The organism is Mucilaginibacter aurantiaciroseus, assembly GCF_024055595.1.
Lineage (GTDB): Bacteria > Bacteroidota > Bacteroidia > Sphingobacteriales > Sphingobacteriaceae > Mucilaginibacter > Mucilaginibacter aurantiaciroseus.
Window position 1 is genome coordinate 230,687 of record NZ_JAMXOF010000004.1, and the last position, 86,401, is coordinate 317,087.

The window sequence follows — 86,401 nt, forward strand, 5'->3', positions numbered from 1 at the left end:
TATGAACTATTAACCATGAACAAGCATGAAAATTGGTTTACTATTCGGTTCCTTTAATCCAATACATATTGGGCATTTGATTATTGCCAACTACATGGCAAACCATACCGCACTCGATAAGGTGTGGCTGGTGGTATCACCCCAAAACCCACTAAAAAAATATGGCGACCTGATCAATACCTACGACCGTCTGGAAATGGCCAAACTGGCTACCGATAACGCTACCAACATAGCTGTAAGTGATGTAGAACTAAAGCTCCCACAGCCATCATATACCATTGATACCCTTACCCATCTAAAAGAAAAATATCCCGAGCACGAGTTTGCCCTTATCATGGGATCAGACAACCTGGTTACCCTGCATAAGTGGAAAAACTATAAGTTGATATTGCGCGATTATAAGATTTTTGTTTATCCACGCCCTGGTTATGAAAACGCAGAGCTGGCGTCGCATCCGGCAGTAACCATCACTATGACACCGCAGATGGAGCTATCTGCAACGTTCATTCGAAAATCTATCGCTGAAAAAAAGAACATACAATATTTTGTGCCCGATGCGGTTTTAAAGTTTATACAGGATAAAAGTTTGTACAGGGTTTAATTTTTTCTCCGCGCGTCATTACCAGGTACGAAACAATGACGGGCTATGGTTAAATTCCTTTCGCCTTTCCGCTCCAACAACCTATCTTTGCCTTTGTGAGCGAGAAAACCATCCTTAAACTTCAGTTACCTACCGACCCATTATGGGTGAAAAACGTGGTAGAAAGCAATATTGAAGAACTATTAACCGACCATGCCTATTGCGAGCAAAAGGCGGCCACCAATGCCATTACCCTCATTATCCAAAACCCAAACCTAAGCGATGTGGTGCAGGAAATGATTGCCCTTGCCCAGGAAGAAATGGAGCATTTTAAACTGGTGCACGAGATAATGCTGAAGCGCGGTTTTATATTGGGTAAAGAGCGCCGCGATAACTACGTGAACGAACTGCGCAAATTTATGATAGTGGGTGGTGGCCGCGAACAACAACTGATAGACAGGTTGCTACTATCGGCAATGATTGAGGCCCGCAGTTGCGAACGCTTTAAGGTACTGTCAGAAAACATTAATGACAAAGAGCTTTCCGTATTTTACCACGAGCTGATGATCAGCGAAGCTACCCACTACGCCATGTTTTTAAGGCTTGCCCGCAAACACGCGGTAACAGTTGACGTTGATGCCCGCTGGAGGGAGTTTTTAGCCTTCGAGGCGCAGGTGATCCAAAATTACGGCAAGGGCGAAACCATACACGGGTAATTCATCCACACAAAATACCCGCTTACCGATACATTGCGTAAATACAACTTAAATAGTACTTGCTTTGAAGATGTTACGTTTAAAAACCTTTTCGGTAATTATACATATTGCCTGCTGGCTGCTTTTTATGGCCTTCCCTTTGTTGTTTATCAACGGGCGCGATGGCAACACTTCCATGCTTACCATAATTGCATCGCCGCATTATTGGGCGTTTTGCACTACGTATATTGTCCTTTTTTATGTAAACGCCTATATCCTTTTCCCAAAATTTTTCCTAAAAAAGAAATATATCGGCTACGCCATCATTTGCCTATGTCTGCTAAGCGCCATTTACTTTTTAAAGCCATATGAGAGGCTTTTGCGCGGTGCTGATACAAACAGGTATAACGCAGCAATGCAACAGCAGGGCGGCCCGCAATTTGGCCTCCCGCCAAACATTAACAGGCAAGGCCCGCCAAGTGATAGTGCCCGACGCGGCAATTTACAATTTGCACCGGGTGTCAATCAGCCTCCGCAGTTTGGACAGCCACGCTGGGCCAACCGGCGCAGGCATTTTGATAGCAGCAGCTTATTTTTATTTCTGATGATATTGGCGTTAAGCACGGCCATAAAAACCGTGCAGCAATGGCAGGTTACCGAGCAACGTGTGATAAGCGCAGAGGCCGAAAAAGCGAGTGCTGAGCTATCTTTCCTGAAAGCACAGATTAACCCACACTTCTTGTTTAATACACTGAATAACATTTATACGCTGGCCATAACCAATAACGAGAACACGGCCGAAAGCATCATGAAGCTATCTAACATTATGCGGTATGTTACCGACGACGTTATGCTTAATTATGTGACGCTGCAAAGTGAAGTAGATTGCATTGAAGACTACATAGCCCTTCAAGGTTTACGGATTGGTGGTAAAACCAAAGTGAACTTTAATATCGATGGCACCATCGCCCAGCAAAAAATTGCGCCATTATTGTTGATGACCTTTGTAGAAAATGTGTTTAAATACGGCGTAAGCAAACAACACGAAAGCGTGATAGATATTAACCTATTGATAGCTGCCGATACCTTTACCTTTATGTGTACCAACCAGATATTTGAGCGTAAAGAGCATATTGAACGTACCGGTATTGGCATCACCAATACCAAACAACGCCTGCAGCACATTTACCCCGGCAAGCACACTCTAAACATTACCGACGATAACAACCAGTTTACCGTGGTATTAACTTTGCACACATAAATTATGGTTTTAAAATGTGTTGCCATTGATGACGAACCCCTTGCGCTTGAACTGATCAAAAATTACGTTTCGCGGTTTCCATCCCTACAGTTACTGCAAACCTTTGAAGATGCCGTATCTGGCGCGGAATACTTGCGCGATAATCCCGTAGACTTACTTTTTGTAGATATTAACATGCCCGATATTACGGGGATAGACCTGGTGCGTTCGCTCGAAAGCAAACCTATGGTAATATTTACCACCGCTTATAAGAACTTTGCTTTTGAAGGGTTCGAATTGGAGGCCATTGACTACCTGCTGAAACCAATAGACGTAAAACGCTTTAGCAAAGCCATTGAAAAAGCCGCTGATTATTTACGTTACAAAACAGCCACTACCGTACAGGGCGAAGACGAAAACCTATACGTATACTCGGAATACCGTATGGTTAAAATAGCGCTGAAGGATATAGAGTATATTGAAAGCATGGAGGATTACATCAAGATCCACCTGCAGTTTGATAAAACCGTGCTTACACTGATGCCGCTTAAAAAGGTGTTGGAAAAACTGCCCGAAGATAAATTTCAGCGCATCCACCGCAGCTATATTGTACCGGTAAGCAAAATCATCTCTATCCAAAACCGCAAGCTAAAATTGCCCGCTATTGAACTGCCCATCAGCGATAGTTATGCCAATTTTGCCCGCCGCTGGATGAAATTAAGATGAAAAAGACCGGATAGTCGACACATACCTGCCATTTACCGACACTCCCTTCCGTAGCCTGCCCCCCTGCCCTATATTTACATTAATTATAAAGCGTTCACCCCTTTTAATTTATCATGTCAAAGGCAATTATAAAACTCACTTACAAACAGGTTATCGACGCGGCATCGGGCACCGATTTTGAAAAGAATGTGCTGTTTGCATCCTACCAGGAATTTCTGCTAAAATCGCAGGCATACAACCCAGATAATCGTTTAAAAACTTTCAGCGAAATGAAGAATAACGACGGCCGCGCCAATTCGCTGCATTATAAGCTGAGCTTTGCCATTGGTTATTTTATAGAGATGCTAAAAAACAAGATCCCGGCGCTTAGCGACAACCTGGGCAACAGCATCACCTTTGAGGTACCCAAATTTGAACTGATAGAATCGGACACTACCACTATGGCAGCCCACAAAGTTGCCCTTAACTATATTACCGGCGAACTTGCCCTCCTTAACACTTTTGGCGAATACATGGTATTAGGCACCTGCGATAGCGAGGAAACCTTCACTATTAAGCTACAGGATGGCCTGTCCATCAGCAGCTACCGGGAAACAACCAGCACGAAGCTAAACGGCCATAAGGTTTTGGCCAACTAATTTTCAAAAAGCATACACGTAATTTTTTCATAATAGGTTTGTTAAGTGCCCCGGGGGTATGAGCGGGATACTTATTTTATAATTTTCCTGATATACATACCGGATAGATAGTTTATGATGATACGTTGACGAAACTTAAAATAATTTTCATGGAAACTTTAGCATCACAAAAAATCTATTCTGATACTGGATAAGGACAACCGAATTTTATCTGTCGTGGACGATATTATGCAACTGCGCCGCCATGTTTGTAAAACCTTTAGACATCAGCCTGTTTGTATCAAGCGTAAATTACCTAATGGCGTCATAAAAATTCTGTGTTTAGCCCGGCTGTGCGAGTAGCAGTCGATTTTTTTATTTTTGGGCGATGAAGCCGACCACATTACGCAGGTAATTATTCATCATCCCGATATCTACCAAATCATTCATATACCCAATGTGCAAGTCCGGCCGAATGAGCAGGGCTTTGCGCATACCGGGCTTTACCTCAAAAGCTTCAAACACATGCCAGTTGGTATTTGACGGCGGCAGATGGAAAAAGTTAATGTTGCCCTGGTAATCCTGCGTTATCCATTTGGCAAGGGTGAACAGGTAATCTTCTTTGATCTCGCCAAGGGTAATCAACGTAAAACCAGGTTTACTGCACCAGGCGTGGATATCGGTTTCGGTCTTTTTCTTCTCGTCGAAGATTTTGAGGTATGGCAGGCGGTCGCCGGCTTTTATTTTGGTATCCCGGCTAAGCTGCAGGTTTATTTTACTGTCGCGATAGCTAATGCACGTTTGTGATACCCGGCGAAAAAAAAATTCGCGCAGCTTCTCATTTTTCCAGAATAATTTGAGCACGTTAGGCACTACATAACGCTTCAACAAACCATTAAACCAGGTACGAGAGGTAATGATATTGAAAATCCTATCAGTAGTGTTAAGCAAATCTTTAGCTACCGGCACGCGTTCGATAGCATAGCTGGTAAGTATAGCCTCCTTGATCTGTCCGTTTATTACAGCAGCCAGTTTCCAGCTTAGGTTATAGGCATCCTGCAAACCTGTATTCATCCCCTGCCCGCCAACCGGCGAATGGATATGCGCGGCATCACCAATTAAAAAGCAGCGGCCATCGCTAAACCTATCGGCCATGCGGTGGTGCAGTTTGTATATGGTGAACCAGTTTACCTGTTCTATATGAACATCAATTGCCGTGGTGGCTTTCAGATCGGGTAGCACATCTTCAATGTTCAGATCTCCCTTATCTTCTAACCCATCCGGCAAACTGGCAACAATCCTGAACGACCGCTCCTCTGGCATTGGGAAAAATGCAGCGAAACTATTTTTGGCGAGGAACATATTCAGGATGTCATCCGGCATTTCGCTTGCCAACTTCACATCTGCCAGGAAAAATTTGTGCTGATAAGTATCGCCGTTAAACGGAATGGCTAATTGCTTACGCACTACGCTATGCGCGCCATCGGCACCTACAACATAATCGCAGGTAAGGTTATGCGTGGTGTCGCCGTTTTGTACGGTAACTTCAACCGTGTCTTTATTTTGCTTTAGGCTGATGAGCGTAGTTTCCCAATAAACCGGGCAGCATGCGGTGGTTAAGTATTCTAAAAGGGTGCGCTCGTTTTTACTTTGCTGATACAGGTGGATGAAAGGATACAGCGTTTGGGTATTTCCCACATCCTTTAGCGTAATGGCTGCCAGTAGTTCGCCACCCATGTTAAAGGCCATGCCGCCGGCCTGTTTGCCTCCGCTGATCACCTTATCTATAACACCTAACTGGCGATAGATCTCGAGCGAGCGGGCCTGCACCGCCAATGCTTTTGATTGGTTTGTCGGCCCTTGTTTAATATCGATAATGATCGGCTGCACGCCATTTCGCAGTAATTGGGCAGCCATCATCAGTCCCGAAGGCCCTGCGCCTACAATTAGTACATTGGTATGTTGCGGCAGGGTTATCATTTCATTTTAAGCGTGGAATAATAAGAAGACGGCCGGGCGCTTACGAAGATCGGGCACTTGTTTTAACCACTCGCTTATAGGTAATGTTTTGATAAATTCTGTTGGGGCGGTAATATCGCAGGCAATACAAAGGCGGGTTGTTGGCTTGCAGCTTTTTAAAACTTCCTGCAGCATGCTATCGTTACGGAACGGTGTTTCGATAAACATTTGCGTTTGGTGGCTCTTCTCTGCAAGGGCTTCCAGTTCTTTGATGCGTTTGCTGCGCTCTATCTTATCTATAGGCAGGTAACCATTAAACGTAAAGCTTTGTCCGTTAAAACCAGACGCCATTAGCGCAAGCAGAATAGAGCTCGGGCCAACCAAGGGAACAACCTTGATGCCTTTTTTATGCGCCTCGGCTACGATGTCAGCACCGGGGTCGGCAATACCTGGGCAGCCCGCTTCGCTCATCAGGCCAACATCGTTACCGGCAATCAACCCTTTTAAAAACTCTTTTAGGCCTGCATCGCGGTTGTGTTTGCCATAATCGTGAATCACCAGTTCGCTTTGCGGGGTTTTTAAACCGGCCAGCTTTAAAAAGCGACGGGCGGTTTTTTCGTTCTCTACAATATATTCCTTTACGCTGTTAATGGTATCAACCAAATAGGGCGTAAATGATTGGGCCGCGGCCTCGTCTGCAAGTGGTACAGGTATTAAAAAGAGGGTTCCGTGAGCCATGTTTCTTTTATTTTGAGTTATGCCCCACCCAACCCTCCCTGAATTGGAGGGCTTTCCAAGTCTCCCCAACCGAGGGGAGATTTAGAGGAGGCGGATTAATTATTTTAATTTCGCAAGCGCTTCGCGAATGCGTGGAATCATTTGCCGGATATCTTCCAACGTGCTTGCCCCTACCGATGCCCTGAACCAGGTTACATCATCGCCTGTACCAAAGGCCGAGAATGGCACAAAGGCAACTTTAGCTTCTTTAATGAGGTAAAAGTTTACATCGGCACTGTTATTTAACACCTGTCCTTCAGGGGTGGTTTTGCCGGTATAATCAACCTTAATGGTCAAGTAAATGGCTCCCATTGGCTCAATAGAATCAACAGAAAAACCATCGGCCTTTAATGCCTGGAAACCCTCGTGTAGGGTAGTTAAACTGGCTTGGATGCCGCTTTTCAGTTTATCAAGGTAAGTATCAACGTAAGTTTCATTCTCCAAATATTCGGCCATGGCAACCTGCTCTGCCTTTGGCGACCATGCACCCATGTGGCCAACAATGGCTTTCATGTTGCTGATAATTTCGGTTGGGCCAAAGCCCCAGCCTACGCGTACACCTGTAGCGGCAAAACATTTAGAGCCACCGTCTATAAACACGGTATAATCTTTCAGTTCCGGGCGCAGGGTTACCGGGTCGTAGTGTTTGTATTCGCCAAAGGTTAATTGCGAATAGATTTGATCGTACAGCAAGTACAATGGTTTTTCATCTGCACCGCGGCTTTTATTTTCGGCAATTACCAGGTCGCAAATTTGCTCCAGGTCTTTTTTACCAAACATGGTACCTGTAGGGTTTAGCGGCGAGCATAATGCCAGCATTGTCGCGCCTTTTAAATGAGGTGCAATTTCATCAGCCGTAGGCATAAAATTATTCTCAGGGCGGGTTTCTACCAAAACAGCTTCGGCACCGGTCAAATCACAATAGTGGTTATTGTTCCATGATGGCGTAGGGAAAACCACCTTATCTCCCGGATCAACCAGAGCTAAATAGGCAGAATATATCAACGGGCGTGAACCACCCGAGATCAGGATCTGGTTAACGGCGTACTCCAAACCCATCCTGTTCTTCAGGAATGCCGATACGCTTTCGCGCAGGCTAAGCATACCATCGGCAGGCGGGTAATTGGTTTGGTTATGGTTATAAGCATCAATAATACCATCCTTTAGTTCGGTTGGGATAGGGTAAATATTAGAATCGAAATCGCCAATGGTTAGGTTGGCAATGTTTTGTCCCTGCTTTTTTAATTCGTTAATTTCACCCGCTATCTTGATGATCTCGGATCCGCTTAAATTTTGCGCTAATACTGATACTTTCATTTGTAGAATTTTACTGATGGCAAAGATAGCAAAGCCCCCTCTAAATCTCTCCCGAAAGGAAAGACTTTATTATATTATTTGAGATTTATTCCCCTTTCTTAAAGCGAGGGACGTGATGAGGCGAAACAGAAAAGGCGAAAAGTTTATAACCTTTCGCCTTTTACTTTTAAGCTTTGCGCTTTTATAAATACGCTTTTCTCAACCTGATTATCCTTGCCCAGTGCATCAGTTTCATGATGGGGTAAACAGGGTCAATTTCGAACCATTTTGCACCAAAATTTGCGCTATTAGGGCGCTTGTGATGATTGTTCTGAAACAATTCGCCAAGCATCAGAAAATCAAAAGGAGTTGTATTTTTTGATTTATCGTTGTTATCGAAATTTGAGTAACCATACTTGTGGCCGCACCAGTTTACAATAGCGCCATGCAACGGGCCCATTATAAGGTGTATAGGGATCAGTAAAAACATCCACCAATGTGTAGCAAATGCTACATAAAAAGCAATGTATAATAACCCAAATATGATACGTGATACGATAGATGAGCCTACGTAATCAAGAAACTTCCACTCAGGGTAGTTGCCCATAAAACGTTCTTCGGGTTCTTTTAACTTTTTTTCGTGTTTGCGGTAGCTCACAGCCGTGTAATACATCATCTGGAACACATCTGTAAAGAAGTGTGGAGAGTGCGGATCCTTCTCTGTATCGCTATACGCATGATGCTCGCGGTGCATAATTGCATATGCACGCGGGTTTAGGTATGACGAACCCTGGAAAACGTAAGTCATAACGTAAAACGTACGTTCAAAAAATTTATTGGTAGTAAACATTTTATGAGAGGCGTATCTGTGCAGAAAAAATGTTTGAAAGAACAACGACAGAAACCAGTGCCCAAGAAAGAAAATTAATATAATCACAAAATTAGCTTTAACGTAGATGTATTATTTATAATGATTACAAACATACGATTAAAACCTTATTTGGGATTTAAAATTGTGGTAACAAAACCATTTTATGACAAAAGCCGCCCGCTAGTTAGCGGACGGCTTTAAAAAAAGAATTTACTTAGGCTTATAACTGGCTATTTCTTAAAGCTTTGATACGATCATGGTCTTCGTTAATAGCTTGTTGCTGCTGTGCAACAACGGCAGCAAATTGTGGCGCTAAACCATTATCTTCAAATAATGCGTCGCGGTATGCTTTTATGATGGCATCCTCACCGCGTTCGCATTCTTCTAAAATGCTTTTACGGTCGTGTCCGGTAAAAGTAGCTTTAATATCTATCCATGCGCGGTGAATGGTGCCGGTTGCGGTGTTACCTGTTTCAACCTCGCCGCCTGCCTGGCCTACTGCCTGGCTTAGTTCCTGTACATTTTTGCGGCTATCACTTGCAAACTGGTCAAATACGGCCTTAAGGTCTACGTCTGCTTCGCCTAAATCTTTTGATGCGCGGTCAAAACCGTCAATACGGTCATTATTAATTTCTATTAAGTCGTTTAATACTTCTACTGATTTTTCTGATGTAGTTTCCATGGTAGTTATTATATTTTGTTTGGTACTACCAATACAACCACCATGCCACGGTTAATTTTTAATTAAAAAAATTAACAAAAAAATTACAACCAAAGGTTTATAACTTTTTAATAATAAATGGCTCCCCAAATTCTCGGGAGCCGTTTATATTATTATATGTATTTGTTATTTAATAGTGTAACTGGACAAATAAGTAGAGCTCTTAAAGCCAAACAATTCGGCATCGGTTTGGATCAATCCAACTCCTTTAGCCAGGTAGTAATCATAAGCACCATAATCCCGAAACCCGTCACCCAAGCCAAAATCGTATTGTACAGTCATGTGGGTATGTATCACGTTTTGGTAGGTTTTATTAAGCACCGTTTTGGTAATTCCCGATTCGATGATTTTGCTTACTGTTCGGCCGGGAACCCCATTTACTAAACCATTCGGAGACATTTTTGCCGTCCACTTGTCACCAACTTTAAGGTTATCATCCAACAGAAAAAACTCGACGGTAACTTTTTCCTGCACTGTGGTAGCCATTATCTTATACTTTTTATCTTTTACATAATAGTATTGCAGGGTGTTCTCTTTGCCCTTGGTAGCACTTCTAACTTCGTAATAATTTTGGCCATTAATAGGAATAATCATGCCCGAAATATGGGCTTCTGTGCTTTCTACAGTGCCTGTAAGGTTGTTTTCATATATCCAAGAGCTACCTGTTGAAGTTGGCAAATAACTATCGTTAGCGTTGGTATTGGTACCGGGGGTATTAGTTAAGGTTCCGGAAGCGGTGTATCCTGTATAGTCAACAGCGTCTTTTTTACAAGAGCCGAAGCACAAGACAATAACCGGGAGGAGAATAGGTAAATATTTTTTCAACCTTTATAATTTAGTAGTTAATAGTATTGTTAAAGATAACTAAATCAAGCCACCCCGCAAATTCGCAATATGACTAATGTATTTTATCTTAGTCTAATATAAACTGAAAAGAGACCGACCTTTCGGGCAGCCTCTTTTCAGTTTAGCCTAATACACCTGCAAGGGTTTTAAGCGTGCCGTATGAAGCAATTTTGTAATGTTCAACCTTTTGACAGGCTGATATGATACCTGCATCACGTATGATGCTTCCGTCTTCGGTACTTTTAACAATTTCTTCAGATTCCTTAATAAGGCCGGCCATAGCTTCACATTTTTTTGCTACAGCTTTTTCACCTATTGACTCAAATACCGAATCTAATCGGATAATTTGATTTTCGGTTTGCTTGATGTGTAATTCAATCGCGTTACGCAGTTCATCTGATGTTGCTGCTTGAAAAAAACTATGCACCTTTCTTAGTTTTTAGGCTGCTCATCAGCTGCTCGTATAAGTCATCGCTTTTGGTTACACGTGGTTTAAGCTTTTTGATGATAGGTCGTTTACCTTTTGCTTTAGCCTTGATGATCTTGAGCAACTCATTATTATACTCATCCTTAAACTTAGATACATCAAAATCTTCCGCGTACTGATTTATCAAGGTGAGGCCAACATCCAGTTCCTTTTTGCTTACAGTAACGTCATCAGCTATATTCAAATCCCCGGTACTGCGGATCTCCTGCCCAAAACGGATGCGGGTTATCACCAATACATTATCTACAGGGTGCACAATACAAAGGCTTTCGGTGCTGCGCAATACAAAACGAGCCAGCCCCGCCTTGCCGGATTTTTTTAGTGCCTGGAGTAATAGCGCATAAGCCTTATTATTTTTGGTATCTGGCTCAGTATAATATGATGTTTCATAAAACATGGGATTAACGCCGGCAATGTCAACAAAGCTTTCTATCTCTACCACCTTACTTTTCTCGGGCGCGGCAGCTTCAAAGTCGGCTTCTTCTACTATCACGTAGTCGTTGTCATTTATTTTATAGCCTTTTACAATTTTATCGTAAGGCACCTCTTTGTTAGTTTTCTCGTTAACACGATGGTACCGGATGCGCTCGTGGTCGCGGGCATCCAGCATATCCAGGTCGATACTGCTGGTTTGCACTGCCGAATATAATTTAACCGGGATGCTTACCAACCCAAACCCTAATGTACCTTTCCAGATGGACCTCATAACCTTATAATTTAATGCTACCTGGTATAACTAATTAAAGAGCCTACAGTTTTTGAAATGAATTGTGGCACTACAATTAAATACTATTTCAACCGCTCCTGATCTTAAAAATATGCATCGTCATTTATAGAAAAAAAGAATTCAAGCCAATTAAAATGTTAAACCGTCAATACATGCTTCAACTTACAAATATGACATGCGTATTAGTACGTATTTTAATATACCGCTACAAGGGGATTGTTGTAAAGCACTGATAATATAAACTTTACAACCACAAACTAAACACTAAAATATTATGAAAAAGCTATTACTTAGCGCAGTATTCGCATTAACTTTATGCTTTGCTGCAAAAGCACAAGATGAAACTGTAGCCGAAAAACCGGCAGAAATTAAAGACACCAAAGTTTTAACTATCGACGAACTGAAAGCACAGCGTGCCGAGCTGGTTGCGATGCTAAAATCGGAAGATTTCGAAAAAACTTTGACAAAAGCAAATAATATAAAAGCACCGAAAGAAGTTGGGATTGCAGGTGTTGAAGCTTTAGCTAACCCGGTTACCACCATGATGACCCATTTAAAAGAGAACCACCATATGTTGCCACAAATGTATACAAACGTAACCGGCCAAACACTTGATGGCCTGCCGGCCACCGAAGTAAAACCTTTAACGCCAAATCAAATGTTAGGCTTTTCTAAACTTTGCCTTGAAATAAGTTCTAGCCTGTTAAAATCATCATAAGACCCAATCACCCTGGCCGGCCAAATTAAAAGCGCCGGTTTAATGAAAGGCATCAAAGGCTTAAAATCATCAATGTACATCAAAAGCAACATTGGCGCCATCAGGCAAAAAATCGCCTTTAATTCAAAATTGATTAACAACCTGGTACAAACAAACGGGCTACAGCCGCAAACACAACTAAATAAAGGCTTCTTTTATTTAGTTTTAAAGAAGGGTGCTGCACGGGGGGCACGGTCACTCTTTTTTGCTTTATAAGTAGGCAACGTCTGCTTCCTGTTGAAAATGAACACTCAATGTGGATGATTTTCTGGTTGCTGCCTCAATCATTTTTTGCACATTTGCAGCTCAGCATCGCACACCCAAATGGAGCAGTATTTTATAATAGATTTCGACAGCACCTTTACCCAGGTAGAAGCCTTAGACGAGTTAGCCCGCATATCTTTAAAAAATCATCCCGACCGTGAAGCTATCTATAAACAGATAGAAGACCTTACCAATGCTTCTATGGAAGGCCGCTTATCGTTCACCGATAGCCTGGAGCAGCGCGTGAAACTGCTTTGCGCCAATCGCGACCACCTGAAAATGCTGATCACCCATTTAAAGAAAAAGGTATCCACCTCGTTCTCACGTAACACCGTGTTTTTCAAGAACCACCAGGATGAAGTACTTATCGTATCCGGCGGTTTTAAGGAGTTCATCACACCGGTGGTTACCGAGTATCATATTAAAAAAGAGAACATATACGCCAACACCTTTGTGTTTGATGAAGAGGGCAACATTGTAGGCTACGACCGCCAAAACCCACTATCGCAAGAGGGCGGCAAGGTAAAGCTTTTGAAGGAATTGAACCTGCCGGGAGAGATCTTTGGTATTGGTGATGGGTACTCGGATTTCCAGCTGAAGGAATCGGGGATGATCAAAAAATTCTTTGCTTTTACGGAGAACATCGAACGTAAATCTGTTGCCGAAAAAGCAGATCATATTACCCCAAGTTTCGACGAATTTTTATATATCAACAAACTGCCAAGGGCGATATCATACCCAAAAAACCGCATTAAATGTTTAGTTATTGGCGATATTGATGAAGAAGCATTGGGCCAGATGAAGCGCGAGGGCTACAACTTCCGCCATTGCGATAGCATAGAAGAAAAATATTTAGACGAGGCCGGTGTTTTATTTTGCGACGAGACAAACCTGCCAAAACCCGAGCAGTTAGAAAATGCGGGGCGCTTAAAAGTAATTGGCTGTTTTGGCCGCGTGAACCGCAAGCTTGCCGAAGCTGCATGCGAAAAGGGCATCATTATATTCGATGACCCTAAAGCTAACCCCCGCAATACCGATTTTATCCCCCGCAGGGTAATTGCTTTTATGAACGAGGGTAAAACCCACATGAGCTGTAATTTCCCTGACCTGCAGCCCCCGCGGATCAATAATGCCCACAGGTTAATTCACATCCATAAGAATGTACCGGGGATACTGGCGCAGATCAACGAGGTATTTGCAAACCACAACATTAATATAGTAGGTGAGTTTTTAGTTACCAACCCGCAAATTGGTTACGTAATTACCGACGTTAACACCGGTTACGACACCGAGGTATTAAACGAGCTGAAAGCGATTGAGCAAACGATAAAATTTCGGTTACTGTATTAGGATAAGCGCAGCATGCCATTGCAAGGAACGCGGTGACGCCGCCAAACTCAGCACATTTGCTTATGCTATGAGATTGCAACGCTACCGGTAGCAATGACATAGTTTTTTACTCCTTTACCAACGGCACCACAAGTACCGGCACCTGCGCATTACGAACAACGCTTTCTGCTACACTGCCCATCAACAGGCGATCTATGCCGCTTCGGCTATGGGTACCTATTACGATCAGGTCTGCTTTAAATTCTTTACTACAGCTTAAAATACCGTCGGCAGTGGAGTCATATTCATTGAAACAGGTAACCTCTAAACCTTTCGCATATTTTTCGATTGTACGTTCTATAATGTTATTCGCCTGCTCTTTCTGGATGCTGAGTATATTTACCTCGTTATAATCATCCCTTTGTATAGGCAAGCCCATAATAGTATCATTCGTGATATCTGCAATAACAGCAGGCTCTACAATATGAACCAGGCCAACATGTGCATTAAAAGTATGGGCGATATCAAACCCGTATGATGCGGCATATTCGGCAAACTTGCTGTCGTCTATCCCAATAAGTATCTTACTAATTTTCATGGCTGCTAGGGTTTTGATATATCCTTACTAAACAATCAAATACCGATATGTTTTAGTAAAAGATGCAAATGCTACAGTCTGTATTTGCCAAACATCCTTTTCAGATATTTGCTTTTGGTGAGGCCTGCTTTAGACAGGTCCACCTTTTGCGCCGAATAAATGCCGCCATCGCCACTAAAAAAATATGCTGTAAAACATGCTATCGCGAAGAAGATGGCATATTCGCCACCAAAAAGCTCTATCCCCAATAAGGTACAGGCCAGCGGCGTATTGGTAGCCCCGGCAAATACAGCTATAAAACCCAAAGCAGCAAACAGGCCGACCGGCGCGTTCATCAGTTCGGCAAGGCTGTTACCCAACGTCGAACCGATATAAAACAGCGGCGTAACCTCTCCTCCTTTAAAACCTGTGCCTAAAGTTATGGCGGTATAAACCAGTTTCCAGAGCCAGCTGAATGCGTCCGCCCCGGCATGCTGAAAAGCGGATGCAATGGTTACCGCGCCAATATATTCGGCATCAACGCCAAGGCCCAGGTAGTCGGGCTTGCCCAAAATATACGTAAGGCCTATTATGGCAAGGCCGCCAACAACAGGTATCACCCAGGTGATTTTGATCCACCTAAGCGAAAAATTTTTCACAAGGTGCACTGCCTGTACAAAGGCATAACTAACCCCGCCAAATATGGCAGATGCTAATATCACTTTTGCTAACAGCCAAAAGCTAACAGGTAGGTGAATACCGTAAAATGTTTGCCCGGTGTTTACAATTTCAACATGGTAAAGCGTATGGTGGATGCCCCATAACGATACCGTGATATCACCTACATACCCCGCAATCAAACAGGCAAAAAAAGCTTTATAAGGTACACGGCCAATAACAATCACCTCCAGCGCGAAGATGGCACCAGTAAGCGGCGTACCAAATACAGCCCCAAAGCCCGCGGCAACGCCTGCTGATAGGATGATTTTTTTATCGGACTCGTTCATTTTAAACCAACTGCCAAATAGGTTGGCCAGGCTGCCGCCAATTTGTACGGCCGTACCCTCGCGCCCTGCCGAGCCACCGAAAAGATGGGTAATAACGGTTGTAACTAAAATAAGCGGTGCCATTCGTTTTGGCACTCCTGCACCGGGTTGATGAATCTCGTCGATAATAAGGTTATTGCCCCGTTCGGCACTTTTGCCATACCATTTATACAGCAGGTGGATAACCACACCGGCGGCAGGTAGCAGGTACAGTAACCATGTATGCGCAAAGCGGAAATGGATAGCCCAGCTTAACAGCCACAGAAAAAAAGCCACTACACTACCAATTGCCGCAGCAACCGGAACGATGATACCCCCCCAGCGGACGAGATACTTTATAAGCGAAATGGAGTTTGAGACGATATTTTTAAACATAACCTACGTGCAAATAAACAAATATTTGGGGTAGGCGTCATCAGCTTTGCAGCGGTTCAAGTAGGCAGAACACCATTGCCTTGTTTGTATAACACAAATGTATTATTATTTCGGAATTATTTTGATCGACCCGAACGACTTTCGGCTTTTGACTTAAGACTACTATCTTTGAAGCATGAGCATCTCTCCCGAAATAGAAAAAAGGCTTACGCTGCTGCAGGAAAAATACAACGCCATGGGCCAGGATATGACATCCTACCTGGATGGCCTGCTGCATGCTGACTTTCTTACCTATTGGGATTACATTCACCTGGATACGCTTTTGAGCCTGCAAAGCCCAAAAACACCCTTCCCGGATGAGGAGATCTTTATTATGTATCACCAGATCACCGAGCTGTACTTTAAGCTGAGCCTGCACGAGTGCAAGCAGATATCGGAACATGAAAAACTTACGGTGGATTTCTTCACCGCCCGTATCAAACGCATTAACCGTTATTTTGAAGCGCTTACCAATTCATTCGAAATTATGGTGGATGGGATGGAGAAGGAGCAGTTTCTGCAATTCCGCATGAGTTTGCTACCGGCCAGCGGTTTCCAAAGCGGCCAGTACCGTTTAATAGAAATTTACGCTACCGACTTTATAAACCTTGTAGCGCCAGACCATCGACAGGAATTAGCCGGCGCCCCTGTCGAGTATCAATTTGAACAGATCTACTGGAAGTATGGCGCGACGGAGTTGTCTACCGGTAAAAGAACATTGACTTTAAATCAGTTCGAGAAAAAATACGCCAAAACCTTTATCGAACTTGGCAAACAGGTAAGCAATACCAACTTTAACTCGCTATTACAGCAGTTTAAACACAAAAGCGAAAGCACCAATACATTAGAAGAGCAGCTAAGGCAGCTTGATGTAAACGTGAATGTGAACTGGCCGCTAAGTCACTACAAATCTGCCGTGCGCTACCTGCACCGCGAGCCTGAAGAAATCAAGGCAACCGGAGGCACCAACTGGCAGAAATACCTGCCTCCGCGTTTCCAGCGCCGCATTTTTTATCCTTCTTTATGGAGTGCCTACGAACTGGAGAACTGGGGCAAAGCCTGGGTAGATAAAGTAATAAGCGAGTTATAACAATGCCAAATAAACTATTTCGGCCAGCTTTAAAGAGCATCCTATGGCCATAATACTTTGTGGTATTTACACAATATTGTGGTGCTGGATGGGACAAATCGCTTACTACGACTTTACTCACCACGGTGATGGAGAGACAATAGGTTTGTCACTTTACTATTTTGCTTTCATAGTTATTCTACCATACTTTCTCACAACGGTAGCGTTCGCGGTGTTCTCCACCAAATTAAAAAAGTTTTATTGGAACATGGTTGGCTTTATCCTTGTGTTTATCCCGGTTGCCGCTTTGATCGGCTTTTTGGTAAACTATATAAACGGATAGCTATATAGCGGTTGGCTGCAGGTTGTTCGCCTCTGCCGCATCATTAACCAATTTTTCTATCTCATAAAAGCGCTCAAACTTGTTGATGATGGTCAATGAGTTTTTCTTTGGAATTTTATTTACCAAAAATATGTTCGGGCCGCGATGGGTTACTTTTTTGATATCCGCAAGGTTTATGGCTACGTCGGGTTGGTTCAGCGTATGCAACACTATTTTCTCGTGATTAATAGTCAATTTTGTTGCGTCAATACCTTTGAAATATTTTTTTTGTCCGTAAACAAACCCGGCTATCAGCGCCATAAATATGATCGTGAAAGTAATGATATTAGTGGTACTACCGCCCCGGTAAAGCAGGTTAAAGGCAAAAATGGCAATTATTACAATGTAAGATGCTAAGATGGTATAGGTCCAGGTTTTTTTGAGTTTTGCATTTCCTTCGGCACTAAGTTTGTATTCGGGCATGTAGGGTTTTGTTAATTTGCTGTAATATAGCGTTCAAAAGCTTTAAAAAATAAATAATCGCTCAAAAATTTTTAACTTGCCACTTTCAGATTTATTTATTCTACTACCATGACCGACACACTGGACATAAAAATCACCAAAGCTGCTCACTCACGTTTAGCTGAGACAGATTTTAACACCCTGCCCTTTGGCAAGGTTTTCTCTGACCACATGTTTTCTGCAGATTACATTGATGGCGAATGGAAAAATTTCGAGATCCTGCCATACGGCCCAATTCTAATGAGCCCGGCAATTTCTTCGCTGCATTATGGACAGTCGTTTTTTGAAGGCATTAAAGCATACAAACATGCCGATGGCAAGGCTTCTATCTTCCGCCCGGACAAGAACGCCGCTCGCTTTAACAAATCGGCAGAGCGCCTTTGTATGCCTACCCTGCCCGAAGAGCTTTTTGTGCAAACTATTGCCGCCCTGGTTGATCTTGACCGCGATTGGATCCCTGCAAAAGCTAACCACGCTTTATACATTCGTCCGTTCATGTTCGCTACCGACCCCTATTTGGGCGTAACGCCATCGGCTACATATAAATACATGGTTATTATTGGCCCGGTTGGCCCGTACTTTTCAAAACCGCTAAGGGTTAAAATAGAAACGCATTACACCCGCGCTGCCGAAGGTGGTATGGGTTACGCGAAAGCTGCCGGTAACTACGGTTCATCTATGCTGCCTGCCCGCAAAGCAACCGAAGAGGGCTTTGATCAATTGATTTGGACAGACGCCAAAGAACATAAATACATCGAAGAAATGGGTGCCGCTAACGCGATGTTCCTTTTAGATGGTAAACTGATCACTGCCGAAGCTAAAGACACCATCCTCGACGGCGTAACCCGCGATACGGTTATTGCTTTAGCCAAAAGCTGGGGCATCCCGGTTGAAGAGCGCAAGGTGTCTGTTGCTGAATTGATAGAAGGCGCTAAAAACGGTAAACTAACCGATGCTTTTGGTGCCGGTACTGCTGCAACTATTGCATCAGTAGCATCAATAAGCTTTGAAGGTGAGGAATACTTTTTGAGCGACCCTGCAACACGCGAATTTTCTAAACGGGTATTATCAACCCTTGATGACATCAAATACGGCCGTACCGAAGATACCAACGGCTGGAATTACATGGTATAATTACAAATTGAATTATATAGATAAGCCCTGCAGAAATGCGGGGCTTATTTGGTTTTTGTTACGTCTAATAATAAACCACGTCATTGCGAGGCACGGAGAAAAAAGGGTGGCCCTACACCGTCGCCTCCACCACAATATATGGCGAAAGTGCTTTACTATCCACAGGGATGACCTTGGTGAATACCTTACCTGCCACCCAAATAGCTTTTACAATAGCTTTAGACAGTGATTTCTGTTCTGATTTATTCTCCAGCCATACAGTAAATTTGCCGTGGTAGTAGGCTTTAATATCTTTTAGGCCAAGGGCTTTGCAACTATCGCGCAGTAGGTCGAGGTCCATGCTGTTGATGTTGTGCTTGTCGTAATTGTCTTTATCAAAATTCTTTTGCACCCAGCCATTAACACTTTTAAAATTGGGCAGTGTAATGAACAACGTTCCGCCGGGCTTTAAAAACTTTAGGTGCTCGTTTATGATAAACTGGGTATCGTTAAAATGCTCTATCAAGCCAAATGAAAGCACCATGTCAAACTTTTCGGGTGGCTGATAAGTGAACAGGTCGGCTTCTACAATACCGATATCGCCGAGCTTAAGATCGTTAGCTGCAAGCAATTTGTTAACCAGCTCGGGGTGGATGAAATAATCAAGCAATGTGGTTTTTAATCCCTTGTATTTTTTCAGATAGATAGAATAATACCCCGGGAATCCACCCAGTTCAATAGCATTCTTAATGCCTTTTTCGGCTATCAGTTTGCCTAAAATATCCCCAAAAACATAATTAGGCTTTAGTTTAAATATCAGCCCCTTGCGCGATTCCCAAAACGATTTCCAAAAGGTACGATCTGTTAAGTTATTCTCCATTAACTATTTTCAATACGGGTTTCCGCCTCAGTTTTTTGTTCCAATATGCGCGCCGGGTTGCCTACTGCCACGCAGTTATCAGGTATATCTTTTATAACTACCGCGCCTGCGCCAATAGTTACATTATTACCTATGGTAACATCGCCAATAATACAAACGTTGGCGCCAACATCCACATTATTACCTAAACGCGGGCACGCGGTAAACGTGCCGTTAGCCAGTTTTTTGTGGCCGATGGTAACACAGTTACGTAACACACAGTTTTCGCCGATGATTACCCCCTGGTTAACCACCAATGCCTGCCCGTGGTAAACAATAAGGCCTTTACCTGCGGTAAGTTTTCGGGGAAGTTCGATACCCAAATGCCACTCCACAACAATGCGATACATGATAAGGTGCCAGCAAAACAGTATCTTTAGGATGATGTTGCGGTTAACGATTTGCACCGAGCGAAACAAAAACAAAACCAGCTGCCCTTTTATATTGCCCCGGTTGGCACTCCAATCCTGGAATAAATAGGCTAAAAAGTTCATTGTTGCTTGGCGGTTTTGCTGTTAAACTTCATTTTGATATTAATGAAGCATTCAAAAGTAAAATTTTTAATTTTAGTATCATTATACTTGCCCCGATAAATGAAGGTCGCACTCATCAATACATCAGATTCTGGCGGCGGCGCTGCCGAGGCTTGCATGCGCTTGTTAAAAGCCCTGCAACTGCAACAGGTAAATGTTACCATGGTGGTTCAGCATAAAAAACGTGCGGAAGATGCTGTTTACACCGTTGAGCGCAACATCTTCGGCAAACTGCGGTCTAACATCAACTTCCTGCTGGAACGCATCCCCTTTATGCTTTTTCAGGAGCGGGATAAGCAGGTTAGGTTTGCCTTTTCACCAGCCAACGCCGGTACCGATATCAGCCAATCGAAAGTGATTAAAGAGGCAGATATTATTCATCTGCACTGGACAAACTCCGGTTTCCTGTCCATCAACGACGTAAAAAAACTTATCGCCCTTAACAAACCTATTGTTTGGACGCTACACGATATGTGGGCCTTTACCGGCGGTTGCCATTATGCAGGCCCGTGTAACCATTTTAAAAACCAGTGTGGCAATTGCTATTTTCTGCGTAACCCGGAGGATAATGATATTTCGCACGATGGTTGGGTTGATAAAAAGGATATGCTCAGCATCGCTAAAAACCTATCTGTTGTAACCTGCAGCCATTGGCTGGGCGAAGTAGCCATGAAAAGCACCCTGCTCAAAGGGTTTATTATACAGGCCATTCCTAACCCTATCGACATCGAATTATTCGCACATAAAGATAAGGCTGTAGCACGTGCTAAATGGGGCGTTGATCCGGCTGCTAAAATAATCCTGTTTGGTGCTGCCAATATCAACGACAGGCGTAAAGGTATTAGCTTCTTGGTAAATGCTTTGCAGATATTAAAAGATAAATATGCCAACGAGGCTGTGGAGATAGTGATCTTCGGTAAGAACAAGCACTTCGATACAAGCACCCTTCACTTCCCGGTTAAACAATTAAATACCATAACCTCACCTGCCGACCTTGCTGAGATCTACAGCATGGCCGACGTTTTTGTTTCGCCCGCTGTTGAGGATAACCTGCCCAACATGATCATGGAGGCAATGAGTTGCAGCACACCTGTGGTAGCCTTTAATACCGGTGGCATCCCCGACCTGATAGACCACCAGGTGAATGGCTACATGGCCGAGTTTAAATCATCAACCGATCTGGCAGCCGGTCTTAACGATGTGCTAAATACCGCCAACCGAGATAAATATGCCGCTGCCGCGAGATACAAGGTAAAACGCATGTTTAATAACGAGAAGGTGGCGAGGCAATATATCGACTTGTATAAGTCTGTTCTAAACTCCCCTGAATAATGAAACGTGTGTTATCTGTTATCACCATCGTTTACAATAATGCCAGGGATATCGAGCGAACCCTGCTTTCGGTGCTTGATCAAACTTACGACGCTGTAGAATACATTGTAGTGGATGGCGCATCAAATGATGGTACATTAGAGATCATTAAACGCCATGAAAGCCGCATAGCTAAACTCATCAGCGAGAAAGACAAGGGGATTTATGACGCCATGAACAAAGGCCTCGCTCTTGCCACCGGCGACTATGTGATCTTCATGAACTCGGGAGATGAATTTTACGGCAACGATACCGTTGCTAAAGTTTTCGCTACCGCCCCCGATGCCGACATCTACTACGGCGAAACCGAAATGGTGAATGACGAACGCGAAAGCCTCGGTCAACGCCGCCACAAGGCACCAGATGATTTTACCTGGCGGGGCTTTAAATTTGGCATGAGCATAAGCCACCAGGCTATTTACATCAGGCGCTCACTCACTTCGCCGTACGACCCCAAATATCAGCTAAGCGCCGATATAGATTGGATCATCCGCGCAGCAAAAAAAGCTATCAAAATTGTTAAGGTGGATGGTTATGTGGCTAAATATTTGGTGGGAGGCATGTCTAAAGCAAAACATAAACAAAGCCTTTTAGAACGCTTTGACATCATGAAACGCCATTATGGATTAATACCAACGGTGCTTAACCACGCGGTTATCGCTTTTAATTTGGGTTGGTATTGGTTGAAGAATAAACGGACGAATGATTAAATAATCGCTGTCGAGAGTTTAGCGTAGCGTAACTCGTGATACGGTATAGTGTAAGCATTCTGCTTACGTCAGTTGAAAGCTGACCTTGTGCGCATCACGAGCTGAAAGCTCGCGATAGCATTAACAAAAAAAAGAGCGATAGGTAAACCCCATCGCTCTTTTCATATACTCAAATCCGTAATTATGCTTTCGCTAACTCCGGTTTTTTTGTTTTACGTTCCGCATATACTGCGCCGGCTAAGGCCAGTATCAGCAATATAGAACCCACTAAAGAGATATTCTCGCCAACGTAATATGATGTTGGATGGAAAATAAATTCAACCTTGTGGTTACCTACCGGGATAGTAGCTGCACGCAACAAATAATCGGCACGGTAGTAGGGTTGCTCTTTACCATCGATGTACATTGTCCAGCCTTTATCGTAATAGATCTCGGAGAATACCGCAACCTGGTTAGATGTTGAACCGGTTTGGTAAGTCAAATGATCCGGCTTGTAGCTGGTTAATTCGATAGTACCGTTTACGGTAGCACCTATAGGTTTTGCCTCAACAATACTTTTGTACTGCTGGTCTATCATAGCCTCATCTTTAGGCGAAAAACTACTGATAGCCTGCATTTCCTGGTCGGCATCTTTTACATATTTAACGCTTTTTACAAACCACGCGTGGCCGCAAGCGGTGGCGTTGGCATGCATGCTCGGGCTACCTGTTTTAGGATCGGCAGTAATGATGTATTTAGCGTTAAGCATATCCAAAACATCCTGGTTAATACTCTTGGTAAACTGGTTTTGTATAACCTCATCAAAACGCCTTAACCTGGCTGAATGGAAACCGCCCACTGTTTTATAGAAGTAAGATGAACGCGAATCGCGGAAAGGATCAGCAAGGGTTAGGTCCATAACCCTAAAATTCGGGTCTTTATCGCGGACGATAAATTCATCAATATCCCGAGGTGTATAAGCTTGCGAATACGTGTCTTTATCAACAAAAGTTTCGTCTTTTAAGTAACGTTTGTCAACGCTCCACATATCTACCAAAACAATTGCCATAAAGGCAAACGAAGCAAATGTTAAACTTATTTTTTGTTTGATGACGATGTAAAGCAAGCCAAACGCTAAAGCGATAAAGATGAAAGTACGGATAGCATCGGCACGCTCTAAAGCCTGGCGATCTTCTATTAACGCGTTTGCAACCTGGTTAGCCATTTGGGTGTTTCCCTGGAAAGCCTGTGTTAAGCCGCCTATTAACGTTTGATGCTCGATCGATTTAAAGCTCAGGAATAAACCCGGAACCGCGATCATTACCAACGTTAACCCACCGGTAATGTAAAATGCCAGCTTTACATTTTTAAAGATGTAAGGCTTATCGCGATTTACAAATACCTCGTTCAACGCCAGGAAGCCCAGTATTGGAAAGCATAATGATGCGATAACTAAGGTAGACTCTACCGCGCGGAACTTATTATATAGCGGAAAGTAGTTAAAGAAAAGATCTGACAGGAACGGTAAATTTTTACCGAACGACAGGAAGACACTTAAAAGTACTGCTGATAACAGCCACCACTTGATCCTGTTTTTGACAATCAATAATCCTAAAACAAAAAGGAAGAATACAATCGCCCCGAAATACCATGGCCCATTTGTGCTTGGCTTGTTACCCCAATAAACAGATAGCTGGCTTGCAAATTGTTGTGCCTGCGCAGGGTCTACATGATTTTCAGTCAACACTTTTACAACTTTAGAATCTTCGGCTGCAGGGGCACCACTGGCGCCACCATATGCATTAGGGATAAAGAATGTAAAAACTTCACTTACGCTTTCACTCCAGTTATAAGCGTAGTCCTTATCGAGGCCTGTGGTTACCGCACCGGTTTCGCTTTTCAAGTTAGGTTTACCACGGATGGTGTATTTGCTGTATTCGTAAGTGGTCCATAAAGAACCTGCGTTTACGATGACTGCCAAAATAGTAGCAGCAGATAGGTAAGCTATCGATTTTAAAAACGGCGCGGTTTGCTTTGCTTTAATGGCGTGATAAAGCTCGATACCTACTAAAATGGCCATAGCCAATAGCAGGTAAAAGGTCATCTGCACGTGATTAGAGCGGATCTCCATCGCAAGGAAAAATGCGGTTAATGCTCCACCGGTAATATATTTGCCCCTAAGCGTAAGAATGATACTGGCCACTATTGGTGCAAAGAATGCGATAGCGTAAGCCTGGTTAGCGTGCCCCGCCTCGATATATATAAAGTTATATGAAGAGAACGCGAACGCTACAGCGCCCGTTGCTGCCAGCCAGTTATTCAGTTTAAGGGTGCAAAATAAAAAGTATGCGCCAAAAAGGTATAATAAAATGGTATCAACCGGATTAGGAAAAACCGTTTTTAAAGCATCAATAACGTATGTGGTTACGTTTTTGCCGTACTTGGCCCAAATTTGGTAGCTTGGCATCCCGCCAAACATTTGGTTTGTCCATAATGGGGCTTCGCCGGTTGCGGCTTTAACATCCATTATCTCTTTCTGCATGGCTTTGGCCTGCAAAACATCACCCTGGTACATTATTTTACCCTGCATTAAAGGGTTAAAGAAATAGGCAAATGTTAGTACGAAAAATATTGCAGCGACTATAAGATGCCCACTATTCCGCTTGATCCAGTTGTTCATTTAAACTCTTTTAGGGATAATAATTATAATCGTCAAAAATAGAAAATTGAATGAGATTAGAAACGATAAGTTTTTATAAGATATTCACTTAGCAATTATGGGGTTGGTTGCTTAAATAAAAGAACATGAATATCATTAATATGATACTGACAACATAAACAACAATGTTAAGCTTATTAAATTCCCCGCGGTTACGGCGAATGTTGTAAACATTATAAAATGCAAGGCCAGCAATGGCTACCCAAAAAAAATTATTTATCGTGTTGCAGCCGGTAAACAACTGCGTTAATAACGCCAGCACAATACAGTTTGTTAGTATTAACAGTACGGTTGGCGGGGTATTATTGTGGCCGCGCCTGCGTTTATATAGCCCTTCGGGTAACATTGGTTTATTTTATTTCTTCGTAATCTACAAATTCTCCCTCAGAATCAGGAACAGAACTTTTTGCATCGGGTTTATAATCTACCCGCACCCGGCCATCAGGCTTGGGCTGCTGATAATTTTGCTGTTGGCGAGCTTGCTGCTGCGTTTTATTAATGACGCTATTAAACAGCATAGGCAATAATATCCGCACAAGGCTGCGGATGATATATAACGAACAAATGGCAATTATTAAAAAACGGATCAAGCCCATCTGGTATTTTATTTTATAGTACAAATATAAGCATATAACGCAAAAAATGTTTCATTATGATATTTATGCATAATGAAAGAGGGTTGAAAAGTAAAAACTATTTATTAAAGCTTTTACTTTCGAAATTGATCCCTGGCCGGCCAGGGCCACATTAGGTAAGATACAGCTTGTTATGACCAACAATACGAATGTTTACGGCGGCATATCTATGCCCATACTTTCAGGTATGTAATTATCCCCGTTGGCGTGCATACAATCGCAACCGTCAATTTTAGGAATTATGCTGAGGTTGAACAGGCCTTCCATTTAGCCAATTAAGGTTGATAGAAATTAGCTTAAAATCAGATAGATCTGAACAAAACGCCTGCGCTTGCTTACACAAGCGCAGGCGTTTTTATTACGAGAATTTTTCTTCCATCATTTTTTCCAGCGCAAACATCTCATCACGCAGCTTGGCGGCTAACAGGAAATCCATGTTTTTTGCTGCCGCGACCATGTTCTTGCGGGTGTTGTCGATAGATTTTTTCAAGTCCGGCTTGGTCATGTACTGAACAATTGGGTCTGCGGCAAGGGTCATGGTATCGGTTTCCACGTAGGCTTGTTGTACACCCCCTTTAAAGTCGACCACCGAGGTTTGCTCCATGATCTCTTCTTTTGATTTACCCACCGTACGCGGCGTAATGCCATGCTCGGTATTGTATTTTATCTGCAGATCGCGGCGGCGGTTAGTTTCGTCCATCGTAATCTGCATCGAATTGGTTATTTTATCGGCATACATAATAACCCGGCCCCTGTCGTTACGGGCAGCACGGCCAATGGTTTGGATCAGCGAGCGCTCCGACCGTAAGAACCCTTCCTTATCCGCATCTAAAATAGCCACTAACGATACCTCCGGTAAATCCAGCCCTTCGCGAAGCAAGTTGATCCCTATCAGCACATCAAACTCCCCGAGGCGAAGGCCACGCAGGATCTCTACCCGCTGCAAAGTTTTTACTTCCGAGTGGATGTAACGGCATTTGATACCCAACCTGTCCATATACTTGGCTAATTCTTCGGCCATGCGTTTGGTTAGGGTGGTTACCAATATACGGTCGCCCATTTTAATGGTTTTGTCTACCTCATCAAGCAAATCATCAACCTGGTTTATCACCGGGCGAATCTCTATTATCGGGTCAAGCAGTCCCGTAGGGCGGATCACCTGTTCCACAACTACACCGCCCGATTTTTCCAGTTCGAAATCAGCAGGCGTTGCGCTTACATATATCGTTTGTGGTGCAAGACGCTCAAACTCCTGGAAGTTTAGCGGCCTGTTATCCATCGCCGCAGGCAAACGGAAACCATAATCAACCAAGGAGATCTTCCTCGACCTATCGCCACCATACATGGCCCTTATTTGCGGCACAGTTACGTGGCTCTCATCAATTACCATCAGGTAATCATCGGGGAAATAGTCTAATAAGCAGAAGGGGCGCATACCCGGCTCGCGGCCATCAAAAAAGCGCGAGTAATTTTCGATACCGCTACAATAACCTAACTCGCGGATCATCTCTAGGTCGTAATTTACCCTTTCTTCAAGTCGTTTTGCCTCAATGAAGCGGCCATCATCAATAAACTGCTTTTTACGGGTTTCCAGCTCTTCCTGTATGGCCCAAACCGATTGCTGGAAGCGTTCGCGCGGGGCAACGTAAAGGTTGGCGGGGTAAACCACCATGTGCGTCATCTTCTCGATGGTTTTACCAGTGGTGATGTCAAAAGTGCTTAGCTCCTCAATATCATCCCCAAAAAAGCTGATTCGGTAAGCATAATCCATATACGCCGGGAAAATATCTACGGTATCGCCCTTTACACGGAAAGTGCCGCGTTTAAAATCGGCTGTGGTGCGGGCATAAAGTATCTCAACAAGTCTATGTAAAAATGCGTTCCTGCTAATACGGGTACCAACTGCGAATTTGAATACCGAATTGGCAAAATCCTCGGGGTTACCCATACCATAAATACAGGATATAGACGATACCACAATAACATCCCGCCTGCCGCTCATAAGCGACGAGGTAGTGCGCAAACGCAGTTTTTCAATCTCCTCGTTTATCTGCAGGTCTTTTTCAATATAGGTATTTGATGAAGGGATGAACGCCTCGGGCTGGTAATAATCGTAATAGGAAACAAAGTAATTTACCGCGTTTTCGGGGAAAAACTGTTTAAACTCGCCATAAAGCTGTGCCGCCAAAGTTTTGTTGTGGCTAAGTATCAGCGTTGGCTTTTGTGTTTGCTCAATTACGTTGGCTATGGTAAACGTTTTACCGGATCCGGTTACCCCCAACAGGGTTTGGAAAGGGTCGGCATTGTTTACCCCATCAACCAGTTGCTTAATAGCGGTGGGCTGGTCGCCCGAGGGTACGTACTGAGAAGTTATTTTAAAATCCATTACTCAAATGTAGCAATTAGTGGTTAGAGATTTGTGATTAGGCTGTCAAGATTGCTAAGCTTTTTAGTTGCTTTATCACTGGTAATGTTTACAAATAACATATGTGCCCGTGACAGTCTTATGTCAGCATCTTTTTTATACAACCAACTTTTTTGAATAATGATTGCTTAATTCCGTCTATTTCGCAATCTTTAAGCAAGATTTGAGAAAGTGTTTTATCTCAAGTTTCATAGCCAACGTCTCAGATCTATTCATGCAGCCTTTCATCCTTAATAAAACTAATAGTATTGCCAACCATTTTTTAGCTGAACTGCGCGATGTTATTATTCAGCAGGATAAATACCGTTTCCGCAAAAACCAGGAAAGGCTTGGCGAGATAATGGCTTACGAGATCAGCAAAACCCTTGTTTACGAAAGCACTGACGTACAAACGCCATTAGGCACAGCAAGCATCAACTTAGCAACCGAACAACCGGTTATAGCCACCATATTGCGCGCCGGCCTGCCCTTTCACCAAGGCTTTATTAACTTTTTTGACCGTGCCGATAGTGCCTTTATTACCGCTTGCCGCAAGGTTAAAAAGAACGGGGGATTCACAATACAGATAGACCAGATCTCGGCCCCGAATCTTGAAGGTAAAACATTAATTATGTGCGATACCATGCTGGCCACAGGGCAAAGCACCGCACTGGTTTGTAAAGAGATCATCGCCCGATACAAATTGAAGGCCCTGCACATAGTGGCCGTTATTGCCAGCACCGAGGGCATTGCCCACGTACGCGCAAACCTGCCCAACGCCAAAGTTTGGGTATGCGCTGTTGATGAGGAAATGACCAGTAAAGCTTATATCGTACCAGGCTTAGGCGATGCGGGCGATCTGGCATTTGGGGAGAAGATGTGAGTAGATTTACGATAGACGATTTTAGAATTACGATTTGAATATAATAACTTTGCTTTCATGCCACAATCTGATATCGTAAATCGTACATCTAAAATATATCGCCACATTTTCTTCGACCTTGACCACACCATTTGGGACTTTGATAAAAACGCCAAAGAAACCCTGCACGAACTTTACAGCACTTACAAATTAAAAGAGATCGGCCTGCACTCTGCCGACCTGTTCATAGAAACCTATACCCGCCACAATCACCGCCTTTGGGCAGATTACCACCTGGGCAGGATAAGTAAGGATGAATTGCGCGAGGAACGTTTTAAATCAACCTTTATTGAGCTTGGCATAAACCCCGACCTGATGCCCGCCGATTTTGAGGACGCTTATGTAAACCTTGGCCCAACCAAAACAAACCTGTTCCCCCATGCACACGAAACGCTGGCCTATCTGCAAAGCAAGTACACGCTGCATCTGATCTCTAACGGGTTTAAAGAATCTACCGAGATGAAGGTAGCAGGTACCAACCTTGCGCCCTATTTTCAAAACATCATCATATCCGAAGTGGTGGGTGTTAACAAACCCGACCCGCAGATATTTCACCACGCTATTGAACTGGCCGGGGCAACCATCCCCGAAAGTGTGATGATAGGCGACAGTATCGAAGCCGATATCCGCGGCGCCATGGGTGTTGGTATGGATGCCATTTATTTTAACCCCGCCGGCCTCGAAAAACCCGCCGATGTTACCGTACAGGTTACTCATTTAAAAGAGTTAACTTTATTACTATGAACATTGCCAAAGAGCGCCGCGCCATTGACGCTGCATTAGATAACTACCGCCAATTGCTGAATGGTTTTTCTGATGAGCACTTTACCCAAACCCCACCTGTGGGCGGCTGGAGCTATGCAGAGGTGTATGACCACATCCTGAAATCGAGCCTGGGGTCTACCATCGCGCTGGAGCGATGTACGAATAACAACTGCCCGCCGACTAAAAAAGGAATGAACTTTTGGGGATATTATGTAATGGCTACCGGCCTTTTCCCGCCGGGGAAGCTGAAAGTACCTGAGGCTATGGCTGATAAGATCACCCCTAAGAAGATCAGTATCGAGGATGCCAAAAACTTCATCATAAAAACCCGCAAACGGATTGAGGGCGTTACCTGCCTGATTGCCGATGCCAAAGAAAACGCACGCTGGCTGCACCCGCGCCTGGGCATGCTTAACGCGGCGCAATGGTTCAAGTTTACCCGCCTACACCTGCAGCATCATACAAAACAGTTAGAGCGCATTAAAAGTAATTTTGCAAAGGGTTAAAAACACGCAAAATGTTCACGTTCACGTTTGCGAACACATGCGTTTTTTTGCAAAAACCTCATTGTCAGCTCCTTGTATTTTACAATGGTGTCAAAACAATGCCACCACTTTATCCAAATTAATTTCACGTCAATTTCATATGAAAAAGGTAATTTAACGTAAACAAAACGCCCGTAAAACGGCCTGTAAACCAAGTTTTTGAATTATTTTTTTTAACCTGTAACCTTTAACATTTAACACTGTCTTAACACTATTATAATTTGATTAGTTCATATTTGTAAAAATAAGGAAAGATGAATTTTGAATTTACTTACTTGTTTGTAACAGGATTACTGGTATTGCTTGGTGCATTCTATCTAAGCCCTTACGAACTAAAGGTTAACGAAGACGACGACGAGGAATAAGCCCCCCCCGCCAACCAAGCCTGCCAGCGCATTTAATTTAACGGCTATTTATAGCCCTGCAATTTTTAATGGCAAAACGCGAAGTAGATATAGTTATCATATCTGATGTCCATTTAGGCACATATGGCTGCCACGCCAAAGAACTCCTCAAATATCTTAAAAGTATAAAGCCCAAAATGCTTATCCTCAACGGGGATATCATCGATATTTGGCAATTCAGCAAATCGTACTGGCCCGAAGCACACATGAAGGTGGTGCGCCGCATCCTTAAATTTGTTACCGAGGGCGTGCCCGTGTATTACCTTACCGGCAACCACGACGAGATGCTGCGCAAATTTACCGATTTTAACCTCGGCACTTTTCAGCTGCTAGATAAAATAGTGCTTAATATCGACGGTAAAAAGGCCTGGATCTTCCATGGCGATGTGTTTGATGTTACCATGCAGCACTCTAAATGGCTGGCCAAAATGGGCGCCGTTGGGTACGATACTTTGATCATCATCAACAGCATTACCAACTGGTTTTTAACGGCTATAGGCCGCGAGAAAATGAGTTTTTCGCAAAAAATAAAGGCCAAGTTTAAAGACGCCGTAAAATTCATTAACCAGTTTGAGCAAACCGCTGCCGACCTGGCCGTAGAGAAAGCCTACACATACGTTATTTGCGGGCATATCCACCACGCCGAGATCCGCACCATTCAATCTACCGAACAAACGGGCTCGGTACTGTACCTCAACAGCGGCGACTGGGTAGAAAGCCTTAGTGCCTTAGAATACCACAATAACGACTGGACCATATTTAAATACCTCCCCGAAGATTTTAAGCAAGACAACGACGAAGACGACATTACCGACGCCGAAGACCTCGACGCCAAACTGGACGTACGCAGTTTATTAGAGAGATTTAAGCAGGAAGCGCATTAACCTATATCATACAATTTAAATTGTGTGACTTCTGCTTTTATTTGGTACTTCTTACTTATTTAATCTACTAAATCAGTAACCCACTTAGGCGAATCTGGTGACACATATATCTCTTAGATTGGATGAAATCTGTAACGTTGCTTCAAACATTGCATTAACTTTATTTAGTTTACCTCTTTCATACCAATCTTTGTAAACCTCAACCCATTCAGGTTAATTAAATTTTGAATGTAATCCTTCATATGAATCTTTAAACTTATCGACTCGATTAAAATACAACTTGTTAGTTTGAAGTAAATGCACAAACTTGGCAAAATTCATATAACGCCAGATTGAAGCCTTATCGTCCCGAACTTCGAATTGTTTATGTGCTTTAATTTCCACTGTAATTTAATTTAACCTGTTAAGACTTTAAAACTACATAAATCAATCCAGTCACTTCAGCATCTTATATCTAAGAGATCATTCTTTTAATAAAGTGTTTTGGGTCTTTGCAAAAAACATCTTAACGTATTTACAAATTATCTGCTATTCATCATTTAATAATCTTGGATACATATTTCTTTACTAAATTGCCCGCAATTCTACGCGTATGAAAATATTGTTCGGTATACAGGGTACAGGGAATGGCCATATTAGCCGCGCCCGCGAGATCGTTCCCCTGTTGCAGCAATATGGCGAGGTGGACCTGCTGGTTAGCGGCACCGAAGCCGAGGTAAGCCTGAGCCAGCCGCTTAAATACCGTTTCCATGGCTTTAGCTTTGTGTTCGGTAAAAATGGCGGGGTAGATAACTGGGCTACCTTCAAGATCATGAACCTGCGCCAGCTTTGGAAGGATATGCATAGCATACCTCTCGAACAGTACGACCTTATTATTAACGATTTTGAACCCGTTAGCGCCTGGGCCTGTCGCCTGCAAAAGGTGCCGTCGGTATCGTTAAGTCACCAATGCTCGTTTGTATCTCAAAAAACGCCTCGCCCAAAAAAATGGAACTATGCCGAGTGGCTTTTTAAATATTACTCGCCCACCACGCACCATATAGGTTTCCACTTTGAACGGTACGATGATTTTATTCACACCCCGGTTATCCGCAGCGACATTCGCCAGATGGTGACCAGCAACCTGGGCCATTACGCCGTTTACCTGCCCGCCTACAGCGATAAAACACTCATAAAAAACCTTAAAGCAACCAATGCCGAGTGGCAGATTTTTAGCAAGCGTACCAAAATAGCCTACCGTGAAGGGAACGTAAGCGTGTTCCCGGTAAATAACGAGGCGTTTAACATTAGTTTGGCAAGTTGCGCCGGCCTGCTTACAGGTGGTGGTTTTGAAGGCCCTGCCGAGGCGCTGTTCCTGGGTAAAAAGGTTTTGATGATCCCGATGCGCGGCCAGTACGAGCAGCAGTGCAACGCGCTATCGGCCTCCAAACTGGGGGTAGAAGTGGTGCACACCATAGGCCCCGATTTTGTACAGCGCATAAACCACTGGATAGCCGACGACCGCCGCATTGTAGTCGATTTTCCCGATGAGACCGCCCGGATAGTGGATGAGATGATGAAAAAGTACGCGAGGAAATGCGTATAAGTTTGGTGAGCCTGTCGAACCATTAGCTGCTTTGATAAGTCTTCGACAAGCTCAGACTGACAATTAAATACTGCCCATCCCAACACTCTAAAATTTTGTGCTAATTTTGCAGCCAATAGCCAACCGGTATGATCAGTATTTTTAAAGTATTTAATCCGCTTAACGTATTATGGCTGGCCATTTTGATCTTTGTGCTGCGTATAGGTTATCTAATTGAAGCGCCCCATAAACTCCAGTTTATATTTGTAGAACCCTTTGCCCGCCTGCTCATCCCTGCATCATATGAATACGCCTTTTCGCCCGTTGCCAATGTTTTCCTGGCGGGGCTTATGGTGTTAGCGCAGGCATTACTGCTAAATTACCTCGTTAACTATTACAACCTTTTGGGCCGTTCCACTTTTTTACCGGCACTGATGTATGTTACGGTAACCGCGCTGTTTGCCCCTTTCATAACTTTGAGCGCACCGCTTATCTGTAATTTCCTGCTCATCTGGATGCTGTTCAAGCTCTTCAGCCTCTACAAAAGCGACGATGCCAAATCCACCGCTTATGATCTGGGGATGATCGTTGCCATCGGCTCCATTATTTATCTGCCCTATATTTACCTGTTCCTGTCTATCTGGATAGCCCTGATCATATTTAAACCCGTTAACTGGCGCGAATGGCTTTCGGGCGTGTTGGGATATGCCACCGTTTTCTTCTTTATAGCGGTGTTTTATTACCTCAATAATAAGCTGGGTAACTTTTATCACATATGGGCGCCGCTGGGCAGCAAGTTTCCAAAAAGCATCAACATCAAAAACTATAATTACCTGGTACTGATACCCGTGTTGCTTATTTTAGTACTATACTTTTTCAAATTACAACAAAACTATTATAAAAGTTATGTGCAGGTGCGTAAATCGTTCCAGCTATTGTTCGCTATATTTTTAATTGGCGGGCTGTCCTTTTACGTAAAAACGGAGTTTAATCTTAACCATTTTTTACTGTGCGCTGTGCCTGCAGCGGTATTTTTTTCGTACTATTTTATTAACGCCAATGTGAAGTGGATGTACGAAAGTTTGTATTTATTGCTGCTTATCAGCATCATATATTTTCAGTTTAACACTTTTTAACTTTTACATTCGTTCAAATTTCATAGGTTATATTAGTTTTGTACCATGAAATTTGGTGTAGTAATTTTCCCCGGCTCAAATTGCGATGAGGATATCATCCACGTTCTTCAAAATGTAATGGGCCAGCAGGTGGTGCGTTTGTGGCATAAAGACCATGATTTGCAAGGTGCTGAGTTTATTGTTTTGCCGGGCGGTTTCTCGTTTGGCGACTACCTTCGGTCGGGCGCTATTGCCCGCTTCTCGCCTATTATGCAAGAAGTTATACAGTTTGCAGCCAAGGGCGGTAAGGTGTTGGGTATTTGCAACGGCTTCCAGATATTGACAGAGGCAGGCCTTTTACCGGGTGCATTGCTGCACAACAAAAACCGCAAGTTTATTTGCCGCAACATCCACATGAAAGCGCAAACCACAAACTCGTTGGTTACGCAGCTGATAGACCCGCAACGCGCGTTAAAAATACCTTTGGCCCATGGCGAGGGTAATTATTTTGCCGATGCCGATGTATTAAAGGCGATAAATGATAACGACCAGGTATTATTCCGCTATTGCGACGAGGCCGGTAACATTACCGACGATAGCAACCCTAACGGCTCTATCGAAAACATTGCAGGCGTTACCAACGCAGGCCGCAACGTATTTGGCTTTATGCCACACCCCGAGCGTGCTTCAGAGAGCCTGGTAGGCAACGAAGACGGACTGGCTATTTTTGAATCGATATTATCACTGGCGAGAGCTTAAATGCCAAACCTGGTTATTGATATTGGCAACACTTTTACAAAAGTAGCCGTTTTTGAAAATGACGACCTGCTTAAAGTGGAGCAATACCCGCAACCAACCGGGCAAAACATCAATGGCTTTTTAAGCGATTATAAAATTGACGGGGTTATCATATCATCTGTAAAAACAAATAAACAACCCTGGCAAACCGCGCTGGAACAAGAATTTAGCGTAATACAATTTAACAGTAGCATAACGGCGGGCATAAATAACCAATACAGATCCCCTAAAACACTTGGTGCCGATAGGCTTGCAGCGGTAATTGGGGCCAGTTATTTATTTCCCAATACCAACAACATCATAATAAGCGGGGGCACCTGCATCACTTATGACTTTGTTGACGCCGGCGCAAATTATTTTGGCGGCAGTATATCACCGGGATTAAATATGCGTTATAAAGCCGTTAACCATTATACCGCGGCCCTGCCTTTGGTAGAAGCCGACGAAAATTTTAACGCTGCATATGGTGATGACACCACATCGGCCATCATATCGGGTGTGCAAAACGGGGTTAAATATGAGCTGCAAGGCTTCATAAACGAGTACATAAAAACAACACAAGGGTACAATATTATACTAAGCGGGGGCGATAGTATTTTTTTTGATACTCTATTGAAAAATAGCATCTTTGCCCCCTATATTAAAATTGAGCCTTACCTGGTTCTTAAAGGATTAAACGCAGCGATACAAAAGCATAATGACTAAACATATAAGGTTCCTGATAATACTGTTCTTATTTACGGCAACGGCACTGGGCGTAAAGGCGCAATCTACTGCAACTACCAGTTCCCCATATTCGCGTTACGGTATTGGTGATATTAACCCGATGTTGTTACCGCAAAATTCTGCCATGGGCGGTATTGGGGTTGCAACAAATACGATCAACGGTTTTTTTTCGGTAAACCCGCTTAACCCTGCATCAAACGCAAACATTGGTTTAACAATAATTGATATTGGTGTAAGGGGCTCTTTCAACACGCTTGAAAAATCGGGCCAAACGTCGCAACGCAACGCAAACTTCAGGTTAAGCCATATCGCATTTGGTATCCCAGTATCAAAACGCTCTGCCATTACCTTCGGCTTAATGCCGTACAGCGAGCTTGGCTACAGCTACAGGCAAATAAACCCTAACTTCGGTACAGGCGCATCCGCAGATACCAATGCTGTAAATTATATATACAATGGCGATGGTGGTTTATCAAGGTTTTATTTAGGGTATGGTTTTGGCATTGGCAAACACTTATCAGTTGGTGCAAGTGCTTCCTATATATTTGGTAATTTAAAAGAAAGGCAGTCTACCGAGATCCCCACCCTGCCCGGTACTTTAAACTCACGTATCGAAGAAAGCAACAGCATAAAAGGTTTAAATTATGATTTTGGTGTGCAATACGGCATCGATTTTTCTGAAAAGAAACGCTTAACATTCGGTTACTCCGCATCGGCCAATACAAAATTAAATTCCACAAACAGTTACATAGTTAGCAGCTATTACCGCAATGCTAACGGCGATGAAGGTGTAGCTACAGATAGTTTGGTTAATACCCAGCAACCATCTGCCAAAATACAGTTACCCATGATAAACCGCTTTGGTATAGCATTCCAAAACCAGGGTAAATATTTAGTAGGGGTAGATTATACCATGAGCAATTGGTCTAAATTAACCGTTGCGGGTGTTAATAAAGGGCTTCGCGATAGCCGTACATTAAACATAGGCGGCCAGTTTACACCAAACATAAACTCCCTGTCTAACTATTTTGCAGCAGTTGATTATCGCCTCGGTTTTATTTATGATCAAACTTACATTAACGTAAACAGCACCGATATAAAACGTTACGCGGCAACGTTTGGGGTTGGTTTACCATTAAGGTCTAACACCACATCAACCTTTTACAAGGTAAACATAGGCGCCGAAATTGGAAAACGCGGTACAATTGTTAGCGGTTTAGTTAAAGAAAACTACATTAACCTACACCTGTCGTTCACCCTTAACGATAAGTGGTTCCAGAAATACAAGTTCGATTAATATCCATCGTAATGCAAAGCAGGCTTAAACAACTGAGCATTTATTTACCGGCTGTTTTTATAGCCCTGCTTTTAAGCGCTTGCGAAAACGACCTTAACAAGGTAAAAGCTATTGCCGCCGCCGATGCAACCAAGCCTATCCAGCGCACAACCGGTGTAGATATGATCTTAAGCGACTCCGGGTTTGTAAAAGCACAGCTCACAGCACCCCTGCTTATACAATACGATACCAAAAAAGACCCTTACAGCGTAATGCCTAAAGGGGTTAAAGTGGTATTGTATAACCGCGCTTTAAAAGAAGATATCAATATAATTGCTGATACCGGTTATTACTACAAAGAAAAAGATCTTATCATATTCCATAAAAACGTAGTAGCTACCCGTAACGACGGGATAGTTTACAGATCGGAAGAATTAATTTGGGATAAAAACAAAAAGCAAACCTATTCAAACAAGAATGTGCTTATGACAAAGCCTAATGGTGAACAAATGACCGGCACCAGCTTTGTAAGCGATGATAAATTCTTAAATCCTAAGTTTCAAAACTCTACCGCTATCATCCATGTTGATGGCGGCCTCGCCCAATAATAGCCTCAATTTTTTTCGCAAAATTTTGTGTTATAGAATTTTAGTAAAAATTGTATCTTGCGCCTCTTTTTGAGAATATAAAACATAGAAAAATTATATGGGCATAATGGGTTTTTTGCGGGAGCGAATGGGAAAGATTCTCGCAATTGTGATTGGAGTAGCACTTTTAGGTTTTATTGCCGAGGAAGTAGTTCGTTCGGGAAGTTCTTTTTTAAAGGGCGATGCAACCACTATTGGTGAAGTAAATGGCGAAAAGATTGGTTACGCCGATTTCAGTACAAAACTGGATCAATCAACACAACAATTTAAACAACAGAGTGGCGGCCAAAGCCTTACTCCGCAAATTAATAGCTACATACAGGAAACTACCTGGAACCAGTTTTTAACAGAAAAATTGCTTGGCAAAGAAATTAGCCGTTTAGGCCTTGTTGTTGGCCCAGATGAAAGACAGGCCATGATAAGCGGTAACAATCCTGACCCGCAGATACAGCGCCAGTTTGTTAACGAGAAAGGCCAGTTTGACCCGGCTAAGCTTAACCAGTTCTTAGCCTACCTGCAATCGCCAAAAGCCGAAAAAACGCAGTTAGAGGCGTGGAAAGACTTTATCGTAAATTTAGAAGCCGCTAAAGTACAGCAAAAGTACATGTCATTAGTTACTAATGGCCTGTACGTAAACTCGCTTGATGCGCAAGACGATTATATTGCTAAAAACAAACTTGCTAACTTCAAATACACCGTGCTTGACTACGCATCAATACCTGATGCCAACGTTAAGTTAAGTGATGACGATTACAGCACTTACTACAACGAGCACAAAAGCGAGTTCAAAAACGCTAACGAGCTGCGTAGCTTTAAGTACGTAAGTTTTAACGCTGCACCATCTAAAGATGATACCCTTGCCGTAAAAGCACAGGTTGAAAAATTACTACCTGAGTTTAAAGCGTCAACAAACGATTCGCTTTTTGTACAAATCAACTCAGAAACAAAAGCACAGCTTGTATACCAGAAAAAAGGCCAGTTAGAGCCTAAACTTGACTCGATCATGTTTGGTGCCGAAAAAGGCTTTACATACGGCCCTTACCTGTCAAACGGCAGCTACAAAATAGCAAAGCTTGTTGATACACGTGTAGGCCCCGATTCTGCACAGGCAAAGCACATCTTATTAAACCCTGCTACCGAAGGCGGTGTTGATAAAGCAATCGCGAAAGCAGATTCACTTAAAAAACTAATTGCCGGCGGTAAATCATTTGCCGAACTTGCTAAATACTTTTCTATTGATAAAGCATCAGCAGAAAAAGGTGGCGATGTAGGCATGTTTGGCCGTAACATGATGACGCCGCTATTTGAAGAAACAGCATTTAACGGTAAAGTTGGCGACATCAAAATTGTAACCACAACGTTTGGTGTTCACTTAATGCAGATCACTGCGCAAAAAGGTTCATCTAAGGTTGTTAAAGTTGCACAGGTTGATAAACCATTAACACCAAGCAGCAAAACACAAAATGAGGTTTACAGCAAAGCACAGGCTTTCTTAACCTCGCTATCTGCCGATAATTTTGATGCGCAAGCTAAAAAAGCAGGCCTTGCTATTAAAAATGCCGAAGATGTAAGCGGTAATGCAGCTACAGTATTAGGTTTAGATAACGCGCGCGAAGTTGTTAAGTGGGCATTTAAATCAGACAAAGGCACATTCTCTGACCAGGTTTTTGCAATAGGCGACCAATATGTTATTGCACTTGTATCGGCCATTAAACCTGCGGGTGCTTTAGCTTTAGATGCTGTAAAGAAACAAATTGAACCAATGGTTCGCATCGCGGTTAAAGGCAAGCAATTGTCAGATAAATTTAATGCTGCTTTAAACGGTGCATCAACTATTGATCAGGTTGCTCAAAAAGCAGGCAGCAAAGTTGTTCCTTTGCAAAACATTGTATTTGCTAACCCGGTTATCCCAGGCTCAGTAGCAGAGTATAAAGTTATAGGTACTGTATTTGGCTCACAGCCAAACAAGGTATCGAAACCTATCGAAGGCCAGCAAGGCGTTTATGTTATCTCTTTAGATAGCTTTACCAACCCTGCACAACTTACAAACAACGTTCGCGAGAAAACACAGTTAGGCCAAACGCTTGCACAGCGCTCGCAAGGCCAGGTGCTTGATGCCCTGAAAGATAAGGCGAATGTAAAAGATAACAGAGCTAAGTTCTTCTAAGAAAAATTTAAAGTAATTTTGCATCCGGCACCAACGTTATAGTTGCTGCCGGATTTTTTTATTTATAAGCGAGTTGCTTTGCTCCATTCAACCCGTATCCGACGAAGGATTATATTTAAAAAGTCTCCCCTATGAGGGGGTATTTAGAGAGGGCTTAACGATTTTATACATACGCCATGGAAATACAGGAAAACATCATCAATAAAGTTGCTCAAAGCGGCCTGGTCACTTTAGACCCTGCCCAGTTTTACGCCCCCGGCGAGCGCGTGGTTTACGATATTAAGGATAACCTTTTCCATGGCCTGATGCTGCGCGAGAAAGATTTTAGGGAGTTTGTAAAAACGCACGACTGGGCGCAATACCAGGATAAGAACGTAGCCATTACCTGCACTGCTGATGCTATTGTACCTGCATGGGCCTATATGCTGCTGGCAAACCGTTTGGCACCTTATGCCCGCGCCGTTGTTTTTGGTGATGCCGATGTATTAGAGACCGTACTATTTGTAAAAGAAGTAGCCGCGCTTGATGTGGAGCAATACCGCGACCAGCGCGTTGTAATAAAAGGCTGCGGCGACGTGCCTATACCGGTATCGGCCTATGTAGAGCTAACGCAAAAGCTTACCCCGGTTGCAAAAAGCCTGATGTTTGGCGAACCATGTTCTACCGTGCCTATTTATAAACGCAAAGACTAAAACAGCCTCATCCTGCCCTCTCCGAAAAAGAGGGTTCAAAAATAAAGGCAGGTTAGCTGCGAACAAGGATTAAACTCTAACAAGGTAACTACGTCTATATCGCATGTTAGCCGCACGCCGCTCTCTACTTCACAGAAGGTTTAAAGAGCGAAAGTATTTTAAAGCCCTCTCCTTCGGAGAGGATTTAGGTGAGGCTATGTTTATATCAATCAAATGAAGAAATACTATTTAATTCTTATACTTCTTACCGCCTTTGCCCGTGCTTTTAGCCAGGACGAGGCCACTAAAACCAAAGAGGTTGCTTTTAAAGCGGGCGAGCAAATTACCTATAAACTTAAATATGGATTTTTTAGCGCTGCCGAGGCTGTAATAAAAATCGAGAACACCCCGCTGAAGTTTAACGGGCACCCCGCACTACATATTAACGCCGCGGCCCGTACGCTGGGTACTTTTAACCTGCTGTTTAAAACCAAGAACGAATACCACTCTTACATCGACCCGGTAACGCTGCTGCCTTACTATTATTCGGAAAACAGGCAGGAATCGAAATACAGGCACACCGATAAGGTAACGTTTGACAGGGATAAGAATGTGATCACCGCCGATAAAGGCCAGTTTCCGTTTAAAGGAAATGTGTTCGATTTTTTATCGTGCTATTACTTTGCGCGGAATATCGATGTATCGCACATCAAAATTGGCGAAAAGTTGGATCTGCGTTATTTTTTAGAAGATGGCGTCCACTCATTATCCATTACTTACATGGGTAAAGAACAGGTAAAATGTGGGCTTGGTACCTTTAACTGTTTAAAATTTAACCCAACAATTATCCCCGGCCGCATCTTCAGAAAAAACAGTATGCTATATTTGTGGATCACTGATGATAAGAACCGCATCCCTGTTAAGGCGCATGTTGAATTGATTGTAGGCAGTTTGGTGATGGACCTTAGCCAGGCCAGCGGATTAAAATACCCGCTAAACCCGATACAAAAATAAATATTAGAAAATGATTGAAGTAGGAGGCGTGTTACTGCACGAAGATGTAATTAAAAACAATTTTGTTTGCAATTTAAACAAGTGCAAAGGCGCATGCTGCCTTGAGGGCGATTCGGGCGCACCATTGAACCATGATGAATTGGATAAGCTGGACGAGATTTACCCGAAAGTAAAGCCTTACATGACCGCCAAAGGCATTGCCACCATTGAGCGCGAAGGAACCTACGTAACCGATTTTGAAGGTGAGTATACCACCCCTTGTGTAGAGGTGAACAAAGAATGCGCCTACGTGATATGGGAGAACGGCATTACCAAATGCGCTATTGAAAAAGCGTATGAAGAAGGCGCTGTAGACTGGCAAAAACCTATTTCGTGCCACCTGTACCCTATCCGCATTACCGCATACCCCGAGTTTGACGTTTTAAATTATGACCGCTGGAGCATTTGCAGCCCTGCCTGTTCTTTTGGCGACGAGCTACAGGTTAAAGTACACGAGTTTTTGAAAGGCCCCCTGATTCGCAAATACGGCGAAGACTGGTACCGCGAACTGGAAGATACTGTAGCGGGAATCTAAATTATAAATAGGATTGAATATCTAACCTCAAAGCTTTCCCTTCATCACTCGATATTTGGCGTTCGGTATTCGATATTAAAATAGATCGCCAATATACAAGCTTTCGTAGTAGAAGGGTTTTGTTTCATGTCGTCGCAGGGTCTCACATCGTGGGCACTGCGCTGCCTTGCATATAGGCGCAGGGTCTCTTTCAGAACGCCCTGCGGAACATAAATATCTAATACTTAAGTTTTCACTTAATCATTCGACATTGGGCATTCAATGTTCGATATTAAAACAACCCCCACCCGATACAAGCTTTTACAATTAATTTAAATAATATTGCATTTTATAATATTTGTTAATGAAAAAGGCTTTAATAACGGGTATAACCGGGCAGGACGGTGCATATTTAGCTGAGTTTTTGCTAAAAAAAGGATACGAGGTACACGGCATAAAACGCAGGTCATCATCTTTTAATACCGACAGGATAGATCACCTTTACCACGACCCGCACGAAAGTGGTGCTAAACTTAAACTCCACTATGGCGACCTTACCGACGCCATGAACCTCACCCGTCTTATCCAGGAGATCCAGCCCGATGAGATCTACAACCTTGGCGCGCAAAGCCACGTTAAGGTAAGTTTCGATTCGCCGGAATATACCGCTAATGCCGATGGGCTTGGCGTATTACGCATTTTAGAAGCCGTAAGGTTATTAGGCTTCACCAAAAAAACCCGCATTTACCAGGCATCTACATCAGAACTTTATGGTTTAGTGCAGCATGTGCCGCAAAGCGAAACAACCCCTTTTTATCCACGCTCGCCTTACGCTGTAGCCAAACTTTATGGCTACTGGATCATCGTTAACTATCGCGAAGCTTACGGCATGTACGCTTGCAACGGTATTTTGTTTAACCACGAGAGCCCGATACGCGGGGAAACTTTTGTTACCCGTAAAATTACCCGTGCTGTTGCCAAGATAGGCTTAGGCCTGCAGGATTGCCTCTATGTAGGCAATTTAAGCGCACAGCGCGACTGGGGCCATGCAAAGGATTACATTGTTGCCATGTGGCTAATGTTGCAGCAGGACAAGCCTGAGGACTATGTAATAGCAACCGGCGTAACCACCACCGTACGCGAGTTTATTAAGATGGCTTTTGGCGAATTAGGTATCGATATTGAATTTAGCGGTAAGGAAGAAAACGAACGTGGTGTGATCATCGATATTGACCAGCAAAAGGTAGAAAGCCTTGGCTTAAACCCCGATGGTTTAAAATTTGGGCAAACGGTTGTTAAGGTTGACGCCAAATATTTTAGGCCTACCGAGGTTGACCTGTTAATAGGCGACCCATCTAAAGCCAAAAAACAATTGGGCTGGGAACCGGGTTATGACCTGCAAGCCCTGGTTACCGATATGGTAAACTCCGACCTGCACCTGGCTAAAAAGGACGAACACATGAAAAAAGGCGGTTTTAAAACACAAAACTATTTCGAATAGTTAAACGGCATACTATGAAGAGAATATTTATTAGCCTAACGCTATTACTGCTTACCGCGGGCATAGCCCGTTCACAATCGGTATATCAGCCTTACTCTTATGATTTTTATCAGAAGTTTAATGCTGATGCCTATTCAACCAAAACACGCCTGCATACTACTATCAAACCGTTCTTTGTTGACGATTCGCTGTTGATGCACCGCTATGATTCTATCATGAATTATGGCGACAATGGCTCAACTAATATCTTATACCGTAAGCTTTTTAACGAGCATTTAATTGATGTTAAAGGCCAAAAAAGCACCTTCTACGCTGATCTTTTACCCGATTTTAACATTGGCCGCGATTTCTCTTCCAAACAAAATACCTACCTAAATTCGATAGGGATGCAGTTTGGCGGTACGGTTGGTAAAAAGTTTTACTACAATGTTACCGGCTATTTAAACCGTGCCGAAGTACCCAATTATATTTCTAATTACATAAGGCAGGTAGGTATAGTGCCGGGCATGGCTTATGCAGGCAGTTTCAATAATAAACCAAATGCATACGGTTGGGATTATATTACTGCCGTAGCATCATACACGCCAGTTAAGTATATTAACATCAGCGCGGGGCGCGATAAAACCTTTATTGGCGATGGCTACCGCTCGTTGCTGTTATCAGATTACGCGTCGCCATACCCTTTCTTTAAATTAACAGCCAACCTGGGTAATGTTAAATATATGGCTATGTGGGCCTTCTTAACAGACCCCGAAGGCACCAGTGATCTAAACATCAGCCGCAATAAATTTGGCATATTCCATTATTTAGACTGGAACGTTAATAACCGCCTTTCGTTTGGTTTCTACGATTCGGTTATTTGGGCAGGTACCGATGATGCCGGCCACTCGCGCGGGTTTGATTTTAGCTACATTAACCCCTTAATATTTTTAAGGCCGATAGAGGCAGCGGGCGGCTCACCGGATAACGCGCTGATAGGCTTCACCACCAAATACAAGTTAACAGATGGCATAACTGCCTATGGCCAGTTCTCGCTTGATGAATTTACGGCTAAAGAGTTTTTCCATAACGCGGGCTATTCCAATAATAAATTTGGTTACCAGTTAGGTATCCGCGGGGCTAACCTATTTGGTGTACAGAACCTTAACTACCTGTTAGAGCATAACACGGTGAGGCCTTATACCTATTCAGAACGATCGAACATACTAAACTACTCGGCCAATAGCGAGCCATTGGCACACCCATGGGGGGCTAACTTCCGCGAGGTAGTTGCCTTGTTAAACTACTCTCACAAACGTTTTGACCTGATGGGCGAGGCAAACTACGGCCGTTACGGACTGGATATGAACGGCATCAACTACGGTAAAGACATTTTTCGGCACTACACTACCCCATTGGCCCGGGATGGTAACATTATTGGCCAGGGCTTAAAAACCAATATGGTTTACCTGCAGGGCAAAATTGGCTATGTGCTTAACCCTAAATATAACCTAAGGCTGGAGCTTGGCGGCATTTACCGTACCGAGAAGAACAGCGACTTTAACGATAAAACCAGCATGATCACTTTTGGCGTACGCAGCTCGTTCCGCCAGATCTACACTGATCTGGCCAGTTATAAAACGCATTAAGGATTTTTTAATCTGTACAAAAAAAGGCGGTTTCTGTGATACAGAAGCTGCCTTTTTTAGTATTATTTATGACTTTTTTTCGTCTTTAAACCGTCTTCATTTCGCCGTTTACAGCGCGTAAAAAATCGTTGGCATGTTGCGAGCCGATGATGTAAATCAAACCGTCCCGGTCTGTCAAATGGATGGCATCATTACCGGCGGCGTAAAAGCGGATGGTGCCTTTGGTGTGCAGGTTGTAAACCGGATTGTTAAACAGGTAGCGGCTGTAGGTGCCTTTCTCCACTTTAACAATGCTGTTCAAGTCTATCTTAACGCGGCGGGTACTCCACAAGCCATCAAGTAAAATACTTTTATTGCTTACCGTGGTGCTAAAGTGCAGCAGGAACCCCATGATGATGGAGATGATGATGATCACAAAACCAACAATGGCAAGCAGGTCGCCGTTGCGTTCGCGTTCGTCAGTAAAAAAGTAAGCGGCAAAGCAAAATAAGGCTAACACCAGGCGGATGGTGATAGGGATCCACTCCCGGCCCAGGTACTGTTTTTCTACAAATACTGATTTATCACTCATAATTTAAACAATTCGAATATAGTAACTTTTTTAGTGTTATCCCCTAATTTGTATCGTTCATCAAGCCGGTAGCCACCCACCCAAATGATGTTGCCGTTGCCATTAACCACTACGGGTATCTCACGCTTTTTATGCAGCGGCACTTTCTGGTGGATGAAAAAGTCGCTCAGCTTTTGCCGTGTTTTCATCCCCAGCGGGTAAAAACTATCGCCTTGCTGCCAGGCACGTACGGTTAACGGGTATTGCAACAACTCCGCATCAACAGAAACCGCCAACGGGTTATTCTTAACGATCAATGCGCTATCATCATGCAGTAAATTAAGCTTATAGCTTTTATAAACTACATGGCTATCGTTTTGTTTGATGCTTACCTCAACATTCCCCTCCGCATTTTTAGGGCTGATGATGAGCCTGCCCCTGTCAACCCCTAAACTATACCCCGGGCTTTCAAATATCCTGCCTGCATGTTTATCCAAAGCGGTTAGCAGATCGTCTACCACGGTCTCGATAAAACCAAAACCCTGTAATAGCTTAAACAGCAGCAGGCGTTTTGGCGATAGCTCCTTTATCTTATCGATAGCTATATGCACTTCACCTTCATGGCGTACCAGTAACTCCTTTTTCAGCGCCTCAACTTTATTATTCAGCAACACCTCCAGCTCCCTAAAGTTGCGCAGGTTATTCTCAAAGGTTGCCTCCAGGTTTGTGTTCAGCTCTTTTAGTAATGGCACAACCTGGTGGCGTATTTTGTTACGCGCATATTTGGTTGACGCGTTTGTGGCATCCTCTACATATTTTAAACCTTCGGCGGTGATGATAGTCTGTATCTCGTCGCGGGTGAGGAACATTAGCGGGCGCACCAATTGGCCGTTTTTTGGTAAAATACCATGTAAACCGGCTATGCCTGTACCGCGGGTAAGGTTTAACAATATTGTTTCGATAGTATCGTTCTGATGGTGTGCAAGGGCTATGGTGTCATAACCATCTGACTGACTGATTTGAGCGAACCAATTGTACCGCAGGTCGCGCGCGGCCATTTGGATAGAAATTTTGTTATTATTGGTGTACTGTTGGGTATCAAAATTAATGGTATGGAAGCTTACGCCAAGTTGTTGTGCAAGCTGGCGGGTAAACTCCTGGTCAGCATTGGCATCGGCACCGCGCAGCATAAAGTTGCAATGCGCAATGCTAAAATTGTACCCGGCGGCTTTTAATAAATACGCCATCAATACCGAATCCATGCCCCCGCTTACCGCTGCCAGTATATTATTGGCGGGTGTAAACAGGCTGTTTTGTTCAATAAAATCAACAAAGCGTTTAACAGGAAGCATACGTCAAAATTAAATATTCGCCTCTTCCCGCCCTCTTCAAAGAAGAGGGTTCAAAAAGAAAATAAATCTAAGTCCTCTCTTTTGGAGAGAATTTTAGGTGAGGCTAAAATAGTTATCAAAATTATTAATTTAATAACCCCCGCAAAAAACTAATTTTGCCATCGTGATAAAATACATTTTAAGTACACTTTTTATATTCATAACACTGGCGGTTTCAGCACAGAAAAAATCTGTCGTGAAGCTTATACAATCAAAAAGCAGCCAGATTATGCAGCTTAACGGCAAAAATGTACTTAAGGTTTACCAGGGTGTTTTTCAGCAGGATTACTCGGTCATGAAATCGGACAGCGCATACTTTTACATTGCCGATAACGCTTTTGATGCCTTTAGCAACGTACACATTACCCAGGGCGATACGCTGAACATCTATTCGGATAAGCTAAACTACAACGGTAACACCAAAATTGCCATCCTTACCGATAATGTAAAGCTGATTGACAGGGATGCCACCCTAACCACCAATTACCTTACCTATAATACCGCAACCCGCATAGGCACCTATACCGGCGGTGGTAAACTTGTGAATAAAGACAATACGCTTACCAGCAAAAACGGCTATTACTTTGCCTTCTCGCGCGATTCGTACTTTCGCTACAACGTGGTGCTGGTTACGCCCGATGCTTTGATAAAAACGGATACCCTGCGTTATAACACCGGCAGCCGTATCGCTTATTTTTACGGCCCAACTAATATTTACGATACCAAGGATAAAAAAGATACCCTTTACACCGAAAACGGCCTATACAATACGCAAACCGAGCAAGCCTTTTTCGGTAAGAAAAACCTTTATAAACAAGGCACTAAAACCCTTACCGGCGACAGCTTATTTTACGATAAAATTAAAGGTTACGGCCGCGCGGTTAAGCGCGTTACGTTTCATGACAGGGAGCAGAACATCACTTTAAAAGGCGACCTGGCAACTTACTATAAACAGGGCGAGCGTACCGTGGTAACGCAGGACCCTTATGTAATTATTGTTACTGAAGAAAAAGACTCGACCAGGACGGATACCGTACCAATTACTAAACCCGGTGTAAAAACCGCAAATGCGCTGGCGGTAAAAGCAGGCGTACCGCCAGCAACTATAAAAACAGCTAATGCTTTAGCCACAAAACAGCCCCCCGCCAATACCATCCCTATAAAAACTGGCGGTATACCTATGCAGGTACTTGCAGATACGCTTACTAAAATTGCAAAAGCCAACCCCAATGCTGTTAAAGCAGCAACCGCCATTATTGCCACCAGGGTTAACGCACCTGGTGTTAAACTATTTAAAGGCGCAACGCCGCTTAAAGGAGCAGGCCTCTCCGCGTTCCCGATGGCGCCAAAGGATACGGTTGTAAAAATTACCGCCCCGGCGAAGAAGGTAAAACGCGATTCGATATATATCTCAGCGGATACACTGGTTACGCAGATCCTGACTTATAAGGATGTGAAGATAATGCAGGAGAAACAGCGCCTGTCTACCATCCGTGATACATCTGTTAAAGTAAAAAAACTTACCGCCGCCGAGCAGAAGAAAGCCGATAAGTTTTTAACCCTAAACATGCCACGCTTTAGGCGCGATACAACTAACCGGCACCGTGATTTTTTTGCTAATTACAAGTTTGCGCCAAGGGACATCTCGTTAACCCTACCTGCGCAAGGCAAAGGTAAAGCAGCTTTAAGGACCGATGCCGGTGCTTTTAATTCACTTGCTGCAAAAACTGACAAGGGCGCATTTGGCACTTTACCCGCTAATGCATCAACAGCCAAAGCTGCCGATACCGCCAATGTGGATAAAGACCCTATATTTTTCACCCCTCCTATTACGCTAAGCGATACAGCAAGGGTGCGTATTATTAAAGCTTACCACAGCGCAAAACTATTTAAATCGGACCTGCAGGCCAAGGCCGATTCGATGTTTTACAGTTATGCCGACTCTACCCTGCGCTGCTACATAGACCCGTTGATATGGACACAGGGCTCGCAATTGTCCGGCGATACCATCACCATCCAAATGAAGAACAAGAAGATGGATAACCTGAACATGTACCCTAAATCGTTTATTGTAAATATTGAAAAGGGCGACTCCACCAACTTTAACCAGGTAGCTGCCAAACGCATGAAGGGTTTCTTTAAAAACGGCAAGCTGGATAGGATGTTTATTGTGGGCAACGCCGAAAGCATCGCGTTTACCCGCGACACCATGAAGAGGGTTGATGGTATGCAGCGGTCATTAGCCAGCAAAATGCGCATCTATTTTAAAAACAACAGCGCCAATAACATCTTCTTTATATCCAAACCAGAGCACCGCTACGGCCCTTTAGCCAAGTTTACCGAGGATGACAAGATTCTGAAAGGTTTTATATGGAAGCCTAAGGAAAGGCCGGTATCTAAAGAATCCATCATCCCGTCATACAACCGGAAGATTGCCCGCGCCAAAGCCGCGGCAGATAAAAAAATTGCAGATGCCACTAAAGCTAAGCTAAAACCGGGCGAAAAAACAGGCAAGGATTCGTTACAGAATAAGCTGACTATGCCGAGTGTTAAAGGGGGCAAAGATAGCACGGGCGTTAAAAAACCAGCCGTTAAAACACCTGTTGCGGATACGAAAGCGGATAGCGCATCACTTAAAACAACACCGGTAATAAAAGCCGCTGCCGATAAACCAAAACAGGATAAAACAGCGGTTACGCCAACCCCGGTTACTAAAGCCGTGGCAGATACACTGAAGAACAAACCCGCCGCACTCATTAAAACAAAAAAAGATTCGACCGCTACTAAGCCTTAGGTTGAGCGTTTAAGAAACTGATAAGCAGATCTACCGCACGGCCACGATGGCTGATGCGGTTTTTTTCTTCCATGCTCATTTCGGCAAAGGTGATCTCATAACCATCGGGCTGAAAAATGGGGTCGTAACCAAAACCCGCGGTGCCGCATCGTTCATGGCGAATGGTACCGTTTACTATGCCATCAAAAAAGTGCTCGTCCCCATTCCAGATCAATGATATTACCGTACGGAAACGCGCTTTGCGGTTTGTTTCGCCTTTTAGATTGTTCAAAACCTTGTCCATGTTGGCTTCATGGTCGCCATGTTTACCGGCGTAACGTGCGGAGTAGATGCCGGGTTCGTTATTAAGCGCTTCTATCTCCAGCCCGCTATCGTCCCCAAAACAATTGAGATTGTATTTTTGGTAGATGTGCCGGCTTTTGATGGATGCGTTCTCGTTAAAAGTGAAGCCCGTTTCTTCAATATCATCCTGGCAGCCAATATCATTAAGTGTCAGTAATTTTATTTGGGTACCGGCTTTGGCTTGTACCTCTTCCAGCTTGTGGGCGTTGTTGGTGGCAAATACTAATTGCTGCATATTACAAGGTTTTCATATGTTCCCAAAACAGCTTTTTGTTGTCGTTGCTGCTCATCATCTCATCAAAACTAAAGCTGTACAGCACGTGTGTTTTTTTGCCTTGCAATGGCTGGTTAAGCGGCAGGTTACCAATACCGGCTGGTAACGAATCTGCACCCATAATTACCAGCCTGGTTGGCGCAAAATAAGCTGCAAGTGCAGCAAGTTTTATCGGGGCATATTTGTTTACGTTTATTATGGCTACATCGTCAAGCGTAAGCTCCTTGCGTTTCAGGATACTTTCCAGCGCGGTAAGGTGTGCTGCCGCGATGTGTTCTTCGTTGGTATAATTTACCAGCACCACAAAGTTTTTATTGTTTTTACCCAGATAATTAAATTCGTTATTAAACGTTTGTACAATTGGTTCGGGTATCTTTAGGGTTGCGGCAACAGGCGTAGGTTGCGCTGCATATTGTTCTGCAATTACAGTCGCAACAGATTGCTCAGTCTCGCTAACAGGTATAGTTTCGGCAATAGGTTGTTCATCAGCCCGGGTAGTAGTATACAAGCCTTTATCCTTGTTAAGCAGGTAAATTTCTTCCTGCATAATATAGGCGAAGGCTTGCGGGTTGTCTACTTTCATATTTAACATAATTTAACCAAAAATACCTATTCCTGTTGAAGCATTATAAGCATATTCGCAATACGGCTTAATTATACATTTATTATTAATAAATTTTACCGAAATTCGCATTTTTAACGGATAAACTATCCGTACTAATTAGTAAAAAGTACATGAGAAAAATCGCCCTGTCTATTATAACTTCATTCATATTTCTGTCATTTGCCCAGGCACAGGTACGCACTCTTGATAAGATAGCAGCTGTTGTAGGCAGCGGTATAGTTTTACAGTCAGACGTTGAACTGCAATACGCCCAGTACCTGGTGAGCGGCCAGCAGCCAAACCCAAATATCAAATGCTTTATCCTGCAAAACCAGCTTACCCAAAAACTGCTTGCACAACAGGCCGTTATTGACAGCGTACAGGTAAAAGATGAAGAAGTTGATGCCGAGGTTGACCGCCGTATGCGTAGCTTTATACAACGCGCAGGCAGCCAGGACAAGTTAGAAGGCTTTTTAGGTCGTTCTGTGATCCAGTACAAGGATGAACTTCGCCCGGATATTAAGGAATCGCTTATCGCGCAGCGTATGAGGGCGAAGATCACCGAGAAAGTGAATACAACGCCGCAGGACGTAAAAAGATATTTTGAATCGCTGCCTAAAGATAGCTTGCCATCTTACAACAAAGAGGTAGAGGTAGGCGAGATCTTATTCTCTTCAAAATTGAATAAAGAAGAAAAAGAATTTTACAAACAAAAGGCAGAAGAACTAAGGGCAAGGGTAAAAAAAGGTGAAGACTTTGGCACATTGGCAAGGCTTTACTCACAAGACCCGGGCTCGGCACCGGAAGGTGGCGACTTAGGCTTTTTTGACCGTACAGCCATGGTTAAAGAGTTTACGGCAACTGCATTTAAACTAAAAACCGGCGAAATATCAAACGTATTTGAAACCGAAAATGGTTTTCACTTTTTACAGGTGATTGAGCGGCGCGGCGAGCAGGTGCATGTACGCCACCTGTTGATTATCCCGGCTATTACCGAAGCGAGTTTAGGCCGCTCAAAAATTACTGCAGACAGCGTTTATAACGTAATGATGAAGGTTAAGAAATTTGATTTTAGTGCCGCTGCTGCCTTTTATTCTGATGATAAAGAAACTAAGTTTAACGGTGGTATGATGCTAAACGCAGATAACGTTCAAACCCGTTCTACCTACATCCCAACAGATAAGCTTGACCCGCAGATTGCGCTTACTACTGATACCATGAAAGTGGGTTCGGTATCAAAACCTAAGTTGTTTACCGATCAGCAAACCAACAAAAAAGCTTATAAGATATTGTACCTTAAATCGGTTACTAACGCGCACAAAGCTAATTTAGAGCAGGATTATTCTAAACTGAAAGAAGCTGCCACCAACAATAAACTTACCCGTACCATTACCCAGTGGTTTGATAAGCGCCGTAAAGAAACCTTTATTAAAATTGACCCCGAGTACCAAAGCTGCGCGCCGCTTAAAAGTTGGATAGCCGCAGAGCCAACCGCACAAGCCAAAACGGAATAAGTATGCCATACCGCTCAGATGTTGAGGCTGCCGATGCATTAAAGATTGCCTACCACGATATTCGTGCCGAAATAGGCAAGGTTATAGTTGGCCAGGATGAAGTAATTAAGTTTGTGCTTATCTCCATCTTCAGCAACGGGCATTGCCTGCTTGTTGGTGTACCCGGCCTTGCTAAAACGCTACTGGTGCAAACCGTGGCCCAGGTTTTAGACCTCGACTTTAAGCGCATCCAATTCACGCCCGACCTGATGCCATCTGACATTATTGGTTCGGAAATTTTGGGCGAGGACAGAAATTTTAAATTTATAAAAGGCCCGGTGTTCTCTAATATCATCCTGGCCGATGAGATAAACCGCACACCGCCAAAAACGCAGGCCGCTTTATTAGAGGCCATGCAGGAAAAATCGGTTACTGCGGCGGGCGTTACCCACACCCTTGCCAAACCTTTTTTTGTATTGGCTACACAAAACCCTATTGAGCAGGAAGGCACCTACCCACTGCCCGAAGCACAGTTAGACCGCTTTATGTTTAACGTTGCTTTAGATTACCCTACTTTTAAAGAGGAACTGCAGGTTGTAAAAAACACTACCAGCACGGCTATGGTAACCGTAAACAAAAAGTTAAATGCCGAGCAAATCATTTATTTCCAGCAGTTGGTGAGAAATATCCCGGTGAGCGATAATGTTTTGGAGTATGCAGTTAAGCTTGTAGGCAAAACACGCCCTAACAGCGAGTTTGCAAGCCCGCAGGTGAAACGTTTATTAAACTGGGGCGCAGGCCCGCGCGCATCACAATTTTTGATCCTGGGGGCTAAATGCCATGCTGTGCTTAACGGTAAATACTCGCCTGACATTGAGGATGTACAGGCAGTGGCCAAGCCCATACTTAGCCACCGCATAGTGCGCAGTTACCACGCCGAAGCTGAAGGCCTTACAGCCAACGATATTATAGCACAGTTACTTTAGATTCTAAAAGCGAAACGCGAAATTCTAAATCGGTACGCGGACTTAAATCCGAAATCGAACTTAGTTTTCTACGGTAGAGAATATTTCCAGCAGCATGTTCCACCTGTGGTTGGCATCAATTTCCCAGATGCGCACATAGTTGTAGTTGTTTACAATGTTCCCTTTTCTGATACGGGCTGTGCCATAGGTATAAGCCAGATCGTTACTGGTGGACCGGCCAACGTTATCCGTTTCGGCAGATATACTGATGCCTTCATTATCAATAAATTTCAGGATTTTATCGCTACCGGTCATCGGCTCAAAGCCAGGGAAATAGTAGCGCGCTTCGGGGCTTAAAAATTCTTTGTAAGCGGCCATTGCCGATAATTCTAACGAGTGGTTAAGTGTTTTATCAGTAGCTGTTAAAACGCTCTTGCCTGCAAACGGATCTTTGCTTGCCGCCTTTTGTTTGGTAAGATCGGGCTCTTTAAAGTCGGTTACCACTTCCTGCTCAGGCTCGGGGTGCTGGATGCCTAAATTTACAAGCAATTTAAATTTGCTATCAGCATTATCTAAACGCCATATCGACACATAATCGCCATAAACCTTATCATCATCTGTTTTACCATTCTGATAAACGTACGGGCCGGCAGTAAAGCCAAGATCCCCGTTAGCTGATAAGCGCGCGAATTTTGGCTGTGAGCTAAGTTTACCGGGTTGATTTTGTATCCCGCTGTAAAAGTCGGTTATTTTAACTGTGTTTGGTTTAAACACAATGCCTTCAGGATCGGCCACTGCCAAAAATCCGTCTTTAATACCTTTACGCTCTACTAATTTATTAAAACTTTCTTCGGCACGCACAATTGAGGCAACCTCAACTTTGGTTTGCGCAATCGCCGAAAGGCTAAATCCTGTTAATATAATAGCAGCTAATAATGATCTTCTCATGGTTTACGTAGTATAGATTTGCCCGGGTAATTTAGTATCATTTTAATTGATAACATAAAGGCGGCACGGGCCTAATTGTTTTAATGGTAATACTTGTTTTAACGTTTCTTAACAGAATAAGGCTTAAATTCTTACCCAATCGGTTGTGCCCTGTTTATTGTCATTCAGTTGAAAACCAATGTTTTTAAGACCCTCGCGGATCTTGTCAGATGTTGCGTAGTCTTTATTCGTTTTGGCTTCGTTGCGCAATTTAATAACCAGGTTCATCAGGTCGTCGGTATCGGCGTTTTCGTTATCGTCCTGCTTTAAACCTAAAACATCGTAAAAGAAATCGTTATACGTTTTCTTCATCCGTTCAAAAGTGTCTACCGAGATCTCTCCCGAGTTACGGGTGTTAGCCGTGTACGAATTGATCCCTTTGGATAAATTATTTAAAGCATCTAACGTTTTTGGCGAATTAAAATTGTCGTTCATGCTGTGGTAGCAATCATCGCAGATGTCGTTTATCGCTTTATTGGTCTCTTCATCAATGGTGGTCAACTCATTTTGCTGCAACGTAACTAACTTCTTGGCGCTCTCTGCAAGCTTCTTGTAAAAGATCTCGGCCGCCTCAATCGCATCGTTAGAAAAATCGACCGTACTACGGTAGCTGGCCTGCATAAAAAAGAACCTCACCGCCATAGGGCTGTAGCCTTTCTTTAACAAAGGGTGGTCGCCTGCAAATAGCTCATGCGGTAAAAAACTGTTCCCTAACGATTTTGACATCTTTTGCCCGTTCATGGTAAGCATATTGGTATGCAACCAGTACGATGCCGGGTTTTTACCGCAGCAAGCCACGTTCTGCGCTATCTCGTTAGTATGGTGGGTAGGCATCAGATCGATACCGCCACCGTGGATGTCAAACTGGTGACCCAGGTATTTATTACTCATGGCCGAACACTCCAGGTGCCAGCCCGGGAAACCCAATCCCCATGGCGACGGCCATTGCATTAAATGTTCGGGCTTGGCTTTTATCCACAGGGCAAAATCAAGCTTGCCGTGTTTTTCGGTTTGCCCGCCAAGGCTGCGGGTATTGTTCAGCATATCCTCCAGTTTACGACCGTTTAGGATGCCGTAATCCTGGCTTTGGTTGTACTTTTCTACATCAAAATAAACAGAACCATTAACTTCATAAGCGTAACCTTTTTCCAGGATACTTTTTACCAGTTCTATCTGCTCAATAATGTGCCCGGTTGCCGTAGGCTCGATGCTTGGCGGCAGGGCGTTAAATGTTACCATCACCTTATGAAAATCTACAGTGTATTTCTGTACAATTTCCATTGGCTCCAGCTGGGCTATTTTTGCTTTTTTAGATACTTTGTCTTCCCCCTCATCACTATCGCCCTCCAGGTGGCCGGCATCGGTAATATTACGTACGTAGCGCACTTTGTACCCAAGATGAAGCAGGTACCTGTAAATAAGGTCAAACGAAATAAAAGTGCGGCAGTTGCCTATATGCACATCGCTATATACAGTAGGGCCACAAACGTACATGCCAACATGGCCCTCATTTAGTGGCTTAAATTCTTCTTTTTTACGTGTTAAAGTATTGTAAACAAATAATTTTTGTTCCATAAGCGCAAACTTACAATTTTAGGCGTGGAGTTTAATTTTGAAGATGTTATTTTAATACCAGCAATGTGCTTAAAGGATAGTGGTCTGACAATTTTTTTTCGATGATCTTGTACTCCAATACATCAAACTGGGGGCTGGCCATCACATAATCTATCTGGTAATTTGGGAAAGCGCCGTTATAAGTACGACCTAAACCCGCTCCTTTTTCACGGAAAGCGTTTTTTAATCCCTTCGCCAGTTGGTTAACCGCGAAGGATGATGGTGTATCGTTAAAATCGCCGGAGATAACATACGGATAAGGGCATTTTTTAGCGTGATCTTTAATCACAAATACCTGCTCGGCACGTTTCTGGAAAGCGGTCTTCAGCTTCCAGCCCACGCGTTTGGTAGCACCAATATCGGCTTTCCCTTTTGAGGATAAATTGCCCAGGTATATATAATCCTGCGGTTCAAACGCTATCGATTGCAAATGCACGCTATAGATCCTCACCATACTGCTATCTTTCTCCACATCAACATATACACATTGGTTGCCGCTACCCTTTGCTGCCAGTTGGACAAATCCGTATGATTTAATGGGATATTTAGAAAAAATAGCCATTCCCACAGATTCGCCGGCGCTGATCATGGTGGGCTCAAAATAATAATTACCGGCACGCATTACTTTCTTGACAGAGTCTATCATAGCGTATTGCCCTTTTTTACGGGTAAAAAATTCCTGTATGCCTATAACATCGGGCTGCTCCTGCCCTATCAGGTCGAGGATCTCGTGCCGGGTAGAGCTCTCGTTTTTTGCGCCGTACCGTTTAAAATCGTGTACGTTATAGGTCATCAACCTTAGTTGCTTTTTGGGTACCGACTGGCTTGAACCAGCCGGCAGGCGCATGCCAATGTTATTGTTCAGCACGTTCCAGCCAATTAAGATGGTAATTAACGACAAGCCAATTAACCAGCTCCTGCGAACGAGCCAGTAAACTATGATAATTACATTTGCTAAAAGCAACGGTGGGTAGGCAAGGCCAAAGAACGCGATGGGCCAAAAGGTGCGTGGGTCTACATACGGCGCCAGGTAACCCAATAGCAAAGCGGCGCATAATGTATAGTTTATCCAAAGGAATACGCTATCAATAAAGGGTAAATTTTTGCTTTTATCCTTCATTATTGTTACTTGCACTAAATAAGGTTTCCTTTTCCTGTTTGGTTAGGCTATCGTAACCACTGCCCGATATTTTATCGAGGATACGGTCAACATCTTCCTGCTTTGGCTTACCGGACGCTTTGCGTTGCGTACTACCAACACCGTTGTTAACTATTTTCATTTGGGGTTTAGGCTCAAATAACTTATTGATGCCGCCTATCCAATCGCGCCCTTTTTGCAGTTGTTTAATATAGATGAATCCGAATAATGCCCCGCCAAGGTGGGCAATTTCGCCACCGGCGTTACTGCCTGCTACTCCTAAAAAATCTATTACCACATAAAACAGCACCAGCCATTTTAACTTAACAGGCCCAATTAGTATCAACGAGATGGTATAGTTAGGGAGTAAAGTAGCTGTAGCCACCACAATAGCCATTACACTTGCCGATGCGCCTACAATTACGCCGTTAGCCGCCGCATTAATACTGGTAAAAGCCGGGATAATATTGTAACAGGCAACAAATAACAAACCGCCTGCAAGCCCGCCAATTATATATAAACCAATGGTACGTTTGTTGCCCAGATACTCTTCAAAAATCTGCCCCATCCAATATAGCCAAAGCATATTAAACAGGATGTGGAACACCCCGGCATGCATAAACATATAGGTAAACGGCGTCCAAAAACGGACCGCCAATTTTGGCAGGTATGCAGGTAATAATAAAAATTCATTTGTATAAGATAATATGATACTGTTACCAAACCCCCTGAATAATTGCTCAAAAACGGCAAATATGTTAATGGCCAGATAAACAATTACGTTTATGCCAATAAGCAGGCTAAGTTTATTGCCCGATTTTAAAAGCTTGTATTGGATATCTTTCCAGAGTGTCATGACCGATATTATTGATGCTATTTAAACAGCTATTAGTAAAAATTGTTAGGCCGCTTTATTCCCCAAAGTTTTATGAGTAGGAAACCGAATAGCGCACCGCCTAAGTGGGCAAAATGGGCGACGTTATCACCTGCAAAACGCCCTATACCTGAAAATAATTCAATAGCTATGTAACCTATCACCACGTATTTGGCTTTGATAGGTACAGGGATAAACATGATCATCATTTCCAGATTGGGGAACAGCATGGCAAACCCTACCAAGATCCCAAATATAGCACCTGATGCACCCAACATCGGAAAATTCATAAACCCATATAATTTTTGCGCGTTTTCGGGTCCGCCATAATTAAAGTATGACGCTTCTATCTCGGGATGAGGGATACTAAATGCACCTGTTAAAGTATGAATTTGTACGGCTTGTACTACCATGTACAAAACGTAAGCACCAATACCGGTGATGAAATAGTAGTTAAAAAACTTTTTTGAACCCAGGGTATATTCTAACATCGGCCCAAAAGAGTATAGCGCAAACATGTTAAACAAAATGTGCGTTAAGCCCCCATGCATAAACATGTAGGTAATTATTTGCCATGGCCTAAACGCCGGCGATAGTGGGTAGTATGCCGCGAACAGTGCGTTAAGGTCTATCACTTTTGCTAAAGCATAAGTGCTAATAAAGAACAGGATATTTATAACAAGCAGGTTTTTTGTAACCGGCGGCATATTGGCAAATGGTGATTGCATGTTTTGTACGTGTAATTATATATGGTTTAAGTGGGAGAAGCGAAGTATCGCTTTTCTACAATAAATTGTTTATCGTTATCTTACTTTTCAAATCGTTCAGCTAATTCGTTCAGCGTAAAGGTACTAATTACGGGCTTGCCATTTAATGCCAAGTTTGGCATTTGGCAGGCAAAAAGCTGATCTACCAGTTGGTTCATCTCTTCCATGCTTAGCTTTACCCCTGCTTTTAGCGCAGCGTTACGTGCCAGCGAACGGGCAAGGTTATCGCGCTTATCTAACTTTAATATCGCCAGGTTATTTTTAAACCCTTCCAGTAATTGCTCCAGCAATTCGTTCTCGCTGGCGTTAATAATATCTGCCGGTATGCCCTCTACCACTACGGTATTACGGCCAAACTCACGAATGTCAAAACCAAGCGCGCGGATATCAGGTAACAGTTCTTTCAATAACTCAAAATCGCTGCTGTTTAGTGTAACAGATTGCGGAAATAAACTCTGCTGACTAACCCCGCTGTGGTTCTGCAATTGCTGTAAAAAACGCTCGTACAAGATCCGTTCATGGGCCGCCTGCTGGTTAATGAGCATGAAGCCCGATTTTATTTGCGACAGGATAAACCGGTTATGCACCTGAAAGAACTGCTTCTCGCTGCTTTTGCTGATCTCCTGTTCATTCACGGGGATGCTTGTTTCCTCGTGCATCTCGTGCTGCAGGGTTTCTTCTTTTTTACTTATCTGGTACAAAGTATCCCAGTTACGCGGGATAGCTGTGTGGCGATTATTGTTATCGCGTAGAAAAGGGATCTCCCGCTCGCTCGTTCTTTTTTCGGATGCGAAGGGGTTAAAGTCTGGATTAAATGCGATGGTTGGCTGTTTAATTTCCTCAAAGGGTGTTGGGGTGATGAGGTGGCCGATGCTATTCTCCTGGTCAAAATCTAAAGTGGGGGTAATATTATATTTACCCAACGAGCGCTTTACCGCCGAGCGGATGATGGCGTAGATGGATTTCTCATCCTGGTATTTGATCTCGGTTTTTGTAGGGTGCACGTTAATATCGATCTTAGCCGGGTCGATATCAATAAAAAGCACATACAGCGGGAAGGTTTCATCGGGCAGCAACTCCTGGAAAGCGGTTAGCACCGCGTGGTTCAGGTAAGCATCTTTAATGAAACGGTTGTTCACAAAAAAAAATTGCTCGCCGCGGGTTTTACGCGCAAATTCGGGCTTGCCCACAAAACCCCGTAAGTTTATGATGGTAGTTTCCTCTTCAACAGGCACTAACCTTTGGTTATAGTTATTACCAAACAGGTGCACAATGCGCTGTTTCATGGCAGATGCAGGCAGGTGGTAAACCTCCTGCCCATCGTGGTGCATGGTTAAAAACACTTGCGGATTAGCCAACGCCACGCGCTGAAACTCGTCGATAATGTGGCGCATCTCCACCGGGTTACTTTTTAAAAAGTTACGGCGGGCGGGCGTGTTAAAAAAAAGGTTTTTGATGGATATAGATGTACCAAAGTTGGCCGAACAGGCCTCCTGGTTCATCACTTCCGATCCTTCTATCTGGATGCAGGTACCCAATTCATCTTCGTGGCGGCGGGTTTTTAACTCCACCTGGGCAATCGCGGCTATCGAAGCCATGGCCTCGCCCCGGAAACCCATGGTACGGATCGCAAAAAGGTCTTCGGCCTTGCGGATCTTTGATGTGGCGTGGCGTTCAAAACACATGCGCGCGTCGGTAAGGCTCATACCGCAGCCATTGTCAATAACCTGTATCAGTGATTTCCCGGCGTCCTTTAATATCAGTTGAATTTTATCGGCACCGGCATCTATCGCATTCTCTATCAATTCTTTTACTGCGGATGCAGGGCGTTGTACTACTTCGCCCGCGGCAATCTGGTTGGCTACGGAATCCGGTAAAAGTTGAATTATATCTGGCATTAAAAATATTTCCCTTCTCTGTTTAGCCTCTCTTTTGGAGAGCGGTTGGGGTGAGGCTTTTATTATACACCCTTTTTCAGGTGCTAAATTAATTATTTGATTGCATAACTTTACCTTTACATACTTGTATATAGTATTTACGTTATTATTATTTACATCTACCTGTTTATTAACATGAAGAAACTCTGGCCCGTACTGCTTTTGCTTGCCGCGGCATGCAAGCAAAAAGAATATAATGCCGATCTGATCGTAAAAAACGCCCTCGTATATACGGTTGACAGTACCTTTAGCACCGCAAATGCCTTTGTGGTAAGCAGTGGTAAGATAACCGCCGTAGGCGATATTGGCACCCTCGAAAAAAAATACTTAGCCCGCGAAGTAATAGATGCCGGCGGTAAAGCCGTTTACCCCGGCTTTATTGATGCCCACGCCCACTTTTATGAATATGGCTTAGGCCTGCAAAACGTAAACCTGGTTGGCCTAAAAAGCTGGACAGCCATAGTTGATACCGTAAATAAATATGCAAGCCATAAAACCGATGGCTGGATAATAGGTGGCGGCTGGGACCAAAACATTTGGGATAATAAAGCATTTCCCAACAAAGCGAAGCTCGATTCCCTTTTCCCGGTACGCCCGGTGATCCTTAATCGTATTGACGGCCACGCCGCCATTGCCAACCAGGCGGCCCTGAACATTGCAGGTGTAAAACCGGGCCAAAAGATCATCGGCGGCGAGGTAGAAACCATTAACGGTAAACTTACCGGTATATTGGTAGATAATGCCGTTGGTATTGTTACACGCAAGATTCCGGAGCCTACCGAACAACTTACACAAGCCGCCTTGCTTGATGCACAACGTAATTGCTTCGCTGTTGGTTTAACCACGGTTGATGATTGCGGTTTACCTTACACCATGGTGAGTACCATAGCGGCACTACAGCACAAAGGCGCTCTTAAAATGCGCATGTACGTAATGCTGGCCGACCAGCCCGAGAATTATGAATACCTGTTTAAACGTGGTGCATACAAAACACCGGGCCTAAACGTACGCTCGTTTAAGGTTTATGCCGATGGTGCTTTAGGCTCGCGCGGTGCATGTTTGCTACACCCTTATGCCGACCAAAAGAACTGGAATGGTTTTTTATTAAGCAGCAAAGCGCATTTTGAAGAGGTCGCTAAAAAGATAGCGGCCAAGGGTTTTCAGATGTGTACGCATGCTATTGGCGATAGTGCTAACCGGGTGATCCTGAAAATTTATGCTGAGAACCTGAAGGGCAAAAATGACAAACGATGGAGGATAGAGCACGCGCAGATCGTATCTCCGGATGATATCAAAATATTCGGCGCAAATAACATTATCCCATCGGTACAACCAACTCATGCCACATCTGATATGGCCTGGGCGGTTAAACGCCTTGGTGCCGTTAGGATAAAAACCGGTTACGCTTACAAAAGCCTGATGAAACAAAACGGATGGATCCCGCTGGGGACTGATTTCCCGGTAGAGAATATAAACCCTTTGTACACGTTTTATGCTGCTACCGAGCGCAAAAATTTACAAGGCCTGCCCGCTGGTGGTTTCCAGATGGATAATGCGCTAAGCCGTATAGAAGCGCTGCGCGGCATGACCATGTGGGCGGCAAAAGCCAACTTTGAAGAAAAAGAAAAAGGCAGTATTGAAGTTGGCAAATACGCCGATTTTGTTATCCTGGACCAGGATATTATGAAAACCAAGGGCAGTAATTTGCCAAATGTTAAAGTTTTAAAAACGTATATAAATGGTGTTAAGGTTTATGAGAAAAAATAAGCAGCGTATCTATTTCTTGCTGCTATCCGGGTTCGCGCTTTTCAATTCGGCATGTGCGCAAAACCCGCCATTAAAGGGTAAGGCTTATGTAAAAGAGCAGCTGTTGGTTGAACAAGCCACAGTTTTGCTGAATAACGAAAAGCAACTTATCCCCCTGCAAAACCTGGACAATAACAAGATAGCCAGCATCCATTTTTCGTCGGTTAACAGTACATCTTTTGATAGCCTGCTTAACAAGTACACCAAGGTTGATGCCTTTAACGGTAACGATTACATGAGCGTTAAAACGCTTGATATGCTGGTGCAGGATACCAAGTTCTACAACACGCTTATTGTTCAGTTAACTGATGCAGAAGCGGGCAACCCGGCAATCATCGCTTTCATCAACAATAATCAAAAAATGAAGAATGTTGTGGTGTCGTTGTTAGGTACTAACTCATCACTAGCTAAGTTAAATGATGTAACGTCGCCCATTATATGGTCGACCAAAAATTCGCAGATAGCGGCGTTTTACAGTGCGCAAGCCATTTTTGGCGGGGTGGCTATTACGCAAAAGTTAACTAAAACGTACTCGCCAAAGTACGCTACCAATACAGGATACCTAACCTCCAAAACCCGTTTGCAATACACGGTGCCTGAAGATGCCGGTATCAACGCCGACAACCTAAAAGAAATTGATGCCATTGCGCAGGAAGCTATCAGCAACAGGGCTACACCGGGTTGCGTGGTATTGGTTGCCAAGGACGGTAAGGTGATTTTCAACAAAGCATATGGTTACCACACCTATGACAACAGCATCCCCGATAGGATAACCGACATCTTCGACATCGCGTCCATGACCAAGATCTCGGCTACCACCATGGAGGCTATGCAGCTTTATGATCAGGGCAAATTGAACCTGGATTCTACCCTGGGAACTTACTTAGCCATAGCTCGCAACAGCAACAAAAAAACTTTATCCGTTCGTGAAATACTGGAACACCAGGCAGGGTTGATCCCGGATATTTCCACCTTTGAAGTGATCAAACCGGCGGATCATAGTACTGATTCGTCCGCGGCGTTCCCTGTTAAGGTGAATGATAACTATTATGTTAGTAAAGGATACTTTGATGAAGTGATGCTGCCTGCAGCGCTGCGTTCGCTGGTGAAAACCCGTGGGCAGTATGTGTACAGTGATGTGGGTATGATATTTATGCAGCAAATTGAGGAAGCTATTACAGCTATCCCACTAAATAAATATGTGCAGGATAAATTTTATAACCCGTTGGGGATGCAAACCGCAGGCTTTTTGCCCCTGTACCGTTTCCCGGCCAACCGGATCCCGCCAACTGAAGACGATAGAAAAGACCGCAAAACATTAATTGACGGCTACGTGCACGACCCAACCGCCGCCCTGATGGGTGGCGTTGCAGGCCATGCAGGCGTATTTGCAGGCGCTAATGATGTTGCTATCATGTACCAAATGATGCTTAACCGCGGCACTTATGGCGGCGTACAATATGTTAAAGCCACAACGGTAGACCTTTGGACATCCAAGCAATCGGCAGTTAGTCGACGTGGTTTGGGTTTTGACCGCTGGGACCCGATAGCCGACAGAAATTACCCATCTAAATTAGCATCAGACCAGGCATATGGCCACACCGGTTTCACCGGCACCTGCGTTTGGGTAGATCCTAAATATGGGTTGGTGTATGTGTTCCTTTCAAACCGCGTGCATCCAAATGTGGGCAATAAACTGGGCAGCCTAAACATTCGCCCGAGGATACAGGATGCGGTTTATGAGGCGATACAGAAGGGTATGTAAGGAACCACACGTTGTTGCGAAACAAAAACGGCGGCATTGCGAACATAGCCAAATAAGGGAAAAGCCACGGCGTGCCGTGGCTTTTCCCTTTAACTCTTTTGTCATGCTGAGCGATAGCGAAGCATCTATTAGCCGCCCTGTCGCCTGCAAGCATGGTGTACGTTAGATCCTTCGCTATCGTTCAGGATGACAAGTGGAAAGACCACTAATCTATCCACTCAAACTTCGTATAAGGCACAAGTGCCTCAGGTATTTTAATACCTTTCTCTGTTTGGTTATTTTCCAACAATGTCGCAACAATACGAGGCAAAGCTAAAGCACTACCGTTAAGTGTATGGGCCAGTTGAGTTTTACCCTCGGCATTACGGAAACGTAATTTTAAGCGGTTGCTTTGGAAGGTTTCGAAATTTGATACAGATGATACCTCTAACCAGCGTTGCTGCGCGGCGCTCCAGGTTTCCATATCGTAAGTTAGGGCGCTGCCGAAACCCATATCGCCGCCGCAAAGGCGCAATACACGGTATGGCAAACCAAGTTTTTGTAGCAGGTCCTGCACATGTGCGCTCATATCTTCTAATACTTCGTACGATCTATCGGGGTGTACCACTTGTACTATTTCTACCTTATCAAACTGGTGCAAACGGTTAAGTCCGCGTACGTGTGCACCATAAGAACCAGCCTCGCGGCGGAAACATGGCGTATGTCCGCAATTCTTAACAGGCAGTTCATCGCCTTTTAAGATCACATCACGGTACATATTGGTGATGGGCACTTCGGCAGTAGGGATCAGGTATAGGTCATCTACACCTACATGATACATCTGTCCTTCCTTATCAGGCAATTGGCTCGTACCAAAACCAGAAGCCGCGTTCACCATTAGCGGCACGCTTACTTCGCTATAACCTGCATTTTCGGCTTCGTCAATAAAAAAATTGATAAGCGCGCGCTGCAGTTTGGCACCTTTGTTTTTATACACAGGGAAACCGGCACCGGTTATTTTAACACCCAGTTCAAAATCTATCAGATTATATTTCGCGGCAAGCTCCCAGTGCGGCAAGGCATTGGCGTGCAATTCCGGGATGCTACCATTCTCCAGTACTACTTCGTTTTCTTCGGGCGTTATGCCTTTTGGTACTGATGAGTGTGGCAGGTTAGGTAGCTGAACAAGTGCGTCATAAAGCTCTTTTTCTGCTCTTGCCAATTCTTCATCAAACTTTTTAATACTCTCTTTTGAATTGCCGGTTTGAGATTTTAGCACTTCTGCCTCTTCCTTTTTACCGGCACGCATTAGTTCGCCAATTTGTTTGGCAGATGCATTGGCCTTTGCTTTTTCGTCTTCTCCACCGCGTTGCGCAATCGAACGTTCACTATCCAGTTCAAGGATCCTATCTACCAATTCGGGCTGTTTAAAATTTTTTACAGCCAAACGTTCTAAAACCTGTTCCCTGTTATCGCGGATATAACTAACTTGCAGCATTGATTTTATTTTAAAAGGCAAAGATATTTTTTAAGTAGCAGTTTTAAGTAGCAGTAGCAGTTTTTTTTAATTGCAAATATAGACTGCCACCCGCCACTGCAGCTGCAACTAATAAAACATGAACACAACACCCACCGGCAAACTATATTTAGTACCCACACCCATTGGCAACCTGGAGGATATGACCTTTAGGGCTATCCGCATTTTGAAGGAAGCCGACCTAATACTGGCCGAGGACACGCGTACCTCCGCGCCTATGCTAAAGCACTTCGACATCCAGAACAAGGTATTTGCACATCATCAGCATAACGAGCGTCAAGCCAGCAACGAGATCATCAAATTCCTGCTGATGGGCCAAAACATCGCGCTGATCTCTGACGCAGGTACGCCTGCTATATCCGATCCGGGGTTTTTCCTGGTGCGCGAGGCTTTGAAGTTCAACATAGCTGTGGAGTGCCTGCCCGGTGCAACGGCTTTTGTGCCTGCACTGGTTAATTCTGGTTTCCCTACCGATAAGTTTTGCTTTGAGGGGTTTTTACCGTTAAAAAAAGGCCGCCAAACCCGCTATAAATTCCTGGCGACAGAAGAGCGCACCATTATACTTTACGAGTCGCCGCACCGTTTATTAAAAACGCTGGATGAAATGGCCACCTTTTTCGGTGCCGATCGCCAGCTGTCCGTATCGCGCGAGCTGACAAAAATGTTCGAAGAAACTGTAAGGGGTACTGTAACCGAGGTAAAAGCATATTTTGAGACCCACCCGCTTAAAGGCGAGTTTGTAATGTGCGTTGCCGGTGCCGCGCCCGCCGAGGATAAAAAGAAAAAGAAATATGCAGAGGAAGAGGAGGAGGATTAGCCTCAGCCCACTTTCCCACACGTCATTACGAGGCATGAAGCAATCCTCGATAGAAAAGTCGGCGACATATCTATCGAAGATTGCCACGTCGCTATCGCTTCTCGCAATGACGGTTAGTTTATGAATGACCAATAATCAAATGAAAAAAAACCTATTACTCTCTATATTCTCCGCACTACTGCTTTGGGTTGCCTGGCCGCCTACACAGTACACCACGATTTTTTTATTTGTGGGCTTAGTTCCAATGCTGCTGGCGATGGAAAACATTATCCTATCTGATGCTAACGGGAAAGGCAAAAAGATCTTTTATACCACATTCATAGGGTTTTTCATCTGGAATACGCTTTGTATCTATTGGGTGTATAACTCATTAAAAATTATTGGGCCCATTAATGCAATACCCATTACATTAATACCTTACGCGCTTGGGCCCTTATTAATGGCTACCGCATGCTGGTTGTATTACAGGGTAAGGCTGATAGCCGGCCGTACGCTTTCACTTATCGCGCTGGTTTGTTTTTGGATAGGGTACGAATACCTGCACCAAAGCTGGGACCTTAACTTCCCATGGATGACGCTTGGTAACGGTTTTGCCACTTCGCATAAATGGATCCAATGGTATGAGTACACCGGCGTTTATGGTGGCACCATTTGGGTATGGGCAATAAACATCCTTCTGTTTTTGCTTTATATTGGCTTACGCGAGGAACAGGCTAAACCAGCCCGCAAAAAGCTTATTATTAGTTTTACGTTAGTATTGATACTGCCTTTAGGCCTGTCGCTTTTTAAATATTACAGCTACAAGGAACAGATCAATCCATCAAATATTGTAGTGGCCCAACCCAATATTGATCCTTATGAGAAAGAGGGCATCATCCCTATTCAAACGCAAATAGAAGCGCTTACACATCTTTCAGATTCTATTGGCCAACGCAATACCGAATACTTCATCTGGCCCGAAACCGCCCTTTCAAAGGACATGGACGAGGACCATATTTATACCGAAGCCAGCTACCTTCAAGTAAGGAAGTTTTTAACCCGTTTTAAAAACGCTAACGTTTTAACAGGCGGCGAAACACATAAATTCTACAACAAACGCGCTACAAATACGGCAAGCGAAATGCCAGATCAGCCTGGGGTATTTTATGACCGGTTTAGTACGGCCATTAATATTGAAAATTCATCTAAAGTACAGTTCTATCATAAATCGAGGTTAGTGCCAGGGGCGGAATCATTGCCATTTGGCAATACTTTATCATTCCTGAAACCTGCCTTTGAACATTTGGGGGGTGCAACGGGCGCTTATGGCATCCAAACGGAACCAACCGTACTGTACTCGCAAAGTGGGATAGGCGTTGCACCGGTTATCTGCTATGAATCTATTTGGGGCGAATGGGTATCTAAATACGTAAAGCAGGGCGCACAATTCATCGCCATTATCACCAACGATGGCTGGTGGGAAAACACCTCGGGTAAAGACCAACATTTGGATTATGCCAAGCTCCGCGCCATTGAAACCCGTCGCTGGGTTTGTCGCTCCGCTAATACAGGCATTTCGGCGTTCATTAACCAGCGTGGCGATATTGTACAGCAAAGTAAATGGTGGGTACGCACCGCGCTTAAGCAGGACATCAACCTAAACTCGGACATTACTTTTTACGTGGAATATGGCGATTATTTGCCTAAGGTTGCAAGCTTTTTAGCAGTGTTGGGGATATTTATGATCGGGGTAAAAAAGGGTTTAAGTCACTAAAATGAGGTATTTAAAACCAGTGGAACAAGCATTAATAACTTATTTGCTACTGAAGGATCCAAAATGGGATTACCTTGTTAAAAAGTTGCCGCATTTATTTGTTGAAGAAATGAATGATGGGGGAATGGGTAGCTTAAGGTTTATATATTCATCAACCGAGGCGGTGCGTATGAAAGATGAAATAGCCAGGATTGATTCGTTACGGGACTTAGACGGCATCCCACTATCTATTACAGTGAATCTTGGGACTGATGATAATCTTTATGAGCTTGATATTTTCAAGGGCGACTTTTCACCACTACAACAATTTCCGCATCCACCTTACAAGGACTAATTATTATTATAAGACGCCGTTTTGTAAAAGCAATATTTAGCTATCCACCAATACTTGTTTAAGTTTCAATTTAAACCAGTAATAGCTTAGACCAGTAATAGGATGGAATTATCCCCTTTTCAAAATAAACTCCATCAGATCTGTAATTGGCTGGCGGATGATCTTGCCTACATGCACATCATTTTCTTCGCAAACTGCTTTTAGCTCATCGGCAAAAACATAGGCAATAGAGCCTACAAAATGGCATTTAAATTTATTGAATTGCGGGTAAGATTTGATGTTAGTATCTACAAATTCAAGCAAGCCTTTTCTCAGCAGATCCTGCCCATATTCCGATGCGCGAATCTCTGTTAAAAATTTAGAGAAACTTGCCAGGTATGAATTTGGCCGTTGCTTTTGATAGGTATTAATGATAACTTCTTCCTTCTGCAGGTTATAAGCAGCCTTAAATTTGGCATTGATCTCATCGGGCATATTGCCGTACAGGTAGTCGGTTACCAAGGCTTTGCCAAACCACGTGCCCGATCCTTCATCGCCCAGTGCATAACCCAGGCCGTGCTGCCCGTCGTGGATGTCCTCGCCATCAAAAAAAGAAATATTGGAGCCTGTACCTAACACACAACAAAAACCCTTCTCCTGCCCGCAGGTGGCGTATGCCGATGCCAGCAGATCGCTGTCTACACTTACATACGCGTTAGGGATCAAACTGCTAATGGCGTTCGATACGATCTCGTGCCTGTCGGGACTGGAGCAGCCCGCGCCAAAAAAATAGATCTCGGTAATATCCTCGGCTAAAGCAACCATATCAGGCACATGCTCCTGGATGATCTTGGTTATTTCCTTTTCGGTTAAAAAATATGGGTTTAGACCGGCGGACTTAAAAGCTTTGTATTGCTGGCCTGGTGCTGAGAGCAGCCAGTCTGTTTTTGAAGATCCGCTATCTGCTACTAATATCATGTAATAAGTTCCTCAAGCGCCTGGAGGGTAAGCGGCTTATGAACAAACCGGGCAACATATTTGTTGCTTTTTGAGTTGTTCATGTCGGTTGGATTCAGAGACGAGGAAAGCATAAAGATCTTTACTACGTCCTTATTGTCCAGATCAAGCGCTTCGTACTCCTGTAAAAACTCAAACCCACTCATCATAGGCATGCGGATATCCAGGAAAATAGCGTCGGGTTTAACGCTACCATCGCGCAAGGCGTTTATAGCATCTTGTGCTGATTGTATTACAATTATGTTATCTGCAAAGTTGGCAGTCTCTAAAATTTTACGCGTGACAAAGTTGTCAATAAAATTGTCATCAATGAGCAGGCATGTATTAAAGCGAACAGGCATCGTTTTTCAAAAATAAACTTTTAATGCAATTAAATATAGTTTATTGAATATTTATGCTGTTGGTTATTTGCTGCAAGGTTACTTCGGCCATTTTTGCCTGGTATTGTGCCGAAAAGAACTTGGATTGTGCATCCAGGTAGTTCCTTTGCGCTTCGCGGATCTCTAATTGGGTGATGTTACCTATCTTATATTTCTCTAACGAGATGTCCAGGTTCTTTTTAGCCAGTTCCACGCTGGATTGCCCTATCTTAATCAGATCCAACCCCGAAATGTAGGCCACATAAAAATTACTGATCTGCGCTTCCACATCCAGCATCACCCGCTTTTGGCTTAGGTCGGCATTGGCAATTTGTAGTTTGGCATTGCGTTCGCGTCGCCATTGGTTAAGGCCGTCGAATATATTTACAGAAGCCGTTAAGCCATAAGCAAAACCATGCGCATTTTGGCTAAGCGTAAAGCCTGCCGGTGTTTTGCTGTTGCTGAATGTATAGCCCGATGTTACCCCAATAACCGGGTATCGGGTTGATTTTACCTGGCGCAGACTGATCTGGGCAAGGCGCTTATTTATTTGTGCCGATAATATGTCAGGATTTTGCGCCTGGGCTTTGGTGATAATATCGCCTAATATCAACATGCGGTTTACCGTTATGGTATCGCCAACAACAAAATCTGTTTGCAGGTTGCGCACCAGCAGTTGGTTCATCTGAATTTTTGTTTGCCGGTACTGTTGCTGTTGTGTTATCAGGTTTGCCGTATCGGTATTCAAATTTACCTGGGCATTGTAAACATCCAGTTTGGAAACGCGGCCTACGGTAAACTTATCGTTAGAATAGCGCAGTTGCGTGCGCGAGATCTCTATCGCACCGCGTAAAGCTTTTATCTGCTCAGTTTGGCTGATGAGGTTATAGTAAGTATTGATAACATTGGCAACCGTGCTTTGAATGGTATCCTGCAAACGGATGGCGCCCAGTTTATCCTGCTCCTTCAGCATATCATAATTGGCGAACATGTTAAAGCCATCAAATATGGCCCAGTTAAGGTTTACGCCGTAATTGTTGTTGCTGTTATTGGCGGTAAGGTTATTAACCGTACCATCGCTACGGGTTTGCTTTATTTTTTGATTGCTGGCGTTAAGCGCACCACCGCCGGTTACTAAAGGCAGGAACCCGGCATTACCAAGCGTTACATTATTACCCGCTATGGTAGCGTTATTTTGCGACAGCTTAATATTGTAATTGTTCTTTAGTGCTATTTCAACGGCTTCTTTCAGGGTAAGCATAGGGCCATACTGCGCCTTTGCACCCGCAGCGGTAGCAACGCAAAAGGTCAAGCAAATTATTTTTTTAAGATTCATATTGCTTACAGTTTTTCGATTAATAAGGGCGCTTTGGGTTCAACTTCCTCTTCCGGTTCATGATCGGGATCGCGGCGGGTTTTAGCGGCGAACACCATGTACATGGTTGGAATAACGTATAGGGTTAATACCAGCGAAAACAACATCCCCCCAATAATTACAATACCTAACGATACGCGGCTTTTTGCACCTGCACCCAATGCTAACGCAATAGGTACCGAGCCTAACACTACTGCCAAACTAGTCATTAATATAGGGCGTAAACGCGATGTGGCGGCTTCAACAACAGCTTCGTATTTACTCAGGCCATGCTCCATCCGCTGGTTGGCAAATTCTACTATCAGGATGCCGTTTTTGGTTACCAAACCTACCAGGGTAATGATACCTATCTGGCTAAAAATGTTAAACGTTTGATCGAATAACCAAAGCGACAGGAACGCCCCAGATATTGCCAATGGCACGGTAAGCATCACAATAAATGGATCCACAAAGCTTTCGAACTGGGCGGCAAGCACCAGGTAGATCAGCAATAAGGCAAACCCAAACGCGAACAGGATGTTTGACGAACCCTCGGCATAATCCCTTGACGGGCCACTCAATGCAGTGCTAAAAGTATCATCCAATAATTTAGCTTTTATACGTTCCATTTCGGCAATACCATCGCCTACCGTTTCGCCCGGTGCAAGGCCTGCCTGTACCGTTGCCGATTTATACCTATTAAAGTGATAGATAGACGGCGGGCTGGCGCTTTCTGTAACCTTTACCACGTTATCAAGCTGTACCAAGCCACCTTTTGTGCTGCGTACATAAACAGATTTCAGATCCAGCGGCTGGTCGCGGTTGGCGCGGTCTACCTGGGCAATTACCTGGTATTGCTTACCGTTGATCAGGAAGTAATCTAACCTGCCGGCGCTATAGTATAATTGTAGTGTTTGAGCGATATCATCTACCGAAACACCAAGGTCACGGGCACGGTCACGATCTGTAGTAACCCTAAGCTCCGGCTTGGTAAATTTTAAGTTAACATCCGCTCCCTGGAAGACCGGGCTTTTAGATACCTCGGCAAAAAACTCGGGCAGTACCTTTCTTATCTTTTCAAAATCCTGGTTTTGAATCACATACTGCACCGGTAATGATGTACGTGCGCCGCTACCACCGCCGCTTATGGTTTGCTCCTGCACCACAATGGCGCGGGCATCGGGCATTTGGGTTAATTTTTTGTTGAGCCAGTCGGCAAGTTCTTGCTGGGTGCGTCCGCGCTGGTCAGGAGCTACCAAACCCACACGGCCAAAGCCCGAGTTGGCAGAGCCACCGCCGCCAAACGATGGGGATACAATTTCAAGGTTAACATTTGCTTCGGGAATAGAATCGGCAACCAGGTTGGCAACCTTATCCATATAGCGGGTCATATACTCGTAAGTGGCCCCTTCAGACCCGGTAACCGAGTATCGCAACAGGCTACGGTCATCAAGCGGTGCCAATTCTGACGGGGTTATTTTAAACAGCACGCCGGTTAGTACCAACGAGCCGCCAAGGATCACCCATGAAACCCATGTTTTCTTCACGAAGTTAACCAGCGTTTCGGTGTAGCCGGTGGTCATGCCTACAAAGAATGGTTCGCTCCACTCATAAAACTTCGATTTCTTTTGGTTCTTGCGGATCAGCTTTACGTTCAGCATCGGTGTTAGCGACAGCGACACAAATGCAGAGATCAACACCGCCCCGGCGACGACGACCGCAAACTCGCGGAATAACCTGCCGGTAAAGCCCTGTAAAAATATGATAGGTAAGAACACCGCGGCCAAGGTTACCGATGTAGATACTACAGCGAAGAAGATCTCTGCACTACCTTCAAAAGCCGCCTTGCGGACGGCCATACCGGCTTCTACTTTTTTATAAATATTCTCGGTTACCACAATACCATCATCTACCACCAAACCCGTTGCAAGCACAATCCCCAGCAGCGTTAGGATATTGATAGAGAACCCAAATACATACATAATAAAGAATGCACCGATCAGCGATACCGGGATATCTATCAGCGGCCGGAAAGCGATCAGCCAATCCCTAAAGAACAGGTAAATGATAATTACCACCAGGATGAACGAGATCAACAAAGTTTCTTTTACCTCGGTAATAGAGTTGTTGATGAATTTGGTATTATCTAAAGCCACCTTTACGGTAATATCGGGCGGTAAGTCTTTTTTAATTTGATCTAAACGCTTATAAAAATCTTCGGCAATTTGCACATAGTTGGCACCCGGCTGCGGCACAATGGCCAAACCAACCATCGGGATACCAGATTCTTTCAATGATGTTTCCTCATTTGCAGAACCTAATACGGCATAACCAATATCGTTTAGCCTGATCACCCGATTATTATCTACACGAATGATGAGGTTATTAAAATCTTTCTCTGTAGTAAGTTTACCCAATGCTCTGATGGTTATCTCGGTATTGTTTCCTTCAATTTTACCTGCGGGCAACTCTACGTTCTCACGGGCTAATGCTGCACCAATATCGGTGGCAGTAAGGCCAAGAGACGATAATTTATTAGGATCAATCCATAAACGCATGGCGTACTGGCGCTGGCCTTGTACGTTAATGGTACTTACACCAGGTATAGTCTGTAAACCTTCCAGCAATACATTCTCGGCGTAATCATCCACCTGGGTGATGTTACGGGTGTTACTGCTTACGGTAAGGGTAATGATCTGGTCGGCGCTGGCATCGGCTTTAGTAACTACCGGCGGGGCATTAATATCCTGCGGTAACTGGCGTTGCGCCTGGCTTACTTTATCGCGTACGTCATTGGCAGCGGTTTCCAGATCGGCATCCAGGTCAAACTCAACAGTGATGTTACTGGAGCCTACCGAACTTGTGGATGATATATTACGGATACCCGGTACACCGTTAATGGCTTTCTCTAAAGGTTCGGTAATTTGCGATTCGATAACATCCGAGTTGGCACCCGAGTAACTGGTAGATACTGAAATGATAGGAGGATCTACCGAAGGGAAATCCCGCACACCCAAAAACTTGTACCCAATTATACCAAATACAACTATCACAACAGATAATACTGTTGCCAATACGGGTCTCTTTATACTTATGGAAGATAAACTCATATTGGTTATTTGATAACTTTAAGGATCCTAACCGGCGCTTTGGGGCGAATTTGGATCAAGCCTGATACGATGATACTATCGCCTGCTTTTAAACCATCTATGATTTGAATTTTGGTATCGGTACGCAGGTCTGTTTTTACATCTCTAGCTACCGCGATACCGTTTTTATACAGGTATATCTTGCTGCTCTTCAAATCAGGAATCACACATTCGGTTGGTACCATAATGGTTTTAGGGATCTGATCGAGTGTTAACTTTATCTTGGCAAAAGCGCCTGCTGTTAAAACATTTTTAGGATTAGGAGATTTTGCACGTACGGTAATGGTGCGCGAAATGGCATCCAAAGCCGGCTCAATGGCATAAACTGTTGCTTTGAAGGTTTCCCTCGAGCTTTCTACCATAAAGCTCACTTTACTACCCATACCAATAATTGGCAGGTAACGCTCAGGTACCGAAAAGGTAACCTTTGCAGGGTCGATATTTACCAAAGTGGCAATTGATGTAGATGGAGAAAGATAACCACCCGGACTAACATTTCTTAAACCTATAACGCCAGAGAATGGCGCACGGATCTCGGTACGGCTTATTTGGGCCTTAACTACATCGGCCTGTGCCTGTAACGATTGTAAGGACGATTGCGAGGTTTGATACTCTTCCTTACTTACAGCCTCTTTTTGGTATAATATTTTGTTGCGGTTATTGATATCGCGGGCAAGCACCATTTGCGCCTGGTATTGTTGTAAAGATGCCTGCAAATCTTGGTTGTAAACTTTAACAAGTAATTGCCCTTTTTGTACACGGGTACCTTCTGTAAAGTATATGCCGGTAATGTTACCCGCGGTTTGGCTGATCAGGTTTACCCTTTCGTTGGCATCAATAGTACCGGTAATATCTATCTGGTTGCTTACAGCGGTATCATTAACCACCATTACATTTACAGATACAGGGCCATTTTTCCGTTTGCCTTTACCGGCAGCGGCAGCACTGTTTTGTTTACCCCTTTTACTGAAGAATTTATTATAAATTAAGAATACAACAAGCAGCGCAAGTAGGGTATATATAATGTATTTGGCTTTCATATCTGCTTGTTAGGGGTATAAGTATCCATTTATAATTTTTATTTAGGCAAACCTTGTGTAAATATAAACTGTTAAACCATCGCTTGTATACAGCTATGCCAATGCGTAGCAAAGCTATAATGGGTTCAATTTGCAATATTAACCGCTTAACTATCAATTTGATTACTTGTATCAAGCATTTTACATCGCAACTGTTTTACCCCATTTATTTAAAAACATAAATTTTATAACTTGCCGCATGAAAAAATTGCAACTATCAGCACTGGTACTTTTAACCCTCTTTTTTATGAACGTAACTATGGGCAGCGCGGCTGGCCTTGCAAAAATATCCTACAAGGTTAGTTTCCCCGAAGCGCAGGCACATTATGTAGATGTGGAAATGACCATATCCGGCCTTGCACAGCCATCAGTAGAAGTTAAAATGCCCGTTTGGGCACCCGGCTCATACCTGGTAAGGGAATTTGCCAAAAACATCGAATCGTTTGGCGTTAGCGCTAATGGCAAAGCAATATCGGCACTCAAGATCAACAAAAACACCTGGAAGATAAATACTACCGGCCTTACATCGGTAACGGTAAAATATAAAGTTTACGCTTTCGAGTTATCGGTGCGTACGAGCTTTATCGATGTATCGCACGCGTTCCTATCTACCACAGGCATTTTCCTGTTCCCTAAAGGCATGCTGGCACAACCATCAACCATCACCATAAAACCTTATAAAGAATGGAATAAAGTATCTACCAGCCTGGAAATGGTTAATGGCGATTTGTTTACCCGTACTGCACCTAATTACGATATCCTATACGATTCTCCGTTGGAAATAGGCACCCAGGATGTATTCGACTTTGATGTTGCTAACACCCATTACGAAGTTGCGATGTACGGCGGTGGTAACTACGATAAAGAACGCCTTAAGAAAGATATGGCCAGGATCATCGAGGCCGAGGCTGCTGTTTTTGGCGAAAACCCTAACAAACATTACACCTTTATTGTACATAACAAAGCACGAAACGGCGGTGGTTTAGAGCATTTAAGTTCTACGGTTTTAGGCGCATCGCGCGATGGTTATACCAATGAACGTGCCTACCATGGCTTTTTAGGTTTGGTAGCGCATGAACATTTCCACCTGTGGAATGTGAAACGTTTACGCCCAATTGCTTTAGGCCCGTTTGATTATGATAACGAAAATTACACCACCAACCTTTGGATAGCCGAGGGCTTTACGGCCTACTACCAGAACATCATTTTGCGTTACGCTGATCTGGCTAATACAGAAACTTTCCTGGGCGATATGGTAAGCGACATTAACACCGTGGAAAACCAGCCGGGCACCAAGGTGCAACCGTTATCAGAGTCGAGCTTTGACGCGTGGATAAAAAGTTACCGCCCTAATGAGAACTCGTATAACACGGGCATTTCTTACTATGATAAAGGCGCGGTTATCGGCATGTTGTTAGACCTTGAGATCATCAACAACAGCAATGGCAAATACAGCCTTAACGATGTAATGAAATACATGTACGATACTTATTACAAAGGCAAAAAACGCGGTTATACCGACGCGGAGTTTAAAGAAGGCTTTGAAAAATTCGCGGGTAAAAACCTAAATGATTTTTACGCACAATACATTAACGGGTTATCGGCTATTAAATATAATATATACTTGGGCTACGCAGGTTACAAATTGTTTGATGACCTTGCTGCAACAAATGATGCAACCTTAGGCATCGCTGTTAATACCCGCAACATCATCACTACAGTTTTTCGTGATGGCGCGGGATGGGTTGACGGCCTAAACGTTGGCGACCAGATCACTAACATTGATGATACCCCGGTTACCGACCTAACCGCCATTAAAGGCAAAAAAGCAGGCGACAAAATTGTGGTCACCGTAAGCCGCGATAGCCAGGCATTTAAAATCCCGGTTACCCTAAAACGTAACGATAATGTTAAATACAACATTACCGAACTGCCAAACGCTACGCCACAGCAACTAGCTGTGCGTAAAAAATGGTTAAAATTGTAATTGGATAATCTCCTTTTATAAAACCCCTGTTCGGAAACGGACAGGGGTTTTTTTCGTTCTAAGAAAAAATCTTAAAACATTTTTAAAGATTTAATATTAGTATATCAATACTTTAAAAACTATCAATCATGAATTCTTTATTATACACAATAGCTGTGATCCTGATAATTGGCTGGGCAATCGGCTTTTTTTTTACCGCTGTAAGTAGCCTTATCCACGTGTTACTTGTAATTGCTGTTATATCCGTGATTTTAGGTATTATCCGCAGGCCGACGGCGTTATAATTGATCCCGGTATAAAATAGTAAGGCCGGGCTATGTTCCGGCCTTTTGTATGCCTGCTTATATTTATCAATAGTTCTTCCAATCATGAAAATTCCATTCACCCCGCAGTTACTTGGCGACCTTATAGAAAAGGGTTATACATACGTTTTGGCAAGTACCTCTACAGACCCATCGTCGGCAGAGGCATCAAACATGGTTTTAAAACCGGTAAGGGAAAAACCAAAATTGATTACCCTACCCCATGGCTATGATACCTTCTACAAAATAACGCGTGAGCCTATGCAACTTGCCTGTGGTGTTGAAGGGGTAACCGTTGAAGTTGATTACGCCACCCTTAACCAAACCATAACCGGTAATGATATTTTTGAGGATAGCTACTTTAGGATGAGCGAAGATTTTTTTCACCAGGTGCTGGATAGCCTGGAGGATTACGCCGTAATTACCACAGATAAAAATGGCGACATCAACAGCTGGAACAGAGGTTCCGAGCGCGTTTTAGGATACACCGAACAGGAGGCTGTAGGCCAATGTGCCGATATTTTTTTTACACCCGGGGATGTTGCTAAAGGCGCCCCAGAATATGAGCTAAACACCACCTTAAAAGAAGGCCGTGCCATCGACGAACGCTACCACATGCGCAAAGATGGATCCCGCTTTTGGGGGTCGGGTTTAGTGTTCCCATTGTTTGATGAGAAAGGTAACCACAGGGGCTATACCCAAATTATGCGCAGCTTAGGCGACGAGGAAAACGCGAGAGAAAAAGGATCACAGCTTTAAATAGATATGAGATTTGAGACCTGAAACCAAATTATTTTCAATTCTAATACACATAAAAAAGCCGGCCTGTTTACACAGGCCGACTTTTTTAAAATTATAACTGACAAATTATTTAATAATTAAACCTTTTTTGGTTGTTATTAGCACAACACCATTCTCTCCGCTCTTGCCGTATAGCGAGATAGCCGATTTATTTTTAAGAACCGATATTTTTTCTATATCGCCCGCTGCAATCAATTGCATTTTCTCCTGTTTAATAATTTCACCATTTAGCACATATAACGGATTTGTCCCGTACCCGTTACGCATTTTAATTAATGGTGGTAACTGGCTGGTATCTGAATAATTATTAAGTGATTTTGAAGGTAAATAACCTGTTTTGGTTGGCTTATCATCATCGGCAACTAATGCGAAATTTATTGGGACGGTGTAAGCAACCCTAACCGGCTGGCCATCTAATATACCTGGCTTCCAGGCAGGGCTGCTTTGCATAACCCTTAACGCTTCTTTATCAATATCATCGCTTACGCCTCTTATAATTTTTACATCGCTAAGCGAGCCGTTTTCTTCTACCACAAACGTTACGATAACACGGCCCTTTATGTTTTTTTCCCTTGCATCTTTAGGGTACTTAACATTCGCTGCGAGCCACTTGCCGAAGCCCTGCTCGCCTCCCGGAAAGCTTGGAGACTGATCTACCTCACTGTACACCTGTTCGCTTTTGGCCGGGGCTAAGGTGCCAACTTTATTACCGGCCATCGAAAAATTGATTGGCACTGAGTATTGCACACGTACCTTCCGTTTATTTTGTACGCCGGCAATCCATTTTGGTGAAGCCTTTAGTACACGTACTGCCTCTTCATCTGTACCACTGCCTAAGCCTCTCACTACTTTTATATCAGACAGCGAACCGTCTTTCTCCACAACGAACGTAAGTATAGCACGGCCCTGTACGTTATTTTTTACAGCCTCGGCAGGGTATTTAAGATTTTGAGCCAGGTATTGATAAAAAGCCTTTTCACCGCCAGGAAAAGTTGGTGAATGTTCAACTTCAGTAAATACCTGCTTTTTATTCTCCTCCGGGATAGTATCTGCAGGCGCTACAGGTAACTTGTCCCTTTTAGGATCGTAAGTAACTATAGTCGTTTTATAGGTAGTGTCTGTTAATACAGCCCTGGCAGGTGCTTCAAAAACCTTTTCGGCTTTGTTGTGGATGGCATTTACCGCCTTGCTGTTTTCAATAGTTGCCGATGATAGTACCAGCATTAAAATAAATAAGGGTGCGGAGAGGCCATATTTGATCAGCTTTATGCGCTGCGATCTGTTTTTTTGTAACATCATGATCCGTTTTTTTAGTAAACTGTGATTGTAAAATGGGTTAACTAATTGGTGTGCCGGCGTGTTAAACGTTTGGCTCAGCAATAACAATGCGTACTCTGCCTTGTTAGTACCTGCTTTAAGCGTATGCCTGTCGGCGATGTACTCGTGCACGTGTTTAATAGCAAACCGGTACAGGTAAACCACGGGGTTAAACCAATTGATGATCATCACCGCTTCTATCATCAGCACGTCTGCTGAGTGGAATTGGCGTGCATGCACCAGCTCGTGGCTTTCTATAACTTCTTTGCCATTTATACCATCACTTACCCTTATCTTATTAAAAAAAGAATAGGATACTAATGGGGAAGGGTCTTTAATTATTTGTCTTAATATTACTAATTGGATAATAAGCTTTATAGCTAATATCAACACCCCTGCCGCGTATAGCACAATCAGCACCTGGCCTATGGTTACGGGGCTATCCTTAATTGGTGCTAAATCGGTTACATTAATGGCACTACCGTAAATACTGTATTGTACCTTCTGGGTAATAAACAGGCCTTTAACCCATTCGCTTTGTATCAACGGGATAAAAAACGACAGTACGGCTGTACCAACCAGGTAAACACGGTTAAGCTGAAAAAACGTTTCGCGGCGCAGCAATAAGCTATAGAAGCCGAAAAACAGCGTCAGGTAAATATTTACCAGCAATAAATAATGCCACCAATTCATAACTATTTGTCTTTTAGTTTTTCAATCAATTTCATGATCTCATCAGCTTCTTTCAAGTTAATCTTTTCCTTGTTTACAAAAAAGGAAAGGATCCTGTTTACCGAGTTATCAAAATAGCCGCTCAGTAATTTATCGGCTGCAAAGTTTTTGTATTGCTCTTTGCTCACTCTCGGGTAATACTCGTGGCTTTTGCCAAATGCGTTATGGTCTACAAAACCCTTGGTTTCAAGTATCCTGATGATGGTTGATACCGTGTTATAGGCAGGTTTCGGTTCGGGCAAAACGTCTAAAACATCTTTTACGAAGCCTTTTTCCAGCTGCCAAAGTACTTGCATGATCTGTTCTTCAGCGCGGGTTAAATCTTTTATTTCCATTTAATTAAGATGATTATTGTTAAATTAGTACTAAGGTATATCATATAAACTTAGTTTACAACTAAATGTTTAGTTTATTTTTTATTTAAACTTTTAGTTGTCTATTTGGTTCTCCAAAACAACCTATTATAAATGGATATTACATTTCACGGAGCTGCCCGTAACGTAACCGGCAGCAAGCACTTATTACGTTTACAGGATGGTACTGGCATACTTTTAGATTGCGGCATGTTCCAGGGCCTTGGCGAGCAAACCGAGGACATGAACGAGCACTTTGGCTTCCCCCCTAAAAAAGTTGACTACCTCATCCTGTCGCACGCGCATATAGATCACTGCGGCTTGATACCACGCCTGGTTAAAGAAGGTTTTGAGGGGCCAATTTATTGCACAGCCGCTACTATGGACTTGGCGAGGATACTTCTAATGGACTCCGCCAAGATCCAGATGCAGGATATGGAGTATAGCAATAAGCAGCGCAAAAAGAAAAATGAGCCATTGCTCGAAGCTTTATATACCGAAGAAGACGCGATAGCCGCTTTAGGCCAATTTAAGATAGTGGACTATCACGAGGAATATCATATCAACGAGAATTTAAAATTTAAATTTACCGATGCCGGGCACGTGCTGGGCAGCGCTGCGGTGCATATTGCCGCTACCGAAAATGGTAAAAAAACTTATATCACCTTTAGCGGTGATGTTGGCCGCTACGGCGACCTGTTATTGAACAATCCGCAAACCTTCCCGCAGGCCGATTATATTTTGCTGGAGTCTACCTACGGTGATTCGCTGCACAAAGATATCGGCCCTATTGAAGATGCCCTGCTTGAGATCATCAAACATACATGTATCGAAAAAAAGGGTAAGGTTATTATCCCCGCATTTAGCGTTGGCCGCACGCAGGAATTATTATACGCTTTAAATGCTTTGGAACTGAAAGGCGAACTGCCCAATGTACCTTATTATGTAGACAGCCCGCTATCTGAAAAAGCCACCCAGGTTTTAAAGGACCATCCCGAAGTGTATAATAAAGGTGTAAAGGAAGTGATGAAAGTTGATGCCGACCCGTTCGGATTTAAGGGCCTGCGCTTTGTGCAAACTACAGAAGAATCAATCGCGCTGAACGATGATGTAAGGCCTTGTGTTATCATCTCCTCATCGGGCATGGCCGAAGCCGGACGAGTGAAGCACCATATCAAGAACAACATCAACAATCAAAAAAATACCATATTAATGGTAGGCTATGCCGAGCCAAACTCGTTAGGGGGCAGGCTTGCACGCGGCGAAAAAGAGGTCCATATTTTTGGCGAGCAATACCAGGTTAAAGCTGAAGTGCAATCCATTAAAAGCATGAGCGCCCACGGCGATTATGAAGACCTGCTGCATTTTTTATCCTGCCAGGACCCAAAGCTGGTTAAAAAGCTTTTATTGGTACACGGCGAGTACGAGGTGCAACAGCACTTTGCCGAAAAGCTGAAAGAGAAAGGCTTCGATGATATCCAAATCCCTTACCAGCACGAGAAGGTAGTGTTGGAATAATTTCAATAATACCCATAATATAAGAGTCGACTAAAACCGGCTATTTTTACTTATAAACTATAAATAATACTAATGTATATGTGTAAGTTAAGCTATTTCAATTGCAATTAAAATGACATCAAACTCAATGATTGGACACTGTCAAATTTACGAAGGTAATGACTGATACAGTGCGTGCACCATCTAAGCATTCGATGGCGATATTGAATAAGATAGATATATTTTATAATAATTCTTGCACGAGGTTAATTTGGGTCGTTACAATATCTTTTGCAATCATCGGTATTTTTATTCCGATATTAGTTCAATGGTATCAAAAAAGAGAATTAAAACTAATGTAAGGTAAAAAAAGACATCCATACATAGCTTGAAAATGCGTTATTAGAATTAAAAAAAAATTGAGAAAGAAAATGAAGCGCAATTAAAAAAATTAAGGGGGGGGCATTTTATATTACCCAAGCAAATATACTTGCTACACAAAATCATCCAAATAAAGCAGTCTATCGTTTTATGCAAGCATTAAACCATTCCTTTATTGCAGGAAAAAAGGCGAATGTTTCCAATATTTTTGATCCCTTAATCTGTAATATTGAAAATTCAAATAAACTTGACATCGACAATATTTTTGATCATCACGATACTATCTTTTTTGCTTTCCTAAAAAATAAAAAAATACGATCCCGAGAGCATTTTTAAATCGAGATTTAATGCTGTAGAAAATGCATACAAGAACTTGGCTAAAACTGTTCGAACAAACTCAATGCGAGGAGACGAATAAGTTATTAAAATAAGGTCGATTTACAATCTAAAATTGAATGATACACACGGGTACCAACCCTCGGTAGAATGGCCTGCCAGCAATTGCAATACTATTAAGGATGCCGGGGCAAAATACAAGCCGCAACCTGTGCCGCTATGCCATTGGTTTGAAGTATCGTTACCAACCTACACCCTACCTACATCATAAAAGCCGGCAAACTTAGCCCACAAACCTTTTGCTGTATTCGCCTAATTCGGCATCTTTTGCTACTACACCAATAACAGTGCTACTGTGCAATACACGTGCAGCATGCGCCAATGGCGGCACTATCAATGCGAGAACGGGTACTGGGCGCTATATTCATCATCAACCCATGATACCGCGAAGGTTTCCTGCAATTCATCCGGCAGTAAATTATCCGGGATCTATTCTACCGTGCGTAATACCCACTGGTGGCCGCTTTTATCTTCAAGCCTTAAAGATTTTGTTTTTATACCTCCCCCTCCTTTAACAACGGTAAAGCCGCCGTTAATTTTAGATAACCTTAGCACGGGCAGCTTCTCCGGCACAGCCTATTCCTTATGGTAATTTTCGCCGAAGAAGCTTTTATGGAAACATTTTGCCTTATTATAAGAAGGATGTACTTTCACCAACATGCTATCCGGGAACTTTTGCCATGCGGACGGCTTTATTTTTGTGCAGAGGCATTGATATAGGTAATCAGTAATACAAATGCAATGCAATAGGTGCTCCTTGAGGCGGTATTTATCCCTTAATAAATATTTGCGTCAAAAGGTTGGGTTGTAAGGCAACTTATAATATTAATTGAGTGCCGAATAATATTAAAAATTCTTTTGCTTAGTCGTGCATCTTGCCGTTATTTGCACAGTTTTATCATCTAAAAATGCAAGCCACCATCCTCATCATCGACGACGAAAAAAAACTAAACGATCTGCTTTCGCGCATTATCGGTTTAGAAGGCTTCCGCGTGGTGCAGGCTTTTACAGGCAAAGAAGGTTTAAAGCTTTTAGAGAACGAAGATGTGCTGGTGGTGCTCAGCGATGTTAAGCTCCCCGATGTTAACGGCTTAGACCTTGTAAAAACCATCAAAACCAAAAAGCCATATGTAGAGGTTATAAACCTTACTGCTTACGGCACTATTAATGATGGCGTGCAATCTATTAAGAACGGCGCTTTCAATTACATTGTTAAAGGTGATGATAACGATAAGATAATTCCCCTGCTAAACCAGGCAGTAAAAAAAGCACAGCTACAACAAAACGCATTTAATGCCGATAAAAAGGTAAACAGTAAATTTAGTTTCGCGCAGATCATAGGGCAATCGCAGCCGGTTTTAGATGCTGTAAACCTTGCCCGCCGGGTGGCATCAACCGATACCACCGTTTTGCTTTTGGGCGAAACCGGTACAGGCAAGGAAGTTTTTGCATCGGCCATACATTACGAAAGTCAGCGCAGGCAGATGCCTTTTGTAGCCATCAACTGCAGCAGCTTTACCGGCGAAATTTTAGAGAGTGAGCTATTCGGCTATAAAGCAGGTGCATTTACCGGGGCTTTTAAAGATAAAAAAGGCTTGTTTGAAGAGGCCCACCATGGCAGTATTTTTTTAGATGAGATAGGCGAAATGAACCTGGACCTGCAGGCCAAACTACTGCGTGTACTGGAAAGTAAAACCTTCATCAAACTTGGCGACACCCAAACCACCAAAGTGAACATCCGCATTATGGCGGCCACCAACCGCGACCTGCAAAAAGAGGCTGAAGAAGGCAAATTCAGGTTAGATCTATTTTACCGCCTATCTGTTTTCACCATATCACTACCTTCACTTAACGAGCGTAAAGGCGATATAGAAGCACTGGCGAAATACTACCTGAAACAGTTTGCAGACAAGGCAGGCAAGCCCGTTAAAATGAGTTCCGATTTTTTAGCCCTGCTAACCCGCCATCAATGGAAAGGCAATATCCGCGAGTTAAAGAATATTATTGAACGCGCCGTGATATTGGCCGACGATGAACTTACACCATCTGCCCTTCCCGCTCAATTCAACATCCAAAACGCAGACAGTAGCTCGCTCGATCTGCAAAGCATCGAAAAACAACACATCAGCAAGGTATTGGCCTACACCAAAGGCAATAAAACCGAAACCGCAAGACTGTTGGGTATTGGGTTGACTACCCTTTATCGGAAGATTGACGAGTACGGATTGTAAAACATTATAATCGACGATTTTACTAACCCGGTCTTTGCTACGCTCGGCCACCCTCTCTGCGCCGAAGGCGAAGGGAGAATCGCGCACGTATTGCCGCGGGGTGAGTAAACTAACCGCGCGTATTATTTTTTGCCAATCTGAGCTTGTCGAAGAGTTATGCACCTTGTTAATGGTTCGACAGGCTCACCATCACAACCCTTTCCTTGCTCCCCAAAACGATAATCAACCTTTCCAAAATGGGAGGGTTTTTTTGTTTGTTAACTATTGTATCAAATGCAATTTACTGATTTATAATTAATTACCTTGTATAATTCCTCTATGGCATTAGTATTGGCATAGAG

General features: G+C 43.5%; 78 protein-coding genes and 1 riboswitch. Of the genes, 44 read left to right on the forward strand and 34 right to left on the reverse strand.

The features are described from left to right. Positions 1 to 25: 25 nt before the first annotated feature. From nadD to NAF17_RS16990, 5 genes are all read left to right on the forward strand, one after another. Positions 26 to 601: a nicotinate (nicotinamide) nucleotide adenylyltransferase gene (gene nadD / locus NAF17_RS16970; protein WP_252759214.1), complete on the forward strand. Its 576-nt coding sequence runs from the start codon at positions 26 to 28 to the stop codon at positions 599 to 601. Between the two features lie 95 nt (positions 602 to 696). After that, entirely contained in the window at positions 697 to 1,296 is a 600-nt protein-coding gene (locus tag NAF17_RS16975; protein WP_252759215.1) for a MiaE family protein, read from the forward strand. 70 nt (positions 1,297 to 1,366) lie between these two features. Further along, a complete protein-coding gene (locus tag NAF17_RS16980; RefSeq protein ID WP_252759216.1) occupies positions 1,367 to 2,536 on the forward strand; it encodes a sensor histidine kinase in 1,170 nt (389 codons plus the stop codon). A 3-nt stretch (positions 2,537 to 2,539) separates the two neighbouring features. Then, entirely contained in the window at positions 2,540 to 3,241 is a 702-nt protein-coding gene (locus tag NAF17_RS16985; protein WP_252759217.1) for a LytR/AlgR family response regulator transcription factor, read from the forward strand. Between the two features lie 113 nt (positions 3,242 to 3,354). Beyond that, on the forward strand, positions 3,355 to 3,879 hold the full coding sequence (locus NAF17_RS16990) for a hypothetical protein (RefSeq protein ID WP_252759218.1): 525 nt from the start codon (positions 3,355 to 3,357) through the stop codon (positions 3,877 to 3,879). A 354-nt stretch (positions 3,880 to 4,233) separates the two neighbouring features. On the opposite strand, the gene NAF17_RS16995 is transcribed toward NAF17_RS16990, so the two are convergent. From NAF17_RS16995 to ku, 8 genes are all read right to left on the reverse strand, one after another. Next, positions 4,234 to 5,838 (reverse strand): FAD-dependent oxidoreductase, encoded by a 1,605-nt coding sequence (locus NAF17_RS16995; protein WP_252759219.1) that lies wholly within the window; start codon positions 5,836 to 5,838, stop codon positions 4,234 to 4,236. 6 nt (positions 5,839 to 5,844) lie between these two features. Next, a complete protein-coding gene (locus NAF17_RS17000; protein WP_252759220.1) occupies positions 5,845 to 6,555 on the reverse strand; it encodes an SAM-dependent methyltransferase in 711 nt (236 codons plus the stop codon). A 99-nt stretch (positions 6,556 to 6,654) separates the two neighbouring features. Then, entirely contained in the window at positions 6,655 to 7,911 is a 1,257-nt protein-coding gene (locus tag NAF17_RS17005) for a pyridoxal phosphate-dependent aminotransferase (RefSeq protein WP_252759221.1), read from the reverse strand. A gap of 181 nt (positions 7,912 to 8,092) precedes the next feature. Then, a complete protein-coding gene (locus NAF17_RS17010) occupies positions 8,093 to 8,827 on the reverse strand; it encodes an acyl-CoA desaturase (RefSeq protein WP_252759222.1) in 735 nt (244 codons plus the stop codon). Positions 8,828 to 8,981: 154 nt separating this feature from the next. Next, positions 8,982 to 9,443 carry a ferritin-like domain-containing protein gene (locus tag NAF17_RS17015; RefSeq protein ID WP_252759223.1) on the reverse strand — a complete coding sequence of 154 codons (462 nt, stop codon included), beginning with the start codon at positions 9,441 to 9,443 and terminating at the stop codon, positions 8,982 to 8,984. A gap of 165 nt (positions 9,444 to 9,608) precedes the next feature. Further along, positions 9,609 to 10,307 (reverse strand): hypothetical protein, encoded by a 699-nt coding sequence (locus tag NAF17_RS17020; protein ID WP_252759224.1) that lies wholly within the window; start codon positions 10,305 to 10,307, stop codon positions 9,609 to 9,611. A 142-nt stretch (positions 10,308 to 10,449) separates the two neighbouring features. Beyond that, on the reverse strand, positions 10,450 to 10,755 hold the full coding sequence (locus NAF17_RS17025; RefSeq protein ID WP_252759225.1) for a YciE/YciF ferroxidase family protein: 306 nt from the start codon (positions 10,753 to 10,755) through the stop codon (positions 10,450 to 10,452). Further along, positions 10,748 to 11,521 (reverse strand): non-homologous end joining protein Ku, encoded by a 774-nt coding sequence (gene ku / locus NAF17_RS17030; protein WP_252759226.1) that lies wholly within the window; start codon positions 11,519 to 11,521, stop codon positions 10,748 to 10,750. The genes NAF17_RS17025 and ku overlap by 8 nt, the downstream gene beginning before the upstream one ends. A gap of 295 nt (positions 11,522 to 11,816) precedes the next feature. Here ku and NAF17_RS17035 point away from each other — a divergent pair, with 295 nt between their 5' ends. From NAF17_RS17035 to NAF17_RS17045, 3 genes are all read left to right on the forward strand, one after another. Further along, a complete protein-coding gene (locus NAF17_RS17035; RefSeq protein WP_252759227.1) occupies positions 11,817 to 12,260 on the forward strand; it encodes a hypothetical protein in 444 nt (147 codons plus the stop codon). A 42-nt stretch (positions 12,261 to 12,302) separates the two neighbouring features. Then, on the forward strand, positions 12,303 to 12,515 hold the full coding sequence (locus NAF17_RS17040) for a hypothetical protein (protein WP_252759228.1): 213 nt from the start codon (positions 12,303 to 12,305) through the stop codon (positions 12,513 to 12,515). Between the two features lie 108 nt (positions 12,516 to 12,623). Continuing rightward, positions 12,624 to 13,913 (forward strand): HAD-IB family phosphatase, encoded by a 1,290-nt coding sequence (locus NAF17_RS17045; RefSeq protein WP_252759229.1) that lies wholly within the window; start codon positions 12,624 to 12,626, stop codon positions 13,911 to 13,913. A 106-nt stretch (positions 13,914 to 14,019) separates the two neighbouring features. Here the strand turns inward: NAF17_RS17045 and NAF17_RS17050 are convergent, their stop codons facing one another. Both NAF17_RS17050 and NAF17_RS17055 read right to left on the reverse strand, forming a co-directional pair. Beyond that, positions 14,020 to 14,490 (reverse strand): universal stress protein, encoded by a 471-nt coding sequence (locus NAF17_RS17050; protein WP_252759230.1) that lies wholly within the window; start codon positions 14,488 to 14,490, stop codon positions 14,020 to 14,022. A 71-nt stretch (positions 14,491 to 14,561) separates the two neighbouring features. Continuing rightward, positions 14,562 to 15,890, reverse strand: coding sequence for a voltage-gated chloride channel family protein (locus NAF17_RS17055; protein WP_252759231.1), 1,329 nt, complete (start codon positions 15,888 to 15,890; stop codon positions 14,562 to 14,564). Between the two features lie 24 nt (positions 15,891 to 15,914). After that, positions 15,915 to 15,979, reverse strand: a riboswitch (Fluoride riboswitch). Positions 15,980 to 16,065: 86 nt separating this feature from the next. Here NAF17_RS17055 and NAF17_RS17060 point away from each other — a divergent pair. Together NAF17_RS17060 and NAF17_RS17065 are read left to right on the forward strand one after the other, a co-directional pair. Then, positions 16,066 to 17,019 carry a tryptophan 2,3-dioxygenase family protein gene (locus NAF17_RS17060; protein WP_252759232.1) on the forward strand — a complete coding sequence of 318 codons (954 nt, stop codon included), beginning with the start codon at positions 16,066 to 16,068 and terminating at the stop codon, positions 17,017 to 17,019. A 43-nt stretch (positions 17,020 to 17,062) separates the two neighbouring features. Continuing rightward, the gene (locus tag NAF17_RS17065) at positions 17,063 to 17,341 is read left to right on the forward strand and encodes a hypothetical protein (protein WP_252759233.1); all 279 of its coding nucleotides are present in this window, start codon (positions 17,063 to 17,065) and stop codon (positions 17,339 to 17,341) included. Here NAF17_RS17065 and NAF17_RS17070 read toward each other — a convergent pair whose 3' ends face one another. Then, entirely contained in the window at positions 17,342 to 17,803 is a 462-nt protein-coding gene (locus tag NAF17_RS17070) for a hypothetical protein (RefSeq protein ID WP_252759234.1), read from the reverse strand. A 108-nt stretch (positions 17,804 to 17,911) separates the two neighbouring features. Between NAF17_RS17070 and NAF17_RS17075 the strand changes: the two genes are divergently transcribed. Continuing rightward, positions 17,912 to 18,976 (forward strand): branched-chain amino acid aminotransferase, encoded by a 1,065-nt coding sequence (locus NAF17_RS17075; protein WP_252759235.1) that lies wholly within the window; start codon positions 17,912 to 17,914, stop codon positions 18,974 to 18,976. A 112-nt stretch (positions 18,977 to 19,088) separates the two neighbouring features. Here the strand turns inward: NAF17_RS17075 and NAF17_RS17080 are convergent, their stop codons facing one another. After that, positions 19,089 to 19,835, reverse strand: coding sequence for a class I SAM-dependent methyltransferase (locus NAF17_RS17080; protein ID WP_252759236.1), 747 nt, complete (start codon positions 19,833 to 19,835; stop codon positions 19,089 to 19,091). Continuing rightward, entirely contained in the window at positions 19,835 to 20,368 is a 534-nt protein-coding gene (locus NAF17_RS17085) for a serine acetyltransferase (RefSeq protein WP_252759237.1), read from the reverse strand. Before NAF17_RS17085 ends, NAF17_RS17080 begins: the two co-directional genes overlap by 1 nt. Positions 20,369 to 20,467: 99 nt before the next feature. Between NAF17_RS17085 and NAF17_RS17090 the strand changes: the two genes are divergently transcribed. Both NAF17_RS17090 and NAF17_RS17095 read left to right on the forward strand, forming a co-directional pair. Continuing rightward, on the forward strand, positions 20,468 to 21,739 hold the full coding sequence (locus NAF17_RS17090; protein WP_252759238.1) for a glycosyltransferase: 1,272 nt from the start codon (positions 20,468 to 20,470) through the stop codon (positions 21,737 to 21,739). After that, complete coding sequence (locus NAF17_RS17095; protein WP_252759239.1) at positions 21,739 to 22,488, forward strand: glycosyltransferase family 2 protein; 750 nt, start codon at positions 21,739 to 21,741, stop codon at positions 22,486 to 22,488. The genes NAF17_RS17090 and NAF17_RS17095 overlap by 1 nt, the downstream gene beginning before the upstream one ends. A gap of 181 nt (positions 22,489 to 22,669) precedes the next feature. Here the strand turns inward: NAF17_RS17095 and NAF17_RS17100 are convergent, their stop codons facing one another. The 3 genes from NAF17_RS17100 to uvrB all read right to left on the reverse strand — a co-directional run bounded on the left by NAF17_RS17100 (position 22,670) and on the right by uvrB (position 28,207). Beyond that, on the reverse strand, positions 22,670 to 25,057 hold the full coding sequence (locus tag NAF17_RS17100) for a YfhO family protein (RefSeq protein ID WP_370341421.1): 2,388 nt from the start codon (positions 25,055 to 25,057) through the stop codon (positions 22,670 to 22,672). 479 nt (positions 25,058 to 25,536) lie between these two features. Beyond that, positions 25,537 to 25,806, reverse strand: coding sequence for a DUF4834 family protein (locus tag NAF17_RS17105; RefSeq protein ID WP_252759241.1), 270 nt, complete (start codon positions 25,804 to 25,806; stop codon positions 25,537 to 25,539). 373 nt (positions 25,807 to 26,179) lie between these two features. Beyond that, on the reverse strand, positions 26,180 to 28,207 hold the full coding sequence (uvrB, locus tag NAF17_RS17110) for an excinuclease ABC subunit UvrB (protein WP_252759242.1): 2,028 nt from the start codon (positions 28,205 to 28,207) through the stop codon (positions 26,180 to 26,182). A 253-nt stretch (positions 28,208 to 28,460) separates the two neighbouring features. Between uvrB and upp the strand changes: the two genes are divergently transcribed. The 16 genes from upp to NAF17_RS17190 all read left to right on the forward strand — a co-directional run bounded on the left by upp (position 28,461) and on the right by NAF17_RS17190 (position 45,405). Then, on the forward strand, positions 28,461 to 29,108 hold the full coding sequence (gene upp / locus NAF17_RS17115) for a uracil phosphoribosyltransferase (protein ID WP_252759243.1): 648 nt from the start codon (positions 28,461 to 28,463) through the stop codon (positions 29,106 to 29,108). A 57-nt stretch (positions 29,109 to 29,165) separates the two neighbouring features. Continuing rightward, on the forward strand, positions 29,166 to 29,891 hold the full coding sequence (locus tag NAF17_RS17120; protein WP_252759244.1) for a YjjG family noncanonical pyrimidine nucleotidase: 726 nt from the start codon (positions 29,166 to 29,168) through the stop codon (positions 29,889 to 29,891). Then, on the forward strand, positions 29,888 to 30,418 hold the full coding sequence (locus tag NAF17_RS17125; protein ID WP_252759245.1) for a DinB family protein: 531 nt from the start codon (positions 29,888 to 29,890) through the stop codon (positions 30,416 to 30,418). The genes NAF17_RS17120 and NAF17_RS17125 overlap by 4 nt, the downstream gene beginning before the upstream one ends. Positions 30,419 to 30,890: 472 nt before the next feature. Beyond that, positions 30,891 to 31,745, forward strand: a complete 855-nt coding sequence (locus tag NAF17_RS17130) for a UDP-2,3-diacylglucosamine diphosphatase (protein ID WP_252759246.1) — start codon at positions 30,891 to 30,893, stop codon at positions 31,743 to 31,745. Positions 31,746 to 32,337: 592 nt separating this feature from the next. Next, entirely contained in the window at positions 32,338 to 33,330 is a 993-nt protein-coding gene (locus NAF17_RS17135; protein ID WP_252759247.1) for a glycosyltransferase family protein, read from the forward strand. A gap of 128 nt (positions 33,331 to 33,458) precedes the next feature. Next, positions 33,459 to 34,445, forward strand: a complete 987-nt coding sequence (locus NAF17_RS17140) for a DUF6427 family protein (RefSeq protein ID WP_252759248.1) — start codon at positions 33,459 to 33,461, stop codon at positions 34,443 to 34,445. Positions 34,446 to 34,490: 45 nt separating this feature from the next. Then, complete coding sequence (purQ, locus tag NAF17_RS17145; protein WP_252759249.1) at positions 34,491 to 35,183, forward strand: phosphoribosylformylglycinamidine synthase subunit PurQ; 693 nt, start codon at positions 34,491 to 34,493, stop codon at positions 35,181 to 35,183. Next, positions 35,184 to 35,927: a type III pantothenate kinase gene (locus NAF17_RS17150; RefSeq protein WP_252759250.1), complete on the forward strand. Its 744-nt coding sequence runs from the start codon at positions 35,184 to 35,186 to the stop codon at positions 35,925 to 35,927. Then, on the forward strand, positions 35,920 to 37,245 hold the full coding sequence (gene bamG / locus NAF17_RS17155) for a BamG family beta-barrel-assembly machinery protein (RefSeq protein WP_252759251.1): 1,326 nt from the start codon (positions 35,920 to 35,922) through the stop codon (positions 37,243 to 37,245). Before NAF17_RS17150 ends, bamG begins: the two co-directional genes overlap by 8 nt. Positions 37,246 to 37,256: 11 nt before the next feature. Beyond that, the gene (lptC, locus tag NAF17_RS17160; RefSeq protein ID WP_252759252.1) at positions 37,257 to 37,832 is read left to right on the forward strand and encodes an LPS export ABC transporter periplasmic protein LptC; all 576 of its coding nucleotides are present in this window, start codon (positions 37,257 to 37,259) and stop codon (positions 37,830 to 37,832) included. Between the two features lie 106 nt (positions 37,833 to 37,938). Then, a complete protein-coding gene (locus NAF17_RS17165) occupies positions 37,939 to 40,038 on the forward strand; it encodes a peptidylprolyl isomerase (RefSeq protein ID WP_256474545.1) in 2,100 nt (699 codons plus the stop codon). Between the two features lie 176 nt (positions 40,039 to 40,214). Further along, on the forward strand, positions 40,215 to 40,730 hold the full coding sequence (locus tag NAF17_RS17170) for a DUF2480 family protein (RefSeq protein ID WP_252759254.1): 516 nt from the start codon (positions 40,215 to 40,217) through the stop codon (positions 40,728 to 40,730). Positions 40,731 to 40,943: 213 nt separating this feature from the next. Next, positions 40,944 to 41,723 (forward strand): DUF3108 domain-containing protein, encoded by a 780-nt coding sequence (locus NAF17_RS17175; protein WP_252759255.1) that lies wholly within the window; start codon positions 40,944 to 40,946, stop codon positions 41,721 to 41,723. A 10-nt stretch (positions 41,724 to 41,733) separates the two neighbouring features. Further along, positions 41,734 to 42,297: a DUF3109 family protein gene (locus NAF17_RS17180; RefSeq protein WP_252759256.1), complete on the forward strand. Its 564-nt coding sequence runs from the start codon at positions 41,734 to 41,736 to the stop codon at positions 42,295 to 42,297. 343 nt (positions 42,298 to 42,640) lie between these two features. After that, the gene (gmd, locus tag NAF17_RS17185) at positions 42,641 to 43,777 is read left to right on the forward strand and encodes a GDP-mannose 4,6-dehydratase (protein WP_252759257.1); all 1,137 of its coding nucleotides are present in this window, start codon (positions 42,641 to 42,643) and stop codon (positions 43,775 to 43,777) included. Between the two features lie 14 nt (positions 43,778 to 43,791). Further along, positions 43,792 to 45,405: a capsule assembly Wzi family protein gene (locus tag NAF17_RS17190; protein ID WP_252759258.1), complete on the forward strand. Its 1,614-nt coding sequence runs from the start codon at positions 43,792 to 43,794 to the stop codon at positions 45,403 to 45,405. Positions 45,406 to 45,490: 85 nt separating this feature from the next. Here the strand turns inward: NAF17_RS17190 and NAF17_RS17195 are convergent, their stop codons facing one another. Both NAF17_RS17195 and tilS read right to left on the reverse strand, forming a co-directional pair. Further along, complete coding sequence (locus tag NAF17_RS17195; RefSeq protein WP_252759259.1) at positions 45,491 to 45,976, reverse strand: hypothetical protein; 486 nt, start codon at positions 45,974 to 45,976, stop codon at positions 45,491 to 45,493. Then, entirely contained in the window at positions 45,973 to 47,307 is a 1,335-nt protein-coding gene (gene tilS / locus NAF17_RS17200; RefSeq protein WP_252759260.1) for a tRNA lysidine(34) synthetase TilS, read from the reverse strand. The genes NAF17_RS17195 and tilS overlap by 4 nt, the downstream gene beginning before the upstream one ends. A gap of 163 nt (positions 47,308 to 47,470) precedes the next feature. Here tilS and NAF17_RS17205 point away from each other — a divergent pair, with 163 nt between their 5' ends. Next, positions 47,471 to 50,140, forward strand: a complete 2,670-nt coding sequence (locus tag NAF17_RS17205) for an OstA-like protein (RefSeq protein WP_252759261.1) — start codon at positions 47,471 to 47,473, stop codon at positions 50,138 to 50,140. On the opposite strand, the gene NAF17_RS17210 is transcribed toward NAF17_RS17205, so the two are convergent. Then, positions 50,130 to 50,717 (reverse strand): non-canonical purine NTP diphosphatase, encoded by a 588-nt coding sequence (locus NAF17_RS17210; protein ID WP_252759262.1) that lies wholly within the window; start codon positions 50,715 to 50,717, stop codon positions 50,130 to 50,132. The two genes, NAF17_RS17205 and NAF17_RS17210, sit on opposite strands and share 11 nt — an antisense overlap. Position 50,718: 1 nt before the next feature. After that, positions 50,719 to 51,339: a hypothetical protein gene (locus NAF17_RS17215; RefSeq protein WP_252759263.1), complete on the reverse strand. Its 621-nt coding sequence runs from the start codon at positions 51,337 to 51,339 to the stop codon at positions 50,719 to 50,721. 152 nt (positions 51,340 to 51,491) lie between these two features. On the opposite strand from NAF17_RS17215, the gene NAF17_RS17220 reads away from it, so the two are divergent. Together NAF17_RS17220 and NAF17_RS17225 are read left to right on the forward strand one after the other, a co-directional pair. Further along, complete coding sequence (locus NAF17_RS17220; RefSeq protein WP_252759264.1) at positions 51,492 to 52,874, forward strand: peptidylprolyl isomerase; 1,383 nt, start codon at positions 51,492 to 51,494, stop codon at positions 52,872 to 52,874. Positions 52,875 to 52,876: 2 nt separating this feature from the next. Beyond that, positions 52,877 to 53,839, forward strand: coding sequence for an AAA family ATPase (locus NAF17_RS17225; protein ID WP_252759265.1), 963 nt, complete (start codon positions 52,877 to 52,879; stop codon positions 53,837 to 53,839). Between the two features lie 60 nt (positions 53,840 to 53,899). Here the strand turns inward: NAF17_RS17225 and NAF17_RS17230 are convergent, their stop codons facing one another. The 6 genes from NAF17_RS17230 to mutL form a co-directional block, all read right to left on the reverse strand. Next, complete coding sequence (locus NAF17_RS17230) at positions 53,900 to 54,766, reverse strand: DUF4440 domain-containing protein (RefSeq protein ID WP_252759266.1); 867 nt, start codon at positions 54,764 to 54,766, stop codon at positions 53,900 to 53,902. A gap of 123 nt (positions 54,767 to 54,889) precedes the next feature. Next, positions 54,890 to 56,380, reverse strand: a complete 1,491-nt coding sequence (gene cysS, locus NAF17_RS17235; RefSeq protein ID WP_252759267.1) for a cysteine--tRNA ligase — start codon at positions 56,378 to 56,380, stop codon at positions 54,890 to 54,892. A 46-nt stretch (positions 56,381 to 56,426) separates the two neighbouring features. After that, a complete protein-coding gene (locus tag NAF17_RS17240; RefSeq protein ID WP_252759268.1) occupies positions 56,427 to 57,539 on the reverse strand; it encodes an endonuclease/exonuclease/phosphatase family protein in 1,113 nt (370 codons plus the stop codon). Next, on the reverse strand, positions 57,529 to 58,413 hold the full coding sequence (locus NAF17_RS17245; RefSeq protein WP_252759269.1) for a rhomboid family protein: 885 nt from the start codon (positions 58,411 to 58,413) through the stop codon (positions 57,529 to 57,531). The genes NAF17_RS17240 and NAF17_RS17245 overlap by 11 nt, the downstream gene beginning before the upstream one ends. A gap of 32 nt (positions 58,414 to 58,445) precedes the next feature. Next, on the reverse strand, positions 58,446 to 59,159 hold the full coding sequence (locus NAF17_RS17250) for a rhomboid family intramembrane serine protease (RefSeq protein ID WP_252759270.1): 714 nt from the start codon (positions 59,157 to 59,159) through the stop codon (positions 58,446 to 58,448). An 80-nt stretch (positions 59,160 to 59,239) separates the two neighbouring features. Beyond that, positions 59,240 to 61,096: a DNA mismatch repair endonuclease MutL gene (mutL, locus tag NAF17_RS17255; protein WP_252759271.1), complete on the reverse strand. Its 1,857-nt coding sequence runs from the start codon at positions 61,094 to 61,096 to the stop codon at positions 59,240 to 59,242. A gap of 174 nt (positions 61,097 to 61,270) precedes the next feature. On the opposite strand from mutL, the gene NAF17_RS17260 reads away from it, so the two are divergent. Together NAF17_RS17260 and NAF17_RS17265 are read left to right on the forward strand one after the other, a co-directional pair. Further along, positions 61,271 to 62,902: an amidohydrolase gene (locus NAF17_RS17260; RefSeq protein ID WP_252759272.1), complete on the forward strand. Its 1,632-nt coding sequence runs from the start codon at positions 61,271 to 61,273 to the stop codon at positions 62,900 to 62,902. Then, complete coding sequence (locus NAF17_RS17265) at positions 62,889 to 64,706, forward strand: serine hydrolase domain-containing protein (protein ID WP_252759273.1); 1,818 nt, start codon at positions 62,889 to 62,891, stop codon at positions 64,704 to 64,706. The genes NAF17_RS17260 and NAF17_RS17265 overlap by 14 nt, the downstream gene beginning before the upstream one ends. A gap of 205 nt (positions 64,707 to 64,911) precedes the next feature. On the opposite strand, the gene serS is transcribed toward NAF17_RS17265, so the two are convergent. After that, complete coding sequence (serS, locus tag NAF17_RS17270) at positions 64,912 to 66,183, reverse strand: serine--tRNA ligase (protein WP_252759274.1); 1,272 nt, start codon at positions 66,181 to 66,183, stop codon at positions 64,912 to 64,914. Positions 66,184 to 66,301: 118 nt separating this feature from the next. On the opposite strand from serS, the gene rsmI reads away from it, so the two are divergent. The 3 genes from rsmI (at position 66,302) to NAF17_RS17285 (ending at position 69,126) form a co-directional block, all read left to right on the forward strand. Next, positions 66,302 to 67,039 carry a 16S rRNA (cytidine(1402)-2'-O)-methyltransferase gene (rsmI, locus tag NAF17_RS17275; RefSeq protein ID WP_252759275.1) on the forward strand — a complete coding sequence of 246 codons (738 nt, stop codon included), beginning with the start codon at positions 66,302 to 66,304 and terminating at the stop codon, positions 67,037 to 67,039. Between the two features lie 139 nt (positions 67,040 to 67,178). Beyond that, a complete protein-coding gene (gene lnt / locus NAF17_RS17280; protein WP_252759276.1) occupies positions 67,179 to 68,792 on the forward strand; it encodes an apolipoprotein N-acyltransferase in 1,614 nt (537 codons plus the stop codon). 1 nt (position 68,793) lies between these two features. Continuing rightward, positions 68,794 to 69,126, forward strand: coding sequence for a DUF6984 family protein (locus NAF17_RS17285; protein ID WP_440347859.1), 333 nt, complete (start codon positions 68,794 to 68,796; stop codon positions 69,124 to 69,126). 108 nt (positions 69,127 to 69,234) lie between these two features. Here the strand turns inward: NAF17_RS17285 and NAF17_RS17290 are convergent, their stop codons facing one another. From NAF17_RS17290 to NAF17_RS17310, 5 genes are read right to left on the reverse strand one after another with little or no spacing between them, the layout of a single operon-like run. Then, complete coding sequence (locus tag NAF17_RS17290) at positions 69,235 to 70,083, reverse strand: N-acetylglucosamine kinase (RefSeq protein WP_252759278.1); 849 nt, start codon at positions 70,081 to 70,083, stop codon at positions 69,235 to 69,237. Beyond that, complete coding sequence (locus NAF17_RS17295) at positions 70,080 to 70,463, reverse strand: response regulator (RefSeq protein ID WP_252759279.1); 384 nt, start codon at positions 70,461 to 70,463, stop codon at positions 70,080 to 70,082. The genes NAF17_RS17290 and NAF17_RS17295 overlap by 4 nt, the downstream gene beginning before the upstream one ends. Positions 70,464 to 70,503: 40 nt before the next feature. After that, positions 70,504 to 71,817 (reverse strand): TolC family protein, encoded by a 1,314-nt coding sequence (locus NAF17_RS17300; RefSeq protein WP_252759280.1) that lies wholly within the window; start codon positions 71,815 to 71,817, stop codon positions 70,504 to 70,506. Between the two features lie 5 nt (positions 71,818 to 71,822). Further along, positions 71,823 to 74,945, reverse strand: a complete 3,123-nt coding sequence (locus tag NAF17_RS17305; RefSeq protein WP_252759281.1) for an efflux RND transporter permease subunit — start codon at positions 74,943 to 74,945, stop codon at positions 71,823 to 71,825. Between the two features lie 5 nt (positions 74,946 to 74,950). Continuing rightward, complete coding sequence (locus NAF17_RS17310; RefSeq protein WP_252759282.1) at positions 74,951 to 76,024, reverse strand: efflux RND transporter periplasmic adaptor subunit; 1,074 nt, start codon at positions 76,022 to 76,024, stop codon at positions 74,951 to 74,953. Positions 76,025 to 76,262: 238 nt separating this feature from the next. On the opposite strand from NAF17_RS17310, the gene NAF17_RS17315 reads away from it, so the two are divergent. From NAF17_RS17315 to NAF17_RS17325, 3 genes are all read left to right on the forward strand, one after another. Then, positions 76,263 to 78,050 carry a M61 family metallopeptidase gene (locus NAF17_RS17315; protein WP_252759283.1) on the forward strand — a complete coding sequence of 596 codons (1,788 nt, stop codon included), beginning with the start codon at positions 76,263 to 76,265 and terminating at the stop codon, positions 78,048 to 78,050. A 128-nt stretch (positions 78,051 to 78,178) separates the two neighbouring features. Then, positions 78,179 to 78,334 carry a lmo0937 family membrane protein gene (locus NAF17_RS17320; RefSeq protein WP_252759284.1) on the forward strand — a complete coding sequence of 52 codons (156 nt, stop codon included), beginning with the start codon at positions 78,179 to 78,181 and terminating at the stop codon, positions 78,332 to 78,334. 84 nt (positions 78,335 to 78,418) lie between these two features. Then, on the forward strand, positions 78,419 to 79,111 hold the full coding sequence (locus tag NAF17_RS17325; protein ID WP_252759285.1) for a PAS domain-containing protein: 693 nt from the start codon (positions 78,419 to 78,421) through the stop codon (positions 79,109 to 79,111). A gap of 108 nt (positions 79,112 to 79,219) precedes the next feature. Here the strand turns inward: NAF17_RS17325 and NAF17_RS17330 are convergent, their stop codons facing one another. Together NAF17_RS17330 and NAF17_RS17335 are read right to left on the reverse strand one after the other, a co-directional pair. Further along, positions 79,220 to 81,163: a M56 family metallopeptidase gene (locus tag NAF17_RS17330; RefSeq protein WP_252759286.1), complete on the reverse strand. Its 1,944-nt coding sequence runs from the start codon at positions 81,161 to 81,163 to the stop codon at positions 79,220 to 79,222. A gap of 2 nt (positions 81,164 to 81,165) precedes the next feature. Continuing rightward, the gene (locus NAF17_RS17335) at positions 81,166 to 81,537 is read right to left on the reverse strand and encodes a BlaI/MecI/CopY family transcriptional regulator (RefSeq protein ID WP_252759287.1); all 372 of its coding nucleotides are present in this window, start codon (positions 81,535 to 81,537) and stop codon (positions 81,166 to 81,168) included. A gap of 132 nt (positions 81,538 to 81,669) precedes the next feature. Between NAF17_RS17335 and NAF17_RS17340 the strand changes: the two genes are divergently transcribed. The 4 genes from NAF17_RS17340 (at position 81,670) to NAF17_RS17355 (ending at position 86,060) form a co-directional block, all read left to right on the forward strand. Further along, entirely contained in the window at positions 81,670 to 83,073 is a 1,404-nt protein-coding gene (locus NAF17_RS17340) for an MBL fold metallo-hydrolase RNA specificity domain-containing protein (RefSeq protein ID WP_252759288.1), read from the forward strand. 811 nt (positions 83,074 to 83,884) lie between these two features. Beyond that, the gene (locus tag NAF17_RS17345) at positions 83,885 to 84,040 is read left to right on the forward strand and encodes a hypothetical protein (RefSeq protein WP_252759289.1); all 156 of its coding nucleotides are present in this window, start codon (positions 83,885 to 83,887) and stop codon (positions 84,038 to 84,040) included. Positions 84,041 to 84,142: 102 nt separating this feature from the next. Further along, positions 84,143 to 84,421, forward strand: a complete 279-nt coding sequence (locus NAF17_RS17350; protein ID WP_252759290.1) for a hypothetical protein — start codon at positions 84,143 to 84,145, stop codon at positions 84,419 to 84,421. A gap of 316 nt (positions 84,422 to 84,737) precedes the next feature. Beyond that, positions 84,738 to 86,060 carry a sigma-54-dependent transcriptional regulator gene (locus tag NAF17_RS17355; protein ID WP_252759291.1) on the forward strand — a complete coding sequence of 441 codons (1,323 nt, stop codon included), beginning with the start codon at positions 84,738 to 84,740 and terminating at the stop codon, positions 86,058 to 86,060. The last annotated feature ends 341 nt before the right edge of the window (positions 86,061 to 86,401 follow it).

Bases quoted from the DNA above. Each gene is read 5' to 3' on its own strand.
- NAF17_RS17090 (WP_252759238.1), top strand. From the start codon at position 20,468: ATGAAGGTCGCACTCATCAATACATCAGATTCTGGCGGCGGCGCTGCC.
- NAF17_RS17015 (WP_252759223.1), bottom strand. From the start codon at position 9,443: ATGGAAACTACATCAGAAAAATCAGTAGAAGTATTAAACGACTTAATA.
- NAF17_RS17000 (WP_252759220.1), bottom strand. From the start codon at position 6,555: ATGGCTCACGGAACCCTCTTTTTAATACCTGTACCACTTGCAGACGAG.
- NAF17_RS17290 (WP_252759278.1), bottom strand. From the start codon at position 70,083: ATGATATTAGTAGCAGATAGCGGATCTTCAAAAACAGACTGGCTGCTC.
- NAF17_RS17245 (WP_252759269.1), bottom strand. From the start codon at position 58,413: ATGACACTCTGGAAAGATATCCAATACAAGCTTTTAAAATCGGGCAAT.
- NAF17_RS17175 (WP_252759255.1), top strand. From the start codon at position 40,944: ATGAAGAAATACTATTTAATTCTTATACTTCTTACCGCCTTTGCCCGT.
- gmd (WP_252759257.1), top strand. From the start codon at position 42,641: ATGAAAAAGGCTTTAATAACGGGTATAACCGGGCAGGACGGTGCATAT.
- rsmI (WP_252759275.1), top strand. From the start codon at position 66,302: ATGAACACAACACCCACCGGCAAACTATATTTAGTACCCACACCCATT.
- upp (WP_252759243.1), top strand. From the start codon at position 28,461: ATGCAGCCTTTCATCCTTAATAAAACTAATAGTATTGCCAACCATTTT.
- NAF17_RS17260 (WP_252759272.1), top strand. From the start codon at position 61,271: ATGAAGAAACTCTGGCCCGTACTGCTTTTGCTTGCCGCGGCATGCAAG.
- NAF17_RS17220 (WP_252759264.1), top strand. From the start codon at position 51,492: ATGAGAAAAATCGCCCTGTCTATTATAACTTCATTCATATTTCTGTCA.
- nadD (WP_252759214.1), top strand. From the start codon at position 26: ATGAAAATTGGTTTACTATTCGGTTCCTTTAATCCAATACATATTGGG.
- tilS (WP_252759260.1), bottom strand. From the start codon at position 47,307: ATGCTTCCTGTTAAACGCTTTGTTGATTTTATTGAACAAAACAGCCTG.
- NAF17_RS17225 (WP_252759265.1), top strand. From the start codon at position 52,877: ATGCCATACCGCTCAGATGTTGAGGCTGCCGATGCATTAAAGATTGCC.
- NAF17_RS17140 (WP_252759248.1), top strand. From the start codon at position 33,459: ATGATCAGTATTTTTAAAGTATTTAATCCGCTTAACGTATTATGGCTG.
- NAF17_RS17210 (WP_252759262.1), bottom strand. From the start codon at position 50,717: ATGCAGCAATTAGTATTTGCCACCAACAACGCCCACAAGCTGGAAGAG.
- NAF17_RS17055 (WP_252759231.1), bottom strand. From the start codon at position 15,890: ATGTTTAAAAATATCGTCTCAAACTCCATTTCGCTTATAAAGTATCTC.
- NAF17_RS17320 (WP_252759284.1), top strand. From the start codon at position 78,179: ATGAATTCTTTATTATACACAATAGCTGTGATCCTGATAATTGGCTGG.
- NAF17_RS17060 (WP_252759232.1), top strand. From the start codon at position 16,066: ATGAGCATCTCTCCCGAAATAGAAAAAAGGCTTACGCTGCTGCAGGAA.
- NAF17_RS17230 (WP_252759266.1), bottom strand. From the start codon at position 54,766: ATGAGAAGATCATTATTAGCTGCTATTATATTAACAGGATTTAGCCTT.
- NAF17_RS17325 (WP_252759285.1), top strand. From the start codon at position 78,419: ATGAAAATTCCATTCACCCCGCAGTTACTTGGCGACCTTATAGAAAAG.
- lnt (WP_252759276.1), top strand. From the start codon at position 67,179: ATGAAAAAAAACCTATTACTCTCTATATTCTCCGCACTACTGCTTTGG.
- NAF17_RS17195 (WP_252759259.1), bottom strand. From the start codon at position 45,976: ATGAGTGATAAATCAGTATTTGTAGAAAAACAGTACCTGGGCCGGGAG.
- NAF17_RS16990 (WP_252759218.1), top strand. From the start codon at position 3,355: ATGTCAAAGGCAATTATAAAACTCACTTACAAACAGGTTATCGACGCG.
- NAF17_RS17190 (WP_252759258.1), top strand. From the start codon at position 43,792: ATGAAGAGAATATTTATTAGCCTAACGCTATTACTGCTTACCGCGGGC.
- NAF17_RS17265 (WP_252759273.1), top strand. From the start codon at position 62,889: ATGAGAAAAAATAAGCAGCGTATCTATTTCTTGCTGCTATCCGGGTTC.
- uvrB (WP_252759242.1), bottom strand. From the start codon at position 28,207: ATGGATTTTAAAATAACTTCTCAGTACGTACCCTCGGGCGACCAGCCC.
- NAF17_RS17150 (WP_252759250.1), top strand. From the start codon at position 35,184: ATGCCAAACCTGGTTATTGATATTGGCAACACTTTTACAAAAGTAGCC.
- NAF17_RS17300 (WP_252759280.1), bottom strand. From the start codon at position 71,817: ATGAATCTTAAAAAAATAATTTGCTTGACCTTTTGCGTTGCTACCGCT.
- NAF17_RS17045 (WP_252759229.1), top strand. From the start codon at position 12,624: ATGGAGCAGTATTTTATAATAGATTTCGACAGCACCTTTACCCAGGTA.
- NAF17_RS17130 (WP_252759246.1), top strand. From the start codon at position 30,891: ATGGCAAAACGCGAAGTAGATATAGTTATCATATCTGATGTCCATTTA.
- NAF17_RS17215 (WP_252759263.1), bottom strand. From the start codon at position 51,339: ATGAAAGTAGACAACCCGCAAGCCTTCGCCTATATTATGCAGGAAGAA.
- ku (WP_252759226.1), bottom strand. From the start codon at position 11,521: ATGAGGTCCATCTGGAAAGGTACATTAGGGTTTGGGTTGGTAAGCATC.
- bamG (WP_252759251.1), top strand. From the start codon at position 35,920: ATGACTAAACATATAAGGTTCCTGATAATACTGTTCTTATTTACGGCA.
- NAF17_RS17135 (WP_252759247.1), top strand. From the start codon at position 32,338: ATGAAAATATTGTTCGGTATACAGGGTACAGGGAATGGCCATATTAGC.
- NAF17_RS17065 (WP_252759233.1), top strand. From the start codon at position 17,063: ATGGCCATAATACTTTGTGGTATTTACACAATATTGTGGTGCTGGATG.
- NAF17_RS17340 (WP_252759288.1), top strand. From the start codon at position 81,670: ATGGATATTACATTTCACGGAGCTGCCCGTAACGTAACCGGCAGCAAG.
- NAF17_RS17350 (WP_252759290.1), top strand. From the start codon at position 84,143: ATGCGCCAATGGCGGCACTATCAATGCGAGAACGGGTACTGGGCGCTA.
- cysS (WP_252759267.1), bottom strand. From the start codon at position 56,380: ATGGAACAAAAATTATTTGTTTACAATACTTTAACACGTAAAAAAGAA.
- NAF17_RS17075 (WP_252759235.1), top strand. From the start codon at position 17,912: ATGACCGACACACTGGACATAAAAATCACCAAAGCTGCTCACTCACGT.
- NAF17_RS17295 (WP_252759279.1), bottom strand. From the start codon at position 70,463: ATGCCTGTTCGCTTTAATACATGCCTGCTCATTGATGACAATTTTATT.
- NAF17_RS17080 (WP_252759236.1), bottom strand. From the start codon at position 19,835: ATGGAGAATAACTTAACAGATCGTACCTTTTGGAAATCGTTTTGGGAA.
- NAF17_RS17335 (WP_252759287.1), bottom strand. From the start codon at position 81,537: ATGGAAATAAAAGATTTAACCCGCGCTGAAGAACAGATCATGCAAGTA.
- NAF17_RS16995 (WP_252759219.1), bottom strand. From the start codon at position 5,838: ATGATAACCCTGCCGCAACATACCAATGTACTAATTGTAGGCGCAGGG.
- NAF17_RS17095 (WP_252759239.1), top strand. From the start codon at position 21,739: ATGAAACGTGTGTTATCTGTTATCACCATCGTTTACAATAATGCCAGG.
- NAF17_RS17050 (WP_252759230.1), bottom strand. From the start codon at position 14,490: ATGAAAATTAGTAAGATACTTATTGGGATAGACGACAGCAAGTTTGCC.
- NAF17_RS17285 (WP_440347859.1), top strand. From the start codon at position 68,794: ATGAGGTATTTAAAACCAGTGGAACAAGCATTAATAACTTATTTGCTA.
- mutL (WP_252759271.1), bottom strand. From the start codon at position 61,096: ATGCCAGATATAATTCAACTTTTACCGGATTCCGTAGCCAACCAGATT.
- NAF17_RS17040 (WP_252759228.1), top strand. From the start codon at position 12,303: ATGAAAGGCATCAAAGGCTTAAAATCATCAATGTACATCAAAAGCAAC.
- NAF17_RS17005 (WP_252759221.1), bottom strand. From the start codon at position 7,911: ATGAAAGTATCAGTATTAGCGCAAAATTTAAGCGGATCCGAGATCATC.
- NAF17_RS17165 (WP_256474545.1), top strand. From the start codon at position 37,939: ATGGGTTTTTTGCGGGAGCGAATGGGAAAGATTCTCGCAATTGTGATT.
- NAF17_RS17125 (WP_252759245.1), top strand. From the start codon at position 29,888: ATGAACATTGCCAAAGAGCGCCGCGCCATTGACGCTGCATTAGATAAC.
- NAF17_RS17070 (WP_252759234.1), bottom strand. From the start codon at position 17,803: ATGCCCGAATACAAACTTAGTGCCGAAGGAAATGCAAAACTCAAAAAA.
- NAF17_RS17035 (WP_252759227.1), top strand. From the start codon at position 11,817: ATGAAAAAGCTATTACTTAGCGCAGTATTCGCATTAACTTTATGCTTT.
- NAF17_RS17355 (WP_252759291.1), top strand. From the start codon at position 84,738: ATGCAAGCCACCATCCTCATCATCGACGACGAAAAAAAACTAAACGAT.
- NAF17_RS17085 (WP_252759237.1), bottom strand. From the start codon at position 20,368: ATGAACTTTTTAGCCTATTTATTCCAGGATTGGAGTGCCAACCGGGGC.
- purQ (WP_252759249.1), top strand. From the start codon at position 34,491: ATGAAATTTGGTGTAGTAATTTTCCCCGGCTCAAATTGCGATGAGGAT.
- NAF17_RS17315 (WP_252759283.1), top strand. From the start codon at position 76,263: ATGAAAAAATTGCAACTATCAGCACTGGTACTTTTAACCCTCTTTTTT.
- NAF17_RS16980 (WP_252759216.1), top strand. From the start codon at position 1,367: ATGTTACGTTTAAAAACCTTTTCGGTAATTATACATATTGCCTGCTGG.
- NAF17_RS16985 (WP_252759217.1), top strand. From the start codon at position 2,540: ATGGTTTTAAAATGTGTTGCCATTGATGACGAACCCCTTGCGCTTGAA.
- NAF17_RS17250 (WP_252759270.1), bottom strand. From the start codon at position 59,159: ATGCAATCACCATTTGCCAATATGCCGCCGGTTACAAAAAACCTGCTT.
- lptC (WP_252759252.1), top strand. From the start codon at position 37,257: ATGCAAAGCAGGCTTAAACAACTGAGCATTTATTTACCGGCTGTTTTT.
- NAF17_RS17310 (WP_252759282.1), bottom strand. From the start codon at position 76,024: ATGAAAGCCAAATACATTATATATACCCTACTTGCGCTGCTTGTTGTA.
- NAF17_RS17240 (WP_252759268.1), bottom strand. From the start codon at position 57,539: ATGAAGGATAAAAGCAAAAATTTACCCTTTATTGATAGCGTATTCCTT.
- NAF17_RS17305 (WP_252759281.1), bottom strand. From the start codon at position 74,945: ATGAGTTTATCTTCCATAAGTATAAAGAGACCCGTATTGGCAACAGTA.
- NAF17_RS17330 (WP_252759286.1), bottom strand. From the start codon at position 81,163: ATGAATTGGTGGCATTATTTATTGCTGGTAAATATTTACCTGACGCTG.
- NAF17_RS17120 (WP_252759244.1), top strand. From the start codon at position 29,166: ATGCCACAATCTGATATCGTAAATCGTACATCTAAAATATATCGCCAC.
- NAF17_RS17180 (WP_252759256.1), top strand. From the start codon at position 41,734: ATGATTGAAGTAGGAGGCGTGTTACTGCACGAAGATGTAATTAAAAAC.
- serS (WP_252759274.1), bottom strand. From the start codon at position 66,183: ATGCTGCAAGTTAGTTATATCCGCGATAACAGGGAACAGGTTTTAGAA.
- NAF17_RS17100 (WP_370341421.1), bottom strand. From the start codon at position 25,057: ATGCAGGGTAAAATAATGTACCAGGGTGATGTTTTGCAGGCCAAAGCC.
- NAF17_RS17170 (WP_252759254.1), top strand. From the start codon at position 40,215: ATGGAAATACAGGAAAACATCATCAATAAAGTTGCTCAAAGCGGCCTG.